110 protein-coding genes, 2 tRNA genes, 1 other RNA gene and 1 pseudogene (2 of these 114 only partly in view) are annotated in these 115,343 nt (G+C 43.6%); 54 read left to right on the top strand and 60 right to left on the bottom strand.

Going from position 1 to position 115,343, the window contains the following annotated elements; all coding sequences use genetic code 11:
* From MmiEs2_RS01965 to MmiEs2_RS01950, 4 genes are all read right to left on the bottom strand, one after another.
* Positions 1–395, bottom strand: the 5' portion of a protein-coding gene (locus MmiEs2_RS01965; protein ID WP_316559756.1) for a BatA domain-containing protein. The gene continues 1,513 nt to the left of window position 1, outside the view; 395 of the gene's 1,908 nt are visible here — the first part of the coding sequence; it begins with the start codon at positions 393–395; the stop codon falls past the left edge of the window.
* A gap of 2 nt (positions 396–397) precedes the next feature.
* Positions 398–1,276, bottom strand: coding sequence for a DUF58 domain-containing protein (locus MmiEs2_RS01960; protein WP_316559755.1), 879 nt, complete (start codon positions 1,274–1,276; stop codon positions 398–400).
* 50 nt (positions 1,277–1,326) lie between these two features.
* Positions 1,327–2,529, bottom strand: a complete 1,203-nt coding sequence (locus MmiEs2_RS01955) for an AAA family ATPase (protein WP_316559754.1) — start codon at positions 2,527–2,529, stop codon at positions 1,327–1,329.
* Between the two features lie 133 nt (positions 2,530–2,662).
* Positions 2,663–3,562, bottom strand: a complete 900-nt coding sequence (locus tag MmiEs2_RS01950; protein ID WP_316559753.1) for a DUF7502 family protein — start codon at positions 3,560–3,562, stop codon at positions 2,663–2,665.
* Between the two features lie 264 nt (positions 3,563–3,826).
* Here MmiEs2_RS01950 and MmiEs2_RS01945 point away from each other — a divergent pair, with 264 nt between their 5' ends.
* The 3 genes from MmiEs2_RS01945 (at position 3,827) to MmiEs2_RS01935 (ending at position 5,366) form a co-directional block, all read left to right on the top strand.
* Positions 3,827–4,381, top strand: coding sequence for a tRNA (cytidine(56)-2'-O)-methyltransferase (locus tag MmiEs2_RS01945; RefSeq protein ID WP_316559752.1), 555 nt, complete (start codon positions 3,827–3,829; stop codon positions 4,379–4,381).
* A gap of 119 nt (positions 4,382–4,500) precedes the next feature.
* Positions 4,501–4,855: RNase P RNA component (gene rnpB / locus MmiEs2_RS01940), an RNA gene on the top strand.
* A gap of 211 nt (positions 4,856–5,066) precedes the next feature.
* The gene (locus MmiEs2_RS01935) at positions 5,067–5,366 is read left to right on the top strand and encodes a hypothetical protein (RefSeq protein WP_316559751.1); all 300 of its coding nucleotides are present in this window, start codon (positions 5,067–5,069) and stop codon (positions 5,364–5,366) included.
* Between the two features lie 96 nt (positions 5,367–5,462).
* On the opposite strand, the gene MmiEs2_RS01930 is transcribed toward MmiEs2_RS01935, so the two are convergent.
* Genes MmiEs2_RS01930 through MmiEs2_RS01920 form a run of 3 tightly spaced genes read right to left on the bottom strand, consistent with a single transcriptional unit; the run spans position 5,463 to position 7,208 of the window.
* Positions 5,463–6,020 carry a ribonuclease HepT family protein gene (locus MmiEs2_RS01930; RefSeq protein WP_316559750.1) on the bottom strand — a complete coding sequence of 186 codons (558 nt, stop codon included), beginning with the start codon at positions 6,018–6,020 and terminating at the stop codon, positions 5,463–5,465.
* Positions 6,004–6,654, bottom strand: coding sequence for a DUF116 domain-containing protein (locus MmiEs2_RS01925; protein WP_316559749.1), 651 nt, complete (start codon positions 6,652–6,654; stop codon positions 6,004–6,006). The genes MmiEs2_RS01930 and MmiEs2_RS01925 overlap by 17 nt, the downstream gene beginning before the upstream one ends.
* A gap of 2 nt (positions 6,655–6,656) precedes the next feature.
* Entirely contained in the window at positions 6,657–7,208 is a 552-nt protein-coding gene (locus tag MmiEs2_RS01920; protein ID WP_316560220.1) for a DUF116 domain-containing protein, read from the bottom strand.
* A gap of 429 nt (positions 7,209–7,637) precedes the next feature.
* On the opposite strand from MmiEs2_RS01920, the gene MmiEs2_RS01915 reads away from it, so the two are divergent.
* Entirely contained in the window at positions 7,638–8,093 is a 456-nt protein-coding gene (locus tag MmiEs2_RS01915; protein WP_316559748.1) for an ATP-binding protein, read from the top strand.
* Between the two features lie 74 nt (positions 8,094–8,167).
* On the opposite strand, the gene MmiEs2_RS01910 is transcribed toward MmiEs2_RS01915, so the two are convergent.
* Entirely contained in the window at positions 8,168–9,751 is a 1,584-nt protein-coding gene (locus tag MmiEs2_RS01910; RefSeq protein WP_316559747.1) for a hypothetical protein, read from the bottom strand.
* A 308-nt stretch (positions 9,752–10,059) separates the two neighbouring features.
* Between MmiEs2_RS01910 and MmiEs2_RS01905 the strand changes: the two genes are divergently transcribed.
* Positions 10,060–10,521 carry a ribbon-helix-helix domain-containing protein gene (locus MmiEs2_RS01905; protein WP_316559746.1) on the top strand — a complete coding sequence of 154 codons (462 nt, stop codon included), beginning with the start codon at positions 10,060–10,062 and terminating at the stop codon, positions 10,519–10,521.
* A 12-nt stretch (positions 10,522–10,533) separates the two neighbouring features.
* Here the strand turns inward: MmiEs2_RS01905 and MmiEs2_RS01900 are convergent, their stop codons facing one another.
* The 3 genes from MmiEs2_RS01900 to hisI all read right to left on the bottom strand — a co-directional run bounded on the left by MmiEs2_RS01900 (position 10,534) and on the right by hisI (position 14,876).
* Positions 10,534–12,657, bottom strand: coding sequence for a PINc/VapC family ATPase (locus MmiEs2_RS01900; protein ID WP_316559745.1), 2,124 nt, complete (start codon positions 12,655–12,657; stop codon positions 10,534–10,536).
* Positions 12,658–12,796: 139 nt separating this feature from the next.
* Positions 12,797–14,323, bottom strand: coding sequence for a hypothetical protein (locus tag MmiEs2_RS01895; protein WP_316559744.1), 1,527 nt, complete (start codon positions 14,321–14,323; stop codon positions 12,797–12,799).
* Positions 14,324–14,468: 145 nt separating this feature from the next.
* On the bottom strand, positions 14,469–14,876 hold the full coding sequence (hisI, locus tag MmiEs2_RS01890) for a phosphoribosyl-AMP cyclohydrolase (protein WP_316559743.1): 408 nt from the start codon (positions 14,874–14,876) through the stop codon (positions 14,469–14,471).
* A gap of 97 nt (positions 14,877–14,973) precedes the next feature.
* Here hisI and MmiEs2_RS01885 point away from each other — a divergent pair, with 97 nt between their 5' ends.
* The 4 genes from MmiEs2_RS01885 to MmiEs2_RS01870 are packed head-to-tail and all read left to right on the top strand — an operon-like array spanning position 14,974 to position 18,673.
* On the top strand, positions 14,974–15,693 hold the full coding sequence (locus tag MmiEs2_RS01885; protein WP_316559742.1) for a hypothetical protein: 720 nt from the start codon (positions 14,974–14,976) through the stop codon (positions 15,691–15,693).
* 52 nt (positions 15,694–15,745) lie between these two features.
* On the top strand, positions 15,746–16,909 hold the full coding sequence (locus MmiEs2_RS01880; RefSeq protein WP_316559741.1) for a methanogenesis marker 9 domain-containing protein: 1,164 nt from the start codon (positions 15,746–15,748) through the stop codon (positions 16,907–16,909).
* A 43-nt stretch (positions 16,910–16,952) separates the two neighbouring features.
* Positions 16,953–17,939, top strand: coding sequence for a triphosphoribosyl-dephospho-CoA synthase (locus MmiEs2_RS01875; RefSeq protein WP_316559740.1), 987 nt, complete (start codon positions 16,953–16,955; stop codon positions 17,937–17,939).
* Between the two features lie 50 nt (positions 17,940–17,989).
* Positions 17,990–18,673, top strand: a complete 684-nt coding sequence (locus tag MmiEs2_RS01870) for a DUF447 domain-containing protein (RefSeq protein ID WP_316559739.1) — start codon at positions 17,990–17,992, stop codon at positions 18,671–18,673.
* A 12-nt stretch (positions 18,674–18,685) separates the two neighbouring features.
* Here MmiEs2_RS01870 and MmiEs2_RS01865 read toward each other — a convergent pair whose 3' ends face one another.
* Both MmiEs2_RS01865 and MmiEs2_RS01860 read right to left on the bottom strand, forming a co-directional pair.
* Positions 18,686–19,426 (bottom strand): HAD family hydrolase, encoded by a 741-nt coding sequence (locus MmiEs2_RS01865; protein WP_316559738.1) that lies wholly within the window; start codon positions 19,424–19,426, stop codon positions 18,686–18,688.
* Positions 19,427–19,557: 131 nt separating this feature from the next.
* Positions 19,558–20,535 (bottom strand): MBL fold metallo-hydrolase, encoded by a 978-nt coding sequence (locus MmiEs2_RS01860; protein WP_316559737.1) that lies wholly within the window; start codon positions 20,533–20,535, stop codon positions 19,558–19,560.
* Positions 20,536–20,681: 146 nt separating this feature from the next.
* On the opposite strand from MmiEs2_RS01860, the gene MmiEs2_RS01855 reads away from it, so the two are divergent.
* The 6 genes from MmiEs2_RS01855 (at position 20,682) to MmiEs2_RS01830 (ending at position 25,244) form a co-directional block, all read left to right on the top strand.
* On the top strand, positions 20,682–21,233 hold the full coding sequence (locus MmiEs2_RS01855) for a flavodoxin family protein (protein WP_316559736.1): 552 nt from the start codon (positions 20,682–20,684) through the stop codon (positions 21,231–21,233).
* A gap of 101 nt (positions 21,234–21,334) precedes the next feature.
* Positions 21,335–22,228: a nitrogenase cofactor biosynthesis protein NifB gene (nifB, locus tag MmiEs2_RS01850; protein WP_316560219.1), complete on the top strand. Its 894-nt coding sequence runs from the start codon at positions 21,335–21,337 to the stop codon at positions 22,226–22,228.
* A gap of 15 nt (positions 22,229–22,243) precedes the next feature.
* Positions 22,244–23,260 (top strand): methanogenesis marker 2 protein, encoded by a 1,017-nt coding sequence (locus MmiEs2_RS01845; RefSeq protein WP_316559735.1) that lies wholly within the window; start codon positions 22,244–22,246, stop codon positions 23,258–23,260.
* A gap of 160 nt (positions 23,261–23,420) precedes the next feature.
* Positions 23,421–24,149 (top strand): DUF2162 domain-containing protein, encoded by a 729-nt coding sequence (locus tag MmiEs2_RS01840; RefSeq protein ID WP_316559734.1) that lies wholly within the window; start codon positions 23,421–23,423, stop codon positions 24,147–24,149.
* 37 nt (positions 24,150–24,186) lie between these two features.
* Positions 24,187–24,852, top strand: coding sequence for a MotA/TolQ/ExbB proton channel family protein (locus tag MmiEs2_RS01835; RefSeq protein WP_316559733.1), 666 nt, complete (start codon positions 24,187–24,189; stop codon positions 24,850–24,852).
* The gene (locus MmiEs2_RS01830) at positions 24,849–25,244 is read left to right on the top strand and encodes a DUF2149 domain-containing protein (protein WP_316559732.1); all 396 of its coding nucleotides are present in this window, start codon (positions 24,849–24,851) and stop codon (positions 25,242–25,244) included. The genes MmiEs2_RS01835 and MmiEs2_RS01830 overlap by 4 nt, the downstream gene beginning before the upstream one ends.
* A 183-nt stretch (positions 25,245–25,427) precedes the next feature.
* Here the strand turns inward: MmiEs2_RS01830 and MmiEs2_RS01825 are convergent, their stop codons facing one another.
* Positions 25,428–25,730: a hypothetical protein gene (locus tag MmiEs2_RS01825; RefSeq protein ID WP_316559731.1), complete on the bottom strand. Its 303-nt coding sequence runs from the start codon at positions 25,728–25,730 to the stop codon at positions 25,428–25,430.
* Between the two features lie 182 nt (positions 25,731–25,912).
* Between MmiEs2_RS01825 and MmiEs2_RS01820 the strand changes: the two genes are divergently transcribed.
* The 3 genes from MmiEs2_RS01820 to MmiEs2_RS01810 all read left to right on the top strand — a co-directional run bounded on the left by MmiEs2_RS01820 (position 25,913) and on the right by MmiEs2_RS01810 (position 26,978).
* Positions 25,913–26,224, top strand: a complete 312-nt coding sequence (locus tag MmiEs2_RS01820) for a DUF5611 family protein (RefSeq protein WP_316559730.1) — start codon at positions 25,913–25,915, stop codon at positions 26,222–26,224.
* A 161-nt stretch (positions 26,225–26,385) separates the two neighbouring features.
* Positions 26,386–26,457 (top strand) — tRNA-Thr (locus MmiEs2_RS01815).
* Between the two features lie 299 nt (positions 26,458–26,756).
* Complete coding sequence (locus MmiEs2_RS01810) at positions 26,757–26,978, top strand: hypothetical protein (protein ID WP_316559729.1); 222 nt, start codon at positions 26,757–26,759, stop codon at positions 26,976–26,978.
* A 120-nt stretch (positions 26,979–27,098) separates the two neighbouring features.
* Here the strand turns inward: MmiEs2_RS01810 and MmiEs2_RS01805 are convergent.
* The 3 genes from MmiEs2_RS01805 to MmiEs2_RS01795 all read right to left on the bottom strand — a co-directional run bounded on the left by MmiEs2_RS01805 (position 27,099) and on the right by MmiEs2_RS01795 (position 28,009).
* Positions 27,099–27,170: transfer RNA gene (locus MmiEs2_RS01805), tRNA-His, on the bottom strand.
* Positions 27,171–27,363: 193 nt separating this feature from the next.
* A complete protein-coding gene (locus MmiEs2_RS01800) occupies positions 27,364–27,600 on the bottom strand; it encodes a hypothetical protein (RefSeq protein ID WP_316559728.1) in 237 nt (78 codons plus the stop codon).
* Positions 27,601–27,730: 130 nt separating this feature from the next.
* On the bottom strand, positions 27,731–28,009 hold the full coding sequence (locus tag MmiEs2_RS01795) for a ferredoxin-thioredoxin reductase catalytic domain-containing protein (RefSeq protein WP_316559727.1): 279 nt from the start codon (positions 28,007–28,009) through the stop codon (positions 27,731–27,733).
* Positions 28,010–28,174: 165 nt separating this feature from the next.
* Between MmiEs2_RS01795 and MmiEs2_RS01790 the strand changes: the two genes are divergently transcribed.
* On the top strand, positions 28,175–28,966 hold the full coding sequence (locus tag MmiEs2_RS01790; RefSeq protein ID WP_316559726.1) for a DUF1638 domain-containing protein: 792 nt from the start codon (positions 28,175–28,177) through the stop codon (positions 28,964–28,966).
* Positions 28,967–29,298: 332 nt separating this feature from the next.
* Here MmiEs2_RS01790 and MmiEs2_RS01785 read toward each other — a convergent pair whose 3' ends face one another.
* The gene (locus MmiEs2_RS01785) at positions 29,299–31,101 is read right to left on the bottom strand and encodes a PKD domain-containing protein (protein WP_316559725.1); all 1,803 of its coding nucleotides are present in this window, start codon (positions 31,099–31,101) and stop codon (positions 29,299–29,301) included.
* Positions 31,102–31,997: 896 nt separating this feature from the next.
* On the opposite strand from MmiEs2_RS01785, the gene gatE reads away from it, so the two are divergent.
* A complete protein-coding gene (gene gatE / locus MmiEs2_RS01780) occupies positions 31,998–33,914 on the top strand; it encodes a Glu-tRNA(Gln) amidotransferase subunit GatE (RefSeq protein WP_316559724.1) in 1,917 nt (638 codons plus the stop codon).
* Between the two features lie 161 nt (positions 33,915–34,075).
* Here the strand turns inward: gatE and MmiEs2_RS01775 are convergent, their stop codons facing one another.
* A complete protein-coding gene (locus MmiEs2_RS01775; RefSeq protein WP_316559723.1) occupies positions 34,076–34,525 on the bottom strand; it encodes a hypothetical protein in 450 nt (149 codons plus the stop codon).
* 1,740 nt (positions 34,526–36,265) lie between these two features.
* On the opposite strand from MmiEs2_RS01775, the gene carB reads away from it, so the two are divergent.
* On the top strand, positions 36,266–39,481 hold the full coding sequence (gene carB / locus MmiEs2_RS01770; RefSeq protein ID WP_316559722.1) for a carbamoyl-phosphate synthase large subunit: 3,216 nt from the start codon (positions 36,266–36,268) through the stop codon (positions 39,479–39,481).
* Positions 39,482–39,739: 258 nt separating this feature from the next.
* Positions 39,740–39,907, top strand: a complete 168-nt coding sequence (locus tag MmiEs2_RS01765) for a hypothetical protein (RefSeq protein WP_316559721.1) — start codon at positions 39,740–39,742, stop codon at positions 39,905–39,907.
* 217 nt (positions 39,908–40,124) lie between these two features.
* Here the strand turns inward: MmiEs2_RS01765 and MmiEs2_RS01760 are convergent, their stop codons facing one another.
* Together MmiEs2_RS01760 and MmiEs2_RS01755 are read right to left on the bottom strand one after the other, a co-directional pair.
* A complete protein-coding gene (locus MmiEs2_RS01760) occupies positions 40,125–41,417 on the bottom strand; it encodes a (Fe-S)-binding protein (protein ID WP_316559720.1) in 1,293 nt (430 codons plus the stop codon).
* Entirely contained in the window at positions 41,417–42,262 is an 846-nt protein-coding gene (locus tag MmiEs2_RS01755) for a respiratory nitrate reductase subunit gamma (protein WP_316559719.1), read from the bottom strand. Before MmiEs2_RS01755 ends, MmiEs2_RS01760 begins: the two co-directional genes overlap by 1 nt.
* 478 nt (positions 42,263–42,740) lie before the next feature.
* Between MmiEs2_RS01755 and MmiEs2_RS01750 the strand changes: the two genes are divergently transcribed.
* The 3 genes from MmiEs2_RS01750 to MmiEs2_RS01740 all read left to right on the top strand — a co-directional run bounded on the left by MmiEs2_RS01750 (position 42,741) and on the right by MmiEs2_RS01740 (position 44,338).
* A complete protein-coding gene (locus MmiEs2_RS01750) occupies positions 42,741–43,643 on the top strand; it encodes an RNA methyltransferase (RefSeq protein ID WP_316559718.1) in 903 nt (300 codons plus the stop codon).
* Positions 43,644–43,646: 3 nt separating this feature from the next.
* The gene (locus tag MmiEs2_RS01745) at positions 43,647–44,072 is read left to right on the top strand and encodes a hypothetical protein (protein WP_316559717.1); all 426 of its coding nucleotides are present in this window, start codon (positions 43,647–43,649) and stop codon (positions 44,070–44,072) included.
* Positions 44,073–44,167: 95 nt separating this feature from the next.
* On the top strand, positions 44,168–44,338 hold the full coding sequence (locus MmiEs2_RS01740) for a hypothetical protein (protein ID WP_316559716.1): 171 nt from the start codon (positions 44,168–44,170) through the stop codon (positions 44,336–44,338).
* Between the two features lie 73 nt (positions 44,339–44,411).
* Here the strand turns inward: MmiEs2_RS01740 and MmiEs2_RS01735 are convergent, their stop codons facing one another.
* The 9 genes from MmiEs2_RS01735 to MmiEs2_RS01695 all read right to left on the bottom strand — a co-directional run bounded on the left by MmiEs2_RS01735 (position 44,412) and on the right by MmiEs2_RS01695 (position 53,332).
* Positions 44,412–45,377: a polyprenyl synthetase family protein gene (locus tag MmiEs2_RS01735; RefSeq protein ID WP_316559715.1), complete on the bottom strand. Its 966-nt coding sequence runs from the start codon at positions 45,375–45,377 to the stop codon at positions 44,412–44,414.
* A 108-nt stretch (positions 45,378–45,485) separates the two neighbouring features.
* Positions 45,486–46,829, bottom strand: a complete 1,344-nt coding sequence (locus MmiEs2_RS01730; RefSeq protein ID WP_316559714.1) for an RNase J family beta-CASP ribonuclease — start codon at positions 46,827–46,829, stop codon at positions 45,486–45,488.
* A gap of 249 nt (positions 46,830–47,078) precedes the next feature.
* On the bottom strand, positions 47,079–48,173 hold the full coding sequence (fni, locus tag MmiEs2_RS01725; RefSeq protein ID WP_316559713.1) for a type 2 isopentenyl-diphosphate Delta-isomerase: 1,095 nt from the start codon (positions 48,171–48,173) through the stop codon (positions 47,079–47,081).
* A gap of 207 nt (positions 48,174–48,380) precedes the next feature.
* Positions 48,381–48,710 (bottom strand): cupin domain-containing protein, encoded by a 330-nt coding sequence (locus MmiEs2_RS01720; protein ID WP_316559712.1) that lies wholly within the window; start codon positions 48,708–48,710, stop codon positions 48,381–48,383.
* Between the two features lie 50 nt (positions 48,711–48,760).
* Positions 48,761–49,537 (bottom strand): isopentenyl phosphate kinase, encoded by a 777-nt coding sequence (locus tag MmiEs2_RS01715; RefSeq protein ID WP_316559711.1) that lies wholly within the window; start codon positions 49,535–49,537, stop codon positions 48,761–48,763.
* Between the two features lie 31 nt (positions 49,538–49,568).
* Positions 49,569–50,480, bottom strand: coding sequence for a mevalonate kinase (locus tag MmiEs2_RS01710; protein WP_316559710.1), 912 nt, complete (start codon positions 50,478–50,480; stop codon positions 49,569–49,571).
* Positions 50,481–50,622: 142 nt separating this feature from the next.
* Positions 50,623–51,810: an A/G-specific adenine glycosylase gene (mutY, locus tag MmiEs2_RS01705; RefSeq protein WP_316559709.1), complete on the bottom strand. Its 1,188-nt coding sequence runs from the start codon at positions 51,808–51,810 to the stop codon at positions 50,623–50,625.
* Positions 51,794–52,363: a DUF4240 domain-containing protein gene (locus MmiEs2_RS01700; protein ID WP_316559708.1), complete on the bottom strand. Its 570-nt coding sequence runs from the start codon at positions 52,361–52,363 to the stop codon at positions 51,794–51,796. The genes mutY and MmiEs2_RS01700 overlap by 17 nt, the downstream gene beginning before the upstream one ends.
* 18 nt (positions 52,364–52,381) lie before the next feature.
* Complete coding sequence (locus MmiEs2_RS01695; RefSeq protein WP_316559707.1) at positions 52,382–53,332, bottom strand: tetratricopeptide repeat protein; 951 nt, start codon at positions 53,330–53,332, stop codon at positions 52,382–52,384.
* A 225-nt stretch (positions 53,333–53,557) separates the two neighbouring features.
* Here MmiEs2_RS01695 and pyrH point away from each other — a divergent pair, with 225 nt between their 5' ends.
* The 4 genes from pyrH (at position 53,558) to amrB (ending at position 56,719) form a co-directional block, all read left to right on the top strand.
* Positions 53,558–54,253 (top strand): UMP kinase, encoded by a 696-nt coding sequence (pyrH, locus tag MmiEs2_RS01690; protein WP_316559706.1) that lies wholly within the window; start codon positions 53,558–53,560, stop codon positions 54,251–54,253.
* A 13-nt stretch (positions 54,254–54,266) separates the two neighbouring features.
* Entirely contained in the window at positions 54,267–54,476 is a 210-nt protein-coding gene (locus MmiEs2_RS01685; RefSeq protein ID WP_316559705.1) for a zinc ribbon domain-containing protein, read from the top strand.
* A gap of 133 nt (positions 54,477–54,609) precedes the next feature.
* Entirely contained in the window at positions 54,610–55,653 is a 1,044-nt protein-coding gene (locus MmiEs2_RS01680; RefSeq protein ID WP_316559704.1) for a D-aminoacyl-tRNA deacylase, read from the top strand.
* Between the two features lie 178 nt (positions 55,654–55,831).
* Entirely contained in the window at positions 55,832–56,719 is an 888-nt protein-coding gene (amrB, locus tag MmiEs2_RS01675; protein WP_316559703.1) for an AmmeMemoRadiSam system protein B, read from the top strand.
* A 51-nt stretch (positions 56,720–56,770) separates the two neighbouring features.
* Here the strand turns inward: amrB and MmiEs2_RS01670 are convergent, their stop codons facing one another.
* A complete protein-coding gene (locus tag MmiEs2_RS01670; protein ID WP_316559702.1) occupies positions 56,771–57,298 on the bottom strand; it encodes a shikimate kinase in 528 nt (175 codons plus the stop codon).
* Positions 57,299–57,483: 185 nt separating this feature from the next.
* Between MmiEs2_RS01670 and MmiEs2_RS01665 the strand changes: the two genes are divergently transcribed.
* Together MmiEs2_RS01665 and MmiEs2_RS01660 are read left to right on the top strand one after the other, a co-directional pair.
* Positions 57,484–58,524, top strand: a complete 1,041-nt coding sequence (locus tag MmiEs2_RS01665) for an inorganic phosphate transporter (RefSeq protein ID WP_316559701.1) — start codon at positions 57,484–57,486, stop codon at positions 58,522–58,524.
* Between the two features lie 210 nt (positions 58,525–58,734).
* Positions 58,735–59,430, top strand: coding sequence for a TIGR00153 family protein (locus MmiEs2_RS01660; RefSeq protein WP_316559700.1), 696 nt, complete (start codon positions 58,735–58,737; stop codon positions 59,428–59,430).
* 216 nt (positions 59,431–59,646) lie between these two features.
* On the opposite strand, the gene MmiEs2_RS01655 is transcribed toward MmiEs2_RS01660, so the two are convergent.
* The 10 genes and pseudogenes from MmiEs2_RS01655 to MmiEs2_RS01610 all read right to left on the bottom strand — a co-directional run.
* Positions 59,647–59,916 (bottom strand): hypothetical protein, encoded by a 270-nt coding sequence (locus MmiEs2_RS01655; RefSeq protein WP_316559699.1) that lies wholly within the window; start codon positions 59,914–59,916, stop codon positions 59,647–59,649.
* A 471-nt stretch (positions 59,917–60,387) separates the two neighbouring features.
* Entirely contained in the window at positions 60,388–60,696 is a 309-nt protein-coding gene (gene rpsJ, locus MmiEs2_RS01650; protein ID WP_133516761.1) for a 30S ribosomal protein S10, read from the bottom strand.
* A gap of 40 nt (positions 60,697–60,736) precedes the next feature.
* Positions 60,737–62,011: a translation elongation factor EF-1 subunit alpha gene (gene tuf, locus MmiEs2_RS01645; RefSeq protein ID WP_316559698.1), complete on the bottom strand. Its 1,275-nt coding sequence runs from the start codon at positions 62,009–62,011 to the stop codon at positions 60,737–60,739.
* Positions 62,012–62,421: 410 nt separating this feature from the next.
* The gene (locus tag MmiEs2_RS01640; RefSeq protein ID WP_316559697.1) at positions 62,422–64,614 is read right to left on the bottom strand and encodes an elongation factor EF-2; all 2,193 of its coding nucleotides are present in this window, start codon (positions 64,612–64,614) and stop codon (positions 62,422–62,424) included.
* Positions 64,615–64,695: 81 nt separating this feature from the next.
* Entirely contained in the window at positions 64,696–65,259 is a 564-nt protein-coding gene (locus MmiEs2_RS01635) for a 30S ribosomal protein S7 (RefSeq protein ID WP_316559696.1), read from the bottom strand.
* Between the two features lie 5 nt (positions 65,260–65,264).
* A complete protein-coding gene (locus MmiEs2_RS01630) occupies positions 65,265–65,693 on the bottom strand; it encodes a 30S ribosomal protein S12 (RefSeq protein ID WP_133516765.1) in 429 nt (142 codons plus the stop codon).
* A 60-nt stretch (positions 65,694–65,753) separates the two neighbouring features.
* On the bottom strand, positions 65,754–66,182 hold the full coding sequence (locus MmiEs2_RS01625) for a NusA-like transcription termination signal-binding factor (RefSeq protein ID WP_316559695.1): 429 nt from the start codon (positions 66,180–66,182) through the stop codon (positions 65,754–65,756).
* Positions 66,183–66,209: 27 nt separating this feature from the next.
* On the bottom strand, positions 66,210–66,503 hold the full coding sequence (locus tag MmiEs2_RS01620; RefSeq protein WP_316559694.1) for a 50S ribosomal protein L30e: 294 nt from the start codon (positions 66,501–66,503) through the stop codon (positions 66,210–66,212).
* A 466-nt stretch (positions 66,504–66,969) separates the two neighbouring features.
* Positions 66,970–67,119 (bottom strand): 30S ribosomal protein S27ae, encoded by a 150-nt coding sequence (locus MmiEs2_RS01615; protein WP_316559693.1) that lies wholly within the window; start codon positions 67,117–67,119, stop codon positions 66,970–66,972.
* An 86-nt stretch (positions 67,120–67,205) separates the two neighbouring features.
* Positions 67,206–67,505: pseudogene (locus MmiEs2_RS01610) on the bottom strand (30S ribosomal protein S24e); the annotation flags it as partial.
* Between the two features lie 308 nt (positions 67,506–67,813).
* On the opposite strand from MmiEs2_RS01610, the gene MmiEs2_RS01605 reads away from it, so the two are divergent.
* Positions 67,814–68,059, top strand: a complete 246-nt coding sequence (locus MmiEs2_RS01605; RefSeq protein ID WP_316559692.1) for a hypothetical protein — start codon at positions 67,814–67,816, stop codon at positions 68,057–68,059.
* Between the two features lie 37 nt (positions 68,060–68,096).
* Here MmiEs2_RS01605 and MmiEs2_RS01600 read toward each other — a convergent pair whose 3' ends face one another.
* The 8 genes from MmiEs2_RS01600 to MmiEs2_RS01565 all read right to left on the bottom strand — a co-directional run bounded on the left by MmiEs2_RS01600 (position 68,097) and on the right by MmiEs2_RS01565 (position 75,224).
* A complete protein-coding gene (locus tag MmiEs2_RS01600; RefSeq protein WP_316559691.1) occupies positions 68,097–68,723 on the bottom strand; it encodes a GTP-dependent dephospho-CoA kinase family protein in 627 nt (208 codons plus the stop codon).
* A gap of 1 nt (position 68,724) precedes the next feature.
* Positions 68,725–68,913, bottom strand: a complete 189-nt coding sequence (spt4, locus tag MmiEs2_RS01595) for a transcription elongation factor subunit Spt4 (protein ID WP_316559690.1) — start codon at positions 68,911–68,913, stop codon at positions 68,725–68,727.
* 111 nt (positions 68,914–69,024) lie between these two features.
* The gene (locus MmiEs2_RS01590; protein WP_316559689.1) at positions 69,025–69,642 is read right to left on the bottom strand and encodes a DNA-directed RNA polymerase; all 618 of its coding nucleotides are present in this window, start codon (positions 69,640–69,642) and stop codon (positions 69,025–69,027) included.
* A gap of 245 nt (positions 69,643–69,887) precedes the next feature.
* Entirely contained in the window at positions 69,888–70,340 is a 453-nt protein-coding gene (locus MmiEs2_RS01585) for a type II toxin-antitoxin system VapC family toxin (protein ID WP_316559688.1), read from the bottom strand.
* Positions 70,324–71,550 carry a translation initiation factor IF-2 subunit gamma gene (locus MmiEs2_RS01580; RefSeq protein ID WP_316559687.1) on the bottom strand — a complete coding sequence of 409 codons (1,227 nt, stop codon included), beginning with the start codon at positions 71,548–71,550 and terminating at the stop codon, positions 70,324–70,326. The genes MmiEs2_RS01585 and MmiEs2_RS01580 overlap by 17 nt, the downstream gene beginning before the upstream one ends.
* 378 nt (positions 71,551–71,928) lie before the next feature.
* Positions 71,929–73,092, bottom strand: coding sequence for a formate--phosphoribosylaminoimidazolecarboxamide ligase family protein (locus tag MmiEs2_RS01575; RefSeq protein ID WP_316559686.1), 1,164 nt, complete (start codon positions 73,090–73,092; stop codon positions 71,929–71,931).
* Between the two features lie 202 nt (positions 73,093–73,294).
* Positions 73,295–74,305: a stage II sporulation protein M gene (locus MmiEs2_RS01570; RefSeq protein ID WP_316559685.1), complete on the bottom strand. Its 1,011-nt coding sequence runs from the start codon at positions 74,303–74,305 to the stop codon at positions 73,295–73,297.
* Positions 74,306–74,348: 43 nt separating this feature from the next.
* The gene (locus MmiEs2_RS01565; protein WP_316559684.1) at positions 74,349–75,224 is read right to left on the bottom strand and encodes a DUF63 family protein; all 876 of its coding nucleotides are present in this window, start codon (positions 75,222–75,224) and stop codon (positions 74,349–74,351) included.
* A gap of 266 nt (positions 75,225–75,490) precedes the next feature.
* On the opposite strand from MmiEs2_RS01565, the gene MmiEs2_RS01560 reads away from it, so the two are divergent.
* From MmiEs2_RS01560 to MmiEs2_RS01535, 6 genes are all read left to right on the top strand, one after another.
* Positions 75,491–76,537 (top strand): NAD(P)-dependent glycerol-1-phosphate dehydrogenase, encoded by a 1,047-nt coding sequence (locus MmiEs2_RS01560; protein ID WP_316560218.1) that lies wholly within the window; start codon positions 75,491–75,493, stop codon positions 76,535–76,537.
* Between the two features lie 100 nt (positions 76,538–76,637).
* A complete protein-coding gene (locus tag MmiEs2_RS01555) occupies positions 76,638–77,099 on the top strand; it encodes a UPF0179 family protein (protein ID WP_316559683.1) in 462 nt (153 codons plus the stop codon).
* 34 nt (positions 77,100–77,133) lie between these two features.
* A complete protein-coding gene (locus MmiEs2_RS01550; RefSeq protein ID WP_316559682.1) occupies positions 77,134–77,754 on the top strand; it encodes a DUF2150 family protein in 621 nt (206 codons plus the stop codon).
* Positions 77,755–77,854: 100 nt separating this feature from the next.
* The gene (locus MmiEs2_RS01545; protein ID WP_316559681.1) at positions 77,855–78,985 is read left to right on the top strand and encodes an aldo/keto reductase; all 1,131 of its coding nucleotides are present in this window, start codon (positions 77,855–77,857) and stop codon (positions 78,983–78,985) included.
* 311 nt (positions 78,986–79,296) lie between these two features.
* Positions 79,297–84,798 (top strand): DUF4011 domain-containing protein, encoded by a 5,502-nt coding sequence (locus MmiEs2_RS01540; RefSeq protein WP_316559680.1) that lies wholly within the window; start codon positions 79,297–79,299, stop codon positions 84,796–84,798.
* 74 nt (positions 84,799–84,872) lie between these two features.
* Positions 84,873–85,412, top strand: coding sequence for an inorganic diphosphatase (locus MmiEs2_RS01535; RefSeq protein WP_316559679.1), 540 nt, complete (start codon positions 84,873–84,875; stop codon positions 85,410–85,412).
* A 74-nt stretch (positions 85,413–85,486) separates the two neighbouring features.
* Here MmiEs2_RS01535 and MmiEs2_RS01530 read toward each other — a convergent pair whose 3' ends face one another.
* From MmiEs2_RS01530 to MmiEs2_RS01520, 3 genes are read right to left on the bottom strand one after another with little or no spacing between them, the layout of a single operon-like run.
* Positions 85,487–86,575, bottom strand: coding sequence for a class I SAM-dependent methyltransferase (locus MmiEs2_RS01530; protein WP_316559678.1), 1,089 nt, complete (start codon positions 86,573–86,575; stop codon positions 85,487–85,489).
* 19 nt (positions 86,576–86,594) lie between these two features.
* Entirely contained in the window at positions 86,595–87,116 is a 522-nt protein-coding gene (locus tag MmiEs2_RS01525) for a COG2426 family protein (RefSeq protein ID WP_316559677.1), read from the bottom strand.
* A 17-nt stretch (positions 87,117–87,133) separates the two neighbouring features.
* Positions 87,134–88,096 (bottom strand): replication factor C small subunit, encoded by a 963-nt coding sequence (locus tag MmiEs2_RS01520; protein ID WP_316559676.1) that lies wholly within the window; start codon positions 88,094–88,096, stop codon positions 87,134–87,136.
* A 347-nt stretch (positions 88,097–88,443) separates the two neighbouring features.
* Here MmiEs2_RS01520 and MmiEs2_RS01515 point away from each other — a divergent pair, with 347 nt between their 5' ends.
* A complete protein-coding gene (locus MmiEs2_RS01515) occupies positions 88,444–89,421 on the top strand; it encodes a DNA integrity scanning protein DisA nucleotide-binding domain protein (RefSeq protein WP_316559675.1) in 978 nt (325 codons plus the stop codon).
* A 141-nt stretch (positions 89,422–89,562) separates the two neighbouring features.
* Here MmiEs2_RS01515 and pyrI read toward each other — a convergent pair whose 3' ends face one another.
* Together pyrI and pyrB are read right to left on the bottom strand one after the other, a co-directional pair.
* Positions 89,563–90,072: an aspartate carbamoyltransferase regulatory subunit gene (gene pyrI / locus MmiEs2_RS01510; protein ID WP_316559674.1), complete on the bottom strand. Its 510-nt coding sequence runs from the start codon at positions 90,070–90,072 to the stop codon at positions 89,563–89,565.
* Positions 90,069–91,010 (bottom strand): aspartate carbamoyltransferase, encoded by a 942-nt coding sequence (pyrB, locus tag MmiEs2_RS01505; protein WP_420891231.1) that lies wholly within the window; start codon positions 91,008–91,010, stop codon positions 90,069–90,071. The genes pyrI and pyrB overlap by 4 nt, the downstream gene beginning before the upstream one ends.
* A gap of 213 nt (positions 91,011–91,223) precedes the next feature.
* Here pyrB and hxlA point away from each other — a divergent pair, with 213 nt between their 5' ends.
* Positions 91,224–92,504, top strand: coding sequence for a 3-hexulose-6-phosphate synthase (hxlA, locus tag MmiEs2_RS01500; RefSeq protein WP_316559673.1), 1,281 nt, complete (start codon positions 91,224–91,226; stop codon positions 92,502–92,504).
* A gap of 63 nt (positions 92,505–92,567) precedes the next feature.
* Positions 92,568–93,737 (top strand): pyridoxal-phosphate-dependent aminotransferase family protein, encoded by a 1,170-nt coding sequence (locus MmiEs2_RS01495; protein WP_316559672.1) that lies wholly within the window; start codon positions 92,568–92,570, stop codon positions 93,735–93,737.
* Positions 93,738–93,812: 75 nt separating this feature from the next.
* Here MmiEs2_RS01495 and MmiEs2_RS01490 read toward each other — a convergent pair whose 3' ends face one another.
* Entirely contained in the window at positions 93,813–95,090 is a 1,278-nt protein-coding gene (locus tag MmiEs2_RS01490; RefSeq protein ID WP_316559671.1) for an Nre family DNA repair protein, read from the bottom strand.
* A gap of 182 nt (positions 95,091–95,272) precedes the next feature.
* Positions 95,273–95,515 (bottom strand): winged helix-turn-helix transcriptional regulator, encoded by a 243-nt coding sequence (locus MmiEs2_RS01485; protein ID WP_316559670.1) that lies wholly within the window; start codon positions 95,513–95,515, stop codon positions 95,273–95,275.
* Positions 95,516–95,958: 443 nt separating this feature from the next.
* Between MmiEs2_RS01485 and yciH the strand changes: the two genes are divergently transcribed.
* A complete protein-coding gene (yciH, locus tag MmiEs2_RS01480; protein WP_316559669.1) occupies positions 95,959–96,267 on the top strand; it encodes a stress response translation initiation inhibitor YciH in 309 nt (102 codons plus the stop codon).
* A 575-nt stretch (positions 96,268–96,842) separates the two neighbouring features.
* On the opposite strand, the gene MmiEs2_RS01475 is transcribed toward yciH, so the two are convergent.
* On the bottom strand, positions 96,843–97,856 hold the full coding sequence (locus tag MmiEs2_RS01475) for a nucleotidyltransferase domain-containing protein (RefSeq protein WP_316559668.1): 1,014 nt from the start codon (positions 97,854–97,856) through the stop codon (positions 96,843–96,845).
* Between the two features lie 63 nt (positions 97,857–97,919).
* Entirely contained in the window at positions 97,920–99,392 is a 1,473-nt protein-coding gene (locus tag MmiEs2_RS01470; RefSeq protein ID WP_316559667.1) for a DHH family phosphoesterase, read from the bottom strand.
* Positions 99,393–99,868: 476 nt separating this feature from the next.
* On the opposite strand from MmiEs2_RS01470, the gene MmiEs2_RS01465 reads away from it, so the two are divergent.
* The 5 genes from MmiEs2_RS01465 to MmiEs2_RS01445 all read left to right on the top strand — a co-directional run bounded on the left by MmiEs2_RS01465 (position 99,869) and on the right by MmiEs2_RS01445 (position 107,231).
* Positions 99,869–101,560, top strand: coding sequence for an NAD(P)H-hydrate dehydratase (locus MmiEs2_RS01465; protein ID WP_316559666.1), 1,692 nt, complete (start codon positions 99,869–99,871; stop codon positions 101,558–101,560).
* Between the two features lie 111 nt (positions 101,561–101,671).
* On the top strand, positions 101,672–102,529 hold the full coding sequence (locus MmiEs2_RS01460) for a ribose-phosphate diphosphokinase (protein WP_316559665.1): 858 nt from the start codon (positions 101,672–101,674) through the stop codon (positions 102,527–102,529).
* Between the two features lie 342 nt (positions 102,530–102,871).
* Entirely contained in the window at positions 102,872–104,938 is a 2,067-nt protein-coding gene (locus MmiEs2_RS01455; RefSeq protein ID WP_316559664.1) for a hypothetical protein, read from the top strand.
* Positions 104,939–105,052: 114 nt separating this feature from the next.
* Positions 105,053–105,856 carry a TPD domain-containing protein gene (locus MmiEs2_RS01450; protein WP_316559663.1) on the top strand — a complete coding sequence of 268 codons (804 nt, stop codon included), beginning with the start codon at positions 105,053–105,055 and terminating at the stop codon, positions 105,854–105,856.
* Between the two features lie 175 nt (positions 105,857–106,031).
* On the top strand, positions 106,032–107,231 hold the full coding sequence (locus MmiEs2_RS01445; protein WP_316559662.1) for a cysteine desulfurase: 1,200 nt from the start codon (positions 106,032–106,034) through the stop codon (positions 107,229–107,231).
* 111 nt (positions 107,232–107,342) lie between these two features.
* On the opposite strand, the gene MmiEs2_RS01440 is transcribed toward MmiEs2_RS01445, so the two are convergent.
* Positions 107,343–107,729, bottom strand: coding sequence for a 30S ribosomal protein S8e (locus MmiEs2_RS01440; protein ID WP_316559661.1), 387 nt, complete (start codon positions 107,727–107,729; stop codon positions 107,343–107,345).
* Positions 107,730–108,110: 381 nt separating this feature from the next.
* Here MmiEs2_RS01440 and MmiEs2_RS01435 point away from each other — a divergent pair, with 381 nt between their 5' ends.
* From MmiEs2_RS01435 to MmiEs2_RS01405, 7 genes are all read left to right on the top strand, one after another.
* Positions 108,111–108,428 carry a DUF6951 family protein gene (locus MmiEs2_RS01435; protein WP_316559660.1) on the top strand — a complete coding sequence of 106 codons (318 nt, stop codon included), beginning with the start codon at positions 108,111–108,113 and terminating at the stop codon, positions 108,426–108,428.
* A 17-nt stretch (positions 108,429–108,445) separates the two neighbouring features.
* On the top strand, positions 108,446–108,961 hold the full coding sequence (locus MmiEs2_RS01430; RefSeq protein WP_316559659.1) for an NOB1 family endonuclease: 516 nt from the start codon (positions 108,446–108,448) through the stop codon (positions 108,959–108,961).
* Positions 108,962–109,063: 102 nt separating this feature from the next.
* Complete coding sequence (locus MmiEs2_RS01425; protein WP_316559658.1) at positions 109,064–109,678, top strand: orotate phosphoribosyltransferase-like protein; 615 nt, start codon at positions 109,064–109,066, stop codon at positions 109,676–109,678.
* A gap of 124 nt (positions 109,679–109,802) precedes the next feature.
* Positions 109,803–110,927: an MBL fold metallo-hydrolase gene (locus MmiEs2_RS01420; protein WP_316559657.1), complete on the top strand. Its 1,125-nt coding sequence runs from the start codon at positions 109,803–109,805 to the stop codon at positions 110,925–110,927.
* 187 nt (positions 110,928–111,114) lie between these two features.
* Positions 111,115–112,338 (top strand): ethanolamine utilization protein EutH, encoded by a 1,224-nt coding sequence (locus MmiEs2_RS01415; protein ID WP_316559656.1) that lies wholly within the window; start codon positions 111,115–111,117, stop codon positions 112,336–112,338.
* Positions 112,339–112,580: 242 nt separating this feature from the next.
* On the top strand, positions 112,581–113,039 hold the full coding sequence (locus MmiEs2_RS01410; RefSeq protein WP_316559655.1) for an EMC6-like membrane protein: 459 nt from the start codon (positions 112,581–112,583) through the stop codon (positions 113,037–113,039).
* A gap of 112 nt (positions 113,040–113,151) precedes the next feature.
* Positions 113,152–114,924, top strand: a complete 1,773-nt coding sequence (locus MmiEs2_RS01405) for a ribosome biogenesis/translation initiation ATPase RLI (protein WP_316559654.1) — start codon at positions 113,152–113,154, stop codon at positions 114,922–114,924.
* Positions 114,925–115,242: 318 nt separating this feature from the next.
* On the opposite strand, the gene MmiEs2_RS01400 is transcribed toward MmiEs2_RS01405, so the two are convergent.
* Positions 115,243–115,343: the 3' portion of a hypothetical protein gene (locus MmiEs2_RS01400; protein WP_316559653.1), read on the bottom strand. It continues 364 nt past the right edge of the window; 101 of the gene's 465 nt are visible here — the last part of the coding sequence; its start codon lies beyond the right edge, outside the window; its stop codon occupies positions 115,243–115,245.

Below are 115,343 nucleotides of genomic sequence, written 5' to 3'. Positions count from 1 at the left end.
TTGACTTGGCTGAGATAGCGCGGCGCGTCACGCTGCGCCTCGCCGAAACGGTCGCCGATTTGCATGCTGGCAGAGCCGTCGATAATGATGACGGTCGTCTCGTCACTGAGCGTATCGTAAGACAAAATGTACGGACCGGCCGCGGCAACCGCGAGCAGAATTAAAACGAAAAGCTGCGCGATGAACAGCGGATCTTTAACGATTTTCGTAATCGACGAATAAATTTTTTCACGCGATTCTTCCACCTTCATCAAAAACATAACGGAAGGCATGCTCACTTTGAAGGGTTTTGGAAGAAGCATGTACAAAATAATCAGCGGAATAACCGACAGTAAGCCGATTAAAGCCAGCGGAAAAATAAACGGAAGAGATGCCAATGAGTCTGCGATTGCCATTTTTAAGCACCTCTGTCAATAATCTGTAAGAATGAATCAAATACGGGCGCGTCTGTCGTGAATGAATAAAACTTCGCGCCGGTTTTTTTGCAAATACGATCAATCGCCGCATTGTGATTATCCAATTCTTTGAAATAATTGGTTCTGAAAGAATCGCTCAAATACGTTTTCATTTCATCGCCGGTTTCCATGTCAAAGAATCGGGAATCGCCTTTAATCGGCAAACTCTTTTCAAACGGATCCAAAACTTGAATCAGAATCAAATCGTTCCCGGACAAACGAAGAACGGAAGACTCGATGTGATGAAGATCTTCCATGAAGTCGGAAACAATGACGACGAGCGATCGGGATTTGATGAGCTTTTCGTATTTGTAAGTGCAGGCATCCAAATCGGTCGCACCCTCCAACTCGCGGGAAGCCAGGCGGTCGGTCAGTTCAAGCAAATACCGCATACCGCGTTTGGGCGCGTTGATGTCGATATTTTCATTAAACGTTGAAATCGCGAATTTGTCGTTCTTGCGGGAAACCGTGTAAGCGACGCCGAGCGCCATCATCGCGGCGTATTCATACTTTTTTGTCGCGCCGTCGGGAAAGTCCATACTCTTACTGGCATCCAGAAGAATGTGCGCCGTCAGCGTTTTTTCTTCTTCGAATTGGCGGACGTAAAGTTTTTCGGTTCTCGAATAAGCTTTCCAATCGATATCTTTCATTTCATCGCCGGGATAATATTCGCGATAACCGACCGTATCAATCCCTTTTCCGATTCGGGTTGACGGACGGTTTCCGGCGTAAACGGTGGACACACGTTTTCGAATCGCCATGTTGTAGCGGTCCAGCTGCCTGAGAAACTCAATATCGAAATTATGTTTTGTTTCAGCCATAGTTTTTCAGCTTACGGTTTTGTTTACCAGTCAATGCATTTCCGGCTGAATTATTTCTTGGAACCGAACGGTAATTTCGCGCGAAGGCCTGAAGATTCGTTTTCCTGCGGTTTTGCTTTTAAGAAACCGGCTTCGATGAGAAGATCTTCAATCGCGTCATCGGGCGTGACACCGGAGCGTTCCGCTTCGAAGCTGAGAATGATTCTGTGTCTTAAAACCGGATAAGACATGGCGATGACATCTTCTTCGGAAACGTAATTGCGGCCGTGAATCAAAGCGCGCGCTTTGGCGGCTAAAATAATCGCGATGGACGCACGCGGAGACGCGCCGTATTCAATTGCGCCGCCATCGCGTGTTCTCATAACAAAATGAATTGTTCTCTGTTTCAAATCTTCAGAAATCGGAACGTCGCGCGTCAATTTTTGAAGGCTCATCAAAGTTTCTTTGGAAATGCCGCGTGATGTCACCGGTGTTGACTGAGCGGTGTAGCGGTTGACGATTTCAAGCTCTTCGTCATAATCGGGATACGGAACGAGGATTTTTAAGAGGAAACGGTCGAGCTGGGCTTCGGGGAGCGGATAAGTTCCTTCCTGCTCAATCGGGTTCTGCGTTGCGAGAACGAAAAACGGTTTGTCCAAAGGATAGGTGTGACCGGCAACGGTGACCTGCTTTTCCTGCATGGCTTCCAAGAGCGCGGACTGTGTTTTCGGTGACGCACGGTTGATTTCGTCCGCCAAAACGATATTGGCAAAGACCGGACCTTGTTCGAAACGGAACGCTTTGTTGCCGTCGTGTTCTTCCACGATGGTTGTTCCGGTGATATCGGCCGGCATCAAGTCAGGCGTACACTGAATACGGTTAAAGGATAAGTCGACGACTTTTGAAATGGTTGAAATTGTTAATGTTTTGCCGAGACCGGGATTACTTTCGAGAAGCGCGTGGCCGTTACACAAAAGCGCGATCATGACTTCTTCGACAACTTCTTTCTGACCGACGATGACCTGGCCGATTTCGTCAAACAAAGTTGTAAAAATTTTGTGCGCGTTTTCGTATGTTTTAACAAGTGCCGGATCCGCGACGGATTCGGGCGCGCTGTAGGATTCTTTCGGCGAAGAAACATCGGCCGCATATGATTCGGATTCGGGTGTAAATTCGGGTTCCGCAGATTCCAAAAATTCAGAATCTTGTGCTTCTTCGTTGTTTAAATTGTCTTTTGAGTAACGGTAAGATGTTTCAGTGTTTTCCGAGTCCATTTTATTTTCCTCTGTATTATTTTTTAGTTTGAAAGTTGATGATAAATTTGAATGAATAAATTGAAATTGATAATCCGATAATTGAAATTGATATTTTGTAATGAATTTATTAAAATTTTTAAAATAAATGAAATCAGCCGTTTTCGGCCAATTTCTTAAAGTAATCTTTGATGACGTCTTCGTATCCGGCCGGCAGCGAGTCATAGAAATGCTGCGAGCTCAAGCTCTCGGGCGGATAGGGCGTTGACGGCGTGAAATTGTTTTCGGTGCCTTCGAGCATGTCGCCGGGGCCCATGCCTGCGCCGGGCGGCAGCGTGATGTCGATGTCTACGCCGGGCGAATTTGAAATCGGCGGCGCTTCCGTCGGAATGCTGGAGGAGTTGTTGGTCGAGGTGTTTTCATCCGTAATCGGCGGCTGCGTGATGGAGCCGTTTGGGAATTTGTCCCAAATGTCGCCGGGGGAAACCGGTGCCGTAAAGCCGGTGAAGAAGATGGCTGCCAAAAACAGAACCGAGACAACGATTGTGCTTAAACTGTAAGCGATTCTTTTCTTGTCAATCAAATCGGAAGATGAAACACCTTCAATATCGCTTGAAACGGATGACGTCAGCTCGACTGCGATGAAGTTGTCCGAATTTCTGTTATCATACGCCGTTTTCAAACGGTCTTTGAGTTCGGGATAGGTGTCTTCGACCAAATCCTGAGACTTTTGGCGTTTCGGCGGTTCGCGTTTGAAAAGTTTGTAAATTCTTTTGACGTTCTTTTCCGTCAGTTCCAAAATCAAAAGCGAAACCAGACAGACGATAAAGAACAGAAAAATCGTTTCGTAATTGACGGTAAAGAACGGGATGTCCGGCGACAGACCGACATACGGTTCCGTCCAGGAAATCAGTTTAAAAATATCGCCCAGATTGAAAAAAACAGCAATCAAGAGAATAACGAAGGCGATTGCCAAAAATTCCAATAAGTCATAAACCGTACGATAGCGGCGTATGACGGAATCAATTTTACGTGTAAAGACTTCAAGATCCAAAATGACCACATCTGATGTATTCGTTTTTTCGTTTTATTTTGTTTTTGTAAATGATATATCAATAGAATAATAATTTACAAACGATGAATATATTAAAATATTTAAGATTTTAGGAAAATAAAACGAACTTTCGAAATTTAATATGTAAATAGGTTGGAATTTGTCAGTTAACAATAATGTAAGTAATTATCTAAAATGAGGCAATAATCATTTAAATGTTATGTGGTGTTATGGGATTTAAAAAGGACAAAGACGGAAGTAAAAATGAAGGAAATTGTTGTATTAAGGCTCGGTCATCGCCCGGAGAGAGATAAGCGAATCACGACGCACGTCGGCCTCACCGCGCGCGCGCTCGGTGCAAGCGGTATGCTTTTGGCATCGGACGATCAAAAAATCACGGACAATATTAAAGAGATGACAGGCCGCTGGGGCGGCGATTTTTTTGTCGAAAACAATGTCAGTATGACAAAGGAAATCCGAAACTGGAAAGAAAACGGCGGCAAGGTCTGCCATTTATCCATGTACGGCATCAATTTGCCCGACGCTGTCCCCGAATTGAAAAAACACGATAAATTGATGATTATTGTCGGCGCCGAAAAGGTGCCGGGCGAAATTTACGAGCTGGCCGACTGGAACGTGGCCGTCGGCAACCAGCCGCACTCGGAAGTTGCCGCGCTTGCGATTACGATGGACAGAATCGCGGAATCGGATCCGCTGACAGCCGTTTTTGAAAATGCGGAGTTGACCGTAGTTCCGACGGCAAAAGGCAAAAACGTGATTCATGACAATGAATTGAAAGAGAAAAACAGAACCGAGTGAAATCTGCGCGCCGTTTTCGCGCGCGAGCCGTACAACTTTTTAAAATAATAAATAAAACGAAATTTTGATTTTTGAAGCGAATTATTAAATACAACGCTTCCCTTTTTTTCAAATAACGCGGGAGCGGCAGGGCGGCTGCGGGAACAATTGTTCCTGAGGAAAGTCTCCCCACCCTCTTTCAGATTTGCGGACGTTTGTGAAGAACGTTTGGCGAGAGTCAAGGCTATGGCACAGAAACGATACCGGGCCGTGTTTGCGATGATGTGAAAAACTGAGGCGCACGGCGCACGGATGCAACGGTAAAACCCCGCAGGTGCAAGTTGATTCGGGAGTTCGCGTTCGATTTGAAAGCGCGCCTGAAGTTAAAGACGCAAAGCCGAATGCCGCCGTACATTTCAATGAAAATTGATGAATCAAAGATAAGAATGTTCTTTGAGAGTGCATTAAACAGAAGGGAGCTTACTCGCCGGACCCGCGTATTTCAATTTATTTCTTCTTTTTCAAAAAACCAAACATCGGTTTTAACAAACAATCAACAAACCCGAACTCCCTTTTTCATGAATTTAAAAAAAAGAAAAACGGAGTTCGTTTTTTCATAAAATTAAAGAAAAACGATGTTTCGTTTTGAAAAACAAATAAAACCCGAAACAACCGCCTCCAACGACGAGTTTCGCGAGCGCAGCGAGTGAAAGGAGGAGTTGGAGATTCGCCCCAAGCCTTCGGCGAAACCAAAAAACCGCTTTTTCGAAATAAAAATTTCTACTTGCCGATTGGGTTTGTAATTCCGTGCGCCAATCAGGTTTGCGTTTCCGCCTGCCGGTCAGGTTTACGTTCCGCTTGCATCTTCTTTTTAGAACATCCGTTCGCTTCGCGAACGTGGGGCCATTACCTGCCGCGCCACTGCCACTGTCATCACTGCCGCATCGCCATCGCCGCCGCGCGCGAGCCGCACCGATTTTTAAAAAATATCAAAACCGAAATCTGATTTCTTAAAAAAATATCAAAACCAACATTGATTTTTAAAAAAAGTTATCAAATCCAAACCTTGTTTTTAAGAAAAACAAAAAAGAATAGGAAAAAATTACTGTTCGTGGCTGCATCCGTTGACAATAATTCCGAGCATTTTGTTTTGAAACGGAATTTCAAGTCTGACAATATCCCAAAGCGTCTCGGGATTCATGCCGAATTCCGGATGCGTGATTTGAATCGTCAGCGTTTGAAGAAATTCCCAATCCGCTTTTGATTTCCGCTGTTTAAAATCGTCGGGAAGAGAAAGCGCTTCCTCTTGCACTTGCGTCAATAAATCAATCAACCGATGCTGAAGGTTTTCATTTGCGATAAATTCGCCGTAAACGGGGCCGGACGATAACGCGATAACTTCGTCCAATTGTAAAACCATTTGAGAAACAACGGTTTTGGCGGCTTCGTCTTCGGGATGATGAGAACAGGCGCAAGAGCATTCATCGTCTGCGCCGTCAATCAGCGGCTTATCGTATCCGCGCGCGTGCGCATCGTGATTATGTGCCGCATGATTGTGTTCATCGCGATTATTTTCATCGTGATTGTGTCCATCGTGATTTTCGGAACAGCCGCAATCGGGCCCATCATGATGACCATGAAGATTATGATTTTGATCCATTCAATCCCTCCAAATGAATTAATTGCCTTTCAAATTCTTCCAAATCTATATGCGTATTATAACAGCCGGCGGAAAGAAGCGGAACGCCGTAAGTCATGATTTTGGATCGTTTCAGTTCGCGCATACCTTTGTTAATTTCATAATTGCAGCCGATTGCCAAAACACCGTCCGTTCCTTTCGCATCGGGATGTTTTAAAATGTGTTTGACAAAAGAGGAGCCTGTGATGATATAAAGTTTGTAGCCGTGTTCTTCGGACATTTTTTTGAGTTCTGCGAAATCGCATTTGCCGCAGGAAGTGCATTGAATTCCGGTGCGCGTCGTGCGCGCTTTGCACTCGACGTGGCGCATGCAATGCGGCGCAAGCACGATTCTTGTTTTCGTTTTGGAAAACTTCTTGCGCTGCGCGTTGTTTTTCAAATCGGCCATTTTCTTGTGAAGCTTATCCGGATTTTTGTAAAAGAACATGTAAACGGCAAGAAGCGGTTTGTAAAAGAAATCCATGACGCGTGATGCGTAGGACGCGAAGGCGGCGTTCTTTTGAAGCCGCGTGTGTCCGATATAAAACGCGATAAACAGCAAAATTGCGGAAAGAACGAGACCGATAACCAAAAGGCGGCCGATTTCATCATACATAATCAAATGCCTCCTTTTTCTTCAAAATCGTATAAGGTGACTGTTTTCAGCAATGATTCGCCGTCAGGAATCGGGGAAACCAATTCCATTTTTAAAACAACATCGCTGACATTGACTTTTGTTTCAAAACAGCCGTCATTGATTAAATAAACGCCTTGCGACGGAATAACGGAAGTTTTTTGCATGGATTCACTGAGTTCGACCGGGCAGGCGACGCCGATACAAGATGTCGGCCGATATTCTTTAAAGATTTTTTTAACAAAACTGCTTCCGGGAACCACGAAAACTTTGAAATCGCGGATTTCGGCTTCTTTGGTGATTTCGCCCACGTCGCAGCGCCCGCATTTGGTACAAACGAATCCGTAAAGCGGATCACAGCGCGCGTGGCAGTCGCTGCTTCGAAGACATTGGGGAAGCAGAACCACTTTTCGCTCGGTTTGTTTCTTAAATTTCTCCAAATAAACGGCATTTTGAATTTCAACCAAAATTTCGTCAACGAGCAAATCGTTCATGGAAAAAGCTGAAAAAACCCATTTGACAGGCGAGTAAAACAAATACAGTATGAATAAAACAAAAGTCGGAAAGATGATTCTCTTCCTGCGTATGCTGTATAAACCGATTGCCAACGCAAGTAAATTGAAAAGAATAATGAACAATAAAAGCCCGACGGCTATTTTTCCGATTAAAATGTAATTAATAGCGATAAGTAAGCCTCATAAACGTTTTTCGTTTTTCATTTTTGTTTTTTCGTTTTTGGATTCGTTTTTTGGTAAAGTTAAAATCAAGTCATTCAATAAAATGATTTCTCATCAGGCGAATATATAATTAAATCAAAATTAAAAATAAAACATAATAAATCAAATTTAAAGCAATTTAAAATCAAATTAAAAATAATTTAAAACAAAATTAAGATAAGAACTCCAAAGTATCTTTTATATACTTTGTCACAGCATTAGAATTTAAGAGAATCTGAGAGGGAAAAAATGAAATTAAATATGCATTCTCAAAAAACAGAAAAAAAAGTTGTCAGAAATATTGTTAAAATTGATGAAGAATTGTGCAACGGCTGCGGCGCTTGTGTTTCACCCTGCGCCGAAGGCGCGATTGTTATCATCGACGGCAAAGCCAAAGTCGTTTCCGACGATTTATGCGACGGCCTCGGCGCGTGCCTCGGCATTTGTCCGACAGGCGCGATGACGATTGAAAAGAGAGAAGCGGTTGAATTTGACGAAGAAAAAGCCGAGCTTCACAAAAAAGAAAACGAAAAGAAAAACGTGAACATGAATACGAATCAAAATATGAATTCAAACGCAAACCCGAATGACATTTCCTGTTTTATGTGCGGAAAAGACGATACTGAAAATTATTTGGTGTCGGTTCGAAAGAGCGGGCAAATTTTGTGGATTTGTACAAAATGTTTGCCGAGGTTGATTCATTGAATCAAATAACAATGATTTAAAAATAAAGAAATTAAAAAAAAGAAAGAATGGATTAAATCCATTCTCTGCTAATTTTAAGCTGTTTTGAAGGTGAGCATGACATTATATGTTTTGCTTTCATCAAAAGCATCCGAAAAAGTGCCAAGATCGCCACTGTTATCAAAAACGACCGAACCGCCTTTTTCTGTGATGGTGAATGTATCAACGACATAACCGTCAGCCGGTCTTGCTGTCAACATACATGAATACATTGTCGGCCATACATCAGAAGATGAACCTTCGAGAATATAATCAACGCCACCATAATTAAACTCCATTACACCGTTTGAGCCGACGTTAAAATTCCAAATATTAGAATCGAAAATCAAAACAGAATAAACTTTTCCGTTGACCTCTACATCCAACAAGTTAGTATATTCAAAATCATCAGCTGTTGCAGAATCATCTATTGAAAGAGTAACAGCCTTTCCATTTTGGATTACATTCTCAACCAATGAATTCTGATTATCAGTTTCAATAACTGTACCGGTAAATGTCAATACCAAATCTTTGCCGACAATATCTGATACAGGAGCATAAACATAGATTCTGCCGCCGGATTGATCATCAAATAAAGTTTGGAAAACATACAAACTTTGTCCATTAACTGTTGCTTTTGTTTTCGCTTCAAATTCGACATTTACATTATAGATTGAACTCTCGACATCAGAATATTCTCGGAAGAATTCTTTGTATTCCGAGTCAAATCCACTCGTCATAGGATCAAATGTAAGTTCAGGAACAGTCGATACACTAAAAATGGTTTTGTCTGACGGCGGAATAATTGTAATTCGGACATCTGTTGTTTTGGAATCCGTTACAACAGTCATTTTGCCGCTGATTGTACGCTCTTCGTATGCAGGGTTTCCGAGTTCAATAATTTTTGCAAAACTACCTGTTGGAAGATCAAAATTCCAAATGGTTGATGCGTAAAATGAAACAAAATAAACATCATCGCCGATAAGAACTCCTAAATTATAATCGTCCAATTCTCCAAAATCAATTTCTTCTTGTTTAAGAGTTAAAGTAACCGTTTTGCCTTTCACTTGAATATCTGAAAAAAGAATACCGTCCTCAATATTTTCAATTACATCCTCCCCATCCATTTCAATTGCCCCTGTAACAGATTGAAGGAAAGTAACATCGAAAGTGTCGCCGACTTCCATATCAGAGGTCGGAACATATACGTAAACTAGATAGATTGTTTCATCGTCTTCGTCTCCTTCACCTTCAATGTATTCGATGAACTCTTCAACAACGAGTGATTGACTACCGAATTTGGCTATTGTTGCCGTAGGTGCAGGAGTACCACGATTACTTCCACCGCTGCCGCCATTCTGATTTGCATAGACCACATCAGGCAAATTTGAATTTGAAGAGGAACTGTCTGTATCAGAAGTATCTGATGTACTTCCGGATGTGTTAGAAGTATTGCTCGTATTGATAGAAGTGTCAGATGGATTGTTAGAAGTATTGGTTGTTGTACTGCCTGTACCATTACTTGACCCGTTTGCTGTTTTACCGTCATCATTCGAACCGAGACAACCTGCCCCGATAAGACCAATGACTGCAAGAAGCACAATCAAGATCAAAAGATATTGCTTTTTATTAATAATCATAATAGAAACCCTCAAAGGTATATTGACATTAAATTCAAAATATTCAATTAAGAACGAATATAATTTCGTCATAAACCGGCGAGATATGTAGTGGATAAAATATAAAAGCCAAAAAAAACAAAGCCCCCATTGACGGAATTATAATATCCAAACATAAAATTCATTTAAAAGACCTCACCAATTAATCACAATTGCAATTAATATATTTAAACATTATTAAAGAATAAACACGATTGCAACAAAAAAGACAAAAGAAGACACAATTGTATCAAAAATCATAATATTCTCTAAAACCCATGAAAAGTATTATGAGTCAATCAAATCGCAACAAGTTATCTATTTCTTTAGCGGTTAGCCCTCATACTAAAAACAAGATGGAATCCCTTGTTTCAACAAAAAACTTCGGATCTGTATCAGATGTGGTTAATACAGCCATATTGATGTTTTTAGGAAAACTTTCGTTATGTGAAAACGAAACTGATTTTAACTATTTTATTTCATCAACCATAAACGTTGAAGCTGAAAAAGTTAAAAAGGAACAAATTTCTGTTTCTTACAATAAATTCGTCGATGACGAATTAAAAGATCTCTCAAATGTTCTCAAAAAAAGCAAATCTTTCATTGTTCGAATGGCAATAAACGATTTTTTAGCCTATTACGGCGGCAAAACGACTCATTTGCGAAGTCGTGACCTTGAGAAATATCCGACATCGGAAGAAGAACTCAGAGATTTTATTTTAAAAATAATAAAAGAAAATGATGAGAAATAAACTCAACCATTTTCAATTTGCCGAGCGGCGCACTTCAATCAATTCTCCGTTTCTGAATCCGTCCTTAATTTTATCAACCAATTCCGAATCCGTCCGAAGCTTAATATCGCCACCGCGGCCGACGGTCGCGCTGAAGAACGGTTTTCCAGAGATGAAAACATCTACGTCTTTTCCGGAAAATTCGGGAACGCGGAGAATAAAATGCTTTTTTGTCTTTTCAAAGACGGGAATCGCATAATCCGGATTGTTGCCGTATTCGTCGGAAACGTTGTCGTAGCCGTAACCGCCGCTGAAATCACCTTCAAAACCGCTGCCTTCGAATTCTTCTGCCGAATAACCGTCATCAAAATTCTTTTTTCTGCGATCACCGCTTCCGTTCCGACTGCCGGATTTATTCGGGCGGCCGAAGTAGGAAACCGGCATTTCTCGAACATCAATCCGAAGTCCCATATGAGATTCAATGCGATTGATTGTATCGCCGCCGCGGCCGATAATTTTCTTTTTGTCCGTGCTTTTGACTTTCACGACAGCGCTGGTGTCGGTTATAAGTTCGACTTCAAACGGTCCTGACGTGTAGCGTTCGACTTCTTCGGCAAGCATCGCTTCTGTGTCCGCCCAAAACGGTTTTCGTTCCGCAGGCGATGCCGCGCCGCCGGGGCCGACCGGCATGACGACGACCTGCTCGCCGTAAGTGTAAATTTCGTATTCGGTTTTGCCCGATGCCATTTCGCTGACCGTAATCACCGGTCTCGCCAAATCCGCTTCCATCATGCCGTGCGGCACTTTGACAGTAAATTCAAGCGCATAAACTTTGGAAATTTGTCCTTTGTCAATGAAAATAACCGTGTCGACAACTTGCGGAATCACACCGAGTTCGATTCTTCCGATCAGCCTTTGAACCGCGTCAATCGCGCGCGTTGCGTGAACGACGCCAATCATACCGACACCGGCAAGGCGCATGTCGGCAAACAGCATGAAATCCTGCGTTTTTCGAACTTCGTCATAAATCGTGTAATCGGGGCGCACCAAAAGAAGCAAGTCGGCTGTGTTTTCCATTTTGCCTTCGAGCGGCGCATACTGCGTAATTTCCGTCGGCACTTGAAGGTCGCGCGGTGATTCCATTGTCTTGACGACGTTGCCGTTTTCGAGGAGAAATTTCGCAACGGACGCGGAGAATGTAGACTTTCCGGCACCGGGAGATCCGGCGATTAAAATGCCGCGCTGCTGCAAGATTCTTTCTTTGAGAACATCGCTCGCCTGATATTTATCGAAGTCAACGTGCGCGATCGGGCGCACGATTGTAATTTCAAAATCATCGGAAAACGGGGCTTCCGTGATTGCAATCCTCATGTCGCGGACTTGAAGAATCAGCGCGCCGCTGTATTCCATTTCAATAAAGGATTCCGAATCAATTTTCGTAAAATGAACCAATTCGGATTTGATGTGTTCAAGCTCGGCCGCCGTACAAAGCGTGTCTCGAATCGGCATGTATTTCATTTCGCCGACGGATCCGCGTTTTGCCATCGGCATGACATTTGTTTTGAGGTGAACCGACATCGTTTGATCGTCAAAGAAATCAAGAACGGAAAGCTTTGAAACATCGGCATCTGCCTCACGAATGACAGGCGGTACATAATCAACGGAAAGACCGCGCGCGACCCCGACAACCGCCTGCACTTTATCGGACGTGACAAAGAGACCGCCGACTTCCGCTGCCGTTTGCCGGATGAGCGCGTCCACTTCTCCGAGTTTCGCGTCCCGAATTTGATGAACGGTCGGTCGATTGCCTTCATATTTGAGATAAATCTCGCCGGCTTCGTCCATTTGCCGCAAAATTAAAAGCTCGTCGATGCCGTAAACACCGGTTTCGCGCCGGCTGTCGGCTTGATTTTCAAGTTCGGCTAAAACGGCTTCGGGAATAACGACAGTCAAAACATCGTTGTCAATCGGTTTGTATCGGCCGTTTTTAATGGAAGATGAAAGAACGCCGTCAATTGCGGCGCTCGTGTCAGCAATAATGATATCGGCCGCGATAACGGCTTTGGAATCATAATGAAATTCAAAATCATCGGCGTTCACGTCAACGGAACGGAATTTTGAATGAGAAGAATTCGCGGGAGTTTTTCGGGTTGTCATGCTGAAAAATAAGCATTGAATGTATTAATAAATGCTTGAAAGTTGAAGAAAAAAGTTGAAAGCTGAAAATTAAAAAAGAAAAAAGAACGGTTAAATTAACCGTTCAAACAGAAATAAAATTTCTGCAAAATTTAAAAGTTTACGCAACGGACGGAACTGCCGTCAATACATAAGACGCGCTTTCGAATGTGATTGAGCCGTCAAACGGTGTAACATCCGCGCCGGATTTTGTAAGCGTCAATTCAAATCCGTCTGAGGCGGTAAATGTATTCGTCGAGCCGATGTCGCAAACATGGTAGTAAGTGCCGGCCGAATCCAAATTCAAACCGCCCGGAACGACACCGCTGCTTGTAATCGTACAGCCGTCGGGAACGACAATTTTAATCGCGGCAGAATCCAAGATGTAAACATTGTAAACAGATCCGCCTGCCACTGTAACGGAGAATGTCAAATCAGACGGTGTCGGCGTGCCGCCCTTCTCAAATGAAGCCGAATCGACCGCATCTTTAATTGTCACGGTCACGGTTTTGCCGCTGATAATCGTATCGCCGTCTTCTTCGCTGATGATATCGGCATTAACGTCGGTCACATCATTAACAGTGCTTAAAAATTCGAAAGTCAGCACTTTGCCGGAGGCTTCTGCTGCCGGAACATAGGCATAGATGTTGTTTTCGGCATTCAAATCCTGGTCAATATAAGTGTCCTCACCGTCATAAGTCGCAGCAATCTGTTTTTTAAAGACAGCCGTCACGTTGTAAACAGCACTTTCGGAAGGATCGGCATCAAATGCCGCGGGGACTGTGCTGTTGTAGACTTCTGTGCCGGATTTTGTAACGACAAAGGATTGAACGTAATATCCGTCATCGGGAACAACCGTCAGTTTAATCGGAATGTTGATGTCGCAAGCAACGGTTTTCGTTCCGGTGTAAAGATAGGTGTCTTTGTTGTCAATGAGTTCAATTTTTCCGTTGGAACCGGCATCGACATTAATGATTGAAGAAGCCATCAAATAAACATCATAAGTCGCGCCGCCTGCTGTCACGCTGAAGCTGATTGCTGTCGGCTCGGAACCGCCGGCTTCGAAATCACCGACATCAAGCGCGTCGTTCATGACAGCCGTAACATTCTTGCCGGAAATTTCGGGAACGGCGGAAAGTATGGCTTCGTTGAATGTTTCGGAAACTTCGGAAACGCTTGAGCCGAAGGTCACGGTCAATGTTTCGCCGGAAATATCGGCAACGGGGACATAAATGCAAAGTTTTGTGCCGTCCTCACCGCTTTGGGATTCAAGAATCATTTTTTGACCTGCGGCTTCCGCGGCATAATTTGACCCGGAACCGGACGATTTACCGCCTCCGCTGCCGCCGTCATGATTTGCGACAACAACGTCGGGAAGAGAGGAAAAAGATGTCGGAGTTGTGTTTGAGGACGTATTGTTCACTGAAGCCGACGTGTTATTTCGGCTGTCTGTATTGTTATTGTTTGTATTGTTATTGCTTGTATTGTTTGAAGCTGCCGAATTTGAAGAGTTTGAATTTGAACCGTTATTTTCGGTGTTGTTTGTTTGATCTTTGTTAAGACAGCCTGCACCAATCATTCCGACAACTGCCAGAAGTATGATAAGAAGTAATAAGATTTGTTTTGTTGTTTTTTGTTGTTTTACCATAAGCTGCGCACCACCATTTTGAGGATTGCTTGTGCACAACTAAAGCTCACGGCCCCTACAGCCTCTAACAAGAATGCATAGCTTTGAAAGAATAAATATAGTCCGATTAAAATAAAAATTATTTGAAAAAATATAGATTTTTCAATTAATAAACGTCTTTTTCATAAAAGACTTTCTCGCCGACAATTTTGCCGTCAATTGTTCGATAAAAACAGGAACGGTATCCAGTGTGACAAGCGCCGCCGTCTTGATCGACGAAAAGCAATAAGCAGTCGGCGTCGCAATCGAAACGGATTTCTCGGACGTGCTGGAAATGGCCGGAGGTTTCACCTTTTTTCCATAAGGATTGGCGGCTGCGGCTCCAATAATGCGCGATTTTGGTTTCAAGCGTCAATTTGAGAGATTCTTCGTTCATGTAAGCAAACATGAGAACTTCTTTAGAGTCGGCATCTTGAACAATTGCGGGAATTAAACCGTTTTCAAATTTGAATTGAGAAAGGTCGGCTGCGTTGAATGAATTGTTTGCATCGCAGCCGCATTTTGAGTGTTCCATACCTGAAAAGCCGTTTGATGAGTATATATAAGTTTCGTTTTTGAAAAAAACAGAAGCGGCTTATAAAATAACTGTTTTTTGTGTTTGTGGAATAACAATGGCTTCGAATTTCACAACAGGCATCTCCGAGTTTGACCGTTTGACGGAAAATAAAATTGAAAACGGAACGTTTCTTTTATTGTCCGGAAACGACGATGAGGGGATCGCCTCTTTTTCGGCGGCGATTGAAAAATCAAATGGGAGGCCTGCCGAAGAAGAAACGGTCAAAAAAAACAAGTGCACAATTCTAAAAATAACGCCTGAAAACAGGCATTGTTGGAAAGAATTGTGTTTTAACATAAAAACGAAAACAAACGCAACACAAACAGCAAACCAAACAGAAAACAAAGCAATACAGGAAGCCTTCGCGGAGACGGATTTGGAAATGATTTTTTTCATTGAAAATCTCAGCGAACTGTTTCAAAACGAAAGCAACAGCAAAAAATCTGCCCTATACGAAGAACGTCAAATCATTTCCTTTGTCAGGGAAATGAAAGCAGATATAAATCCGCAAAATACGAAACCCCGAAACTGTGAAGGCGGCCGGTATGTTATTATCGGTTGTCTTCACAGAAATATTTTATCAAAAGGAACGGAAGAGAGATTAAATCATTTGGCAGATTCGGCAATTCAATTTCAAATGAAGGAAAACGGCGATAAATTTGAGCGGCGGATGCTGGTTTTAAAATATAAAGGCGCGAAAGCCGGCGGAAATATTTTAAAATACGTCATTGAGAACGAGGAAATACAAATCGAAAATAAAAAAAGAATTTATTAAGGAGAGCTTCTTTACTTCTCTCTCAGATTAAATAATTGAGAGGGGAAATGAAATGGAAAAAATATTTGATTTAAAAACGGGAGACATCACAATCGAAAACCCGATTGTTTTATCGGCGATGGCCGGCGTCACTGACAGTAAGTTTGCGGCAGCCAACGCGAAAGGCGCGGGAATTGTCATCCTCGGCGCTTACAATTTGGATGACGAATCCAAAAAAGCGGGAATTGAAGCGGCTTCACGCGGCCGGACAGAATTTTTCGCGAACGAAAATGATGACACCGATATTTTCGCTCAAATCGAAAAGGAAATCGATGCCGTGAAAGCGGAAATGCCGGGAATGGTTCCGGCAGTCAGCGTCAGAAGCGCGTCAATTGAACCTTTGTTAAAGGCGGCGGCGTTGATTCAAAACAAAAACGCAATCATGGAATTGGATATTCATTGCCGTCAGCCGGAATTTACCGAACGCGGCCTCGGACAAGCGTTTTTAAAAGACACGCCGGCGCTTGCCGAAACGATTCAAAGAATCAAGGAAACCTGCGTTGTTTTATCCGTCAAATTCAGAACGAATGTCGTGAGTCCGGGAATGGCCGCCGAGTTTTTTGACGCGGCCGGCGCGGATATTATTCATGCCGACGCGATGATTGAAGGACAAGGCGCCGACCTTGAAGCAATCGCCGAAATCCGAAATGCAACCCGAAAACTCGTGATTGCGAATAATTCCGTCGATGATTTTGACGCGGCTTTGGATTTCTTTTCAAGCGGCGCGGATTTGGTTTCGGTTGCGCGCGCGGCTGCCGACGATGCGGAATTTATTCCGCACTTGGTCAAAAAAATAACGGAATATCAACAGGAAACAGGCTGGTACAACGCACCCAAACACGTTTGCAAACGCGGCGACAATCGCGGTTTGGCATTCTGCTGCCCGCCCGTTAAGTATTGCGCTTTGCTCAAAAGAATTGAAAACGTCGGATTCACGCCGGAAGAATTCATTCAATTAAAACAGGAAACCGTCAAAGGAACGCCGCTTGAAGGCGGCAAAGACACGTGTTTCGGAAGTTTGGTGTGGTGCTGCAAAGGAACAAAGCCCTGCTTTTACCGTGACGGATCGCTGCGCCAGCTCGGGATTTCACCGGATGAATACATGAGAATGAAAAAAGAATTGGCTGAAACGATTTTAAAAGCGATTGATGAAAAGAAATCGGCCGCTTCAAATTAAAATAAATCATTAAAAGAATTTAAAACAAATTGGGAGCCGAATCGTGATTCAAATTCCGTTCAATGAAGAAATTGCCGCATCAGCCGCGCTTTCGATGGTTTTGGAAGCGGCATCTTATCCGAAGCCCGGAAACGTTCATCGGCTTCAGGATTTTAAAGACACGTCATTTGAACACTTTTTAGCGTCAGCCCTTTCGGTTCAATCCGTTTTTATGAAAAGCGCCGCAGGTTCAGGCGATTCGGATTTGCCGGCGTTCGGGCCTTTGTTTTATGAAGCCGTTTTAAAAAGCATGTCCCTGCAAAGCGGCGGAAACACGCATTTCGGAACATTAATTTTGTTGTTGCCGCTGACGATTGCGGCAGGACATGTTTTTGAAACTGCCGGCAATGAAAGCTGCAGCCCCAAAGAAATCGGAAATGCCGTCGTTTTAAAAGCATCTGAAATTTGCAGAACAACGACGGTAGAAGACGCGGTTTGTTTTTACGAGACGTTTGGGACATTGTCAATTCCGGTCCAGAAGCCTGAAAAGGGAATGAAAGATTATGAATTGGATTTAACCGAGTCAGCCGCGATTGAGAAAATCAAACTGGAAGAGATTCCGCTTTTTGATTTAATGGCGCTTGGCAGCCGAAGAGACATGGTCGCCGCGGAATGGGTAAACGGATTTGAGAAATCGAAGAAGTTTGCAAAAAAGCTTCAAAAAAACAAAGCATGGTTTGAAGAAAATCCGAAAAAATGTTTTAAAAGCACGATAAACAGCGCCGTTGTGTACACGTTTTTGGAATTTTTGGCAAAGTATCCCGACACGTTTATCGCTGCAAAACACGGCGAAGCGGAATCTTTAAGAGTTCAGAAAAAAGCCGCGAAGCTCATGAAAAAATTGAAGAAATCCAAAAATTTGAAAAAGATGATTCCAAAAATTCAAAAATTCGATCAAAAACTTCAAAAAGAAAAAAACAATCCGGGATCATTGGCAGACATTACGGCCGCCGGCATTTTTATCGCGATTTTGGAAGGGCTGACAATTTAAATTAAATCAAATTTTGAACACCAAATTTTAAACAAACGAAGAGGAATTTCATGAAAGAAACGCCGGAAAACTTGAAAAAAATGGCGGAATACGGCATATCCGAGGGAATTTCCGAATTGATTTTGGCGACAAAAAACAGCCGAGAATCTGAAAAAACGGCAAATGCCGCGCCTTTTGGAATCACCTGGAAAAACAACAAGATGTTTCTTCATTTGTTTAAAGGGTCAACAACATACGAAAATTTAATGCGCGAAGATTATTTTTCGGCGAATTTGACGGATGATGCGGTTTTATTCGCTCAATCGACGTTTTATGATTTGGAAGAAGAAGAATTTGATACCGCCGTTTATGTAAGCGAAAAAAACGAAGACGGGCAGGCATCACAAACAACGATTTCAATTCCCGTTTTAAAAAATGCCGATCGATTTGTTTTATTTAAATGCGCTAATCAATTGGAAACGGAAAATTCTGTTGTGATCGACATTGAGCCCGTCGAATTTTTCATATTAAATCCGGAAAAAGAAGGATTCGTAATCAACCGCGGTTTTCATTCGGTCATTGAAGCCTGTATTCATTTAACGCGCTACGAATTGACAAAAGATCCGGTTTACATTGATTACATTCGGCATCATCAAAGAATCATTCAGCGCTGCGGCCGGAAAAATGACAAAAAAGGATTCGCGGTTATCAGAAAAAGATTGACGGAACTGGAAATCGCCGACAGAATCGAATAAACGATGCAAAAATTAATTTTGAGATACGGTCGCCTTTTTATCAGCTGTATTTGAAGAAACGGATGTTTTTTTCGGATTTTGAATAATATCAATGATTTCGCCGAGATTTTGCAATTTGTAATCCGGCTCAAAATAAAAATCGCGGTCATGGTCATTGCGGTCACCGTACGCGGCGTACGCCGTTGTCATTCCCATTTTTTTTGCGGGCGCGATGTCGCGGCGGAGACTGTCACCGATATACATCGACTCGGACGCGTTTGCGCCGAAACGATTCAGCGCGAACTCAAACGCGCCGAGGTCGGGTTTTTTCTTGCCGGACATGTCATACGCAATCACGTCGTCCACCAAACCGTCTAATTTCACGCGCCTCATTCGGCGGTAAGCGTTTTCCGTGTCGGCGTCGGTGACAATAATAAACGAGCGGCCCATGTCTTTGACCGCTTCAATCGTTTCGCGGACGCCGTCATAAAGCGTGACGTTTTCGACTTTAACGTCTTCATAAATGCAGCAGCATTCTTCAAAAAGAGATTCGGAAAAGACATATTTTTCTTTTAAATAATCTTCAATATTTTCCAAGCTTTCAAACCCGTAAATGCCGCGCAAGAAATAAGAAAGCATTTCAAGAGGTTCACCCGAACCGACTTTATCGACGACGGCGGTGCAAGCCTCAACTTTCGCGTGGACAAAATCAAAAAGCGTGTTGTCCATATCTGAAAAAACGTATTGAATTTCTTGGTTTTCGGCATCTGTCATTTAAAAATCCCTTTGTTGTCAAGTCTTATCAAAAGGATTGCCGACAAGATTATAAACTTATCGGAAAAATCAAAAAACGAAAGAAGAAGACAGATTTGAGAACCAACTCAAATTAATCAAATCGAATCAAATTAAATCAAAAGTTCTTCTCCGACATCCAAACAATTCAAACAGCCGCTGATTTCACCGTCTTCGTCCAGCCTGCAAATTTTGCGGTAAGGCTCGCCGAGCGGTTCCTGCCCGAGCGGGTAAGTGCCGAAATGCATCGGAACCAAATGTTTGGCGTTCAAAACTTTTGCCGCATCAACCGCTTCTTCCGGCGAAATGTGCGCGTATTCGGCAACGGAGCGCGGTGTGTATGCGCCGATTGGAAGAATCGCGTAATCAATGTCGGGGAACAATTCGGAAATGGTTTCAAAATGCGTTCCCCACGCCGTATCGCCGCCGAAATAAATGGTTTTGCCGTTGCCGCGAATGATAAAACTGCCCCAAAGCGTTCGGTTGCTGTCAAAAACGTGCATTCTTGACCAGTGAAAACTCGGAAGGAAATAAACTTCAACGCCCGGCATCGTTTGGTATTGCTGATACCAGCCGGCTTCCTGATAATTTTTGGTAAAATATTTAACGTAATTTCCGCCGTTTAACGGCAGCAACGCTTGCGTTTTTTTATTTCCTTTGAAAATTTTTCGAATCGAGCGCGTGTCCGCGTGGTCGTGATGCATGTGAGAAATGAGCACATAATCGACGAATTTGAAATTTTCGACGTCGCACGGAATCGGAACGAGGCGGTTTCGCGTCGGGAAACTGTAATAAGACGGATCGGTCAGAAACGTGACGCCGCCGAGGCGTATGAAAAAGGAAGCGTGTCCCAGCCAAACGATCATATCTTCGTCGGATTTCATGAAATCGTCGTTCGGGCAAAAACCGGCGCGGTACGGATCGTTTTTTCGTTCTTTGCGCTGCGGATTATTGAGCCGTGATTTTACGAAATTGATCATGCTGATTTGAGCCGGCTTTTCGTTTATGAAAGAGCGTCCCCTCACCGGATTTCCGACCCAGCCTTTTTTGATAATCGGAAGCGCCGGATTAGAAACATATTTGACTGACAAAATAACACCTGTAACGTTTTCATTTTTTAAATAGAATAGAATAAATCGGCATAGTATAAAAACCAAATATAAACTTAAAGGCAACCGAACATTTTTATAAAAATCGAGAGTAAATTCGAAAACAAAAACAAGAAGAGAGGGAAAAAATGAAAGTGATCGGAATACTCGGAAGTGCGCGTGAAAACGGCAGCACGCATTACTTAATGGAAGAAATGATGGCGGAAACAAAATCAAAAGGCGCTGAAACGGAAATATACAATTTGGCGAAAATGAATATCGGTTGCTGCCTCGGCTGCGAATCGTGCAAAAAAACGGGAAGCTGCGTCCGCAACGATGACATGCAAATTTTATACGGCGAACTCAAAGCGGCGGATGCAATCGTCATCGGAACACCGATTTATATGGGCGAGATGACGGGACAGTTAAAGACTTTTATTGACCGCTGTTTCGCGTTAAAAGATGCCGAACACAATTCGCATCTTTCCGCCGGCAAAAGGCTGGCAGTCGTCATCACGCAAGGCGCGCCGATGCCGGATCATTACGCGAAAACGCCGGAGCGAATCGAATACATTTTCAAAGGTCACGGCTGCGTTCCGGTCGGAACGGTGACTGCCGTCGGCGTTCACAATACGGATGAGCTTTTAAAAGACGAAAACGTTTTGGAAAAAGCAAAAGAAATCGGCAAACAATTAATATAAACAAGACATAGAAGAACGCAGAATTAAAATTACAGATTTATAAAACGAGTTACTGCAAAAAATAAAATTCAAAAACGGGGTGAATGATTTTGAAAGATTGTATGAGCGATGAGACGCGGCGAAAGATTTCCGAGCATCCGTGCTATTCTCCGGAAGCGCAGCACAAATTCGGAAGATTGCATTTGGCGGTTGCGCCGTCTTGCAATATTCAATGTAATTACTGCGACCGAAAATTCGATTGCGTGAACGAAAGCCGGCCGGGCGTTACAAGCGAAGTGCTGTCGCCGAAAAGCGCGCTTGAAAAAACCGCGCAGATTTTAAAACAGCACCCGTACATTCGCGTCGTCGGAATTGCGGGCCCCGGAGATCCGCTTGACAATGACGAAACGTTTGAAACATTTCGCCTGATTCGGGAAAATTTCCCGGACATCACGCTTTGCATCAGCACCAACGGATTGCTGCTGCCGGACCGCTTTTCCGAGCTGGCGGAATCCGACGTGGAAACGCTGACGGTCACGCTCAATGCGATTGATCCCGACATTCAAAAAGAAATCATTGACATGATTTATTACAACGGTAAAAAATATGAAGGCAGAGAAGCTGCCGAGATTTTAATTGAGAACCAATTAAAAGGCATTCAAATGGCGGTTACCGCGGGAATGACCGTTAAAATCAACACGGTGCTGATTCCCGGAATCAATGACAAACACATCATCGAAATCGCAAAAAAAATGAACGGCCTCGGCGTTTACATCATGAATGTGATGCCGCTCATCAACCAAGCCGCTTTTGCCGATATTGTGCCGCCGACAGATGCGGAAAGAAAAGCCGTTCAGGACGCCTGCGCGCCGTATGTCAAGCAGATGAAGCATTGCAGGCAATGCAGATCAGACGCTTACGGTTTGCTCGGGAATGATTTGTCGGTTGAGAAGAAAGCGAGTGGGAAGGAATTGAAAACGATTGCCGTCAAGAAAGACGAAGAGATTAAAGAATAATGAAGGAGTAACAGCGTGCCGAATTCAGAATCAATCGACTTACAAAAACTCGCCGAATCCATTAAAACTTTTGACGGCACTTCCCGAAAAGGACCGATCGCCTCGGTTTCCGAAACTTTCAAGGATGTCGCCGACGCTTACGGCGGCTGTGTCGCGGATTTCGGCGACGATGCGGCGGCGATTGACATCGGAAACGGCGATGTCATTTTGTTTGCGGCCGACGGCATTTGGGGGCGCTTGATTGAAAAAAGCCCGTGGTGGGCAGGATTTACTTCCGTCATTGTCAATATTAATGACATTGCCGCGATGGGCGGCCGACCGCTTGCGATGGTTGACGTTGTTTCATCAACCGACGCCGACACGTTTAAAGAGATTTTTAAAGGAATGGCGGAAGGAATCAAAAAATTCGGCGTTCCCGTCGTCGGCGGACACACGCATCCCGAAGGCGAAAAATCCTTGTCTGTCGCGATTGTCGGAATCGCGAAAAAAGATCATATTATTCGAAGCGATTCGGCAAAACCGGGCGATGTTGTCATTTATGCGATTGATTTGAATGGCAGAACCGGGCCGAATTCGCCTTACAGTTTTGAATCTGTTTCAATGAAAACGCCCGAACAAATTCGAAAAATGTATGAAGCGCCGCAGATTATCGGACAGAAACAGTTGGCAACGGCCGGAAAAGACATCAGCAATCCGGGAATTATCGGAACGCTCGGCATGCTTTGCGAAACGAGCGGTGTCGGCGCGCGCGTTCGGCTGGCGGAGATTGTGATGCCGAAAGATTCTGAAAATTCGGAAATCACGATTGAAAGATGGTGTTTAATGCACCCCGGAACCGGATTTGTTTTTACGGCGACAGCCGAAAACGCCGGCGAATGCATTCGCGTTTTAGAAGAAGGCGGCATGACTGCCGCGGTTTGCGGCGAAATGACGGCGGATCAAAAAGTGATTATTGACAACGGTTTGGAAACGGCGGTTGTTTTTGATTTTGAAAAGGATAAGATTACAGGGATTCAAAAGTCGGCGGAATAAAACCAAAAAAATAAAAAAACAAAAAACGCAAAATAAAACAAAAAACTGACAATAAAATGATTTGAATTTCGAATAATTGTTACTTTTTTAGATAATAAATTTAATCAAAATCTGAACATTAATATAACGTGTCAAGCTTAATTAATGGTTTATGGAACCGATGGCAACTCTTATTGTAATAGGAATTTTGTCAAGTGTTTTTATTTTCGGGTTAAAGACGGGAATCGGCTGCGGTTTTTCGAAGACAGGCTGGAAAGCTGTCGGCGTCTTGTGTCTTTTATACTTCGTTATCGCGCTTGTTGCAGGTTATTTCATGGATGCGATTGATGTCACATCTTTTATGAGTTCACCGTTAGCCGCCGCGATTCATATTACGCTTGCATTATTTTTATTGGCGGGCGGCATTGTCACGATGAAAAAATGGCATGCCGGCTGTGACGTATCGAATAAAACTTTTTTGATTTTGGTATTCCCGTGTCCGGTTTGTATGGCCGCGCTTCTTGTCTCCTGCGTTGCTTTGTCAACCGTCGTTGATTTAAGCGGCATCGCAATCGGCGCGCTCGTCGGAATCGTTTTTGTCATTTCAATCTTGGTGACAACTTTCGTGATGAAAAATTTGAGCAAAATCACGGCGAAACTTCATATCAATTTCAGCGGAACACCGGACACGCTCGGCGCAGTCATGGTGTTTATCGGCTTGTTCTATTTGGTTGCCGCAATTATGATTCCGGCATACATCAACGCAAGCACGGCGCGCTCAAGCATACCGTCATCGTTTGGAACGCCTGAACTGATTGTGCTCGCAGGCGTTGCGGCTTTAATCGTGTTCGGCGCGGCTTTAACGGCGGCGGCCGACAGAAGCAGAGAAAAAGCTTCAAAAACAGAGTAAGTATTGAAAAATAAAAATTCAAGGAATAGGGGAAATTATGGCAGAAATTGCATTTTTATCTGATTTCGGATCATCCGTGTCATACATTACGTATATTTTTTCAAATTCGCTTTTGTATCCGGTCATGATCCTTTTGATTTTGTTCGTTATTTTATCATTGATTTTAGCCGGTGAATTCATTACCGAATACACACGCCGCAACAGAGATCAAAGAGATTTGGAAAAAGAAACGCACCGCATTTGCATGATTGCAGAATCTTCCGCGCCGCTTGAATCAAAATATAAAGACGCGGCATCGATTTTGAAAAGTTTCGACGGCAAACAAACGCAAATGGTCGCGGCTTTTGCAAAAGACGCGGCGGCATCAATCGAAGAAGGCGATGTCAAACACATTGAAAAAATCGCCGACGACTATGAAGTCCGCATGATGAAAAGAACGGAAAAGACAAGAATTATCACAACCGTCGGCCCGATGCTCGGTTTGATGGGAACATTAATTCCGCTCGGTCCTGCTTTAATCGGTTTGACGGACGGCAACATTGACGAGCTTGCGACAAACCTCGTGATTGCGTTTGCGACAACCGTCATCGGTTTGTTTGTTGCGGGCATCAGCTTCTGTTTGACAACCATCCGCAACCGCTGGTATTGGCAGGATATGATTGACATTGATTACATCATTGACGCTTTGGAGGAGCTGAAATGAGCCGCCGGTCCAGAAGATCAAAACGCGGTTCCATGTTTTCCCACAATTCGGTTGATAATCCGATGAACAGCGTCGGCAACGTTTTTGACGTGGCGATGGTTTTCTCGGTGGCTTTGCTTCTTGCGGTTGTTATGTCAGCCGGCTTGACGGAACTTTTAACGGACCAAGACATCACGATTGTCAAAAATCCGGGACAAGACAACATGCAAATCATTCAAAAAACGGAAGAAGGCATTGAAATCATGGAAATCAATGCGGAAGAGCAAATCGGCGGCGGCATCGGAGAAATTCTCGGACAGGCCTATCGGCTGGATGACGGACGCGTGATTTATGTTCCGGAAGGAAATAACACGATTACAAGTTCAAACACTTCGAATGAAACCGCGAGTTAAATTAGAAATTAACAAATAAAATTAAACAAAAAAAAAAAAAAATAAAACAAAAAACATATTGAACAAAGGAATGAACCCCTTTGTTCAAAATTATTTTTTAAAAAACGAATATGAAAAGTGAATTGATTCGAATCAATTCAATGAAAATAATAATAATAAATAATTTTAAAAAAAGTATTAAAATTATCCTTCAAGCCAATTTTTCATTTCCTGTTTCAAGAATTTTTCCGCTTCCAAAACGTTTTCGAGCTGTCCGCGAAGCGCGATGACAGGCGTTTGGGCGATTTCGGGTTCGGTGATTGAAATGAGGCGGTCAACGGCTTCTAAATCAAACATTTCGACCATATCCATGATAATTGACATCGGAACGCCCATCGGAATGACTAAATCGTAAAGATCTTCCAACTCGGCATTTTCGCCGGAGATTTCCGCGAGTTCAAAACGTTTTCTGCTGATCAAATCGTGAAGTGATAATACTTTTGTCATAAATCCGGGCTCCTTTTTTTGTTTGAATTGCAATATTAATTTTAGAATAAGGATTAGTGATTTTGACATTAATACATTCTTCACCTATTAAAACCATAACGATTGAAGACGCAATAAAAAGAAAGATTCAAGAAGTATGAAGCTGTTAAAGATTCAAAAACATTTACATAAAAGGTGAAAGAATGGAATACAAATTAAAACGCGGATACACGCCCGACATTGAAAGAATAAGAGATTTGTTGACCGAATGCTTCGGAACGGAAATCAAAGAGGAAGACGGCAAATTAAAGACATCTTACGGCGTTTTAAAAGAAATTACGGTTTGGATCAACAATAAAAAACTCGGTGTTGAAACAGTTGCCGACAATTCCGGTGCGGCCGATGATTTAATTTTGGACACCAACAAGCGTTTCAGAACATTTTTGGACAAAGGCACCGGCTACACTTCAAAAGACCGCGTGAAAAACGCGAAAAAAGAAGTTACCGGCGAATAATGTAAGATTAATAAATAAAAAAACAAAAACCGAATGAATGGTGAAAGGCTCGGTTTTGGAATACCAAAAGATTAATATGAAAGGTATTCCTTTTTGAGTCTGCTTACATTCGTTTTTTGCGAATCGGCAAACTGTTTTGAATTTAAAAAATAAATACAAGCGCCTCAATGGCTTAGAGGTATAGCACTTCCTTGGTAAGGAAGAGGTCGCGGGTTCAAATCCCGCTTGAGGCTTAAAATCAGGGGGCCGAGCCCCCTTCGTTTTTAAGATTTAATACATCAAAGAGGCTGACATGCTTGAAGAATTTATTAACCGGCTAAAAATGACAATAGAAGAAATTATTGAATGGACAAGTAGTTTAACATGGCGGCAAGCATTTATTTTAATCGTTGCAAGCATACTGTTTCTAATACTCATTTTGTTACTTAGTTTGTACCTTAATATATTTCGCATATAACAATTTTTAAAAAAAGACATAGTTTTAAATATATTATAAAAAGAATAGAATTAACCACAAAAAGGGGTTAATGATATGACAGAAATCAATAAAGGATTCGTATTGCTTTTAGAACTGATCATTGCTGTCGGCGCAATTCTTTTCTTCGCCGGCCTTTGCATTGAAATTTTCAACTTAACCGCGCCGATGACATCTGAACTCGGTGTTATTCTCGGCGGCGTTTTGGTTTTAATCGGCGGATTTTCATTGGCATTTTATTCATCAAAGCCTGACAAAACAGAAAACGCCGTTCATTAAAATCAAGAATTAAGCAAATGAAAAATGAGAATCAGAAAAACAATAAAACGAATCCAAATACCAAACAAAAATAAAGCAAAAACAAAACAATAACCAAAAGAAATTAAAAAAAATAAAGAGGGCCGGGACCGAGAATCGAACTCGGGTCAAAGCCTCCACAGGGCTTCAGGATAACCTTTACCCCACCCCGGCCACATATTCCTTTTTGAAAAAGAAAGAATCGTAAAACGCTTTTTGGAAAGCATTCCATAAAACCTTTTTTTTAATATAAATCTTTCGAACAACGAAAAAACGAACTTGCAAAAGAAAAGACGAAAAAGATAAAAGAAAGAAAAGAGAAGAAAAAAATTGATCTTTTTAAAAAATATTTTGGAAAATCTTAAAATTAAGATTTGTTTTCGGATTTCATTTTTTCCGCCCATTCCTCATCAGACATGGACAAGTCTTTGTCGCCGTAAACGCGCATTCTCTCAAACGTTAAAATTTTACGCGTCACCAATTTTCTTTTGCCGCACCAGCCGGCTTCCGGATAGTTTTCATTGACAAAAGCGACAAGCTCGTCATCGGACATTTTTTCCATCCGATCCTGAAGTTCAAGTAAATGTTTTCCGATATCATCCATAATTTTAACCCCCGAATTTGAAAAACGATTTAAAATCATTAAAGGCTGAAAATTATTTAAAGCCTTTCAAAGAGAAAAAAGAAAAGAAGAGGAAACTTTTGGTTCCCGTTTTGATTTTCCGATACATTCATCATTCGGCTTTAAAGAATAAAGCGCAGTGACACATGCCGTCGCGTTCAATTTCTTCTTCATGATAAACGCAAGGACAAATGATTTTGCGGTCTTCTTCTTTTTCCCCGAGAACAATTCGGCACGGGCAGTATTGCGCGCCGTATTTTTCGCGGCGTTTTGCCAATCCCTCGTAAACCAAATCCAATTCTTCAGGATCAGGATTTAATCGAAAACCTTTTCTCGCGGCATATTTTTCGGCATATTGACGCACTTTTTCTTTTATTTCTTCAAATGTCATTAAACCACCGTTTAGCAGAAACTAAAATCGAATCAGATAAATAAATTTGATTAAAGATATTCTGCATTCTGTTTAAAGGTTCCGTTTTTTCAATAAATCCATATAGAAACAAACCCTTTCAATAATTATTATTTTTGAATTTGGGTTAAACGAAGAGAGGATAACATGGCAACAATTGCAATTGTTTCCTGCCGGATTTTTGAAGATGAATTAACGCATTTGATGAAAAAAGAGCAGGAAAAGAAAACGCGTTTGTTTTTGATTGAAACCGAATTTATTGATTCAATTGAAAAGAAATTGAATTCGGAAAACATTGTTTATGAAAAAATTCAAAACGACCGGCTTGAAGAAAAATTAAACGAACAAACGGACGCCAAGAATACAATCATTCTTCAGCTGATTGAATTTTCAATGGAAGCGCGTCCGGCAGAGATTAAAAATGCCGTTTATGAAAAAATAAAACCGATTCAGGAAATCGCTGACGGCATCATGGTTTGCTACGGTCTTTGCGGCAACGTTCTCGGCAGCATCGAAGGCGACCTCAGCCGCCCGGATTGCCCAGTCCGCATCCTGCGAGACGAAGACGGTAATATCGGAGACGACTGCATTTGCATCTCTCTCGGAAGTCGGGAGAAATATCTGAGAATCATTCGAACAGACGGCCGAGAAGGAACTTATTTCCTGACGCCGATGCAAGCTGCCCACTGGAGAGAAATTGCTTACGCAAGCGCTTTAACGCCCGATCCGAACGATGATGAAATGCTGAAAATGGTTTTTGAATATTCCGGTTATAAAAACGTCGGAAAAGTAAAAACCGGCCTCCCGTATGAAAAAGAATTTGATGAAATCGTTGATGATTTCTCAAAAAGATTTAATTTAAACATTATCGAATACGAAGGAACGCCTTCAATGATTGAAAAATCATTTGAAAAGTTTTTAAAAGAATTGGAAGATTAACGTTTAAAACTTCTATTTTATTTTTACTTTTACATTTTTTTGTTTTTTCTTATTTTTCTTTACGTTTTCGCTTTTCGTTTTTTATTATTACATTTTTTATTCTTAATTTTTATGAATCAGGCCTTCTCGTTTTGATTAGATTCAAAAAAACGATGCTGCCGGTTTAACAGCTGCCGACCGATTATTTGTATTAATCGACCTGCGTTTTTCAAATTCCAAAAGCGACCCGGACGTTTTTAAAATTTTTCAAATAATTGAAAATAACATTTTTAAAAAAAAGTAAAAAAGAAAAAATAAAAGAGGAAGGGAAAACCCTTCACAATTTATTTTTCTTATTTGTTAGATTTACGTTTAGAGTATGCGCCGACACCGACGAGACCGAGGATTGCTGCAATTGCAATCAAGAGACCGAATCCCGGAATGGGTGATTTCGGATCTTCTGCTTCGGGTTCTTTTGTTTCGGGTGCGGGTTCAACAGGTGTTGTTGTTTCAGGTTCTTTGACTTCAGTCTTCTTGGAGTCTTCTGCCCAGACTTTCTGTCCGTCGCCTTCTCTCAAGAGCGTAGATTCGCCGTAGGCGTTCTTAACAGTCAAAGTAACGTTGTAGTAACCGGATTTCTGGTAGGTGTGTCTCGGGTTCTTGTCCGTGGATGTGGATCCGTCGCCGAAGTCCCAGTACCAAGAGGTCGGGTTGCCTGTTGAAAGGTCAGTGAACTGAACGGGGTGTGGTGCAACGCCTGAGAGAACATCAGCCTGGAATTCTGCGCGCGGCAAGTTGCCGACTGTGATGTACTTGTCTTTGGTTGCGGTGTTGTTACCGTATTCATTCTTGATGGTCAACTTAACAGTGTAAGTACCTTCTTTGGTGTATGTGTGTTTCGGGTTCTTCTCAGTGGAAGTTGCTCCGTCTCCGAAGTCCCATGCGTAGGTCAAGTTGTTGCCCTGTGACTTGTCGGTAAACTGGACATTCAACGGAGAAACGCCGCTGGTCGGTGTTCCGGAGAAGTCTGCGACCGGCACATTGCCGACACTGACGTAGCTGGATTTAAGGATTGAATCTGTTGCGCCGCAGGGGTTTGTAACAGTCAAAGCAACGGTGTATGTTCCTGTCTTGTTGTAGGTGTGAGTGGGGTTTCTCTCAGTAGAGGTTGTACCGTCACCGAAGTTCCAAAGGAAGGAAGAGTTGTTGCCTGATCCGACAGACTGGTCGCTGAACTGAACTCTCAAAGGAGCGCTGCCCATGTTGTTGGTTGCAGAGAAATCGGCTTTGAGTGTGTTTGTGATTGCGACGTTCTTGAGTGTGTAGTTGAATGTGCCGTAACTGTTAGACACTGTCAATGTAACATTGTAAACGCCTGTGGATGCGTAAGTGTGTGTCGGGTCCTTTTCAGCGGATGTTTTGCCGTCTCCGAAATCCCATTTGAAGGTTGCAGAGTCTGCGACATTTCCGTGTGTTGTAAAGGCGACCTGCTTAGAGTTGATTGTACCGTTTGCGGTAAAGAAAACGTAGGGTGCAGTGCCGACATTAACGAGTGCTTTTTCGGTCTTTGTGTCAGAGCCGAATTCGTTGGAAACTGTTAAAGAAACGGTGTATGTACCGGTCTTGTTGTAGACGTGTGAGGGGTTCTTTTCAGAAGAAGTGGAACCGTCACCGAAGTCCCAAACGTATTTGGTCGGGTTTCCGCTGGATTTGTCCGTGAATTTAACGGAAAGCGGAGATGCGCCTGCAGTGTTGTTTGCAGTAAAGTCAGCAACAACGCCGCCGCCAACGTAAACGTAGTTGGTTTTGGTTTCTGTTTTGTTGCCGTATGAGTTAGAAATTGTCAAAGAAACGGTGTAGTTACCTTCTTTGGTGTAGGTGTGTGAAACGTTGCCAATCTGGTTGGATGTGGAACCGTCACCGAAAGACCATGTGTATTTAAGGTCTTCTTTGACACCCTGATAGGATAAGTCTGTGAATTTAACTTCTAACGGTGCTTTTCCGCGGAGGGGCTGGCCGGAGAAATCCGGATCGGGAAGAGCTCCCACAGCAATGTAACCATCCTCTGCGATTGCAGTCGGTACTAAAGAAAAGAGAAGACAGAAAATAAGGAGACCTGCCATCAATTTTCCAAAGTGTTGTTTATGCATTTTCATTTTCAAAACTCCAGAATCAAAATTGATAAATTTTTACTGAAAATCGGAAGCATTATGAACAAAATAATACCCCTTCCGTATACAAATATTAACAAAATGATTTACCCCAGTCTGATTTGCGGATAAAACAAATTGTGGCAATAGCTAATATTTAACGGGAACCTAAATTGAACGAATTAAGATTTCAATTCAGTTTCATTTAGAATTCTAATTAACAAACAGTGCCTAGATGATATATATAGCTTATCATAGAAAAGAGATGAAAAAGAATACTACAAGAACAATATATTACACGATGAAACATAAATAAAATATGAATAAAACATAAAAAACAAAAAATTGGACTATTTAAATAAACAGTTTTGATTATTTAAAGAAATATTTGTGACTATTAGTAAATATTAGCAAAATAAAAATGAGATTTGACGAAATTGAAGGAAATAAAAATAAAAAATACAAATTTGAAAAATAAAAACGAAAAAATCAAAGTTAACAATAAAATAAATTTAAAATCGATAATAAAAATAAAAACGCAAAATCAAAAATCCAAATGAATATTTTAACAAAAAATCGCGACAATTAATCAATTTCTCGAGTCAATTTTCAAGAATAATAAATCAATAAGAAGATATTGATTTGAATCGAAATGAGAGAAAACGGAAATCGAAATATAACTCATTCAACATAATCAATGGGAAAATTTATTAACCCGTGTGATTCATCATTCTTTGAGTAATGATTTTAACTTATATTTTAACTTTTAAATTGTAATTTTTTAGATCAATCCGTTTTATGTATTAAATGTAAGAATTCTGTTTGATTCATCAACATGAATTGAATGCAGTAATCATAAAACATCAATCAGGAACTGAGATTAATTTACAAGGACATTTAAAATGAGTCAGGAAGCTAAAACTATCCCCGATTATGATTACGAAGCACTCGGCTTGATGGTCGGCCTTGAAATTCACCAGCAGGTGGATTCTCCGACAAAACTTCACTGCCGCTGCCCGAATATCTATCGGGAACCGGAAGAATCGACGCATGAAATCAGAAGATATTTGCGTCCCAAAGCCAACAATTTAGGCATGATGGACCGCGCCGTTGTCGAACAGACGCAGGCCAACCGCCAAAGCCGATACATGGTTTTTGATACGACTTGTTTAGGTGATGTTGACGAAGCAGGACCGGCACCCGTAAGCCCGGAAGCTTTGAAAACAACGCTTGAAGTTTCCAAACTCCTTCACATGGCACCGGTTGACCGCGCGCACGTGATGAGAAAAATTATCGTTGACGGATCCGGACCCGGCGGTTTTCAAAGAACCACATTCATTGCAGGCAACGGCTGGATTGAAACCGGGTCGGGAAAATGCCGCATTGCCAGCTTGTGTTTGGAAGAAGAATCTGCGCCGAAAATGGAAGAAACAGACGAATACGTCGTCTTTTCATTGGACAGACTTGGTACACCGCTGATTGAAATCGCAACTGAGCCGGACATCAGGACGCCGGAACAGACCGTTGAAGTCGCATCTTACCTCGGCATGGCGCTTCGCTCAACGCTCGGCGTGAAAAGAGGCATCGGAACAATCCGTCAGGATGTCAATGTTTCCATTAAAAACGGAACGCGCGTTGAAATGAAAGGCGTTCAGGCTTTGTCCATGATTGATGAAATCGTCAAGCGTGAAATATTCAGACAGCTTGCGCTCATCGAAATCAAAGATGAATTGAATGCGAAAGACGCATCGGTTGACACAACATTATATGATGTGACGAATATTTTTGCGGAAACGAAATCGAAAGTGATTATTAACAGCGCGAAAAACAGACAAATTATTGCAATCCGTTTGAAAGGATTTGACGGCTACATCGGAAGAGAAGTTCAGCCGGGAAGAAGACTCGGAACAGAATTGTCCGAAAAAGCAAAAGCGGTCGGCGTTTCGGGATTGTTCCACACGGACGAGCTGCCGAATTACGGCATTACCGCAGAAGAAGTGACAGCGCTTCGAAAAGCAGTTGGCGCCGATGCAGATGATGCCGTTATCATGATTTCCGGCCGCGCGGAAGTTGTCAAAAGAGCAATGGAATCCGTCGTTCAAAGAGCGGAACAGGTGCTGATTACCATTCCGCAGGAGACGCGCTACGCGCTTCCGGACGGAAACACCTCTTACATGAGACCGCTCCCCGGAGCCGCCCGAATGTATCCGGAAACAGATCTGCCGACGTTTGCAATCAGCCGCGCGGCATATCGCGATTTGCCTGCGCCCGAACTTTTGATTGAAAAAGCGGAGCGCTACATCAAAGAATATAATATTAACAAAGAGTTTGCCGAAGCAATTGCGTTTTCAAAACACATGTTGCTTTTTGAAAAATTGGCGGAGAAGTATAAAGGAAACGAATCAGCAACACCGACTTTGCTTGTCAGAATATTCACAGGCATTTTGCCCGAATTGAAAAGAGAAGGATTAAGCGTTGATTCAATCACGGATGCCAAATTCGAAGAAATGTTTGATTTGATTTCGGCCGGAACGCTCCCGAAAGATGCCGCTCGCAACATTTTAGTAATCGTTTGCAACGATTCCGGCTGCTGTATTGCCGAAGTTGCGGAAAAAATGGGAATCGGCGCAGTCGACAAAAAAGAAATTGAAGAATATATTGACGCAATTGTTGCCGAAAGGAAAGACTTCATCGCCGAAAAAGGTCCGGCAGCCGTCGGTCCGTTGATGGGAATTGTCATGGAAAAATACCGCGGCAAAATTGAAGGAAAGGAAGTCAGCGCATTGTTAAAAGAAAAGATTGATAAGATGACGAAATGATGAAAATCATTTCGTTTATTTATTAATTTTAAAAGAATTAAAAAAATCAAATTATGGATTAATATTTTTTGCTAAACAGCAGCAATAGAACAAATCAAAACAGAAATGATCAATAACAGAAATAATCAAAACAAAATATTTTAAAAAACGAAAATAAGAAATTACCAAAATTGGTACCATTTCTTCTTTTTGGCATCTTCAAGTTCAAGCGTTTTCTTTTCAACCTGATTAATAAGCGTTTGAACTTGCGCGATGTGCATTTTTGTCGTGTTGTCGCGTTCTGTGATCTGCTCGTCTTTTGTTTCAAGCTGGCGATTTAAAGCGGAAATCTGATCATCTTTGATTTCCAACTGCTTTAAAAGAGCGGAAACATATTCCTGCGATACCGCGCTGTCATCATTCTTAGACAAATACATTTCAAGCGCTTTTGCGACGGCTGTGCCTTTGGATTCACCGGAAGTATCCAACTTATGATAGAGTTCTGCAGATATCCGAACATTCAGTTGTTTTTTGTCATCTGATTTCGTGCTATCATCAGATTTTGAATTTTTTTCGGCAGCATTTAATTCATCACGTTTGCCGTTGCCGTTTGAATCGGAAATATCAGTCATAATTTAAACCCGTTGTTAGATAAGTCTATCAAAATACTACATCTTGATATATAATTGTTATTTGCAGAGGATGTTTACAGACAATAAATAAAGCTGATTATTGCTTCAAATCGGCGAATTTATCAAATTGATGAAAAAGACAGCAAAATTGAAACATTTTGATAGCTGATTAATCACATATAGAACTCAAGCACAGAGAGTAATAGATTTTTCTATAAAAGTTTTGCAGCCGGAAAAATAAAATTGAATATAGAACAATTTCGGGAAATAAAATGATACGGAATTTTACTTTTGATATAACAAGGTGAGTTATCCAAAATAGCGAATGATAGCAATCCTCGAAATTTTGATAAACGATATGCGCAGAGAATATAACTGAAAATTTTAAAGAGAAATAATAAATGAAAAATAGCAAAAAGATAGATTTAACAGACATATTGCTATATTTTGCCGAGGCAGTTGTGCTAAATCCGAAAAACGCAAAGAAGAAAGACAGAAAATATGAAGATATAGAAAATTGAATACGATTTGATGCATTTTTGTTGCAAAATGATATGATTTAATAGCTTTGAAAAATATGGCTTTAAAAATCTAGCATTTTACAAAAAAAATGCTATTTTTGGCTAGATTTCTGCGATAAGTATATATCCGATTGAAGCGTAGTAAGAATTGTCAGCGTTGGGTAATGACAATCATTAACTCAACCGGACTCGAAAAATCTTTGAATTGGAAGAAATGTGTGAAAAGAGAAAAGGATGATTTGTGGCGAATTATCCTTTTCTGACTTCTTTCGATGAATTCTTTTGAAAAACAAATTAAAAAAACATTCAGCTGAATATAATAATAGCTGAAAATCGTTATTGATGAATATAACGAAATATTATATACCTTTTGCGGTCGATTATGTCTCCAGATAATTATATCCAAAAGACAATAAAAAATCACCGGGTGAATTAAAACAGAATCGGAAGAAAGACAAATAACAAAATATTTGTCAAAATAACAAATTAAAATCGATCACTTCTTTTTTTGAGATATAGTTATAAAAAATCAGATTGATTTTAATTCAACCGAATTAATTTCATTTTTGCCGGTTAAAACAATTATTATTTGAAAAGAATCAATGATTTCGATTGAGTACGTTTTTTGAAAAAAGATAAACAATTTCACAGACAATCATGACATTTTCAATCACAGAAGTTATATATTGGAACGATAATCAATCAAGTTTTAGAGACTTATTAACAGATTTTTGCTGCAAGTCTTATAAAAGAAACGAGATTGACAAAAGCTATGACCCGTAAAATGAAAACTGAAAAAGAAATTAGTTACGGGTATCCCATCAAACCGCCGTGTTTGAAGATACCGGATTCATTTGAGGGGAAAGCATCGAAAAAACACAAACTTTTTTTAATTCATAAAAAAGTATTGGAAACATCATTTTTCAAAAAGACTTTATCGACTTTTATTTCATTTTCTTCAACTTTATTTTCCTCTGCTTTTGCTTCTTTTTTCATCGCCCATTTTGACTCTTTCTTGAATTCTCATTCCTTTAATTTTTCACGCGTCCCAAAAAATTCAGATTTGAAAAAGGGATTTAAAACATTCAAATCAGACATGAGGCGACATGATAGAAAAATGCAGCAGCAAAATATCAAAGATTACACCCAAATATAACACTCATTATAACTTCATTATAACAATCATTAAAAAATTCAGAACAAAATACAGGTGACACAAATGCCGAAACGCAATGACGTAAAAAGAGTATTATTAATTGGATCCGGCCCGATTGTAATCGGCCAGGCAGCGGAATTTGACTTTTCCGGGACGCAAGCATGCCGCGCCTTAAAAGAAGAGGGACTTGAAGTCGTTTTGGTTAATTCAAACCCGGCAACAATTATGACCGATGCCGAAACCGCTGATGCCGTTTATATTGAACCGCTCAATTCCGACATTTTAGAAAAGATTATCGCCAAAGAAAAACCGGACAGCATCATTGCAGGCATCGGCGGCCAAACCGGTTTAAACATGACAACAGAACTCGCCGAAAAAGGAATTTTAGAAAAATACGGCGTTAAAATTCTCGGAACGCAAGTCGAATCTATCAAAAACACGGAAGACCGCGAGCTTTTCAAAGAATTGATGATGGGAATCGGCGAACGTGTTCCGCGCAGCAAAGCCGTCACCACGATGGAAGAAGTCGAAGAAACGATTGATGAATTCGGTCTTCCGCTCATCATCCGCCCGGCATACACACTCGGCGGCGCAGGCGGCGGTATCGCGCACACGCGAGAAGAACTTTATGAAATTTCGGAAAAAGGTTTTAAAAAGAGCCGCATTCACCAGCTTCTGATTGAAGAAAGCGTTCTCGGCTGGGAAGAAATTGAATTTGAAGTCATGCGTGACAAGAATGATACCTGCATTGTCATCTGTACAATGGAAAACATCGACCCGATGGGCATTCACACAGGCGAATCCATGGTCGTTGCCCCGATTTTGACAATGCCGAAAGCAGACATCCAAATGCTTCGCGACGCATCGATTCGCATTTTAAGAGCATTAAATATCGAAGGCGGCTGCAATGTTCAACTCGCATACAATCCCGAAACCGGCGATTACAGAGTGATTGAAGTCAATCCGCGTGTTTCCAGATCATCGGCGCTCGCCTCAAAAGCAACCGGATTTCCGATTGCCCGCGCGACTGCAAAAATTGCAATCGGCCGAACGTTGGATGAAATTGTCAAAGGCGTTGAAGTCGGATCGGACAATTGGGAACCGAAAGTTGAATATGTTGTCGCGAAAGTCGCGCGCTGGCCGTTTGACAAATTTACATCCGCCGACCGCAAATTAACAACCGCGATGAAAAGCACCGGCGAAGTGATGGCAATCGGCGGACAAGTCGAAGACACGCTTCAAAAAGCAATTCGCGGACTTGACATCGGAAAACACATTGACGAATATTCATGGACGGATGAAGAGATTGAAGAACTTTTGAAAAACCCCACCGATGAACGCATTTTCGTTATGATTTACGCACTCAAAAAGGGATATTCCGTCAAAACAATCGCCGAGTGGACAAAGATCAATCCGTTCTTCATCGAAAAGATTAACAATTTCGTTTCCTTTGAGAAAACACTGAAAGAAGAAGAATTGACCAAAGAAGTGTTAATCGAAGCGAAAAAGCTCGGATTTACCGATGAGAGAATCAGCGAACTCACCGGCAAGAGCCGCATTGAGATTACGGATTTGCGCCTTAAAGAAGGCATCGAAGCGTCATATCGCATGGTCGATCCTTGCGCCGAAGCTCTTGAATCGTTTACACCTTATTATTACACTGAATACAGCGTTGAAAACTTATCCAAATCCGACGACCGTGAAAAAATTCTCATTCTCGGCGCCGGCCCGATTCGTATCGGCCAGGGCATTGAATTTGACTATTGTACCGTTCACGCCGTCAAAGCGCTTCGCGACGAAGGCATCGAAACGCTGATTATTAACAACAATCCGGAAACCGTTTCAACCGATTACGACACGTCCGATAAGCTTTTCTTTGAGCCGTTAACGCTTGAAGATGTCATGAACGTGATTGAAAAAGAGAACCCGACAGGTGTTTTGGTTCAGTTCGGCGGCCAAACTTCCGTGAACTTGGCAATTCCGCTTGAAGAGGAATTGAAAAGACGCGGCATGGTTACCAAAGTTTTGGGAACATCTCCCGAAAGCATGGACATGGCCGAAGACCGCGAAAGGTTCAATGTTTTGATGAGCGATCTCGGCATTTTGCAGCCGGAAGCCGGATACGCGACATCCGAATCCCAAGCGTTTGAAATCGCAGAAAAAATCGGATACCCGGTTTTGGTTCGTCCGTCCTACGTTCTCGGCGGCCGCGCGATGGAAATCGTTTACGACCGCGACGAACTTGAAAAATACATCAAAGAAGCGGTTCGCGTGACGCACGATCACCCGATTTTAATTGACGACTTCTTGGAAGGCGCACGTGAAATCGATGTCGACGCGGTTTGCGACGGCAAAGACGTATTTATCGGCGCGATTATGGAACATATTGAAGAAGCTGGTGTTCACTCAGGCGACTCCGCGTGTGTGATTCCGCCGCAGACGCTGTCTGAAGAAATCTTGGAAATCGTCAGAGACTATACTCGAAAGATTGCGCTTGCACTAAACGTCAAAGGCATGGTCAACATCCAAATGGCCGAGCAGAACGGCAAGGTTTTCGTTTTGGAAGCCAATCCGCGCTCCAGCCGAACCGTTCCGTTCGTCTCCAAAGCCATCGGCATTCCGCTGGCAAAGATCGCCGCGAAAGTGATGATCGGCAAGTCTTTGAAAGACCAAGGCTATATCGCCGAAAAAGAGCCGCAAATCAATCATGTGGCTGTCAAAGAAGTAATCCTCCCCTTTGACAAATTGCCTGGCGCAGATCCGCTCTTAAGCCCCGAAATGAAGAGTACGGGAGAAGTCATGGGAATTGATTACAGTTACGATTTGGCATTTTACAAAGCCGAAATGGCCGCAGACAATACCTTACCGCTTGAAGGAACCGTCTTTATGTCGATTCGCGATAAAGACAAAGATGAGATGCTTGAAGTCGCCAAAGACATGGCAAGCGCCGGCTTAAAACTCATCGGAACAACGGGAACGGCCAAATTCATGGAAGAAAACGATGTTTCAATGGATATTGTTTTAAAAGTCTACGAAGGCACGCCCAACGTCATTGACCGCATTCGAAAGAATGAAGTCAATTTGGTGATTAACACGCCGACCGAAAAAACAAAAGCGCGCCGTGACGGATCCAAAATCCGCCGCGCAGCCGTTGATTACGGCATTCCGTACATCACAACGCTCCAGAGTGCCAAGATTTCCGGAAAAGCAATTACGGCCGCCAAAGAAAAAGAAATGGCGATCAAATCCATCCAGGAATACAACAAAGACAATTCTTAATCGAATTGTCTTTCTTTTTTTGTTTCATTATTTGACATACCCGGACTCGTTTTTTTGATTTATTTTTTGAAAAGCTGTGCGGCTCGCGCGTGAGCGGCGGCGCGGCAGACAGTCGCAGCAGTCACCTGCTGTAATCACCGGCAGGCGTCGCCGCAACCAAGAGAAAAAGAAGAAACACCGCCGCAAAAACAAAAATTATTTTTATACTGTCAGAAGACTCAAATAGCTTCACATCTTTTGATAAGCCGGTGAATATCCATGGGCTTATTCGATAAACTTGAAAAGAAAATTGATCAGAAAATTGATCGTGAAGTGAGCAGCGCAAAATATCAGGCGGAAAGAAAAGTTGACAATGCCGTTGACAAAAAAATCAACGACACCAAAAAAGAAGTCAAAGATTCCGTCAAAGAAGAATTGAAAAAATAATTCTTCTTTTTCTTTTTTTAATGTTTTTCGAATTTAATTTTTCAAGATTTTTAGATATTGATTAGTGACAGCTTTTGATTTTTAACAACTTTTCTTTTACAGTTTTTGATTTTTGACAGCTTCCGCTAAGCAAAATAATTTTTAAAAAAAGAAAGCGTAAAACGGTTTTAAAAACCGTTTCACATTTTATTAAATTTATTTTGATTAAATTTTAAATTTAATCTTTCACGTTGCTCAAGCCGAGCGCGCGAGCGCTGATTTCAACAATGTCTTCAATGACAATGTCGGCGCGCGGATTGTCTTCGGCCAAAAGGGCGTCGCGTCCATCAGAGAGGTTTCTCTTACAGAACGGGCAAGCCTGAGCAAAGACGTTGGTCTGCGTTTTCTGTTCACCCTCAGGGTAGAGAACTTCCATCGCATCGCCGACTCTTGCCTTCGCAATTGAAAGCGCAAGTTCGGGCATACCGGCTTTGACACCGCCGCCTGCACCGCAGCATCTTTGATATGCTCTGTTGCGGTCCATTTCGACAAATTCCATACCGGGCATGCTCTGGAGAACCTTTCTGGGCTCTTCATAAACACCGACGTGGCGGCCGAGGTGGCACGGGTCGTGGTAGGTGACGATTTTGTCTTCACCGAAGGGTTTTTGCACCCATTCAACTTCGCCGGCTTCAATCTTTTCGGCGAGGAATTGGGAGACGTGCATGACCTTAAAAGGAGTCTCTTCGCCGAGAAGTCTGGGCCAGTCAACGAGAGATGCTCTGAAACATCCGGAGCAAGCATAAAGAACGGTTGTTGCGCCTTTTGCTTTAATTTTCTCAACGTTGGATTGAGCCAATCTCTTTGCGAGGTTGTCTTCCTTGTAATACTGACCGGTTCTGATTAAAACGGAACCGCAGCAGGCTTCTTCTTCGCCAAGCGTACAGAATTCAACGCCGAGTTTGTTCAAAACACGTGCGGTTGAAACAGCGAGGTTGGTCTGCTTCATGCCGGCCGTACAGCCCATGAAGTAGAGAATGTCTGCCTTGTCAGCGATTTTAACATCGTCAGGAATCCAGCTTAAACGGTTTTCTTTCGGCTCGTTGTAAGAGTTGAAAGTGTCGCTGATGATTTTGGGCATGCCGCCCTGTTTGCCGTAAGGACCGGTTCCTCTCTTCACAAGGTCGGCGCGCATGGCTTCCCAAAGCTCGACCGTGTTGATACCGGATTCACAAACAGTTGCGCAAATACCGCAGGTGGTACAGCCGTGGACATCGTCTTTGAATTCAACGAATTCTTCTTCAGGGATTTCTTTCGGACCGAAGAAGAAAGCGCGCATACCGTAAGACTTGTCGATAAAGCGTTTCCAGCGGTAGATTTTGTCGCGCGGGGAAAGACCGGGTCTGAATCCTGAACCTTCGTAGGTCGGACACCATTCGGCACACTCGCCGCAGCGCATACAGCCGTCAAGTTCCATGAGCTGAACAGCTGTTAAACTTTTAATTTTAAGAGACGGTTCTCTTCTTGCCATTAATGTTCGCCTCCTTTGTTAACAATCATTGTCAAGGGACTTGTGATCATGTGGATGTACTTTGAGTACGGAATGAACGCAAAGCCGATGAAAAGCGCAAGGATACTGTGTGTCAATGCGATTTCTTTAACGTAGGTCAAGAACGGAGTCATGCCGCCGAGTGTCCAGATAAGATAGTCTAAGAAAATGAAATCGTATCCTGTGAAGTCGGTGATGCCGATTGCAATGTATCTGCCGGCGTGCGCGACGAAACCGGTCACGATAACGATGACCAATGTAACGAGCAAAATTGCGTCGTAAGAGTTTGTGTTGTCACGGACTTTCGGGATGAAGAGTCTGCGTGCGACCGCGATGATAACACCGAGGAAAAGCATGTAGCCGAGAAGCTGATTCGGAAGCTGCAAGAATTCTCTGAACCATTCGGGATCAATGAAGTGGATACCGATTAAGTGAATAATTTCAACCGCGAACATCAAACCGGAAAGTGAGAAAAGACCCATCCAGCCGATGAAGATAAGCATGTGCATGAACCAGCGGAGCGGGTCTGCGCGTGCGGTTCTTCTCTGGAGAAGAACGTCAAAAACTAAAGTTATCAAAATGTTCTGACCGTGGTGAACGGAATGTGCTCTTAATTGTTTCCAATACGCCTTTGCGAAAACAATAATGCTTCCGACTAACCCGTGTTTACCCTCTTCAGGTTCAAGACCCCATGCAAGAGAACCTTGTCCCCATTTGCGGACATTAAAGTAAAGCCCGACAACAAGGAGAGTAATAGCAAGGGCAGATACAGTCATCATGACGATGAATGTAATAGAGATGCCGGCAATGCCTGAAAAATAATCCATTATTTAATTCTCCATAAATTTTTTGAAAGCAAATGACTTTGACAGTTTGACCGCCGTAAATGATTAATGATGATAATACGGTCAGGTACGCTGTCAACCAAACAATAATTACAATAGCGAACGATAACGCTCAGCCCGACAGGCCGGAATCGAAAATTGAATCGAAAAACCCGAACATGCGAGCCATTGATATGTTCTACCAAGTCACTATTCCCTCATTTAGAAAGAAAAATGACTCGAAACGACGAAGTCGATGATAGAAGTTAGTAGGCACTTTGTACCGATTATATTTAAATATTATCACTCGGAGAATCCCGCGAATTTATCCGGCGAAATTCGAAAAATGGAAGAGAACGGCGCAATATTATGATGAACAATAATGAAGAATTTTCGCAAAATGAACGAATATTTCATATTCCGAATAAAATTTAGATGGCGGGACAAAATGATAAAATAGCATCACCGTTTTTTGGACTGTATGCCCGATATGTCCGAGAGCCTTTTTGAAAATAATGCAGAAAACACGAAAAGCGCAGAAAACGCTGAAAACAAAAATGATTTGCCGAGCCTTCGCATTGTTTTGGTTGAGCCGCTTTACCAGGGAAATGTCGGCTCGGTTTGCCGCATCATGAAGAATTTCGGATTTTTGGAACTCTATTTAGTGAACCCTTGCGCGCTGGAAGGCGAAGCGCGCGCGATGTCGTCTCACGCGATTGATGTGCTGAAAAATGCGAAAATCTGTGAAACGATTGAAGAAGCGGTTGCCGGCTGCGATGTTGTCATCGGGACAACAGGTATGCGCGCGCAAAAAGGATGCGATCACATCCGAACGCCTGCGCTGACGCCCGGCGTTCTTCGGGAGAAAATGGAAGAATTCCACCCCGAAACGAAATTCGCGCTTTTGTTCGGCCGCGAAGATATCGGTTTTACGAATGAGGAAATGTCATTTTGTTCCATGATTGCGACAGTTCCGTCGTCTCACATTTATCCGGTGATGAATTTATCCCATGCCGTCGGAATTATGGTTTACGAACTTTCCGGCGCACGGTTAACGGGAAAATATAAAACAACCGATTTTAAAGAATTTGAAGCCATGTGCGCCCATTTTGGAGAAGTTTTAGAAGACATGGAATTTGATCCGTTCAAACAAGAAAAAATGGCGCTCATGATGAAACGCATTTTCGCCCGCGCCGAGCTCACGCCGTGTGAAGCGAAAACGCTGCGCGGCATTTTCAGAAATATTCAATATCATGCCAAGAAATCAAAAGGCGAAGATGTCAGCAAATACAGGCGGGAAATTGAAAATCAATTTGAAAATGAGACCGGCGAGTTTGACGAGGAGTTTAATTTGGAATTTGATGTCGATTTTGTGAAGGAATGAAGTATGATAACAAAAAAAAGAGCATCAACATTCGTTTTCATATTAAGCATTCTGGCGATTTGTGCATTTTCCATTATTGTATATATTCGTCCGGAATCATTTAAACCGATTTTGAGTTGTGTTTCTATTTTATCAGTTCTGACCGTTTTAAGTTCGTTACAAATGCTTGAATTACATGGTTTTAATTTAAAAGAAAGCCTTTCAACGAAACGAATACTATCCGCTGTTTTCTTTTGTATTATCTTTTTGGGAACTTTGTTTTACGCTTTTATAATTTATCCGATAATGTACCGTCAACCAATCTCGTCAAATTTTACAGAACCGATTGAATATTTGATTATGATTTTAGGAAGCGCGATTTTTATAATTACAATGATGTCAGCCATATTCTTTTCAGTAATAAAAATAGAAAAGAAAGACAAAAATTAACCAAAATATCAAATTCATTTTTTTATCATTTCATTTTCAATTTCTTATTGCCTCGTTTGCATTTGCTGTTAAGTTTTTAGTTTGCTGTTTGCTGCGTGCATCTGCTTCTTCTTATCACATCCGTTCGCTTCGCGAACGTGGGCACAGCTGCCTTACCGTTTCTGTTTACCGTTGCTACCTCGCCGTTTCCGTTTGTTGCAGCTGTCACCGCTGCCGGCGCAGCTGCCGCCCGCCGCGCGCGAGCCGCACAGCTTTTCAAAAAATAAATCGAAAACGACCCTCGTTTTTTAAAAAAATAGAAAAAGAATCGGATTTTTAAAAATCCGAAAAATTGCGATTTCAGAAATCGCGGTACAACATGTAATCCGCCATGTCTTTTAACAATTGTTTGGACGGGCTGTCGGGCAAAATGTCGAGCTTGGCCTTGCCGTCTTCGACGAAACCGACTGCGAGGTTTTTGACGTAATCCAATGAACCGGAGTCGGTGAGAACCTGAATCGCTTCGTCAATGTCTTCTTTTGTGCCGCTTCCTTTGCCGAACGCGCGCGGAATCGCGCCTTTTTCGGCAGCGTGAATCATGAGAAGCGTTCTTTTGCCTTCAAAAATGTCGCTGCCTTGTCTTTTGCCGAGAACTTCTTCGGGCATCGTGAGGTCCAAAACATCGTCGTAGATTTGGAATCCGAGACCGACGAGGCGTCCGAAATCGTAAAGCGCTTGATCCGTCTTTTCATCCGCGCCGCCGATAACGGCACCGATTTGAGCAGCCGCGCCGAACAGGATTGCGGTTTTCTTTTCAATCATTTCCAAATATTCATCGGCGGAAACCGAATCTCTGTTTTCAAAGTCAATGTCAAGCCACTGGCCTTCACAAACTTCAACGCAGGTTCTGGAAAGAATGTTCGCGGATTTCAAAAGACGTGCCGGATCGCTGTCAGCCGTCGTGATAATTTCAATCGCCTTGGAATAAAGCGTATCGCCGGCCAAAATGCCGCCTGCTTCGCCCCAAATCGTGTGAACGGCAGGAAGACCGCGGCGAACCGGATCGTTGTCCATAATGTCATCGTGAACCAGCGTAAAGGTGTGCATCAATTCAACGGCAACGGCAGCCGGAACGGCGGTTTTGATGTCGCCGCCGACCGCTTCGGCACTTGCCAGCAAAACAGCGGGTCTGAGTCTTTTGCCGCCGGCTTTAACGATATGACGGGACGCTTCGTAAAGACCCTCCGGTTTTTGAACGGGAAGCAAACCGTCAATCGCTTCGTCAACAGGAACGGATAATTTTTTAATTTCATCAACAACAGTCATTCTAAAACTCCGATAATTCAAAAAATTAAAAAAATTGAAAAATTTAGTAAAAATTGAAACCTTAAAGATAAATTTAAAATTTTAAGATTAAATTTTTTAAATTAAAAATTAAGGTTCGAGGAAAAGGATTTCCCCGTTTCTTAAAAGGTGAACAGTTTCGCCGAGAACGTAACCTGCATCTTCGGCCATTTCAATGTACGCGCTGTGCATCGCAAGGTCGCCGTGCGCCGGAATGACGTGCGTCGGCTGAACCATTCGAAGCATTTCCCAGTGGTCTTCGCGGTAGGCGTGACCGGAAACGTGAACATCGTCATAAATTCTTGCGCCGCGCATCTTCAATTTGGTTTCAAGCGCGTAGCGGTTGGCGCGTGTCATCGGACTCGGAATGATGTTTGCCGAGAAAATCACACGGTCGCCGGATTCCACTTTGAAAGGCGTCTCGCCGTTTGAAATTCTGACCAAAATGGAGCCGGGCTCGCCCTGATGACCGGTTACGACAGGCAAATATTTTTCCTTGCCGTCTTCCATAATCTTTTTCAAAGCGCGGTCAACGTCTTTTCTCTGACCGTAAATTTCAACGTCTTCGGGAAGCGTAATGTATCCCAAATCGTGTGCAGCAAGCAAATATTTCTCCATGGAACGTCCCATGAAAACAGGAATTCTGCCCATTTCTTCCGCGATTTCAATAATCGCGTTCAAACGCGCGATGTGAGACGCAAAAGTCGTCACGATCATGCCGACGTGAGATTCTTCCGTTCCCAAAAGAACATCGCGAAGCATTTCCTTGGCAATCGTCTCAGACGGCGTTTTGCCGGATCTGGCGCTGTTGGTTGTCTCGGTAATCATTGCCAAGACACCGTCACTGCCGATTCTGCGAAGCGCGTCAAAGTCCGGAGACTCGCCGATTGTCGGCGCGCGGTCCAATTTAAAGTCACAAGCGTACATCACGGAGCCGTACGGCGTGTGAATAACAGCAATAACACTGTCAACAATGCTGTGCGGAATGCTGATAAATTCAACGCTGATGTCTTCGGTGATTTCATACGTGCCGCCGGCTTTGAGCGCAATCAGCGGATTGTTGACTTTGAATTTCTTCTCTTCGTCAATCTGCTGGCGAATAAGCGAGGTGGTGTACGGCGTTGAAATAATCGGCGCGTTGTAGCGGTGCGCCAATTTCGGAATGGCGCCGATGTGGTCCAAGTGACCGTGCGTACAAACGATTGCGCGGACCGTGCCGTTCACGTCTCTCATAATTGTATCGTCCGGGATTGCGCCCATGTCAATCAATTCAAGCGAGTGCATGCGGTCGATTTCCGCATCTTCGTGAATCTGAACACGGTCTAAGCGGATGCCCATGTCCAAAATAATAATATCTTCGCCGACAACTACGGCCGTCATGTTACGACCCATTTCGTTATAACCGCCTACGGCGACAATTCCTATATCTTCCATTTTTATAAATTCCTTTATTTTTGATTTAATTTGGATTTAATTTTTTAAATTAAATTTTAGATTTTTTAATAATTAAAATTCGATTGAACTTTAATGGATTTTTCCTTTAAAACATGAATTCCAAGAATTCGAATAAGGGATGACTGTCATAACCGGATTTACCGGCACGAATCCGAATCATAAATCACAGAAGCGATTGATCTTGATTCTGATTGATTGCAATTGATTTTGATTCCGATTGTTTTCGCGTTAAAGAATTTCCTTGTTCGCGTAATCGCGGACGTTGAATCCGCGGCTTGTTAAATAGTCGTACGTTTTTCCCGTAACGACCGCGTTGGTTTGCGAAAGCGCTTTAATGTCCGCGCAGCCTGTCAAAAACATGGAGGCTTTAAGTTCCTGCTCCATTAAACGAAGCGCGTCTGCCGCCGCGTCGGCGCCTTTGAAAGCGGGCTCGACAAACGGCAATGCCGCGCCGGCCGCCGCCGCTCCGAGCGCAACGGATTTGGCAATGTCAACGCCTGTCCGCACGCCGCCGGTTGCAATCACCGGAACCGCGACTTTGCATTCGATTAAACTGGAAACGGTCGGAATACCGAAGTCCCAGAACAATTCGCCGAGATGCTCGCCCAATTTGTCTTTATCCATACGAGCGCGGTAAACTTCGACACCGGACCAGCTGGTTCCGCCGACGCCGCCGACATCAATCGCGGAAACGCCTGCTTTTTTGAGCAAAAGCGCATCCTCGCGTGAAATGCCCGCGCCGGTTTCTTTCGCAATCACCGGAACGTCTGCCGCGGCGCAGATTTTTTCAATCATTTCCAAGCAGCCGCTCGCATCGATATCGCCTTCCGGCTGAATCGCTTCCTGTAAGAAATTCAAATGAACCGCAATTGCGTCCGCGTCAATCATGGAAACGAGGGAATTGACTTTTTCCGTTCCGTATTCCTTAATCTGAGCCGCGCCGATGTTTCCGTAAACAAAAGCGTTCGGTGCTTTTTCGCGGACAATTTTAAAAGAATCAGTCTGCTTCGGGTCGTCAATTGCCGCCCTTTGGCTTCCGACGCCGATTCCGACACCAACCGTTTCCGCCGCTTCTGCAAGCGCCGCATTAATTTTAGTTGTTTCGGGGTGGCCGCCGGTAATGGATGCAATCATAAAAGGAAAAGATAATTTTTTTCCGAAAAAATCAACAGACATATCAATATCATGCATCGAAATCTCGGGAAGCGCGCGATGAACCAAAGTCACATCTTCAAAACCGGCGCTCACCTTGCGGGATTCAACATGGCATCGGGCGCAAAGCTCCAAATGCTCAATTTTTCTGCGTGATGTTTCATGCTCCATTTTTTAAAACTCCGGATGTCACCCTGAATCGGGATTAAAATTTTCCTGGTTGAAATTTTCCATTTAATAAGACTGATTTTCTTGAAATAACCTACTCGGTAATAGTATATAAATAATTCACAGCGGAGACGGAAAAATTACCGTTGCCGCCGTGAAAACAATTAAAATATTAAAGAAATCGATTTTTCTTTTTTGTAAAAATGACTTTCAGCCTCTGATCATGGTCAACAGCATTTTAAATTTTTCAACCGCGAGAAGCGCGTGTGAAATGTTTGCCGGCATGATAATGGCTTGTCCTTTTTCGAGCAAAACCGGATTTCCGCCGATTGTGATTTGCGCTTTGCCGTCCAAAATTTGAACAACGGCGTCAAACGGCGCAGTGTGTTCGCTCAAACCCTGTCCTTTGTCAAAGGAAAACAAAGTGATGTTTCCGGATTCGTTCTTCAAAACTTGTTTGCTGATGACGCCGCCTCCCGAATATTCAACCATGTCGGCGAGATTTAACGCAGCGCCTTTTTCAAAAACTTCTTCTGTCATAATAAAACTCCTGATTTTTGTATAAATGAAATAAAATGATTAAATGAATTTCAATCGTCTTTACAGATAACCGTTCCGACGACTTCGCCTTTTAAATACGCGGCGACGCTTCCGGGCGTATTCGCGTTAAAAATGCAAGACTCTATACCCGTTTTTTCCGCAAGATCCAAAATTTCGGACACTTTTCCGAGCATGCCGCCGGTGACATCCGTCCCGGCCGAGCCGCCGATGTGCTGTTTAACGGAATCAAAACTGTCCGGCGTAATTTTCGGAATGGTTTTGCCGTCCGAATCCAAAACGCCGTCTGTTGCCGACCCGAGGCCGACGCGCTTTGCGCCGAGCGCAGCTGCCACGTACGGCAGCGACTGGTCGCCCGACAGGATGCAGGATCCGCGAACGGTGTCCATGCAGACATCGCCGTGCAGAACCGGAACCAAATTGTGCTTCAGCATTTCTTCAATTTGGCCGGTGTACAAAAAAGTCAGGCGGCCGTCTTCGCAAAGCGAAAAAGAAAGCGGATTCAAAGGAACCGCCGGAATACCTTCCGCGCGCAGCGTTTTGACAATCATTTCGTTGAGTTCGCGAACGGAATCATGCGTTTTTAAGAAACCTTCTTCATGAAATCCTTTGTCAAGGCCGTATTCCTTCGCATAAACATGACCGAAAGAACCGGCGCCGTGAACAATAACAAGTTTTCCTGAGAAACCCGCGATTTCTTTGGCGATTCGCTCCATTTCATCGGATTTCGCGGAACCGGCAGCCGCGTTTTTATCGGTAACAGCGCTGCCGCCCACTTTTAAAACCGTAATGTCGGAATTTGAACTCATATCATTCCCTCGTAAATTAAAAAATTGTAAATTATTTTGTTTCAATTCGAACGCCCGTATTGGAAGTTCGGCAAATAAAAGAATCGCCGCCTGCGCGTTTAACCGCATGCGCGACGCGTGACAGATTTTTGTGCTCGCACAGCGCAATCATGCAGCCGCCGCCGCCCGCACCCGTAATCTTGGAACCGAGCGCGCCTGCTTTGCGCGACGCGTAAACCAATTCGGAAAGCTCTTTTGAGCCGACACCGATTGAATCCAAAAGTCCCTGATTGATATTCATCAATTCACCGACGGTATGAAAATCGCCTTCCTGAATAAAATCGACGCCGGTTTCGGAAATCGCGCTGATTGTGTCCATGATTTGACCAATCACAATCGGATGCCTTTCCCGAAGCGCGGCAACGTTTGAAACGATTTTGCGCGTCGATGAAAACTTGCCGGTGTTCCCGATAACGATTAACATGTCATGAAAACCGAGTTTTTTGCGATCCGGAATTTGAACCATCCCGCCGAATGTCGAAACAAACGTATCTGTCGGACTGGCGCGCCCTTGTACTTCCGATTCCACAAGATGTCCCATCTGCGCGATGTCTTCCAAAGTCAAATTCGTTTCATAATAAGCATCCAGCGCTTTAATCGTTGCAATCGTCACCGCCGCGGACGAGCCGAGGCCGGATCCGACCGGAATATCGGAGTGAATGTCAATGCTGACACCGGTCACATCCGTCAGTCCTTTGAATTTTTCGACAACGGAATAGATGTACGGATGTTTGCGCGGATTTAAATCAATGCTGCCGCCCGGACCTTTCATTTGAATTGACGGTGCTTCGTCAACGGTCACATGCGCACGCAAATCAATCGCGCAGGCAATTGCCGTTTTACCGTAAACAACAGCGTGTTCGCCGAATAAGAAAATTTTACCGGGCGCGGAACTTGTAATCATTTATAAAACACCAAAATAAAATATTTCAATAATTAGAATTGGAAACCTGAAAAGTAAATGCCGTTTAATTTATAAATTCATTCCCCGTGCCGAAGAGATTCATTCAAAAAAAATGAAAAATAAAACAAGATTACAAAAAGAATTATTCAAAATCGCAAAACGTTTTTGATTCAACCGATTTTGCTTTTTTGGAATTGCGCTTCTTTGAATCAGAATTGCCGTCAGACTCAACCGCTTTAACCACTTTTTTCATCAGCGTTGAAAACGGATAATCTTTAAAATTATCTTTTGAAACAAACTGTCCGCCGGTTTTCATTAAATTTTTCAAATCCGCTTCGTTTTCTAAAACTTTTGTTTTAAAAATTTTAAGCGTCAGATTAATGTGCGTAAAAACGTGGCGGACGTTTTTTCCCGTATCAACCCAATCGGCGTTTGGAATCGGAAACGAAATCTTGTTCAGCATTTCATCGTTGCCTTCGACAGCTTCCCACGGAAATTCGGTTAAGCCGTGAAGCAATCCGGCCTCTTCGCGCTTTCGAATAAAAACATCGCCGGATTCATTTTCAATCCAAAACAATTTTCCGATTTTATTGATTTTTTGAAGCTTTTCGATTTTCGGAATTTCATCAATCAAATTTCGCGCAAGCGCTTCGCATTCGCCTTCAAACGGACAGACAGAACAATCCGGATTTTTCGGCGTGCAGACAGTTGCGCCAAGATCCATAATCGCGGACGTGTAATCGGCAGCGCGCGTCTCAGACATTAAATCCTGCGCTTTTGTTTTGATTTCAGGCAAGCTGACAGCCGTGCTTTCCGCGATTCCGTAAAGCCTGGAAATGACGCGAATCACATTGCCGTCAACGACTGCCTCGCGCTTATCAAATGCAAGCGATGAAATGCTGGCCGCCGTGTAGGGACCGATTCCGGGAAGTTTCAGCAATTCCGAATAGGTTTCGGGGAATTTGCCGCCGTTGTTTTGGTTCAAAAATTGAGCGCATTCGTGAAGTTTTCGGGCGCGCGTGTAGTAGCCGAGACCCTGCCAAAGCAGCAAAACGTCATCGATGTCGGCGTTTGCAAGCGCGGAAATGTCCGGAAATCTTTCCAAAAAACGGTAAAAATAAGGAATGACGGTTTTAACCGTCGTCTGCTGAAGCATAATTTCAGAAATCCAAACGACGTAAGGATTCGGATGAGCGCCGCGAACGCGCCAAGGCAAATCGCGCCCGTTTTGATTGTACCAGCTCAGCAGCGCCGACGATAAAAACAAACGTTTTTCTTTGCCGGATAAAACATCATCCGGCAAAAAAGCATTATTAGAGGGGATCGTCATAATATCTTTCAAACAAATTCGGGCAGACGGCTGCCAAGGTTTTCGGGTCGTCTTCATCCCATGTTAATTCGATTTCCACGATTTGGAAATTGTCTTCAAAGGTGTCCAAAACGTCATAAAAATCTTCTTTTCCGGTCGCTTCGTCATAAGCATCAAGCGTCGCGTAAAGAATTTCTTCGTTTTCGGGGAAATCCGCGTCGTCCATCGCTTCAAAAACATCAAGCAGCGAATCGGGATTTTCAAGCGCTTTTTCAAAAACATCGCGGCCTTTTGAAACCAGCCACGCGCGGAAATAATCAAACGCGTCATCCGAGCAGCCGCCGCAAACAATGTACGCCGCCGCCCATAAATCGGAGTTGTAAGACATTTCCAAATGTTTATCCAATTGATAATCAAAACCGAAAATATCATCAGCCGTCATCGCCGAGAGCTGTTCGACAAGATTGTCAAGCTGATCTTGGGGGTCATCGGCTTTTGAAAGTTCGATAATTTCCCAAAATTTATCTTCGCTCATTAAATTTTCGCGGGATCCGCGCATCATTTTATCAGACATAAATATTCCTCAAGATGATTATTCGATTTCTGAAACAGCTTTTTTGATTTCCGCGTCGCTTTCATTCAGGATTTTTTGGAAATCCGGGTCGTCCCATAAAGATTCATAATCCAAATCTTCTTTGGCCCATTCACGCGCTTCAGGATTTGAATTAATGGATCTTCTGAGATATTTCAGGCTCTCCTTTTTTTGACCGACGACAGCCAAAATACCGCCGATTCTGAACCAGGAATCCGGCAAATCGGGAATTAATTTAATCGTGTTGCTGAACGCTTCTTTCGCGTCTTCGGGCTTTCCGGTTTTTAAAAGAAGGTGCGCCTTGTCATACCAAGCTTCTTTGCTTTTCGGGTCGATTAAAATAACCGCGTCAAACGCGTCGATTGCTTCGTCGAATCTTTCAAGCTGAACCAAAGCGAGCGCCTTGTTGTAAGCGGCGTTGAAATTGTTTTTGTCGCCGCTCAGAATAATATCGTAAACTTTGACGGCTTCGTCGAATTGCCTGAGCTGAAGAAGCGCGGTTGCCTTGTTGTAAAACGCGTCAATATTTTCGGCATCAGCTTCGATTGCTTTATTGTAGCTTTCAATCGCTTCGTTGTAAAGGCCGAGTTCGGACTGAATCACGCCTTTGTTGTAATAAGCGTCGCTATCTTTCGGATTGAATTTAACGGCGGTATCGTAAGCGTCGATTGCTTCATAAAAACGGCTGAGGCTGTGAAGCGTCAATGCTTTGTTGTACCAAACATCGCCGTTTTCGGGATCGTCTGCAAGCATTCCCTCGTAAAATTCAAGCGCTTTTTCGCGCTCGGCCAGCTGGTGAAGCAAAACGCCGCGATCAGATTCCGTCTCCGACACGATTTCAATCGGGTCGCCGGCAGTGCCGCCGCAGCCACTGCACCCGGCGCAGCCTGAATTTTCCGAGTTTTCCGCAAAATTTTCATCAATCATTTGACCTTGATTTTCGTCGTCCATTTTTAGATTCCTCTCAAAATTGAATAATGATTCAAAGAACAAATGCAACTTCTTAATCTTTTTCCCTGATTTTCAATGATTTTTCATTACTTTTAAAAATTTGTTTCAAAAACAAAAATTCTGACGATAGGTTTAAAAATTTAGTCGCTTTGTAATTGTGATTTTCAGCATTAAAATAAATTAAACATTAAAAAATTAAATTAATTAAAATCAGGAAGAAAATTTATGTTCATTGTGATGTCACTCGGCGGTTCGATTTTAGCAGGCGATTTGGATTCGGCGCGTTTTAAAACATACGCGGAAGCCATTTTGAAAATTTCTGAAAAACACAAGCTTCTTCTTGTCGTCGGCGGCGGCGTTTTCGCGCGCAGATACATCGAAACCGCGCGCGGAAACGGCGCGGATGAGGTCATGTGCGACTTCATCGGAATCGACGTCACAAGAATCAACGCCAAGCTTTTGATTTCCGCGCTCGGAAAAGCGGCGTATCCCGAAGTTCCGACGAATTATAATGAAGCCGCGGTCGCCGCCGAATCCGGAAAAATTATTGTAATGGGCGGCGTCATCCCCGGACAAACAACCGACGCCGTTTCCGCAGCACTCTCCGAATATCTCGGCGCGGATTTATTTTTAATTCCGACATCCGTTGACGGCATTTATTCCGCCGACCCGAACACCGACAAAACCGCCGTCAAATATAAAACATTGACCGGCAGCGACCTTGTCAAAATGTCGGGCGAAACATCTTTGAAAGCCGGCTCCAAATCGCCGATCGACCCGATCGCCTGCAAGATGATTGAAAGAAGCGGCATCCGAACGATTGTTTTAGACGGCAGAGATCCGAAAACTTTGCTGAAAATTATCGAAGGCGAAGAAAAAGGACCTCAGGCGGAATGTGACGGAACAATCATCACGCCTTGAACGAGGAAATAAAATGGAAAAACATCAATACGTTTGCCCGAAATGCGGCTGCAATCATTATACGAACGATCAATTTCAGGCAACGGGCGATACGTTTACGAAATTGTTCAATATTCAAAATAAGAAATTCATTACAATCAGCTGCACCGACTGCGGTTTTACGGAAATTTACAAAGCGCAGAATTCGGCGGGACTTGACATTTTGGATTTCTTAATCGGGTGATTTTATTCGGATTTTTTGAATCGAACCCCGATTCGCTATTTTTTTATTCTATAAAATTTTAGATTTATTTTTATTATTTTTAATTTTGATTTTTTAGATTTAATAATTCAACTTTGAATATTTCGGTGACTTTATGACAAAAACAAAAATCATCACGCTGATGTGCTGCCTGCCGGATTTGGCGAGCGTCAATATCAAAGATCGTCTCCTTGAATCTGAAAATTGGACGAAAGCCGACGTGCCGCCGATTGAGAAAATGAAGGACGCGCTTTTGAAATATCCGATTTCAACATCGGTTTTGTACACGGAAGACAAAGGAAAAGAATTGTCGAATTTGTTTACCGAAGTTTATGAATTAACCAAAGGTGACACGCTTTTTCGAATGATTTCAATTGACGGCAGAATCATTTTTCAGGATTATTTGGACAAACGCTTGGAAGATTTGGGTTTTAAAAGCGATTTAATCGTTTTTCTCTCAAAACACAAAAGCCAAAGCGAGACAAAAGCGCTGACTGCTCACCCTTCCGGAAACTATGCGGCTGCCGATTACGGCGGACACCCCGGCTCGCTTTGCACGCCTGCGCCGCTTGCTATGAAAAAGCTGCTGCTTGTAATGGACAGGCTCAACGCCGAAACCGGACTCAGCTACGATGTTACTTTTGAAGTTACCCACCACGGCCCGACCGAGCTTGAAACGCCGTCACTGTTTGTTGAAATCGGCAGCACGGAAAAAGAATGGATTGATCCGAAACCGGGACTCGTCGTCGCCAAAGCGGTTCTTTCATTGGGCGAGCCGGACGATGCGAACGCCGCCTGCGAGAGGCTTTCAAAGGAAGCGAAACTTTTGGAAGAAAACGCTGTTGCCGTTGCTTTCGGCGGCGGACATTACGGCGACCGCCAAACAGTCAGTTTGTTCAGAACAAAATTAGCTTACGGACACATGTTTCCGAAGTATCAGCTGGAAACAATTACGGAAGAAGTCATTTTAAAAGCGTTTGAAAGAACGGGTTCAAATCTCGCGTTTTTTGATAAGAAATCCATGCGCGGCCCCGACCGCAGGCGCGTGACGGAAATATTAGAAAAACACAATATTCCGATTATCAATGACAAAGATTCGGTCGCCGAATACGGTGTCGGATTTAATTTAAGAGAAAAAGAAAACGAGAATGAAGAATAATTGAAATTCCTGATTTCATTTTTATCTTCTTCTTCATTCCCTTTTTTGATTCGTTTGCCAATGTTTTTTTATAAATTTTGCAAATAATTGGAAATATACGAAACTTATATAATATTCAAAATATTAATATAAGACACATAAATTCATTTTTGATAAAATTAAAAATGAATAAATTTGAATGAAAAACAAGTTCATCAGCAATTTGGAGGAAAACGAAATGAGAGAATCGGTTGTCTCAGGATTATTTTATGAACCCGACGAAGACGGGTTAAAGAGAGAAGTGGATCGTTTATTTGAAGCGGCGAAAGGAAAATCGGAATATTCCGATAAAACCGTCGGCGTTATCAGCCCGCATGCAGGATACATATTTTCAGGAAAAACAGCGGCTGCGGCAATTGATTCAATTATGGAAGCGGATACATACATCATTATCGGCTCCAATCACACAGGCCTCGGCGAATCGCTGGCGTATTCCCAAGACACGTGGAAAACACCGCTCGGCGAGGTTGAAACAGACAAACTGATTGCGCGCTACTTTGACGGCACGTGGATTGTTCATGACGAAGAAGCGCATGAGAGAGAGCATTCCATTGAAGTGATTGTGCCGTTTTTACAGCGCAAAATGAAAGACAAGCCGTTTAAGATTTTCCCGATTGTCATGGGCGATCAAAACAGAGCGGCTGCTAACGTTATCGCACAGATATTAATTCCTTTGATGAAGGAAAATATTTACATCAAAAAGGAAAATCTCGACGAAAAATTAAAAATCGCAATCATTGCGTCCAGTGATTTTTCTCATTACATCCCGGAGGAATTCGCAAAAGAGCATGATGAAGCTATCATTAACAGAATTTTGGCGCTTGACGTTGACGAATTTTATGATTTTATAGACAAATACGATTCAACCATTTGCGGCTACGGCCCGATTGCGGTTTTGATGATGGTTGCAAAAGCGCTTGACACAAATGCCAAGCTTTTGGAATACAGAACCAGCAACGATGAAAGGGAAGCGCGCGAAGTTGCCGTTGTCGGATATGCTGCGCTGACTTTTACATATAACAAATAAAAATAATAAGAACATGAATCGCCAGCATTTTGCCGGCTTTTCATTTATTTTTTAAATTTCCGCCCGAATTTTTTCAATAATTTCAGTCACCAATTCTTCAATCGTTTTATTGTCGCCGGAAACCGTAATGTCGGCATATTTTTCATAAAGCGGGCGCCGTTCTTCATAAAGATTTCCCAAGCTTTGGTTTTCTTTAAGCGCAATGCCGCGCGTTGAAATATTTTGAATCCGGCGCATGATTTCAGGAAAAGACACGTCTAAATACACGACGATGCCGATTTCTTTGAGGCGCGCCATTGATTTTTCACCGTAAACGACGCTGCCGCCGGTTGAAATCACAGAATTTGACGCTTGAAGATTGGAAACGATTTTTTCTTCGATTTGAATGAAACCCGAAAAACCGGCGGAATCGACAAGATCCTGAAGCAGCATTCCTTCTTGCTGCTGAATGAGAAGATCGGTGTCGACAAAAGAAAGGCCGAGTGACTTTGCAAGTAAAACACCCGAAGTGCTTTTGCCCGATCCGGGCATGCCGATGAGAACAACATTTTGTTTTTCAAAAAGATCAAAAACCGTCATAATTTTTCAACAACGGAATAAAGGATAAATCCCTTAATAAATTTTTCCGAATGCGCCGACCTATTGAAAATATATATTATACGAAAATAAAGTTTATAACATATCCGAGAGTTGTCAATTCCATCTCATACAAAAATAAAAACGGATTTATCTTTTTATTCGAAATATGACACACGGAGAAAACAATGGATATAATACTCGGCATTGCACTGGTATTAGCAGGTTTTTACATGGCCTGGAACATCGGTGCCAATGACCTGGCAAACGCAATGGGAACCTCTGTCGGCTCAAAAGCGCTCACGATTAAACAAGTGATTGTGCTGGCTGCTGTTTTTGAACTTGCCGGCGCGCTTTTATTCGGAGGGAATGTCACCGGAACCATCGCAAAAGGCATCGTTCCGCTTGATAAGATTATAGAAATCAGCCCTCTGATTGTGACGGTCGGCATGCTGGCCGCGATTTTGGCCGCCGCTTTTTGGATTACACTCGCGACATTTTACAACCTGCCGGTTTCAACAACACATTCAATCGTCGGATCCGTCCTCGGTTTCGGCATCATTTGCGTCTTTTACGGCTACATCGCCCTCACCGACATTCATTGGGCAACTTTAATTGAAATCGTTGCCAGCTGGTTCTTATCACCCGCAATCGGCGCGGTATTAGCGTATTTGATCTTTTATATCGTCCGGAAAAAATTCTTAATCAAATCTGAAAATGTTCCGGGCATTGAGAAAAAATTCATTTGGCTTCAAGTCGCAACCGCCTGTTTCATCGCGTTCGCGCACGGATCAAACGACGTTGCTAACGCAATCGGACCGCTTTACGCTGTTTTTGAAATGTACGGCTACCAAGGATTCGGACCGCTGAAATTATCACAAGTTCTTCTTTTGCTCGGCGGAATCGGTATTGTCATCGGTTTGTCCACATGGGGCTACAAAGTGATTGACACGGTCGGAAGCAAAATCACGGAATTGACGCCGACGCGCGGCTTTTCCGCTCAATTCGCAACTGCCGCAGTCGTTTTGGCACACAGTTACATCGGGCTTCCGATTTCAACCACGCACACTTTAGTCGGCGCGGTTATCGGTGTCGGTCTTGCCGGCGGTTTATCGGGCGTGAATTTCAAAGTGATTAAAAACATCGTCAGTTCCTGGTTCATTACGGTTCCGGTTTCCGCGCTGACGTGTATGATTATTTTCTTCCCCCTCGGATGGTATTTCCTTTAACGAAATCCCCGAAAGAAAATAATTAAAATTTTTATAATTTTTTAATTGATTTCGTCTGAAATTACATTTTTGGCATCAGTCATCATCTTTCTTTGACATAGGAGTTATCTGTAAAGGAAATGACAATTTGAATGACAAACGTATAAAAAAAGAGAAGGATATTATAGATGAATGAAAAATTTAATATTATAACATTAAAAAGGTGATGAAATGCCGCACAGATACATGAGATCTATTTTAAACATATTTGTGGACTCCCCGATGGACGGGCTTGAGGACCACTCCAAAAAAGTCATTGAGGCCGTTGACAGGCTTTCCGAAATGCTGGACAATTATTTGGACGGCGACTGCGGCAAAACGGAAGAGCTGTGCAAAACCATCGATGAATTGGAACATGACGCGGACAAAATGAAACAGCAGTTTCAGGTCATTTTGCCCGACTCTGTCGTGATTCAATTGGATACGAATTATTTATTGGACTTTTTAAAATCTCAGGACAGCATTGCAAACACGGCGCAAGATGCGGCGCATTGGATGACGCTTCGCCCGGCAGCGGACATTCCGCAGGAAATCAAAGACGAGCTTCGCGAATTAATGAAAATGTCAATGAAATGTATTCGCAGCTACGAGCAAGTGATGGTCAGCCTTGAAAAAGTCGAAGCGACCTCCTACAGCAAGATCGAAATTCATAAATTGGTGGAGCAAATTCCCGAAATTGAAAGACAAGAATACGAAGTGGATATGTTTGAAATCAAAGTTTTAAAAACCGTTTTCGCGCATGAAAATGAAATCGGCGGCGCAGGTGTTTATCACCTGTCCCGCTTAATTGACAACATCGGCGGCATCGCTGACAACACGGCGCATTCCGTTGACATTATGAGAAAGATTTTGGTCAAAAAAACATAAGTTGAAAACGGAATTAACGTAATAAAAACGGAGCCTGTGAAACCGGCAAAAAATAAAACAAACCCGATCAACCGGCAAAAAATAAAAATAAATCCGGTCAACCGACAAAATAATAAAACATAAAAGTCCGATTTTCGGACTTCTTTTTTTCATTTTTAAAAATTAAGCAGCTGCAAGCAACGGCGTTGCGCCGCCTTTTTGTTTTTTCGGGTTGATCTAATTTTTATCAATGCTGATATAAAGCGCGTGATTCAGCACGAAAAGCATGGACAGGATCAGCGGAATCTGCGAAGAAAACAAGCAGCCGGCTGTCAGGCAAAGAATTGCCAATAAGAACAATGTAAACGCGAAACCGGTTGAGGATGCGAATCTGAGATTCAGTAAGCTTCCGCCCCCGATGACGGATTTTTTCAAATCGGATGACATTTTGACATGATACGCCAATAAAACAATCCCGATTAACGGCGTCAAATAAACAAATACCATTGGCACCGACCCTAAATACCATAAAAGGGCGTACACCAAAATAACATAAAATCCGAGAAAAGCATTGACGGCTTCCAAAACTTTAAATTTGGATATCAAAGTCTCCCGAAAGAGTTTTTTCATTACCATTTCAAATCACATTAGTATAATAATTACAAAATCGCATATGTGCGACACATTACAATGAAAGCAATACAATAATAAATAAAATCACAAAAAATGAAATCATCGAAAATGAAATCATTCAAAGAGTAAGAAATGTAAGATAAAACAACTATAAAAACCATATTCCATATAATGATTAATATAATTGAAATGAAAAATACCAACAGAAAATAGTTTGAGACCAATAATTCAAACATAAACAAAAAAAGCCGGTTTAATAATGACAAAATAACAAAAAAAACCGAGTAATAGAAAAACGAAAAGAATTTTTCGGTAAAATAAAAAAGATGAGAAAAGTAAAAAGAATTAATTTTCGAGAACAATCTCGATATTAATATCTTTAGGTACTTGAATTCTCATTAACTGGCGAAGCGCGCGTTCATCGGCCGCGAGGTCGATGAGTCTTTTGTGGACACGCATTTCCCAGTGGTCCCAGGTTGCAGTGCCGTCACCGCTCGGACTTTTTCTTGTCGGAACGACCAATTTCTTGGTCGGGAGCGGAACAGGTCCTGAAATGCTGACACCGGTTCTTTCGGCGATCGCTTTGACCTGATTGCAGACACTGTCAAGGTCTGTCGGGCTGATTCCCGATAATCTGATTCTTGCTTTTTGCATGGCTTGACTCTCCTAAAAAAAAGGAAATTAGGAAGAAAGATTACTCTTTCTTCTTAACGCTGAGACAAACGCCTGCTGCAATGGTCATACCCATATCACGGACAGCGAATCTGCCGAGCTGCGGGATTTCTTTTGCGGGTTCGATAACCAACGGTTTCATGGGCTTGAAGGTAACGATTGCTGCGTCACCGGCCTTGATGAAAGCGGGGTTTTCTTCACTGGGCTGGCCTGTTTTCGGGTCGAGTTTCTTGTCGATGGACATGAACATACATGCGACCTGAGCTGTGTGGCTGTGGAAAACAGGTGTGTAGCCGACGGTAATTGCGGACGGGTGTTGGAGAACGACAATCTGACCGGTAAATTCGTCAGCAACTGTGGGTGCTTTGTCGCCGGTCGGACCGCAAACGTCTCCTCTTCTCACATCGTTCTTGCCGATACCGCGAACGCTCCAGCCGATGTTGTCACCGGGGACTGCCTGCGGAATTTCTTCGTGGTGCATTTCGATGGACTTAACTTCACCGGTTGCATTGGAGGGCATGAAAGTGACCTGGTCGCCTTTCTTCATGATACCTGTTTCGACACGGCCGACCGGAACAGTACCGATACCGGAGATGGTGTACGCGTCTTCGACAGGGATTCTTAACGGAAGGGATGTGGGCTTCTCGGGTTCTTTCAAGTTGTTGAGTGCTTCAAGAATAGAGGGACCTTTGTACCAGGGTGTGTTTGCACTTGCTGCTGCAATGTTGTCGCCTTCGAATGCGGAGGTCGGGATAAACGGAATCTCGTCCGGTTTGAAGCCGATCATTTTCAAGATCTTGGAAACTTCTTCGATAACTTCTTTGTATCTGTCTTCGCTGTAGTTGACAGCGTCCATCTTGTTAATGGCGACGATTAACTGGTTGATACCGAGTGTCTTGGAAAGGAAGATGTGTTCCTTTGTCTGTGCCATAACACCATCGGGTGCTGCGACGACGAGAACTGCTGCGTCGGCCTGAGATGCGCCGGTAATCATGTTCTTAACGAAGTCTCTGTGACCCGGGCAGTCCACGACTGTGAAGTAGTATTTGTCGGTGTCGAATCTCTTGTGTGCGATGTCGATTGTGATACCTCTCTCTCTTTCTTCTTTGAGGGAGTCCATAACCCATGCGAATGCGAAGGATTCTTTGCCTTTCAATTTTGCTTCTTCTTTGAACTTTTCGATAACGTGGGGCGGAACTGCTCCGGTTTCGAACATTAACCTTCCGACGAAGGTGGACTTACCGTGGTCGATGTGACCGATGACGGCTAAGTTCATGTGGGGTTTCTCTGCTGCCATAATATATTCTCCTTTTAATTTTATTTACATAATAACGTCTGTAAACGTTGATTAATTTTTTAATTTAAAATCATCGTTGATGATCATGAAAATCGGTGCCACCGACAGTGATTTGATAAACGGCTCGTGAAAAACATGAAAGATTTTCCGATTACTGAATAACATTTCAATATTAAACCGTTTCGCCAATCGTCACTTAACGGCGGACATTCTCGAAGTAGTCTCTAATAAACACACTTACATATAAAAAGATATGGTCGCCGACGGAATCGGCAGCCAATCGTTTATATGCAAAACGTTTATTTTTGACATCTTTTTGATTCGATTTTCAATTTTTTTTGTAAATTTTCAAATTTTTCATTTTGTTATAACTTTCGAATTTGAATAAAATTTCGAATTTGTTATGAACATTACATTTCCAAGTAGTCAGCTGCTTTCGGAAGGTCTTTCTTCAAGCCCTTTCTCTCTCTGATCTTGGCAACGATTTCGGGTGCAAGGTTGTTCGGAACGGTTTCAAAGCCGCCGAATTCTGTGCTCCACATTGCGCGGCCTTCTGTTGCCGAGCGGATGTCGCCTGCAAATCCGAAGAGCTCTGAAACAGGAGCGCGGGACTCAATAATGGACAAGTCGCCTTCACTCTGCATGTCAATGATGCTGCCGCGTCTTCCCTGAATTTCTTTTGTTGCGCCGCCCATGTTGTTTTGGGGCACTTGAATGAAGACTTTCTGGTACGGTTCAAGCAATGTGTCTTCGGCCATAAGCATTGCTGCCTGAATGGCTTGACGGGATGCCGGAATAACCTGTGCGGGACCTCTGTGGATTGCGTCTTCGTGAAGCTTTGCGTCACGGAGAGTGATTTTCACGTGAGAAACGGGTTCTCTTGCGAGCGGACCTGCTTTCATGACTTCTTCAAAACCGTCCAAAACCAATTCCATGGTTTCGTTGAGGTACTGAATACCTTTTGTCATGTCAAGATAGATGTTGTTGCCGTAAATTGCGGCAATGCTCTTGGCTTCATCTTTCTCCATGCCTGCTGCAATCAATTTTTCACGTCTTTCGAGCTCTTCCATTCTCATGGAGATTTCGCCTTCACGGATCAAATCAACGATTCTTTCGTCCAGCGGTTCAACATCAATGTAGAAGCGGTTGTGTCTGTTGGGGGATTTACCTTCAACGTTTTCAACTTTCTTTTTGATGGTTTCGCGGTAAACGACAATCGGCGGGTTGGTGATGATTTCAACACCTTTGTCACGCTCGATTCTGTGCGCAATAACTTCCAAGTGAAGCTCACCCATACCGGCCATCAAGTGTTCGCCGGTTTCTTCGTTCAAAGTAATCTGAAGCGTCGGGTCTTCCTTAGCGACCTGTCTGAGAACTTCGACGAGTTTCGGAAGGTCTTTGGTGTGCTTGGCTTCAACGGAAACAGTGATAACCGGTTCACTGACGTGTCTGATGCTTTCAAACGGCGTCATACCTTCAAGCGTTGTGATGGTGGAACCGACGATCGCATCTTTCAAACCTGTAACGGCTGCGATGTTTCCGGCCGGAATGTTTTCGACTTCGAGTCTTTCCGGACCCATGAAAATACTGACCTGCTGGATTCTGCTCTTTTTAGCGGAACCGGAGGTGTAAACTTCCAAACCGCGTGTGAGCGTACCGCTGAAAAGTCTGCCTGTTGCGACTTCACCGGCATGCGGATCCATGGAGATGTCCGTCACCATGAATGCGAGGTCGCCTTTCGGGTCTGCGCTGTTCATGGATTTGCTGATTGCGGAATCTCTCTCACCGTGCCAGATGACCTTAACTCTTTCTTTCTGAGCATCAAGGGGGTTGGGCAAGTGGCCGATAACCATGTCGTTGAGGGCTTCGTGAAGCGGGCATTTCTGCGCGAGTGCCTTCATGTCGCCTGCGGTACAGAAGTCATAAACATCATTGAAAGAGATTTTTGTTTTCTGCATCATCGGAACGCTGATGGCCCAGTTGTAAAGAGCGGAACCGAATGCGACACTGCCGTTTGCAGCGTCGACGCGCCAACCGTCTTTGTATCTCTCGGGGTTCATATTTTTGATGAGCTTGTTCACGTGGTCAATGAGTTTTCCGAGACGGACCTGCATTTCCTGCGGGTCGACCTGAAGTTCATTGATCAAACGGTCGACTTTGTTGATGAACAAAACCGGACGAACGTGTTCTCTGAGCGCTTGTCTGAGAACGGTTTCAGTCTGGGGCATCGTACCTTCAACAGCGTCGACGACGACGACAGCGCCGTCAACGGCACGCATTGCACGTGTCACGTCACCGCCGAAGTCAACGTGACCCGGCGTGTCGATAAGGTTGATGAGGTATTCTTTGCCGTCGTATGTGTGAACCATTGAAACGTTGGACGCATCAATTGTGATACCACGTGCCTGTTCTTCTTCGTCGGAGTCCATGAATAACTGTTTTCCGGCGAGTTCGGATGAAATCATTCCGGCGCCACTGAGTAAGTTGTCGGAAAGCGTTGTTTTACCGTGGTCGATGTGCGCGACAATACCGATGTTGCGAATCATTTCGGGGTTGCCCATGATCGCTGTCACACGCTCAACCATTTGTTTTCTTTTTCCCATAATCCTGACCTTTGTCTTATATTATTGATAGTCGGGTTTTTTCTTTGATTCCTAAAAACCCGGAAAAGGAACGCATTAAGCTTAACGGGCTGCCTTTGCGACACGCTCTTTGGCATCCTTTCTGCTGATAGAGAATGCTTTGGAGTCTGCGTTTGAGGCTGCGATGAGTTCTGTTGCGAGGCAGTCGGCGACAGAGCGCTTGGATTTGAAAGCGGCCTGGTGTGTGCCGATGCAGATGTAGCGAAGTGCCGAGTCAACACGTCTTTGGGGCGCGGTATCGACAGCTTTCGGAACGGAGATGCCGCCGTATTTCAAACGGACGACTTCTTCTCTCGGACCTGCGTTTGCGATGGCGTCGACCAAAACCTGAATCGGGTTCTTGCCGGTTTTCTTGTTGATGACATCAAAAGCTTCGTCAACAGTTCTCATTGCCACCTGCTTCTTGCCGGTGTTTGTTTCGGATCTCATCAAGTTGTTGACGAGACGCTCAACGATTGAGATTTCGGATTTGTTGAACTGCTGTCTGGCGTGCTTGCCGCTGGAGTGGGGCACGGTAACGGCTTTCAAACAAACGTATCTTTTAATTCCGGGATCGGTCACATCGACTTCAGAGAGATCCCATTTACCGAACATTTTTGCATCCATATGTCTCATCTCCTCGGTTTTTCCATTCTTCCGATAACCATTTGCTGGAGCGGAACGTTGTTCACTGCGATCACTTTGAAACGGACGCCGGGAATATCACCCATTGCACCACCCATGCGGCCGCCGATTCTTTCAACCGTCACTTCGTCGTGTTCGTCGATGAAGTTAATGGCGCCGTCTCCGGGGCAGAATGCCGATACTTGTCTTCCGTTCTTGATGAGCTGAATACGAACACATTTACGGATAGCGGAGTTGGGCTGTTTTGCTTCAACGCCGATCTTTTCGAGAACGATGCCGCGTCCCTGGGGTGAACCGCCCAATGGGTCAGCTTTCACGTTCAAACCGAGCATGCGTCTGTTGTATTCGTGGTCTTTCCATCTGGCCTTCAATCTTTGTTTCTTTAAGATTTGGCCTGCATAGTTTCCATTTGTCATAGTTTAGTCTCCGATTAATTAATGAGTGATAAACCTTGATTTATGAGGATTATTATTGTATTATTTCAAAATCACATCGTCAATATTGTGGTGTCTTTCTGCCAGCAATTTGACTTTTGATATATTTTTGCCGTTCTTTCCGATTGCAAGTCCTTTATCTTTTGCGGCGACTTCAACTTCTGCCACTTTCTTGTCATTGATTTCCTTGAAAGTAACGTTCTTGATTGAAATCACGGAGCCGAAAATATTTTTGATAAAGATTGCCGGATCGTCGGAATACTCCACGAGTTCGATGGGCTTATCAATTGCTTTTTTGGCGCGGTTGATGTTTTCGCCGCCCTTTCCGATCGCAAGACCCATTTCGCCTTGCTGAATCACATTGATAATCCGGTCACTTTCCACAATACAATCGAGCACTTTGGCGCTTGTAATGTCTTCAAAGCGTGCGATGTACTGCATTTCTTCAAAAGTGATTTTAATGCCGCTCATGGAAAATCCTCTTAATAATCATAAAATTCAGGCATCGGCCAGTGACAAAATGTCAGATTCGCCGGCATCTAAAATTGCCATTGCGGCGATGATGAAGGGTTTACCGCAGACCGGTCCGAGTTCTCTGCTTGTTCCGTCGTAAACGTAGACGGGAACGTTGGACGATTCAATTTGCTTTTTGGTATCTTCCGGGCAGTTTCTGGCCAAGATGATAATCTTCGCGTCGCCGGAAGCAGAAAGCTCAATCGCTTTTTTGGAGCCGATGACGACTTTACCGGTCTTCACGGCTTTGATCAATGCTTTATCGATATTGATATCCATTTTCTGTACCTCAAATCCTTGAGTGGCTTTACAAAATTGCGAAACAAAACGGCAGCCGAAAGCATATCGCTTACAAAATAACAGACTGCCGTCTTTATAAAAAAGTCACTGACAGGGTCATAGACTTTACAAACCTGATAGGTTTGCCTCTCCCCGATTTTGCCAATCACGCCCGGTGCTTAAATTTTAGAAAAACTTTGCACCGCGCGCTTTCTAAAAACATTTAGAAAACGGCGCAAAACCGGTTCACAATCTATAAAGAATACCGCAAAGATACCGTTTTTGTATATAAAGGTTGTTGAAAAGGAATCCGAGAAGAAATATAAAATTTCGATATACAATCCAACAGAATATAGAATTAAAGAATAGGAAATAAAAGACTGAAAAGGGAATTGAAAAAAGAACAAAATAAAAAACAAAAAGAACTGAAAAATTCAGTTCTTGAGATAATGAAATAATTTAAAAATCAGTTTTTAAATTCTGTGTATCCGCATTTGCCGCATGCGTTTCTGTTCTTGTGTTCGGACAAGAAAACGCCGGGGCCGCATTTCGGACAGAATTTGTTGACGCGGGTAATTGTGTCGCCTTCGACTTTATAATAATCTTTCACTGCCATGTCACTCACTCCGCTGCTTCTTCTGCTGCTTCTTCCGCAGGCTCTTCGGCTGCTGCGCCTTCATCGGCGGCTGTTTCTTCTGCCGGTTCTTCTTCGACGACAGGTTCTTCAGGCATTGTGTTTCTGAGGAGAACGTGTTCGGGTTCAACCTGTTTCATACGGTCGGCGGATTCGTACACTTTTGCGTATCCTTTTGCGAATTGGTGACCGTATTCGGATTCCATTCTCTGAACGAGGACTAAATCAACGTCTTTGTTCAAAAGAGCTGCGAGTTTTTTTCTGACATCTGCGCGTGACGGAGTCGGACCTTCATATTCAACGGTGAAATCCAGTTCCTTCCGGTTTAACAATTTGTTATCTAAGTCGTTAACGATTTTAATTTCCATAATTTGTACCTCCGAATACCGATTCAAAGATCGGGTGTCGGATAAACGGCTCAAAGAGGTTGTCATCGGTTATAACTGTTTGGTTAATTTTTTGAAAAAACCCAAACATCGGTTTCCAGAATATTATCAAACCCGAACTCCCATTTTCTGAAAAAATAAAAAGAAGAGGGAGTTCGTTTTTTCAAAAAATTAAAGAAAAACGATGTTTGATTTTGAAAAATAAAATAAACAAGAATCAACCGCCCCCAATCCGATTTTTGTGAGCGGAGCGAGCAAAAAGAGGATTGGAGATTCGCCCCAAGAAGTCAATGAAAACAAAAAAACTGTTAGATAATATAGATTATTTGTTGTCTGCAGCGTCCAGTGCCAACAGTGCCCAATATCAGCAGTATTTCCACGCCCAACATCTCATTTTTATCACATCCGCTCGCTACGCGAGCGTGGGCACAGATTATCTTACCAGTTCCGTTTCCGCAGCTACCTCACAGTTCCCGTTTGCTGCTGTTACCTGCCATCTGCCGCTGCCGCTCACGCGCGAGCCGCACAAATTTTAAAAAAAGGATGAAAAACCGAATCGCGTTTTTCATAAAATTAAAAAACAGCCGTTAAGAATTCTTTCAGCTCGGATGCCAAAGAATTTTTTAATTCTTTGCAGACGGGATCGTCGGTTTTGATGCTGCGCGTGTTTTTTTCCGTCAAAATGAGTTTAAGCATCTCGCTCATTTCGGATTTTTTCTCATCCGTCACTTCGACGCAAACCAAACCTTCATCGGGCTGACCGTAAAGAACGAGGGAGCCGACATCGCAAAGCGCGATAACCGGAATGGTCGCCAAATCCTCTTCGCCGTCAACGCATATGCAAATGTGTTTTTCGGCGGATGCCAGTATTTTTTTAATCGCGAGAATCATCTCGCTTGAAAGCATACCGGCCGGGTTTTTGACGTAAATATTCACGTAGTCGGTACGAGACGTAACGGCTGAAATCGCTTTCGTGACGGCCGTTCGTTTCGTGTACTGATCGACAAAACAAATGTGCGGCCGAACGCCGGCTTTAAAAAGATTATAAGTTGTCACGTCGCCGACGGCAATCACAAGAGATTCGTCCAGCGAATCCTTGATTTGCTCGACAACGGACGGGCTGTCTCCCGGAAAAAGTTTGCCGTATGGCTTTTTCAGCCGCGGGCGAAGTTCGACCGGAAGGTCAAAAAAAAGTTCCAAATCAGCGCACCTTCAATGCGTATTTGTCCGCCAAGTCAATGTTCATCCGCTTGGCGATTTCGGATTTCATGGGATCAATGACGACCACAAGACCGGTCCACTCATCCGCCAAATCCGAAGATTCGCAGATTTCGCAAGTGTCCGAATTGACGATAAGTCTCATGCATTTTCTGCATACTTTTTCTGCCATAATATTCACCTATTTCCTTTTCGTTTTTAATTTTAATAAATTTGATTGATGAAAATAAAAGATTAAATGATAAAAATTAAAAATGAAGCGAGATAAATTCGCTTAATTAATTTAATTTTCATCTGCGGCGGCTTCTGCTTCAGGAGCCGCGTCTTTCTTCTTGCCGCCTTTTGCGCCACCGGCTTTCTCACGCGCTTCTTCAATCCATTGGATTCTGCCGAGCGCAGCCTGACGCATGGTCATGCCGATCTTGCTTTCGCGCGGGTCGCGTTCGTTAATGCTGACCGCAACGATTCTTGCGCGAACGTGGTCGCCTTCACCGAGCGCTTTCTTGCCGGTTTTGGACACAAGTCTGCCGTTCTTAGAATCGTAAGACATGAACTCGTCCGTAATTTGACTGACGTGCAAAAGACCATCCATCGGACCGATGCCGACGAAAACACCGAAGCTGACCGTTTCTAAAACTTCGCCTTCGATGACTTCCTGATTTTCAGGCATGAACATAATCGCTTTAAAAGTCACATCGTAGTAAACTGCGCCGTCACCGTAAAGAATGTGGCCTTCGCCGATGTTTTCGACATCGCAGACCGCAACCAGACAACCGATTTTTTTGTCAACTTTTCCTTCCAATTTAACTTTTAAGGCTCTTTTGACATTGTCCATGACGTCTTCGCCGAGAAGCGTCGGATCAATGCGGACCGTGTCGACAAGGGTCATTAATTTATACATAAATTTGATTCTCCGAAGGTTTTGACAGTCAGGCTGCCATATATATTCACGTGAATGTATTCAATTTGAATGAATTTGAATTTAATGTGATGTAAATGAGCATTAAATAATGAATTGATATAAAAGCGTTTTTAGATTATCAACATTTAGATTATCAACGCTTGTATAATATTCAAAATTATTGAATTTCAGTTTTAAATTGATATTAATATTCGAATCAATATTCGAACCGAATAATAACCGAATTATTTTTGATTAATAATATCCAGCCGGTGCATTTGTCTCATAGAAACAACCGGAATTCCGCGCTTCATCAATTTTTGACGAAGACCGGCATCGTTTGTCAAAACGCTGACGGGATGCCGAAGCGCGGATTCGATAATAATATCGTCCGCGTACTTTCGAACGCCTTTTTCATGCGGCGTCTCAAGCAATCTGCATTTTTTGGACAGCGCAAGCGCAACGCGCGCCGCGGTTCGATCATTTCCGGAAGCGGTTTTGGAAATTTTTTCAAGTTCGAAAATGACAGCGGGAATTGTCAAAAAATTTGAAAATCCCAAGCGCTGAAGTTCCGAAAAAATATCGATGCCGAACTGAACCGGAATCATAAAACCGTTCGTGTCAATCAGAACGGCAGATTTGGAATCGCAAATGAATTCGGATGAATCTTCGTCATCCGACTCAGTCTTCGATAACACCGACACCGATTAAACGCCACCTGGAATCAATGCGTCTGCTGATGGCGACGTGCGCGCCTGTCTCAACACAAACCGGACGCTTCAGCTTCACTTCCGCCAAATCTTTGCGCGCGCTTGTGACAACGCCGACGGTGGTTGCCGTTCCGATGTTGAGCATCAGCGGCTCGCTTGTTTTGATTTCATTAATTTCAGATTCGTTTGTGACACCGACAACGCGGTCCAACAAATCCAGCTTCATCAAAAAGCCGTCTCTTGTCGGCGGCAAAGTTCCGGGAATGCCGACAACCTGCCCCGTGAGCGAATCGCCTTTCGTGAGCGAGGGATCGAGCTGAGTTCCGAGCGCCAAAAGACCGCCGGGAACGGCTTTTTTCACTTTGGATTTGCCGGCGTGGATTTCCGTGATTTTCGTGAAAACCGATTCCCAACGCGTCACACCGTCAGATGTGATTTTTAAGCCGGGGCGGATTTCAACGTCGTCACCTTCTTTAAATGATCCTTGAGTCAAAGTGCCGCCGATGACGCCGCCTTTGATTTCTTCATAGGTGTAACCGGGATGGTTGATGTCAAAAGATCTGGCAATCAGCATCTGCGCTTCTTTTTCCAATTTGTGTTCCGGAACCGGAATGTAAGTGTCAAGCGCCTGAATCAAAGCGTCGACGTTAACGTTCTGCTGCGCGGAAATCGGAATAATCGGCGCGTTTTCGGCAACGGTGCCTTTAACGAAGTCTTTGATTTCCTGATAACTTTCCAAAACGCGCTCCTTCGGAACAAGATCAATTTTGTTCTGAACAATAACGATGTTCTTGATGCCGATCACGTTGAGCGCCATTAAATGCTCCTTTGTCTGCGGCTGCGGGCAGGTTTCATTCGCCGCAATCACAAGCATCGCGCCGTCCATGATGGCAGCACCGGAAAGCATTGTCGCCATCAAAGTTTCGTGACCGGGTGCATCGACGAAAGAAACGGTTTTGATTTCATCCGTCTTGGCACCGCAGTGCGCGCACTTCTTTTCAACGGTGTAGCATTGGGGTTCGGGGCATTCCGGACATTTTCTGAAAACAGTATCCGCATAGCCGAGGCGGATTGAAATACCTCTTTTAATTTCTTCACTGTGCGTGTCGGTCCAAACGCCCGACAAGGCTCTGACAAGCGTCGTTTTTCCGTGATCGACGTGCCCGACCATACCGATATTTAAACTGGGTTGTGCCATGGTGATTCCTCCGTTATTCGATATTTCCATATTCCTTGAAAGATGAATTTGAATAAATTTGAATATTGAACAAAATTGAATAAAATTTTTGATAATGATTTGATAAAATGGAATAAATTTTTAATTTTTGAATTAAGTACCTCAGAACGAGTTAAGAATAAAAACTGATGCGAAAGACATCAAAGAATAAAATTCCGCGTTCGAACAAAAAATTGATGCTTATCCGCTCTTCCGATTTTGGAATGAAAGAATAAGCGCAATCAGAGTTTTTGGTATATCTGTGCTGTTAAGATATATAATAATTATTAAAGGTTTATGGTAAAAAGAAGAAAAATGAGAGCTGTATAAACAGCTCACAGAAATAGAAATAAAATTAGATTATGTGACGATGTCTTCCAATCTGTCCTTTTCCAACGCCCGTCTCACTTCATAAGCCACTCTTCTTCCAGTGCTCATCGGTTTGCGCCACAAAGTGTTCCCGTATGGGTGTCCGACCGACATATGAACATTGGTGCCGCCGCCGACGCGCGGGGCGACGTCATAAATGTAGAAGTTCAGATCTTTGTCAACACAAGTCTGGAGACAGAACGGACCGATAATTCCGGGATCGTAATGTTTCTTGCTGGCTTCAACGAATTTTTCAGCCATTTCAAAGACGTTTTCAAGCAGCGATTCTCTGAGCGTTGCAGAGTTGTGGCCGCAGACGGTGTATTCGGGGGTCAGCTGCTCGCCTTGAAGGCGCATCTGCTGCGGTGCCGGGAGGCGGGTGTGACCGTCAAGGCTTGTTTCAAAGCGCCAGTCGACGCCAAGGATTTCAAGCGGACACATTTCTTCTTCAATCGGGGAGTAGAACATGTCAAAGTTGAAGACCGGACCGATGACATAGCGCTCGATTCTTGCGCCTTTGAGAGCTTCTTCGGTGATGACACCCTGTTTGAGAAGCGCGTCGGATTTCTCGACGAACTCATCGTAGCTGGCAGCGGTAAAGAAGCCGCGTTCAAGCGTTTTGACGGCGTGGGGGAGTTTGACCATCACAAGCGCGTCGATATCTTCGGGTTTGTCAATTTTTTCAGGGAACGGAAGACCAGCTTTTTCTAAAATCCAGTAGTAGCTCTGGGCTTCCGAGCGTTCCTCGCTTCTGAGCATGTTGCGGCTGCCGATCATCGGGATTTTGAAATTGTCTTCAATGTCATCGATGCTGCAATAAGAAGTCAAAGATCTGTTCGGAACCATCAAAACGCTGTCATCGATTGCTTTCTGTTGGTTTTCCGGTTTTAAAATTTCATCAAACCTGTTGAAAACAACGGCTTCGTCAACGATTCCGCGGAGAAGATTTCCCTGCGCGTCGCGCTGCGCTTTAAAATAAGTCGCGTAAGTTTGTTCTCTGCCTTTTTTACAGTAGGCGACCGTTTTGAAATTTTCCTCAACGGCGCCGTCGCAAACGTCAAGCCCCGAGTGAGACGCGATTGTTCCGATTTTAATCTGATCGGGATTATTGTAATACTGATCAACGGTTTCTTGAATTTGTTTTCTTGAAATCATAATGTCACTTTCCAATTCAAAATGAAATATAAAATTGAGATTTTGTATTTGAAAATAATTGATGATATTTGAGAATAACTGTATCCAATCAGATTATAAAAAGGAATTGTTCCAAAAAAGTTGAAATAAAACCGCAGAGCGTTTTAAAAAACAAAATAAAATAAAAAATGTGCGGCTTGCGCGCGGCAACGCTGCCACACAATCAGAACACGACACCGAGAAGCGGAGCCGTCACATAAACTTCAACGGCGGCCGCGACAAAGAGGAGCGGAACGGCAATCAAAAAGAAAAACCATGTCGCGCCGATAAATGCTTCTTTGAAATTCGAAAAAGAAAAACGGCCCAAAGCCGATTTGGCCGCGTTGATACCGAGGACGAGACCGATGCCCGCGCTCAGCAAAATGGTTGGAATTTCAATGATGCTGTGCGGCAAAAGCCCGATCAGCAGGAACAGAATGCCTTCGTGCTTAATCGTCGATTCGGCGACAAGCCCGATGGTAAAGCCGTTGACAATAATAATTGAAACCGGCAGAATTCCGAAAAGGATTCCCAAAAAGAGCAGCATGAAGATGATTCGAATGTTGTTGAAGAAAATAAAAAGCAGCGTCATAACCGAACCTTCTTCGGGAAGACCGCCGAATTGGAAAAGCGCTTCAAAAATTTCGGGATAGAAATATCCTGCGACATAGCCGACGACGATGAAAACAAAGAAAAGAACCGTGATCCAAAGAACCGGTTTCTTGACGGTTGAAAAGAAAGATACAAAATAATCTTTAGGTGATTTCTTCGAATAATAACAGCTTGCGAAGCTGACGGCGAAATTCAGAAATGCCAAAAAGACGGCAATCGGCAAGTGAAGAAGTATAAACAGTGAAATGAGAAGCTGAACAGCATTCGGAAGAGATGCCAAAAATTGAAGAGTGTTTGAAAAGAACTGCGGACTCAACGGTGCAAACACGGCGTACATAAAATAAACCGCGTAGCAGGCGAAAATAAAAATCATGAAAATGAAAAAAGCCCAAAAGAGCGGGCCGGAAACACGCGATAAAAATTGATACATCGGCGCAACCTTTGGTTTCGCTTTTAAGTGTCTTTTGGAATGCGAAGAGAGAGAAGAATCTGCCGATTCGGATTTTTGATCCGACTGTGTTTGAATTTCGGATTCAAAAGCGTTGTTTTCGGAAATGTTTTCCGGATTCGGATTCGTGCTCATAATTCAGCCTTATAATAATCTTAAATTATTTAAATAAATTAAATCAAACGCCGAAAAACAAGCGGATTGAATTTCGAATGCCGGGCGCAAGTCCGAGGATAATAATCACGAATTTGATTGCGTTTTTGATTTGTCCGATTTGACTTTTTTCTTTATCGGATTCGTCCGCCATCGCCTTTTCAAGTCCGACATCCAGCAGCCAAACGACTAAGAAGAAAATAATCAATTTCAGCGGATACATGACAAGCGCGGTTCCCGTCAGCTCAATTAAGAAAGCCGGAACCACGTGTTTTTCGATGTAGCCGAAAACTTCGATGCCGATAACGGTGGACGTTGCGTCCATCAAATGCGCGGCCAAAATCATCAGATTCATTTTATCGGAAAGGACAGCGTTTCCCGCCCTTTTGGCGGCGGCACCGAAAAGGACCGCAAGACCGATTCCGACAATCGCGACTGCGAACGGAACCCACCAATTCGCGACCGTGCCGACATCAAACAAAATCCAATAAACAATCAAAATGAAAAGACAGCCGAGCGCCGCATACGCCAGATGGAATGTTTTGACGGCTTTGAATTTTTGAAGCAGCAGCGATGCGATTAAACAGGCGGCCGTGACCAAAAAGACAAAGAAATAAATGTTCGGCGTAATCAAAACATAAGAAAACGGCGGCGAAACCGCGCCCGTGTCGGCAACAACGCGCAAAGACGCGCCGGCAATGACAAACGGTAATGTTGCCGCCATTGATTTCGCATCAATTTTAATGTTCATTTTTTGAAGGAAATAAATCAAAAGATAAACGGCGATTCCTAAAATAATCGCCCACGTCAGCGTGTTGAAAATATTGTAGCCCGAATCGTTAATGATGGGGTCAATATAATATTCATGAATGAAAGCAATAACGGAATCAATAAAAGACATAATCGGAAATCTCCGCGCCTGAAAAGACAAACAAGTCAGATTTTAAAATAACGTAATGATTATAGAATAATCGGAGAAGTTCTATAAAAATATTACAAGAGCAAAAATATTACAAGAGCGGCAACCTATAGGTTTTATATTTAAAAGTTCATATTTGATAAAAATTGAAAAAGCTAAATAGATTGAAAAAAAAGGCTGCTATCATGATAATGAAACAAAATGAGGAACAAATAATTGCCGATTGGCGCGAAGATGACGCAGTCGCGATGAAATGGATGGAATTTCCGCGGGAAATTTTAATCGGCAAAAACGTGCTGAATAAAGTTCCGGACGTTTTAAGCAAATTGAAAATCAATCAAAAAGTGCTTTTGGTCACCGGAAAAAACACGGTTGATGTCGCCGGAAAACAAATCCGAGAAATGATTGAGACCGCCGGCGGCGTTTGTGAAATTTGCGTTTGTGAAAAAGCGTCTTATGAAGAAGTCGATAAAATAACGGAGACGGGGAAAGCGTTTGAAGCCGACTGTTTCCTCGGTGTCGGCAGCGGCCGATCTATTGACTTGGCAAAATTATCTTCCAAAAACTGCGACGTTCCTTTTATCAGCATTCCGACAGCGGCATCGCACGACGGCATCGTTTCCGCGCGCGCGTCCATTCATTCGGACGGCAAATCAGAATCCGTCGAAGCGCAGGCGCCGATTGCGGTGATTGCCGACACGGAAATTATATCAAGAGCGCCGTTCAAACTGCTTGCCGCCGGCTGCGGCGATGTTATTTCAAATTATACGTCCGTTTTGGACTGGGAACTCGCGTCCCGCCACCAAAACGAATCGTTCAGCCGCTCGGCAGCGATGATGGCGTACATGAGCGCGGACATGATTTCAAATTCCGCGAATTTGATTCGCCCGGGACTGGAAAGCTCGGCAAGAATCGCCGTCAAAGCGCTGGTGTTAAGCGGCGCTGCGATGAGTGTCGCCGGATCGTCTCGGCCGGCATCCGGCGCGGAACACATGTTCAGCCACGCACTTGACAGACTCGCGAAGAAGCCGGCGCTGCATGGTGAGCAGTGCGCTGTCGGATCGATTATGATGATGTATCTGCACGGCGGCGACTGGCAGAAAATCCGCGACTCGCTTCGCCAAATCGGTGCACCGACAACGGCTGCCGAAATGGGCATTTCAAATGACGAAATCATTGAAGCGTTGCTTCGCGCGCACACGATACGCCCGGAACGCTACACGATTCTCGGCAGCGGCTTGACACCGTCGGCAGCTGAAAAGATGGCGGTTGTAACAGAAGTTATTACAGAATGAGGGCGGCAGCGGAATCTTTTAATTCAAAAAGTTTGCGGCGAACATTCAAATGTAAAGAAATTGATTAGTGAATAAATTCGGATTATACGAAAGGATTGAAATGGTTAAGACAATGGCGACAAAAATTACGGTTATCGGATCCCGTTTGGCAAAACCCGGCGAGACGTTTTTCTTTTTAGGAGAACAGGAAGATTGCAAAAGGTGCAACATTCGCGGCACTTGCCTGAATTTGGATTTGGGAAGAAAATATGAAATTGTCTCCGTTCGAAATGACAATTTACTGAAATGCGCGCTCCATGACGGCGGTGTTTTGGCTGTCTCGGTTCAAAACGCGCCTGTTGAAGCTTACATTGATGCCAAAAAAGCCGTTGCCGGTTCAACTGTGACGTTTACGCCCTCCAAAGTAAAATTAGAAGAAGGACATATTGATAACGGCATTGACGACAGCTTGTTTACGCCGAAAGGTTTAACAAAAGGCGATAAATGTCTTGTCAAAGAAGTGTTTGAAGGCATCGAAGTTGAGGAAAAAACATATAAGCGCGTCAATTTAATTTTAGAATAATTAATTTTAAAAATTGTTTAAAAAGGTGAAGAAAATGGCTGAAAAAAATATGCCTTACTATGAATTTTATTCAAAAGCCAGATGGGACAACTGGATTTCCCAAATTAAAGACGCTGGTTTTTCTTTGGAAGACGAAGAAAAAGCCGAGAAGAACGCGATGATTTTCGTCAACATGGCAGACGATGTGATTTTATCTTGTTTAAAAATCGCCGCCCGTTATGACAAAGGCGTCACCGATGCCGACGGCGCTCTTGAAATTCTCGGATCAATTCAGGACATCGTTTTGGAAGAAGTTCCGCCGATTTCAGAAGACGCCGACATTATGATTATGTCCGTTCAGGACTCTCTGAACTGCTCAATGGCCGCTTTTGAAGCGTATTTCCTTGAAGATTACGACAAGAAAGCCGACATTAAAAAATTAATTAAAGAAGCCGGCGCGGCCGAAGAAAAAGAAGACATGGACACCGCTTTCATAACGGTTGCCAACATCGGCGCACTGGTCATCGGCGGCGCACCGTTTGATGAAGAATTTTTAACCATTCTTCCCGAAGAAAGCATTGTCGCCGAATGGTTAGACGGCATTGATTCAATCGCTGCCGCCATGGTCGGAACCGACAGCTACAAAAACTTCGACGAAGTCGATGATGAAGATTAAGGCATCAGCCTTTCTTCCTTTTTTCATCATTTTTAAAAATTAAAAACGGCACCTTTCTTTTTATTTTGAGTCATTTTTTGCAAAACGAGGATTGGAAACAATGGAAACCCGATTATTCAAAAACGGAAAACAGATTTCTCTCCTCGGATTCGGAACGATGCGGCTTCCGAGAATTTCAGAAGACACGCAGGAAATTGATTACAAAGCCGGACAGGAAATGGTTGATTTCGCAATCTCTCGCGGCGTGAATTATTTTGACACCGCTTACATGTACCACGAAGGCGGCGCCGAAACTTTTATCGGCGAAGCACTTTCGAAGTATCCGCGCGACAGCTTTTTTTTGGCAACCAAAATGCCGCCTTGGAAAATTAATCGGGAAGAAGATTTGGAGCAGATTTTCAGCGACCAGCTGAAAAAATGCAAAGTTGATTTTTTTGATTTTTATTTGATTCATAATGTCAACCGCGAGCATTTAAAAGATGCCGAGAAATTCAAGGTTTATGATTTTTTGAAGAAAAAGCAATCGGAAGGAAAAATCAAATACATCGGATTTTCATTTCACGACGAGCCTGAACTTTTGGAAAAAGTCGTTGACGAATACGACTGGGATTTTGTTCAAATTCAGCTGAATTATTTGGATTGGACGATTCAAAAAGCGAACCGTCAATATGAAATTTTGACAAAAAGAAATATTCCGATAATTGTGATGGAACCCGTCCGCGGCGGAACACTCGCGACGCTTTCGGAAAAAGCGGTTGACATCCTTAAAGAAGCCGAGCCGGGCGCAAGCACGGCGTCGTGGGCGATTCGGTTCGCCGCAAGTCTTCCGAATGTTTTGACCGTTCTGAGCGGTATGTCTGATATGGAACAAATTAAAGACAACATTCAAACGCTCGAAAATTTCAAACCGCTTGATGAAAGCGAATATCAAATGATTGAAAAAGCCGTTGCCGTTTACCGCTCGTCCTTTAAAATTCCGTGCACTTACTGCCGTTACTGCATGGAATGCCCGTCGGGCGTCCACATTCCAAAAGTTTTTGACAAATATAATCAATATTTCGCGCGCGGCGATTTCGATAAAGCGCGCTTTTTAGCGGAATACAAACAAATCGGCGAGGAGCGGCAGGCGTATAACTGCACGCAATGCGGCGTTTGTCTTTCGAAATGTCCGCAGGGGATTAATATTCCCGAGAAGATGAAAGAAATCGCGGCGTTTGCGTCTGAAAAATAAATCTTTTAAATTACGCCGCTCGTTTTTAAATTTTAATTTTGAAGTTTTTAGTTTCTTAAAACTTTTTAATTTCTTTAAACTTTTTAGTTTTTATTCCAGATTTTAGCTTCCGTTCAAATCTTATTTTGGTTATTCCCGTCAAGGGTTTTTGAAACAAACCTTATATAGAAGCATTCATCTATTCTTTTATTCTTAAAATAATAATGTATAAAACCTTTTGAAAAAAAATTGAAACGACAAAACACGTTTCACTCTTTTTAAAAATATCATCGGCAAACCCATTAACAGTCTCCTTTGGGAAGGTATCATTCATGGTTGACGTTAAATTAGAACTTGAACTCCTCAGACAAAAATTATTGGACTTATCCTTGACAAACAATCTTTTAAATTACACGCCGTCGAAAAAAAGAACGGTCGAGATTAAAAACGAAAATATCGCCGAGATTTACGATATTTTGGTTGTTCAGGAAAAAACAATGCGGTTTAAAGCCGATCCGAACGCCGTGAAAAAAACGAAAAGAGGACAAGAAGAAGCTGATGCCGTGGCTTCCGATGAAGAGGAAGAATCCGGATTTTTAAAAGGTTTGATGAAGAAAAAAGAAGGAAAGGAAAGCTCTGCGGTCGGCTTGGAAACGCCGTATCACACGGACGAGCTTGAAGAACGCTTATTTTATACAAACAACCAATCCATCGCGGTTTTTGAAGAACAGGGTTATCCGATTCTTTACATGGCGGTCGGATTTTTAAAATGGACCGACGGGTCTAAAAAATCTTTCAAAGCGCCTTTGATTCTCATTCCGGTTGAATTCAAACGCGTCGGTCCGAAAAGAAAATTTACGGTTCAGTGGACCGGCGATGATATTTTCGCGTCCATCACGCTGAAAGCCAAACTTTTGGAATTCGGATTGGAACTGCCCGAATTTTTCGGCGCCGACGATAAAGGCGCGGTCGAATTTTATTTAAAAGCTGTTGAAGACTTGATTTCCGATAAAAAGGATTGGGAAATCACAAAAGACGCCAACATTGACTTTTATAATTTCAAGAAATTCGTCATGTACAAAGACCTTGATCCGAAAATCTGGCCGGAGGGACACGGTCCCGAAACCCACCCGCTGATCAATCAGGTTTTTAATCCGTCGAGTGAAAATTACGACGGCGGCTTCGCCGAAAATGAAGTCGATTTAAAATTAAGCACGGATTCCGTTTACCATATTGTGAATGCCGACTCCTCTCAAATTTCAGTTATTGAAGACGTGAAAAACGGCAAAAATCTTGTCGTTGAAGGACCCCCGGGAACCGGCAAATCCCAAACAATTACCAATTTAATCGCCGAACTTCTCATGAGCGGCAAAAGCGTTTTGTTTGTCAGTGAAAAGATGGCCGCGCTTCAGGTCGTTAAGAAAAGATTGGATGCAATCGGCCTCGGCGACATGGTTCTGGAAATGCACAGTCACAAAGCGCAGAAAAAAGCCGTTTTGGACGAACTTGACAGAACACTCAAACGCCAGCCGCCGGCAGAGAAAAATTATTCACAGGATTTGGCGGAACTTGAAAATCTCAAATACGAACTCAACGAATACGCGAAAACGCTCAGCCAATCCGTCGGTCCGATCGGCTACACCGTTTATGATATTTACGGCATTCGCGAAGATGTGACGCATTATTTTAACATTAATAAAAGAAAAATGGCGCACATTGAGTTCAACGCGCCTGAAAAATGGGACAGAAAACAATGGGTGGAAGCAACATCCATTTTGGAGAAAATCGGCGACGCGCTTCCTGGTGTCGGCGGCGTTAAGGAAAATCCGTGGCGCGATACCAGACCCGGAATTATTTTGCCGTCTGACCGCCAGGACATCGAAAGAGTCCTCGAAGACATCGCGCGCCGCTCAAAAATCATCAGCGACAGCGTCGATTCGATTGTGACCGAAACCGGGCTGGAAGCGCCGGCTTCAATCAACGAATTGGATCAATTCATCGGCCATATCGAAACGTTTCAAAACGCGCCGAAAATCAGCCAAAGCGTTTTGAAAAGCCAAAGCGTGAAAGAGCGCGGAACACAAAAGGAATTGATGAAAAAAGCGCGCCGCTACAACGAATTGGAACAGCGGATTGAAGAAATCTTCACGTCTCAGATTTTTGAAGAAGATATTGAAAGCTATCTTAAAAAAGCCGGAAAATTCCTCAAATTCATGGACGGCGGCTTTAAGGAATCCAAACAAAAGATTCAAAATTGTTATATTAAGCGCACCGAAAAGAACGACGCCGACATCAAAAAAGATGTTTTGCTGGTTCAGGAATTCAACGATTTGGAGCGCGAACTTGAAAACTCCAAGCAGAAAGCGATTCTGCTTTTCGGCGCGCACTGGGAAGCGGGACTTTCCGACCCGGACCGCCTGGAAGTGTTTTATGACTGGATCGTGCTCTTCGACGTCTTGGAAAGCGACGGCAAGGTAACGGACAACACTTATGCCTGCATCGAGCGCGGCATTAACGGCAGCGCGCTCAAAGACGCCGTTGAAAATATCAAAATTGAAAAGGAATATTTGGATACCGCTTTGATTAAATTGGTCAACATTGTCGGCGCCGACCCGGATTTGTTCTTCAATGAAAAATTCGTCAAAGAAATTTTACCGGAAAAAGAATCGAAGATTGAAATCGCCGCGCCCGAAAATGTCGAAGAAGACGGCGGTCTCATAAAAGTCGATGAGCCGAACAATCCCGAAGAAGCCGTTAAAACGCCTCAAAAAAGAAAGTTCGAGCTGACGGCAGCCGGAAACGTTTTCAGAGACACGCTTTCTGCAAAGCAACTGAGCAATATTCTTCACGTTTGGAACACAGAATTGGAATCACTCGGCCTTTGGAGCCAGTTTTTACAATACCGCGAGGAATGCTTGGAAACCGTTGCCGCGCCGATGGTGCCTTACATTAACGAAAACGAAGTTTTGCCGGAAGATTTGATTCAAACGTTTAAAGGAAATTACGCCGACGGCGTTCTCCGCGCGGAATTCATGAAAAAGCGTGTTTTGTCAACGTTTATCAAAGAAGTTCATGAAAACAAAATTCATAAGTTTTCGGAGCTTGATGAGAAAGTGATTGTTAAAAACAGAGAGCGCGTCAATGCTGAAATTTACAGGCGCATGCCGCAGATTTATGTCGGCGCGTCTCGTGAATCGGAAGCCGGTATTTTGCTCAACGAATTTAACAAAAAGAAGGCGCACATGCCGATTCGCCGCCTTATGTCAAGCGCCGGCGGCTTGATTCAGAAAATCAAACCGTGTTTCATGATGAGTTCGCTCTCAATCGCTCAATATTTGGAACCGCAGAACACGTCTTTTGATGTCGTTATTTTTGACGAGGCCAGTCAGGTCAGACCCGAAGACGCACTCGGCGCGCTCCTCCGCGGCCGCCAGGTGGTTGTGATGGGCGATTCAAAACAGCTTCCGCCGACAACATTCTTTGAGAATTTATTGGAAACGGATGACGAATACAACGAAGACGCGTCTTTCTATTCCGATGTCGAAAGCGTTCTTAACATTTGTAAGCGCAGTTTCCCGTACAAGACGCTTCGCTGGCATTACAGAAGCCGCCACGAATCCTTAATCGCCGTTTCAAACAACGAGTTCTACGGCAACCATTTGTATGTTTACCCGTCGCCGCTTCACGAAGACAAAAATATGGGACTTCAATTCCGCCATGTCAAGAACTCGGTTTACGAGCGCGGCAAAACCGGTGTCAACCGTGAAGAAGCACGCGTTGTCGCGCAGGAAGTCATGCGCCACTTCATTCAATTCCCCGACAAAACATTGATGGTCGGAACGTTTAACGTGAAACAGCAGGAAGCGATTCAAAAAGAAGTGGAAGAGCTTGTCAAGAGCAGTCCCGGCTTTGAAAAATATTTCACCAACGAAAAAGGTGAAAATTTCATGGTCAAGAATATTGAAACGATTCAGGGCGATGAAAGAGATGTCATTTTCGTCAGCATCGGCTTTGGTTTCGATCAGGAAGGACGCTTATCAAAGAACTTCGGCCCGCTCAACAGAGACGGCGGCGAACGTCGTTTAAACGTTTTATTCACGCGCGCGCGTGAGAAATGCGTTATTTTCTCCAACTTTACGTCAATCGACCTTCACGTCGGCGACGACGATCCGGCCGGTCTTCGCGTTTTGAAATCATTTTTGGAATATGCGGAGACAAAGAATTTTGTTTGCAAAACGCCGGAATATGATCCGGACGAGGTTTCCTTTGACGAATCGGTCGCCGCGTTCCTCCGTGAAAACGGCTTTACGATTCATCAAAAAATCGGATGCGCCGGCTACAAAATGGATATGGCGATCGTCAACGAAGAAATTCAAGGCCATTACATTATCGGCATCGAATGCGACGGCCCGCAGTATTTCAATTCCCGCGTTGCCCGCGACCGCAACCGTTTAAGACACGGCGTTTTAACGGGCCTCGGCTGGCAGCTTTACCGCGTTTGGTCAACCGATTGGTATTTGAACCCGCAGAAAGCGAAAAAGAATTTGCTTGACGCCATTACCAAAGCCAAAGAAAACGCCAAGAAAATCGAAGCGCCGGTTGAATTTGAATTCGATGACGAAGAAGTGACCGTTACGGTGACCGATGAAAGAGAAATCGAAAAGATGATTCAAATCATCAACGAAAGAGAAGCGGAAAGCCGAAGATTGCAGAAAGAAAAGGACGAAGCTGAAACGGCGGAAAAAGAAAAAGAATCTGAGACGGAACAAGAAACGGAAACTTCGGCGGTTGAGGAAGAAAACGAAATCCTCGAAGATTCTTTAGCTGAAGAAGAACCGGAAGCGATTGTTGAAGAAGAAATTTCCGAGCCCGAGGCGCCGGCAGAAGAAATCCCGGCCGCCGCGGAAGAAAACACGCCTGCCGAGATTCCGATTGCGGATGAGCCGCCGGAAGAATCTCCCGAAACGGAAGAAGCACCGGCCGAACCCGAAGAAAAGGTTGAGGAAGAGCCGGAAGAAAAAGAAGAAATCGTCGAATACCGCCCGGAAAAACCAAAAGCGGAAAAGCCGAGAAAAGAAAAGGCTGAGCCCGAAAAGGTTGAAAACGAGCCTGAAAGCGAATCAGTCGAGCCGATTATCGAAACCGAATCCGTGACAAATGCCGGCGATGTTCTCATTGACGATGATTTTGATGAAGACGACGAATATGACAATCTCTTCGGCGACATTCGAAAGATGCCGGCCGACATCACTGACGAGCAAATCTTAAACGTTGAGCCGTTGATTCAAAACGGTGTTCCGGACTACACGCCGTACACGAAAATTGATTTGCCGTCGACCGAAAATCTGCTTGAAATTCCGCGCCATAAAATGGAGCATGAAATTGTTGAAATCGTCAGCCACGAAGGCCCGATTCATAAAGAGCAGCTGATTTTGGAAATTAAACAGCGCTGCGATGTCAAGCGTTTGACAAAAGCAATGCGCGACTTTATCATTCGCGAAATTTCATCGGCGGAAAAATCCAATTACATCCGCGTCCGCGGCAATTTCTTATGGCCGGCGAAGGTGAAAGGCTGCATTGTCAGAAAGAGAGAAGGCGACATTCTCAACATCGACTGGATTTCAGAAGAAGAAATCCTGCAGGCGACCATTTACGTTTTAAAGACGCAGTATTCAACGCCGCAGGATCAGCTGGTGAAGAAAGTGTCTCAAATTTTCGGCTTTAAAATCATGCGCCCGGCGGTCAAAGAAAAGATTGAAACCGTCATCAATAAAGCCGTCGCCGACAACAAAATCGTTCATTTGCCAAACGGCAAAATTTATTTGGACGAATAATTGCAAACGGACAAATACCAAAAACGGAAATATCCGATTATAAAAAATTGAAATAACGAAAACGAGGAAAAAGTATGAACAACATTTGGCATGACATGCCGGCTGAGAGAATCAAGCCGGATAACTTTTGCGCCTGCATCGAAATTCCGAAAGGCGGCAAAATCAAATATGAAATGGACAAGGAAACGGGTCTTTTGATTATGGATCGCGTGCTTTACACGTCCACTCATTATCCGGCCAACTACGGCTTTATCCCAAAAACATTTGCAATGGACAACGACCCGTTGGATGTTTTGGTGCTTTGCAGTGAAAAATTAGTCCCGCTTTCCATTGTCGCGTGCTACCCGATCGGCGTCATTACCATGACGGACAGCGGCTCAAAAGATGAAAAAATCATCGCGGTGCCGTTCGGTGATCCGACTTACAACGGTTACAAAGAAATTGAAGATTTGCCGAAGCACGTCGCTGATGAAATGATGCATTTCTTTGAAGTTTACAAAGAGCTGGAAGGCAAAAAAACGGTGATTGACAGCGTCTCAGGCGCCGCCGACGCGCGGGAAATTATCGCGCGATACATTGAAAATTATAACACGTATTTTAAAAACGAGAAATGAAATGAATTTCGGATTTTTCCGATTTTCAAAATTTATTTTTTTTCAAAATTAATTTTCAAGCTCAAATTTTATTTTCAAATTCCTTTTTGAGCAAAATAGATCCAAGAATCGTAATTTGTTTCATCATTTCGGTTGTCAATGATTTCGCCGAAAATTCCGTTTTCTTTCAAATGATCGAAAATCCATTCCGCTTCATGCTTTTCCCGAAGCGTGAACAAAAGAAAACCGCCCGGTTTGAGCATTTTGACAGATTCGTCGGCGATTGAAAACCAAATATTTTTGTTAAATTCATAAACCGTCCCGATCATAAAACCGATGACGGTGTCGAACCTTTCAGAATTCAGATTTTTGGAAAGCGCAGTCGCGTCCATGATGATTGTTTTTTCAGGCTTTAAAACGCCGTGCGACAAGCCGATACAAATGTCATCTTCATTAATGTCAACGCAAATCGGCGTGACGTTTTCATCGTAAAGCGCAAGCGTTGACATGCCGTTTCCGCAACAGACTTCTAAAACGCTCATGTTTGGCGCGATAAATTCTCGTCCCGAAGCGATGACTTTCGGATTTTGTTTGATTTTTTGAATCGTTGCCGCCGCCTTTGAGACACGCGCCGTCGAATAAACGGAATCGTACGGCGGAACGGTTTGTCCGGATTCTTTGAAAAAAGCAAGCGCGTTTTTTGAATAATATTCAAAAACATCGTCGGCGAGGTCTTCAAATGAAATTTCAAGCTGATAAGTCGGGCAATTCAAGACCGCCGACTTCGAAATTAATTCCGGAAGAATCGCGTAAAATGCGCACTTCGTTTCTAAATCCGAAACAACGGATGTAAAAACCAAACAATTTCCCGTGTCGGGAAGATCGGGGCTCGCCGACGGCTGCCGCTCAATCATCACAAATCCGGCAATTGCCGCTTGGGCGTTTCGCCGAATAAATTCGTCTGTGTCAGCCGGATTTTTATCAAACATCGGATTATTTTCATGAAGCAGAAGAACGGTTTCAAAATCAAACTGTCCGCTTTTTTTCAACTGAACGAGTTCTTCCAATTGCGGAATGCCGGCGTAAAGGAATCGCTGAGACGAAAAATCATCTTCCGTCAAATAAAACGACGCGTCAATACCGAGGTTTTTCAAAAAAAGAGAAGATAAATTTGACATTTTCATATTTTCACCGTTCGATCATTTACGAAAACCAGCCGAAAATCAAATCCAAAACGTGAATCCCGGAAACCGTCAGCAAGGTGACGATAATTCCCGCGATGATGACGCCTGCCAAAATCGATAAAAACGCGTTTTTAAACGGATATTTCAAGACAAGCGCGGCAGCCGTTCCCGTCCAAGCGCCGGTCAGCGGCAAGGGAATCGCGACAAACGTCATCAGCGCCAAGTCTTTGTATTTTTCAACGCGCTCGTTTCCTTTCTTTTCGACGCGCGTAAAGAGCCAGTCAAAGAATCGGGCAAAAAGTTTGCTGTGCGCGGAGAGAAATTTGGAAACGGGTTCCAAAAAGTAAAAAATGATTGTGACGGGAAGCATATTTCCGATGACGGCTAAAACAAACGCCAAAATCGGGTCCATGCCGTAAACGCCGATTGCGACCGGAATTGCGCCGCGCAGTTCAATGACGGGAATCGCGGATATGATAATCGTTACAAGCCAAGACGGAACGCCTTGAAGAAGGTCAATGAAAACCGCGGCAAAATCCATAATTTGTCTCCGATTTTTTAATTATTTCTTCGAAGCAGCGCGAAATGCGCAATCAAAGCTTCCAATTGGATTTTTTCGTTCGCGCCTTCCGTGATTCTGAAATCGGTTTCGCCGACGGCGTCAATTAATTGAATCATTTCGCTGTCGCTTAAATTATCAATTTTAAAAAGCGCGCGGTAAACCTGATTCATAACATCGTCCGCCGAAAGGCCCTGTTCGAAAACAAGCGCGTTTAACTTCTCGCGCGCGCTTTTGAATTCGCCGGCAAGCGCGGTTTGAATCAAATCCAAAACATCTTCGGGACGCGCGGTCGCGGTGATCTTGTAAATCGTTTCTTCGTCAATATCTTTTTGAATGAACGCCGCCGCCTGCAAAGAGTTGACCGCCTTTCGCATGTCGCCGCCCGCAACGTACACAAGCGCTTTGAGACCGTCATCCGTAATCGTTAAATTTTCCTGCTCGGCGATGTATTTGACGCGCTTTTCAATCGCGTCATCCGTTAAACTGCGGAATCTGTAAATCGCGCAGCGCGACTGAATCGGCTCAATAATTTTGGACGAATAATTGCATGAGAGAATAAAACGGCAGTTGCCGCTGTATTTTTCCATCGTTCGGCGAAGCGCGGACTGCGCGTCGTTTGTGAGTGCATCGGCTTCGTCAAGGAAAATGATCTTAAAAGAAGCGCCGCCGATCGGCGCGGTTTTTGCAAACGTTTTGATTTTGTTTCTGACAATATCGATACCGCGCTCATCCGACGCGTTGAGTTCCGTGAAATTTTCATTCCAGAATTCGCCGAACAATTCACGCGCGATGGAGACGGCGGAAGCGGTTTTGCCGACGCCGGGCGGACCCGTGAAAAGAAGGTGCGGCAAGTTCTTTGAAGTGACATAAGATTTTAACCGCTCAACCGTTTCGTCCTGACCGAACACATCGTCTAATTTCATCGGGCGGTATTTCTCAACCCAAATTTCTTCTCTCATAAATCAGATTCCTTAAAAATTCGTTATAAGTAAAAGTGAAATGTAAATATGAACTGAAAATAGAATGAATCTTATTAATTCTTTTCTTTGCTTTTTTGAGTTTTCTTTTCCAAAACTTTTTTTAATTTTAGTTTATTGTCGTAAATTTTCGGACTTTTTTCGACAAATCCCCTTGACGGGTGCTGAAACGATTCGGTTTTTCGGTAAAAAGTATATATAAAAGAAGATGACTTCTAAAATATATCTGATTAATTTAGACTTATAATTGTAATTTTATTTCTAAATTATAAAACGATACAGAATCAAAAAGATTGATTTTTCAGTTTTTTATTTTTCGGTGAATCAAAATGGAAGAAATAACGGACACTCCGGAAGTCAAAGCGGTGATCGAAACGCCGATTTTTAACGCTTCCGCCTCAGACGATCTTTGCGGCATTCTCCTCAAAGACTCCGTCAAACATTTGGCAAAGCTGACGGGAGCCGTTGCTGTCTTCACATTCGGAAATGTCGATTTGAAATCTTTCAAAGACTTGGAAATTCCGGTCATTGACATCACGCAAATCAAAACAATCATCGAAAAATTGACTTACCTTCGAGACGAAAATCAGCTTCATCTCCAAGAAATTTCAGAATCGATCCGAAATGAAGCCGATAAAAACGCATCTCTTCTGATGAGCGCGGCAGCCGTCGAATACAGTCTCGGAACGATTGAATGCGGCATTGTTCTCGGATTAATCCGCACGCAAAGCACTTATTCACTCATCGTTCACAGCATGGAAGAAAACGAAACCGTTCAAACCGTTCGCGAATGCGAAAAGCGCGTCACGCCTGAGACATTCAGAAACGTTCTTCATTTGTCGCTCAACATCGCTTTAAAAGGCAGAGAAGGCAAAAAAGTCGGAACCGCATTCGTTCTCGGCGACGAAGACGAAGTTTTGGAACGTTCCCATCAAATGATTATCAACCCGTTCCGCGGACAGGATCCCGGATCGGAAATCAGCATTAACAAAAAGGAAAATTGGGAAACCGTCATGGGATTCGCCCAGCTTGACGGCGTTTTCATCATTTCCGAATCCGGCAAAATCTTATCAGCCGGCCGCTATCTGGACGTTGACACGCGCGATATTCACATCGAAAAAGGCCTCGGAACGCGCCATTTGTCCTCCGCGTCCATCACGCGCGACACAAACGCAATCGCAATCGCCGTTTCCGAATCCGGCGGAACAATCCGCGTTTACATGGACGGCAAAGAAGTCATCTATGTCGAGCCGGAAACGTCGCTGGTAGAAGTAGAAGGGCGCAGACCGGCAGAAGCACGCGTCTGAGCCGATCGGCAGCACTTGCACCCGCGGCGACGCGCGCGCAGCACGGTTTTTTCAAACAATTGATTTGAAAAAACGAATTTGTTTTTCATTTTATTTTAAAAAAAGTGAGATTCGATTTTAAATCGAATCATTTCAGCAAAATCATTCAATATATTTGATTAAATCTTCCGTCATAACGCTTTCACAGAAAACGCATCTGAGAACAAGCGATTTCACTTTTTCATCATCGGTGACAATGAATCTTGTTTCAATTGGTTCGCTGCTGTTTGTAATGCAATTCGGATTGATGCATTTGACAATGCCGCAAACGGTGTCGGGTTTGTTGATTTTTCTTTTTTGAACGACTTCAAAATCGCGAATAATGTTCACGGTCGCCTTCGGTGAAATCAAAGAAATCGCGTCCACTTCTTTTTCCGTCAATTCACGGCCTTCGATTTTGACGACATCTTTGTCGCCGCGCGAACCGCCGGCGTTCATCACAACGCTGACCGTGTTCGTAAAACTTTCACTGACGCGGAGAATGTTTAAAACCGTCAGCGCTTGGCCGGGCGTAATGTGATCAATCACAGTTCCGTTTTCAATCGCCTTAATTCTTAAATCGTTCTTGTCGCCGAGTTTTTCCGAACGCTTTTTGGATGCGGTTTCACTCATTTCTTCACCTCGATTTTGTCTTCCATTCCGAGAACCTTGCAGAGAATCGCCATTCTGACCGGAACGCCGTAGAATGCTTGTTTGAAGTAGGCGGCGTGGATCGTATCGTCGACATCGAATGAAATTTCATTCACGCGCGGAAGCGGGTGCATAATTTTCATGTCGGGTTTCGCCGATTGAATCAATTCTTTCGTGATGCGCATGCTGTTTGAAATTCGATTGAATTCGGCCGGATCCGGGAATCTTTCCCTTTGAATCCGCGTCATGTAAAGGACATCGATGTTTTCGATAACGTCTTCCATGTCGCTTGTAATCGTCACGTCAATATTTCGTTTCCGAAGGTCATCGACAATCCGGTCGGGAAGCCGCAATTCTGGCGGCGAGACGAGATTGATTTTCGCGTTGTAGCGAGAAAGAGCGTAACAAAGAGAGTGAACCGTGCGACCGTATTTTAAATCGCCGGCCAAAGCGATGTTTAAATTTTCGAGATGACTTTCTCGTTTAATGGTGTAAAGATCGAGAAGCGTTTGCGTCGGGTGGTGTCCTGCGCCGTCGCCGCCGTTAATAATCGGTGACGCAGAACATTCGGAAGCCATGAGCGCGGCGCCTTCGCGCGGATGTCTCAGGACAACGGCGTCAGCGTATTGCGATGTCACGCGAATCGTGTCAGAGAGAGACTCGCCCTTGGCGATTGAGCTGGCTTCAACGGAGCCCATGTTTAAAGTTTGTCCGCCGAGGCGAAGCATCGCGGTTTCAAAAGACATGCGCGTTCGCGTGCTCGGTTCAAAAAAGAGAAGCGCCAAAATTTTGCCGTCCATGATCTTCGATTGAAACTCGCCTCTTGCGATGGGTTCCAATTTTTCGGCCATTTCTAAAATTTCGTCAAACATTTCCTTTGTATATTCGCGCGTTGAGATTATGTGATGCATCGGCCGCATAGTGACTCCTTTATGGTTTGTTCAAATGTTGGTTGAAACAGCAAACTCGGATATAACTTTATTGTCAATGATTGTTAAAACGGGAGAATTAAATATAAATGTACTGCGATTTTCTCAAAACAGGCATGATTTTATAAAGAGGAATGAAGTAAAACGAAAAAAGATTAAAATAACGGACTTAAAATACGAAAATGAAAATCAGAAGGAATTTCAATGGTTAAAATTCAAGTCGCTTTAGATGTCGTTGAACCCGACCGCGCCCTAACAATTGCCAAAGAGGCGGTCGCAGGCGGCGCTGATTGGATTGAAGCGGGAACGCCGCTGATTAAAAGCGCCGGCATGGATATCATTCGAAAACTTCGCGAAACTTTTCCGAATCATACGATTCTCGCCGATATGAAAACGATGGATGTCGGCGCGGCGGAAGTCGAGATGGCGGCAAAGTCGGGCGCAAACGTCGTTACGATTTTGGCGGCGGCGGATGACGCAGTCATTCGCGATGCACTTTTGTCCGCTAAAAAATACGGCGTTCGCATCATGGTTGACCTCATCTCTTTTCCGGACCCGATTACGCGCGCCAAGGAAGTCGAAGCGCTCGGCGTTGACCTGCTGAACGTTCACGTCGGCATTGACGCGCAGATGACGGGCGTGTCCCCCCTTGAAAAGCTGCGGCAGCTCGCGGCGGAAGCGGACGCGGAAATCGCCGTTGCGGGCGGCCTGACGCCGGAAACCGCAAGAGAAGCAGCTCAGACGGGTGCGGATATTGTCATTGTCGGCTCATACATCATTAATTCCGACAACGTTTCGCAGTCGGCGGAGGATATTCGAAAGGCCGTCGATTCGAATGAAACAACAAAAACCGATCGAAAATCAAAAGACGAAGAAATGATTGAAATTTTCAACAGGGTTTCAACGTCCAACATTTCCGATGCGATGCACCGAAAAGGCGCGATGCAAGGCATTTTTTCAAAAACGCCGGGCAAAAAAATTGTCGGAAAAGCCGTTACCGTTCGAACTTTCGGCGGCGACTGGGCAAAACCGGTTGAAGCGATTGACATCAGCGGTCCCGGTGACATTATTGTGATTTACAACGGCGACCGCAACATTGCGATGTGGGGCGGACTTGCAACGCTGACGGCTGTCAACCGCAAATTGGAAGGCGTTGTCATTGACGGCGCGGTTCGCGATTTCGATGAAATTTCAAAATTGGATTTCCCGATTTTCGCGGCGAATGTTGTTCCGAATGCGGGCGACCCGAAAGGACTCGGCGAAATCAATGTCGAAATCATTTGCGGCAATCAAACCGTAAATTCCGGCGATTATATTATCGGTGACGACAGTGGCGTTGTCGTTGTTCCAAAGGAGCGCGCTTACGAAATCGCGCGCCGTTCCGAAGAAGTTTGGAAGCGCGAAAAACGTCTTTTTGATGAAATCCGCGGCGGAAAAACGCTCGCCGGCGCTCTCGAACTTTTGAAATGGGAAAATCAAAAGTAATATTTTATTTATCAAAAATCAAAAGATTTTTTGAAATTGTTTTAAAAATTTGTGGGTTATATTATGAGACAAAGAAGATCAAAAGTCCCTGACGTACCGCTTTTAATGACACCCGGACCGACTCAGGTTCGTGAAAATGTTCGAATTACGCGCGCGCTTGAAATGACAAATCCGGATTTGGATTTGAAATTTTTCAAATTTTACCGCAAAACATGCTTCAAGCTCGCCGCTTTTATGAATACGGAATCACAGGTTTTGATTTTAAGCGGTGAAGGTATGGTTGCTTTGGATTCGACCTGCGCGTCGCTTGCAGAACCCGGCGACCGTGTTTTAATCATTGACAACGGCATTTTCGGCGAAGGATTCGCCGACATGGTTAAAGTTTACGGCGCCGAGCCTGTTGTTTTTAAAGGCGAGCGGACGCGCGGAATTTCTGTTGAAAACCTTCGCGAGTTCCTGGAAAACGATTCGGATTTCAAATTCGCGACAATCGTTCACTGCGATACGCCTTCCGGCGTGTTAAATGACATCAGGGAAATTTGTCCGCTGCTTAAATCTTACGGCATTCTGACAGTTGTCGACGCCGTTTCTTCAATGGTCGGCGAGCCGATTTTTACGGATGATTGGAAAATCGATGTTTGTATCGGCGCATCTCAAAAAGGATTTTCCGCGCCGCCCGGCTTGGCTTTTTTAAGCATCAGCCCGGACGCGTGGGAAATGATGGAAGGCCGCAAAACGCCGATTCCGTCTTACTATTGCAATTTGCTTCTTTGGAAAAACTATTTCGAAGACTTTTGGTTCCCGTACACGCCGCCGATTTCCGACATTTACGGATTTAAAGTCGCGCTGAACAATGTTTTAAAAGAAGGCGGCGCGTTAAAACGTCACCGCAGAATCGCAAAAGCTGTTCGAAAAGCCGTCATTCGCGCCGGTTTGTCTCTTTACCTCAAATCGGATTATTGCAGCACGGTGACGACGATTAATGTTCCCACAGGATTAGACGGTGAAGCGCTGATTCAGAAAATGAAAGACAAACACGGCATTTTAATCGGCGGCAATTTCGGATATTTGAAAAGAAAAGCAGTTCGTATCGGCCACATGGGTGAGAACGCACGGCTGGAATATGTTTCAGAAACCTTAAAAGCGCTTCAAGAAACGCTTGAAGACGAAGGCGTTGTTTTAAGAGCCGATATGGAATCCGTTTTCTTGGAAGAAATGGTCAAAAAGAAGTGATGAGAAACTCATTTCTTTTTCATTCTTAATTTTCTTTTTTAAAATAAATTGTAATTTCGTTTTTTAATTTTTTTGTTAATCATAATAAGAATCAATTCTCATTTGCACCGCCTGATTGTAAAGCAGCTTCGTTTCTCGTTCCCACTCCGCTCTCGGCGTCTGAAGCCGCGATGCCATGTCTGCGAGCGCTTCTTCTTTTGTTTCAAACATTTTCTTTGGATTTTCAACGGATTGTCTTGCCGCTTCCCGAACAACCCAAACGCCGAGCGGTGCCCAATAACTCGGACGAATCTCGCGAACCGCGAAAATAAACGCTTGTTTTTTAATCGCGTCCAAATATTCCAAAACGGGAAGGCGCGCGGCGTAATAGCCGCCGGAAAGATTCGAATATTGTTTTTTGCCGTAAAAATCTTCGTGATCTTGCCCGATGTATGTTTTTTCACCGTTCCAAACGGATTGCGGCATCCACACTTCAAGAAGTTCGTATGAAAAACTTCCCGGAAGAAGCAGAATTTCAAAGTGGTTGCCGAAAATTTCACCGGTAAGAACCGTAATTTCTCGAATGTGCGGATAATCTTTGATGCGCTGAATGGTTTCCTTTCCGGTCATGTCATCAATTGCCGTAATCGACCAGCGCGTCGGAACAAGTTTTCGATCGCGGCCCAAGAGACCGATTGACATTAAGCGCGTCATCTGCTCGTTTGATACGTTTCCTTGATACAATTCGGAAATCGCGTCTTTGGCAAGCGCATCCGTGTCGTAAACAATGCGGTCAACGGCGTTTGGAACTTTCGGATTTTCGGTGATATTGAAATTTTTAACTTGGCCGGACGGTCCCATCGGCATCATCATGCTGTCGAATTTCAAATCCGAAACAATCGGTTTTTTGAACCAGGCTTCGGTGTCAATCGGCTTTGCGGAAAGCGCGAGCTCCTGTGCTTTCATGAGAAGCGGATTGTCAGTTTTGGCATCCGACGGCTTAAAAGTTGTGTTGGCGCGGACAAGCGCGGTTCGCATCGAAATGACATCCTGCATTTGCAAATCATGCCACAAGCGCGAGTCTTCCAAAAATCCGGGATTCTTAACGACTTTTTCGCGCAAGATTTCCGACGCTTCGCTGAATTCAAGGTCCGGCAAATCGATTGACGGCGGAATGAGAGGTCCTGCCGATAAACTCGGATAATTGTAACTACCGACAAAAACGGACGGCGGTGACGGGCCGAAAACAGTTGTTTGATTGGACAGCGCTTTTGTCAAGCGTTTGTTGTTTTTAAAACGCTCCAAAGTCGGACAATACGGGCGGCCGCAAAGTCCTTTTCCTTTACAGCGCATACAAAGTCCTTCCGATGTCATATCTTGCCAACCGTTTTCCGTTTAGATATTTGTGATTTTTTTAAAATGATTAATCCAAAAATGAATGAAAAAAGAAAACTCAAAAACAAAATCAGTCTTTGAGTTTCTGAGTTTGTCTCAGAATTTATTTTGATTTGTCTCAGAATTTATTTTGATTTATTTCTGATTTTGTTTCAGAATTATTAAAGTGCGCGTGTGTAATCAATAATGATTTTGCCGTCGGCGCTTAATTCAACTTTTCCGTCGGCTGTTTTTTGAACGAGTCCGTTTTCTTCGAGTTCCTGAAGAATTTTATTGGTTGCGGACGGGATCAAGCGCGCGATTTTCGCGACTCTTTTGGGCTCTGTCGCTCCTTTTGATTCTAAAATTTCTAAAACTTTGCGGCGGTTGACGCTTCCGTTGACAAATCCTGCGAGTTCTTCCATGATATTTCCCCTTTTTAAGAAATTTAAAATTAAGATTGAAATTTAATTTGAAATTTAATTTAAGATTTAATTTAATAATTTAAAATTAAACATACAGCTTGATTAATGACAGCTTTGATTTGATTCATAAAACTCGTTTAACCGTATTATAATTTTGCTTAATTGTTTTGTTTTGAGCCGTTTCCTTTTAAAAACTTTCCGAAATGTTTTGGAAAACATAACTATTAATACGAAGTTAGCGAATTATTATTTACCGGGAATTATTTTGACCGTTATAATTTCCGACCTTGTCATGCTTTAAAAAAGCAGATATCGCTTTTAAAAAAAGCTTAATTAGACAAAACAGATAAAAATTCTGTTGAAATATTTAAAATTTAAAAAATATTTCGTGACGGTCAAGTCACATCAAATTCGATTTGAAGTTATGGAGGATTTATTTAGAAATGAGTACAGGAATGTGTCCGGTATGCGGTTTACCCGAAGAGTTGTGTATTTGTGAAGAAGTCGCAAAAGAGCAGCAAAGAATTACCGTTAAAGTGAACAGAAGAAGATATGGTAAAGAAGTGACGATTGTCGAGGGATTAGATCCCGCCGAAATTGATGTTCACGATCTGGCGACCTATTTAAAATCAAAATTCGCCTGCGGCGGAACAATTCGCGATAGTTCGATTGAACTTCAAGGCAACCATCTCGGACGCATGAAAGATGTGCTGATTCAACGCGGTTTCAGTGCCGATCAAATCAAAGATTAATTTCTTCATACAGGAATCCTGAATCTTTTCAGATTCCCGTTCTTACTTTTCTTTTTGTTAATTTGAATCAGCCGAAGGTTTTTAAGAACCCGGAATGTGTTTTTTCTTTTTTGTTTTTAAAAACGAGGGTGGATTTTTCGTAATATTTTTAACGTTCCGGCGGCTCGCGCGCGTGGCGAGCGGTAGCAGTGAAATGGAAACAGTAAGGCAGACGCAGCAAACGGAAACGGTAAGGTAGCCGTGCCACGTTCGCGAAGCGAACGGCTGTTCAAAGCAATAGCAGATGCATGCAGCAGAATACGACAGAGCAGATAGCAAAAAAATAGATGATAATAATGACAAAAGGCGGTTTTTTGTTTTCATTGAAGTCTTGGGGCGAATCTCCAACGTCTCCTTTCACTCGCTGCGCTCGCGAAACTCGTCGTTGGAGGCGGCTGATTTGGCTTTTCAATTATTTTATCAAAACCGAAACATCGGTTTATTTTAAATTTAAGAAAAACGACCCCCGCGTTTCTTTTTATTTATAAATGAAAAACGGGGTTCGGGTTTTGAGAAAGTTATGAAAAAAAGATGTTTCAGGATTCATCTAAAAGCGACAATGAAATCATCCATTCGTCTTCCGCTTCCCGAGTCGTTCCGATCACAAGTCTTTTTTTGTCGCCGATGACTTCAACGATTCCGCGCGCCCTGATTTTTTCACCTTTTCGCGCTTGTCCGGCGTAAGTGTGCGTGTAGCTGTAAATTTCATCAATTTCAGCGTGGTCGATTAAATAAATCGCCGGGCTGTCAAACGCAAAATCATCATTTGTGACGGTTGCTTCGATGACAATTTTTTCGGTGTCGATTCCCCTTTGAATCGGTGCTTTGATTTGATTTTGAGACCTGGCGAAGAGTAAATCGAAATAAACATTTTTGCCGCTGTCAACGACAAACATGCCGCGGTTTCCTTTTCGGATTTCATGCGCCATAAAAACATCAAACGAAAACGGCGATTTTCTTTTTTGATAAACGGTTCGCCACATGTTTTCATCAAGTTCCGAAATTCGATACGGCGTATCACTTCCGATTTTTTCTTCCGAATCTTCTTTTTTCATCGCCGCCAATATTTCTTTCGCTTTTTGCCAATCCTCGCCGTAAACCAAAAAATCAATATCGGATTCATCATTTTCAAGCCCCGGTAAAATTGATCCCGAAATGCCCATGGAATTTTCAGAAATGCCGGCTTCCTTAAAACGGCGAATCAATTCAAGCGCGGCCGGATTTTCTCGTTTTCCCGACAGAATGTCTTTGACAACATCGCCCGGCTTTAAAAATTCAATGATTTCTGACCGCGGAACAACGGCAACATCAAAAACCCAAGTCGGGTAGTTTTCTCTTAAAAAATCAAAAGATTCTTCAAATCCTGCTTTTCGATACCTTTTTCCGGTTGATTTTCGAACCCGCGGTCCGTTTTCATCGGGAATGTATCTCAAAACGGCGCGAATGCCTTCTTTTGGATGACAATAATCGGGAACCGAAAAAATAAGATCGTCTTTCGTGACGAAAAAATCGCGCAAAATCGGATCGTTTTCGTTTGTTGATTTTTCCATCAAATCACCGAATCAAAAATCAAAATAAAAAAAAGGAAAACAGAATTTTGATTCTGTTTTTTCTTAAAGATCATTTTCGCTGTCTTCATCCACACCGATTGCGCTTAAGAAACGCTTGACAACGGACTCTTCAACGAGTTTTTGAAGAATCTGTTTGTCCTTGGCGGAGCTGAAAACGCCGAGCGGAATCTTCGCGCCGGCTGCCGTCGGGTGACCGCCGGCATTGTCGCCAAACGCCTCGCGCATCACATCGCCCAAATGAACGCGGATGTCATCGTTTCTGGCGGAAACGTAAATGCTGTCATCCATGATACCGAAAACGACAACGGTTGAAATGCCTTCCATCGCAAGCAAATAATCTGCGGCCTGCGGAAGCGTGTCTCTGTTTCGGATTGTTCCGACGTTGGAGAGCAAAACCGTTCCGTACACTTCTCGGTTGCGGATGGCTTCGCTGAGAATGTCCAGCGTTTCAACAGACATTGACGGCGTTTCGACCTGCGTCAGCAAATCGTGGTCGGAAAGCGGATGCAGGAAAGATGCGGCGGCAAAGTCCGCAGATGTTGTGTTTCTTCTGAAATCGTTTGTATCCGTTCGAATACCGAAAAGAAGTGCGGTTGCAAGTTCCTTTGAAACCGGAATGTCCATTTGCTGAAGATATTTTGTTAAAATCGTTGCAGACGCGCCGACGTTTGTTCGGATGTCCATGAAATCGGCGGACGGTTCAAGGTCGGCGTAGGAATGGTGGTCAATAATGATGCCGATCGGCTGGTCGGCCGGAACGGAATTGTTCACCGAAGGGATTGAATTGTCCACAAGCGCCAGCGAATCGTATTGATCGAAAACTTCGGGTCCCGAGATTTTAATCATCGGAATCGCCAATAAATTGATAAAAGCTTTATTTTCGTGGTGGCCGACTTTGCCGTCATACAAAATGTCGGCTTTGATGTCGAATTTCTTTGTAATTTCCGTGAGCGCGTACGCGCTTGAAATCGCATCAGGGTCAGGATTGTCGTGAAGAACGATGCCGAGCGTAATTCCGCGGTGCTCTTCCATCCATTGCGCCAAACGGTTGCCGATGTGTTTCGTTTCAATTAAATCCAAGTATTCCGTGATTGTTTTTGAAACAATTAACGGCGGAACAAAAACGTAACTTGAGCCGGCAGCCATCATTTCTTCCTTTTTCAAAGTGTCGGATGCACGGGAAATTATTTTGACGCTGTCGGGAACGACGGCTTTAAAGTTTGCCACAGCTTTCGTGTTCGCGTCGTCATTGGAACTGAGCGCGGCAACGCAAATCAAATTGCGTGTGTCAACGATATTATAAAGATCGGGGTCGGTAATGTCTCCGAGAAGCGCATTAAAACCTTCCTGACGAAGCGTTTCAACGCGGGTTTTGTCAACGTCGATGACCGTGATTTCTTTTTCGGTTTTGCGCAGTTCTTTTGCCACCGCAAAGCCGATAATGCCGCCGCCTAAGATTAAAAATTCCGGGCGCGGTTTTTTAACGCTTTCGACATTTTTTTGTGAGGGATTCATAAGGATCACCTTGTTTATTTGATAAATAAGATTGAAATTTAATCGAAATTTAATTGAAATATAATCGAAAATATAATTGATAAAGATAAAATGGTTTAACTTGATCGTCCAATAATCAAAAAGTTTATTTTTACGGGATGCTGCATTTGTTTTAATGGAAAAACAACGTTGGTAAACAAAGCTTTGCATCTTTTATTTTCATTGCATATTGATTTATTTATCTGATTCGCCGGCACTTTCTATTTTCGCGCCGAAAATTACAATATCAAGAATTTGTCACCACATATTTAAATCCATTCATTTTTCAAAACAGCAATTCGGATTTATTTTTAGTTTTGTATTGTTTTTTTGAAAATCAGCAGCAATCTCGCTTAAGCAATCTTCAAATAATTCCAATGAAAATATAAAATAATTACAAATTCAAATTTAAAACCAAATTATTTGAAATAAATCCAAAAACAATAACGGTGTTCCGCATGAGACAAAACATTATAACCGCCGATGAAATGAAAGCAATTGACAAAAACGCTGCCGGTCTTGGAATGAATCCGCTTCAATTGATGGAAAACGCAGGAGCAGCCGCCGCTGAAATCATTTTTAAATTTTACACTGAAAAACCGGATTCTGTTCGCGCCCCGATCCTTTTTTTCGCAGGTCACGGCAACAACGGCGGCGATATTTTTGTCGCCGCACGGCACTTGGCGAATTTGAACGTTCCGTCGATTGTTTTTTTGCTCGGCACGGAAAGTCAAATTAAAACGCCTGAATCGCAAACGAATTTCAAATTGCTGAAACAAACGAATTTCATTTCCGTTTTTGAAATCAAAAGCGAATCCGCGCTTTCGGAAGTTTTTAATTCCCTTGAAAACAGACCGAAAATGATTGTTGACGGCATTTTCGGAACCGGTTTTTCGGGTTCAGTCAAAGGTCTTGAAAAAGCGGCAATTGGTTTAATCAACGCCGAAAAAGCGGCGCGGAACATTCCTGTTTTGGCAATTGACATTCCCTCGGGAATGCCGCCGGCAGACCTTTCTGATTCTGTTGATTCGAAATCAAACGTTTCATTTTCAAACATTGTCAAAGCGGACGCGACAATTACATTTCATAAAGAAAAAACGTTTTTGAAACCCGAAATCGCCGAAAAATATGCCGGCGAAGTTTTCGTTTGTCCCATCGGCATTCCGGAAAACGCCGAGAAATTCATCGGCCCCGGCGACGTTTCGCTTTTGTTCAGGCGCGCATCTGACAGCAAAAAAGGTGACAGCGGAAAAGTGCTGGTGATTGCCGGCGGTCCGTATTCGGGCGCGCCTGCGCTGGCCGGCATGGGCGCGCTTCGAACAGGCGTTGACATCGCAACGATTGCGGCGCCGCAAAGCATTTACAAAGTCGTGGCTTCGTTTGCGCCGGAATTTATTGTTCGGAAATTGTCGGGCGATATTTTTTCGGAAAACGACATTTCACCGGTGTCGGAATTGATTCGCCCTCACGATGTTGTCGTTCTCGGTCCCGGTTTCGGGCGCGCGCCCGAGTCGGCAAAAGCCGCTGCACAACTCATTCCGCTTTTGAAAAAAGCGGTTATTGACGCGGACGCGCTTGTCCCCGAAATCTTTGAAGCGATTGTTTTAAAACAAAAATCAGACGCGCCGGCTGAAATTGTCATCACGCCGCATTATCATGAATTTTTGAGAACGGCGGCTTATTTTAAAATCAATCTTCCAAAAGATCGAGCCGATTCGAATATTGATAAAACCGAAGCCGCCGCTTTGAAAATCAGCCAAACCCTCGGCGCGGTTGTTCTTTTGAAAGGACAGAATGATTTAATCGCGAACGGTGACGAGATTCGGTACAACTCAACCGGAAACGCAGGCATGTCTGTCGGCGGAACAGGCGACGTTTTGGCAGGCGCGGTCGGCGGCCTGCTCGCCAAAAACAGCGCGGTCAAAGCGGCGGAATGCGGCGCTTATATTTGCGGCAAAGCCGGTGATTTGGCGTATGCGGATTTCGGTTATTCGTTACTGCCGACAGATTTGATTTCTAAAATCCCTGCCGTTCTTTTTCCCGAAATTTTAGAAAAGGCCGCGCTGAATGAAATAAATTCAAAATCAAAGAAAAGTAAGCGCGGAAAAAATAAAAATAGAAATAAAAAACGCGGCAAAAAGAGATCTTAAAGTTCGTTTTTTCGGTTTTTGTTTTCTCAAAACATTTTTATGAAAAGCCTTTCTTCTCCTTTTTGTTTAGCAATTTTTAGGATTCATTTTTAAATTACAGAGGTCATCACATTGAAAATCATTGGCGGTCCGTCTTCTCAAGCTCTTGCCTGCCGTGTCGCGGCAGGATTGAATATAAAACCCACAATCACAGATTTCATTCGCTTCCCCGATAACGAACAATATGTTCAGATTAAAGAAGAAGTCACGGGCGAAGATGTTGTTTTGATTCAAAGCACGACAACCGATTCGGATTTGGTCGCGCTTTTGCAGCTTTTGGACGCTTGCGAGTCCGCAAAAAAGATTACGGTTGTCATCCCGTACATGGGATACGCACGCCAGGACAAAAAATTCAAAGACGGCGAAGCCATCAGCGCGCGCGCAATGGCAAGAACGGTGACGGCTCACAATTTGGAGAAAATTTATACAATTAATCTTCACGAAAAAAGCATTTTGAATTATTTCCCGCATCCGGCTCAGGATTTGGACGCTTCCAAATTAATCGCGGAATACGTCGTTGATTTGGGACTCGAACGCCCGCTTTTAATCGCGCCGGACAAAGGTGTTCGCGATATGATTGAAAACATGGCGGCCGGCCTTTCTTTAGATTGGGATGTTTTTGACAAAACGCGTCTTGCCGGCGACCAAGTCGTCATGGCCGATAAAAAAATGGATATTGCCGGCCGCGATGTGATTATTGTCGATGATATGATTGCAACGGGCGGCACAATGGCCGAAGCCGTCAGCATTTTGGACAAAAACGGCGCGCACGATGTTTATGTCGCCTGCATTCACCCGGTTTTAACGCGAAACGCCGTTCTCAGGCTTTCCAACGCCGGCGTGAAAGACATTATGGCAACCGACACGATTGAAAAAGTGCAAAGCAGAATCAGCACGGCGCCGATTATTGTCGAAGCTTTGAAGAAATAATTTTTCTTCATCGTTTTCTACTTTTTTGTTTGTTCTTTTTTCATTCGTTTTTTCGTTCATTCGTTTTTTCGTTCATTCGTTTTTTCGTTCATTCGTTTTTTCGTTCATTCGTTTTTTCGTTCATTCGTTTTTTCGTTCATTCGTTTTTTCGTTCATTCGTTTTTTCGTTCATTCGTTTTTTTCGTTCATTCGTTTTTTTCGTTCGATCTTTTTTTACTTTTTCTTTCTTTTTCACAATTATATTTATTTTTGCGCGTGCCTGTTTTATTTAAAACCCAGTTCGAGAGGAGTGTTTCCAATCCGTCAGGAACTTTTATATTTTTTTAAAATATCATGAATCATATGAAAGATTCAAAGATTCGCCGCATTTTCGGGTCTCAAGACGGGGACTCCAAATATCAAGATTATTCTGCCCTTCCGACCGACTCTGAAAAAGAATCGGAAGAGCCCGACCGTTTTTTTATGTCCGTTTCCAGAAAAGAATTAACGCCGACGAAAAAAGCATTTTCAGAATCGGCTCAAACGAAAGCTGACGCGCCTTTTTCAGGCGCGCAGCCGAAAGGAATGTATTTTGAAGCCGGCACCGCCGTTGTCGATGATTACGCGTCGCGCACGGATTGGCGCGAACGCATTCAAAAAGCGGTTTCCGAATCGGAATCGCGAACGAAACCGTCAGAACCTGCGCCTTGGCCGGAAGCGCCGCATGACCGCCAAAAATCCGCATCACAGGAAAGAATCTTTGAAAAACCGGAACCTGTCAAAGCCAAACAGGACGATATTTTATGGGAAATTGATGAACTTCTAAAAAAGAAGCCAGCCGAGCCGAAACCGGCGACCAAACAGCCTCAACCCGTTCTCGAAAGCAAAAAAGTCATTCGCGCCGAGGCATACACCGTTTGGCTTTCCGAACGCAATTCCAAAGTGAAAGCGGAAGAAGAGCAATTAATTCAAACCGCCGCCGCCAAACAAAAGAAAATGATGCGCGCAGAAGCGCACAGTATTTGGCTTTCGAGACGTGAAGAACGCATCGAAGCGGAAGCCGCTGCATTAAAAGCCGCTGTCGCCGCCAACTTAAAACGCCAAAAGCAAAATGAAGCACATTATCTTTGGCTTTCCGAACGCGAAGAACGTATCGCAATAGAAAACGCAGTCTTAAAAATTGCTGTTGCCGCCAAGCTGAAACGCCAAAAGCAAATCGAAGCGCATGATTACTGGCGCTCCGAACGCGAAGCGCGAATTGCGGCAGAAGAAGCCGAACTCTTTGAAAGAATGAAAGAGAAAGCAGAAACCGCCAAAATCGAAGCAGAAAAGGCAGAAGCAGCAAGAATCGAAGCAGAAAAGGCAGAAGCAGCAAGAATTGAAGCAGAAAAAGCGGAAGCTGCCAGAATTGAAGCGGAAAAAGCGGAAGCAGCCAGAATTGAAGCAGAAAAAGCGGAAGCAGCAAGAATTGAAGCAGAAAAGGCAGAAGCTGCAAGAATTGAAGCGGAAAAAGCGGAAGCTGCCAGAATTGAAGCGGAAGCAGCAAGAATTGAAGCAGAAAAAGCGGAAGCAGCAAGAATTGAAGCAGAAAAAGCGGAAGCAGCAAGAATTGAAGCGGAAAAGGCAGAAGCAGCCAGAATTGAAGCAGAAAAAGCGGAAGCTGCAAGAATTGAAGCAGAAAAAGCGGAAGCTGCCAGAATTGAAGCGGAAAAAGCGGAAGCAGCCAGAATTGAAGCAGAAAAAGCGGAAGCAGCAAGAATTGAAGCAGAAAAAGCGGAAGCTGCCAGAATTGAAGCGGAAAAAGCAGAAGCAGCAAGAATCGAAGCGGAAAAAGCGGAAGCTGCAAGAATCGAAGCGGAAAAAGCAGAAGCTGCAAGAATCGAAGCAGAAAAAGCGGAAGCTGCCAGAATTGAAGCGGAAAAAGCAGAAGCTGCCAGAATCGAAGCGGAAAAAGCGGAAGCAGCAAGAATTGAAGCAGAAAAAGCGGAAGCAGCAAGAATTGAAGCAGAAAAGGCAGAAGCTGCAAGAATTGAAGCAGAAAAAGCGGAAGCTGCCAGAATCGAAGCGGAAAAAGCAGAAGCTGCAAGAATTGAAGCGGAAAAAGCAGAAGCTGCAAGAATTGAAGCGGAAAAAGCAGAAGCTGCAAGAATTGAAGCAGAAAAAGCAGAAGCTGCCAGAATTGAAGCGGAAAAAGCGGAAGCGGCAAGAATCGAAGCAGAAAAAGCAGAGGCCGCCAGAATCGAAACGGAAAAGGCAGAAGCAGCAAGAATTGAAGCGGAGAAAGCTGAAGCTGCCGCCGTCACTGAAACTGTTGAATCCGACGCAGAATATGATGCCGATCTTCAAGCTTTACTGGACGAAAAAAGAAATTTGGAAAAGCTTCGGGTCAGCAAAACCGCTCAGGATTTGGACGACGAATTTGTTGTTTGAATTAAAAAACAAAAATAAAATGAACTTACAATAATATTTTAATGCAAACAAAACATTATTCTTTTGCATTAAAATATTTTTTCAAACGGGACAAAAACAGGAGATTTCTGATTTATGGATTCAAAATTGTATCATTTTTTTTATGAATCCCTTCATTCACACGACGATGTTCAAAAACTTTCGGAGAAATACAACATTTGCTGCGGCACACTGTCAAGTATTTTGAATCAAAAAGTTGTCGAGGACGTCAAGAAATCTCATTACAGATTTAAACGAAAAGAAGAAAAAATCGTCAGCGATTGGCGGAACGGAAATTCGTTTTTAATGCTCAGCAAAAAATACAATTATCCGGCAACGCTTGTCTCGACGCTTGTTTTGGAAAATCTCGGCCATTCCAAAAAAGAAATCCGTTTTTTTTACAAAAATCCGAAATCCGTTGAAAACATCCGCATTCGAAAAGAGCTTTCGGAATCCTTAAACGCCGATTATTATTTTTCACCGCGCGCGCATCAATTGCAGGAAGAAAAAGGTAAAATCGGTGAAAATATCATTTCTTTTTGGCTGAAAAAGAAATGCTGCGACTTCACATGCGAAGACGAAATGCGTGCTGAAGGCTGCACCGGAAAAACACCCGATTTTCTGCTTCGAAAATCCATTAAAATCAGCGGCCGGGAAGTTTGTTGGATCGAAAGCAAAGCGCTTTTCGGAGAACTCAAAGAACACCGGCATTATGAAAAGAAACAATTCAAAGAATACGCCGACTGTTTCGGTGAAGGTCTCGTCGTTTACTGGTTCGGATTTGAAAACGACATCTTAAAAGAAAAAGAAGGCGGCTACCAAATCGCGGATTACGATTTTTTCAAAAAAGACATTCCCGAGCATGTCAACAAATTCTTGAATTATGTCATCTATTGGTGATTTTCAATTCGATTTTTCAATTGGAATTTTTCAATTCGGTTTTAAATTCTGTTTTTTAATTCGATTTTTTAATTCTGTTTTTCAATGCGGTTTTTTAATTCTGTTTTTCAATTCGATTTTTTGTGATTGTTTTTCATTTTGACTGAAAACAAAAACAATACGCATCTTTTTTAATTTGAAAGACATTTTCGTTTCCATGTACGACGTTTATGAAATTCGCAAAGATTTTCCGGTTCTTGAAAAAGTCATTTATTTAGACAGTGGCGCAACGACTCAAACACCGAAACCGGCTGTCGAGGCAATGAATGATTTCTTTTACAATTACGCCGCCAATTACGGGCGCGGTGCGCACCGTTTATCCATTCAGGCGACCAACGCGTTTGAAGACGCGCGCGAAACCGTCGCGGATTTCTTAAACGCGCCGCCTGAAAATACAATCATGACAAAAAACACGACGGACAGTATTAACATCGTCGCGAACGGGATCGGATTTGAAAGCGGCGACCACATTATTACAACGGCGGTCGAGCACCATTCCAATTATGTTCCCTGGCTGCGCCAAAAAGAATCCGGCGTTCTTGTCAGCGTTGCGGATATTGATTCCGAAGGATTTGTCAATCCGAATCAAATTGATGAGATGATTACGGAGAACACAAAATTAATCGCCGTCGGACATATTTCAAATGTTTTCGGATCCGTTCAGGACATTGAAAAAATCATAAAAATCGCGCGCCGAAACAATATTCCTGTTTTAATCGACGGCGCGCAGTCGGCCGGTCATATGGAAATTGACTTCAAATCTCTGGATTGCGACTACTTCGCGGCGGCCGGACACAAAGGACTGCTCGGCCCGCAGGGAACAGGCGTTCTCTGCATCAAAGATCCCGACACGCTTCAGCCGTCCGTGCTTGGCGGCGGAACAACGTCTGAAGCGGATTTGTGCGGATTTAAAACCAAATCCTCGCCCGAATGTTTCGAAGCCGGAACACCGAATCTTCCCGGCATCATCGGACTCGGCGCGGCGGTTGAATATCTTCAAAAAATCGGCGTCGCAGATGTTGAAACGCATGACAATCAATTGGCGCGAAGCGCGGCCGATCGTTTAAATGAAATGGACGGCGTTTCTGTTTACGGACCGAAAAACCGCGCCGGGCTTGTTTCATTTAATATTGACGGGCTTGAGCCGCATACCGTTGCGATGCGCCTCGATCAGTTGAACATTTGTGTCCGCAGCGGTTATCACTGCGCAATGCCAGGGCAGAAAGCGCTCGGAATCAACGGCTCGTCACGCGCGTCTTTCGCGCTTTACAACACCGAAGAAGAAATCAATATTTTCATTGACGCGGTTTCAAAAATCGCCGAAAGCCGCAATTGAAACAGCTTTCGCTCTTCAATTAATGATTTAAATTTTTAAAAACGGATTTAAAAACCGAATGAATTTCAATTAAAATAATAAAAAAGAAAAGGTTGAGTAATTTTTAAAAAATTACTCTTGTTCTTCTAAAAGAACCGCGTTGATGACACCGTCTTGGCCGGGGCGGCTTGTGACTCTGACGAGACCGATGTCGGTTCTGACAGTTGTGCCTTTTGTCATGATGTTACGTCTGATGTAGTGTTTGTTTGCGGTGTTGTCCGTCACTTTCTCAGCGGTTGCGCGCTGGGTTTTGCCGGTTTTCGGGTCAGTGACGTTGATAAACTGGTCGCTGAGAAGTCTGACTTTTCTGTTGCCGCCGCGAGTGGAAATGTTCTTGCTCTTTGTGGGACCGATTCTTGTTTCGGCGAATTCACGGCCGATTTCGAACTTTCTCTTGCTTCTGGAGGCGATTCTTTTACCGCCTGTGTATGTTCTTTTGGATGCACCTTGCCATCTCATAATGATTTCCTCTGAAATGTGAATTAATTTTATTAAATTAATATTCAATTAGTTAATAAATTAATCTAAAATTTAGATTTGAATTTTAGATTTTAATATTTGATTTAAACATTGAGCGACGTTTAAATTTTAGATACTTAACCGGACCTGTCCTTCGTGCACGGTTTCCGGCATGAGAGCATAAATGTAAAGGGAAGTTTAATAGAAAATCCAATACGAATAATTCAATATATGAACCTTGCGATTGCGGATAATCTGTTTTGATTCTCTCAAACAGTCATTCATTCTATTTGAATCTTATTAACGCACCTTTGAAAAAGGATACCAATAAATAAACTGAGCGCCTTTACTGTTTGTTTAAATTAAAGTGAGGGTTATAGTATGGTAACATTAACAATGGATACAATTTGCGGCCATGTCAATAAAGTGACGGCCAAAAGCGAAGGCAAAACAACACACGTTTCAATCGAATCGACTTGTCCGAAAATCAAAAACTGGGGCACCGAATTTGACATTCCGATTGACCAAATCATGGACAACCGAAATGAAACGCTTGAAGCCAAACTTCAAACTTTTCCGCTGACGCCGACTTGTTTTGTCCCGACGCTGGTCATGAACGTGGTTTGGATGGAAAACGGCATGATTGCCAAAAGCCTTGTCAAAAGCAAAAGCCCGATTCGAATCGAATACGACGAATAAATTTCAATATTTCAATCATGAAAAAATACATCGCGGACTCCGCCGTTTTTATCATGGGCAACTGCCCGATTACCGCTGCCGACATGGTGACAATACCGCATGTCGAAGATGAAATGAAAAGCGAAGACGCGGCTTTGAGGTATGATTTATCAATTGCGGAAGGACTTCGCGTCGAAGCCGTCGAAGATGAATTTTTAGAAAGCATTAAAGAGCAGGCGGCGCAAACGCGTGACATTGAAAAGCTTTCCGGAACGGATCTCGGAATTTTGGCAAAAGCCTTGGAATATCATGAAAAACTCGGCGACGACGCGGTTTTAATTACCGATGATTTTGCAGTTCAGAATATCGCGGCAAGGCTCGGAATTGCCGTCATGCCGGTGGCGCAGCGTGTTATAAAAGATCAAATTATTTGGCAAAAACAATGCATCGGCTGTTTCAGGCATTTCAAAGACGGCGACGAATGCCCGGTTTGCGGGTCGCCGCTTCGAAAGAAAATGAAGAAAAAAGTGAATCAAAAACCGAAAACAATATAAGACTGCTGAAAAGTATTAAAAATTAAATAGAAGGAAACAATATATCGTTATTCATTCAATTAAAATTATAATTAATCAGACCACTCAAAAAGGGGCCTTAATATGAAAAAAATCGAAGACTTGTCTCAAAAGGCAGATGAATTGCAGCAAAGCGGCTTGACAACCGGTCAAATCGCCGACGAATTGAACATTTCAACCGAAACTGTTGTCTGGCTTTTGACCAACAAAAAACCGAGCCCTGACGGAACGATTCCGAAAGACATTTCCGTGAACTGGGGCGCGCTCGGCCAGAACGCGACGCGTCTTCGCTGCACGGCGCAGATCCTCTGCGACATGGTTTCCGAAGCAGCCGTCATACAAAAGGAATACATCGACGTGATTGTCGGCGTTTCTTCAAGCGGCGTTCCCGTCGCCAGTTTCATGGCCGGCGAAATGGAATCTGAGTTTACCGTTTATTATTCCAAGAAAATCAAATCCGACGAATCCGAAGGCGCAAAAGGCGCGTTCGCCCGAAACTTCGCGGATGTCCGCGGCAAAAACTGCGTCATTATTGACGATGTCATTTCATCCGGGCGCACGTTAACCGATGTGATTGCCCAAACCAAAGCCGCCGGCGGAAAGCCGATTGCGGTTGCCGTTTTGGTTGATAAAGTCGGCTTTGACGAAATCGACGGCGTTCCGGTCGTCGCGATGATGAGAATCACAAGACTCGGCTGAGTCCGATTCTTTTCATTTTCTTTTTTATTTTGTTTGTTTTCACTTTTTTGTTTTTTGCTGATTTCGCTAAATTTAAATGGGTTGGCGCGTTTTTGAGTCATTCAAAAAGCGCAGGCGTTTTATCGTGTATTCAAAAGAGTTGGCAGAATTGGGTTTTGTTATTTTTCGCCGTCAAAACGAAAACGGCGGCATTAAACCGCATCTATTTATCCGTTTTAAATCAAAGGAAGGCCGCCTGCTGACTTTCGCGGTTGACACAACGCGCATTCCGTCTTCGCAGTCGCCGCCGGACGCGTATCTTATCACGCACGCGCATTCCGATCATTACGGCAAATCGGCGATGCTTTCCGAATCATCATATTGCTCGGAAGAAACGGCGCACGCGCTTGAAATTCGATATGAAAAAACGTATAAAGGACAAACATTTCAAAACGGCAGCTGTTTTTCGATTTGCGGCGTTGAAATTCAAACGTTTGATGTTTTTCACGCGCCCGGATCTTCCGCTTTTTATTTTGAAAACGCGCTTGGAAACAGCATCCTTATCACGGGCGATGTCAAAGACGCGCGGTTTTTGCCGAAATGCGATATTTTGCTGACGGAAGCCAGCTATGGTGATCCGGCCGACTTAAGCTGCTACTTCAAAGACGATATTGGCGGGCTCCATCAGGCCGTTCTCTCTCACATCGGCGAGCGCAGAATTGCATTCGGCGCTTACGAATTCGGAAAATCTCAAAAAGCGGTTTCCATTCTCCGCGGCATGGGATACAACGGCCCGATTGCGATGAACAAAAAAACGCTGTCGCTGACTGAAAAATTCGTAGACGGCGCCGGAAATCTCATTGATTTAAACGGCGGCGGCTTGAATCCCGAAGTAGATTCGGAATCAGAAGCCGCGCTGTGCCATGAAATAAAAACCCCGGCGCAGATTTGTGATGAAAACGATTGCCGAATCTGCATTGTCCCGATCGGCGATTTGTATTCTTTCGGCGCCGACACCCGAAAATATGTTTTAACCTGCCGTGCCGATTATCCTTTTGAAAACATTCGCCTCAGCGACCATTTAGACGTTGACGGGCTCACGCAAATGGTTCGAGATATTTCTCCGAAGCTGACCGTCATTTATCATCCGAATAAAAGCCCGCGAACCGACAGATTCGCGCAGCATCTTGAAAAAAACGGATTTAAAGCGTTTTCAATCAACCAAATTCAAAACCTTGTCGGCAACGAAAAACAACTCAAATCCGAATAAATTTTTTTGCCCCCTTCAAAATAACAACTCCGCGATAAATTCCCAAGCGCCTGCCGAATTATCTTCGGAATGTATTTTATATTTATAAACGGTTAATATGTCGGGGGATTGTATTTTTGTGAGTCCTCTTTTTATGTGTGTGGCTTTGTGTGTAATTTTTAGGAAAAGCTTTTGGTGAGTGGAATTTATGTTTACCGACCTCTTGGAGAGTTTAACGAATATTGATGTTTTTACATCTTCTTTATCATTGTATTGGGCAGGTTTAAGCGTCAGCAGCATTGTTATGACGATTCTTGCTTTGTTTATGCTTTTGGGTGTTTACGATAAATTGCGCGGCGGCAAAATGGGTTACGCCGAGCAGTTTGACCGCGGTTTTCGGGCGATGGGCGATTTGGCTTTGGCAATTGTCGGCATTATCGCGTTGTCTCCCGTCCTTCTTTTGGTGCTTTCGCCAATCGTCTCCCCATTCTATCACGCCATCGGCGCGTCTCCGGCGATGTTTCCGGGATCACTTTTGGCACTGGACATGGGCGGCTACGCGATGGCGCTTCAAATGGCGGAAGGAAATGCGGCAATCGGCAACTATTCCGGTTTGATTGTTGCTTCGATGATGGGCATTACGCTTTCTTTCACGATTCCGTACACGCTGACGATTTTGGATAAAAAAGATCATCCGCTTTTTGCGACCGGTATTCTTTTAGGTATTGTCACGCTTCCGATCGGCTGTCTTTTGGGTGGTTTGATGATGAATTTTACGTCAACACCGCTGACCGTTCATGAACTTTTAATTAACACGCTTCCGGTCATCTTGCTGGCGGTGTTAGTCGGCATCGGTTTGATTGTTAAGCAAAGTCTGATGCTGAAGCTTTTTGCGATTTTCGGAAAAATCGTTACGTTTATTGCGGTCATCAGTCCGGGAATCGCGATTTTCCAATATTTGACTGGCATTCGCCTGCCGCTTTTCTATTTGATGGTTGAAGACGACCCCGTTTTGGGCGGCATTCCGCTTGAAGAAGGTCTTTTGATCATCGGCTTAATCGCAATCGTTTTGGCCGGCGCTTTTCCGATGGTTTTATTCCTCAAGCGCAAACTCGGAAAAGTCATGGACAAATTCGGCGCGAAAGTCGGCATCAATCAGGAAGCCTCCGCCGGTCTTTTAACGCAATTGGCGAACAACCTTCCGGTTTGGGGTCAAATTAAAGACATGGACCAGCGCGGCAAGCTTCTTAACGTCGTTTTCACGGTTTCGGCGGCATTCGTTTTCGGCGATGTTTTGGCATTCGCCGGCGGCGTCAACACGGAAATGGTGTTTCCGGTCATCGTCGCGAAACTTTCAGGCGGCATATTGGCAATCCTTCTCACGCTCTTCCTTTTGAAGAAGAATGTTTTGAAAGGAATCGGCACCGATTGAATTTTCAAAATGAGGATTGGTTTATTCCAATCCTTTTTAAAAACGAAGGTATTCGCGCGCGGCGGGCTGCAACTGTTGTCGGTTGTGACGCGCGCTGACAGTTGCGGCAAGTTTTTGTATATTTTTTCAAAAATCAGAATTGGTTTTAAAATCGTCAACGGTTTTAAATATGAAATAATTAATAAACGAAGTCAAACTTTCAGATAAGAAATATATCATATTTTTTACAAATTTCCGGAGTTATGGAAAAAATGGCTAAGAGGAATAATAATCAGGCAAATTCGACTGGGCCGGATGAGCTTGAACATGTTGACGCGGAACAAGTGGAAGCCGAATACCATATCGGCGCCGGCGGCAAAATCGAGCAGACGCCCGAAGAAAAGAAAAGAATGTACAGGGAAAGCCTCATTCGAACATTAGTTGCAGCTGTTTTCGGTATTTTAAGCGGTGTCGTTTGTTACTTCTCACTTGAAGCAGCAGCGCCTGCGGCAGGCGAATCAACGCCTTTGAAATACGCGTGGTTCGTGATTCTTCCGCTCATTATGATTTTTACTTACTACATTCAAAGAAGATTGGTCTTCCCGGCTTTTAAAATGGACATGAAGCTCCTGAACTGGAAAGACTGGTTCGGCATTCAATTTTTAGTTTTGATTTATTGTCTCGTCACCTGGACGATTCTTTTAAACACCAACATTCTTTGATTCATTCCGGCTTTGCCGGCTTTTTTCTTTTATTTTATCCTCTTGATTACATTATTTCAATTTCAAATTTATTAAATTTTCACTAAAAACAGAGCTTTCAAGGAAGAACATTATGAGAATAGCCGTTTTAAATAAAGATAAATGTCAGCCGCGCCAATGCAGCAAAGAGTGCCACAAATATTGTCCGCGCGTCCGAACGGGTGATGAAACAATCGTCTTCAGCGAAGATGACGGCAAAGCGGTCATTACAGAATCCCTTTGCTCCGGCTGCGGCATTTGTGTTAAAAAATGTCAATTTGATGCCATTATGATTATCGGCCTCCCCGAATCATTGGAATACCCGACGCACCGCTACGGCCAAAACGGGTTCGCGCTTTACGGATTGCCTGTTCCGCAGCAAGGAAAAGTGACAGGTATTCTCGGTCCGAACGGTATCGGTAAAAGTACCGCTGTTCAAATCCTTTCCGGCGCGCTCATTCCGAATTTCGGCGAAGAAGAAACAAGCTGGGACAAAGTTTTATCTCACTATTCCGGAACCGCGCTCGGCGATTATTTCAAACTCGCATCATCCGGCAATTTAAAAATTTCTCAAAAACCGCAGTATGTCGACTTAATTCCAAAGGCGTTCAAAGGAAAAACGTCTGACTTGCTCAACAAAGCCAATACAAGCGGCCGCCTTGATGAAGTCATTGAAAAATTGGAAATGAAAGACATCATGGACCGTGACATCGGCGCGCTTTCCGGCGGCGAACTTCAAAAAGTCGCGATTGCGGCTTGTATCGTCAAAGAAGCCGACTTTTATTTCTTCGATGAAATCAGTTCTTATCTTGACATTTATCAAAGAATCAATGCCGCTCGTCTCATTCAGGATTTGGCGAAAGAGAAAAACAAATCTGTTATGGTCGTCGAGCACGATCTCGCGATTTTAGACATGCTTGCCGATACCGTTCACATCGCTTACGGTGTGCCGGCCGGCTACGGTGTCATGACAATGCCGAAATCCGTTCGTGTCGGCATTAATCAATACATTAAAGGCTATCTGCCCGAAGAAAACATTCGTATTCGCGACGATGCGATCCGATTTGAAACGCACCCACCAAAAGACGGCGCAGACGTTCGAACCATTCTTTCTTACGATTCGTTTTCAAAACAGTTCGGTGATTCGTTTTCGCTTGTTGCCAAAGGCGGCAGCGTCAAAGAAGGCGAAGTGCTCGGCATTGTCGGTCCGAACGGAACCGGTAAATCGACTTTTGTTAAGATTCTGGCCGGCGAAATCGAACCAGATTCCGGCGAAGTCGGCATTGATGTCACCATTTCTTACAAGCCGCAATACATCAAAGCCGACGCTGAAATCCGCGTCCGCGATCTTTTGATGGAAGTTGCCGATAAATTCGGAACCGGCTATTATGAAACGGAAATCGCGCGCCCGCTTAAATTAGACAAACTTTATGACAGCTATTTAACCGATTTGAGCGGCGGCGAGCTTCAGCGCGTCGCGATTGCCGCGTGTCTCAGCCGCGAAGCCGACTTTTACATTTTGGACGAGCCGAGCGCGCATTTAGACGTTGAGCAGCGCGCGATTGCAACGCGCGTCATCACGCGCTTTGCCGAAAGCAACGGCAAAACTGCAATGGTCGTCGATCACGACATTTACATGATTGACATGATCAGTCAGCGTCTCATCGTTTTCGAAGGCGAGCCGTCCAAGAGCGGTGTCGCAAACGCGCCGACGAATATGAAAGACGGTATGAACAAATTCCTTTCCAATTTGGACATCACCTTCCGCCGTGACGAAGAAACAAAACGTCCGCGCGTGAATAATTACGATTCCCGATTGGACCGCGAACAAAAAGAAAAAGGCGAATATTATTATTTGGAAGAATAAACATCAAAACCCGATTCGGGTTTTAATTCTTTTTTTAAATTTGCGCTGTTCGCGCGCGGCGGTGGCGGCACGACTGCTCGCATCGGCGCAAACAAAATAAAAAACATACAAATTTAAAATCAAAAAAGGAAGGATTCACCGGAAGTTCACACACTTCCGGCAAAAAAGAACTTGAATCCTTTCATTTCACACATTTATTCAAAGTTATGGCTTTGTTTTCGTTTTTCTTTCACAATTCGTTTTTCGGGGAATCATCGGCGTTTTAAACGCCGAAGATAAATGCAATATTTTAGAGGTTTGTTGTTTGTTTTAATTTATTCAGGCTTCCCATCTCGGTCTTTGGAACAAAATGATGTTGTCCGTGACGGAGACGAATTCCCAGGAATTTGCCGCGTACGCGGCGATTTGTTCATCCAAAT

Source organism: Methanimicrococcus stummii (assembly GCF_032594435.1).
Classification (GTDB): Archaea; Halobacteriota; Methanosarcinia; order Methanosarcinales; family Methanosarcinaceae; genus Methanimicrococcus; species Methanimicrococcus stummii.
This window is presented reverse-complemented; position numbering and strand designations above follow the sequence as displayed.

Excerpts from the sequence above, each read along its gene's own strand:
- MmiEs2_RS01960 (WP_316559755.1), bottom strand. The coding sequence starts at position 1,276 with ATGGCTGAAACAAAACATAATTTCGATATTGAGTTTCTCAGGCAGCTG.
- MmiEs2_RS01955 (WP_316559754.1), bottom strand. The coding sequence starts at position 2,529 with ATGGACTCGGAAAACACTGAAACATCTTACCGTTACTCAAAAGACAAT.
- MmiEs2_RS01945 (WP_316559752.1), top strand. The coding sequence starts at position 3,827 with ATGAAGGAAATTGTTGTATTAAGGCTCGGTCATCGCCCGGAGAGAGAT.
- MmiEs2_RS01930 (WP_316559750.1), bottom strand. The coding sequence starts at position 6,020 with ATGGATCAAAATCATAATCTTCATGGTCATCATGATGGGCCCGATTGC.
- MmiEs2_RS01925 (WP_316559749.1), bottom strand. The coding sequence starts at position 6,654 with ATGTATGATGAAATCGGCCGCCTTTTGGTTATCGGTCTCGTTCTTTCC.
- MmiEs2_RS01915 (WP_316559748.1), top strand. The coding sequence starts at position 7,638 with ATGAAATTAAATATGCATTCTCAAAAAACAGAAAAAAAAGTTGTCAGA.
- MmiEs2_RS01910 (WP_316559747.1), bottom strand. The coding sequence starts at position 9,751 with ATGATTATTAATAAAAAGCAATATCTTTTGATCTTGATTGTGCTTCTT.
- MmiEs2_RS01905 (WP_316559746.1), top strand. The coding sequence starts at position 10,060 with ATGAGTCAATCAAATCGCAACAAGTTATCTATTTCTTTAGCGGTTAGC.
- MmiEs2_RS01900 (WP_316559745.1), bottom strand. The coding sequence starts at position 12,657 with ATGACAACCCGAAAAACTCCCGCGAATTCTTCTCATTCAAAATTCCGT.
- MmiEs2_RS01895 (WP_316559744.1), bottom strand. The coding sequence starts at position 14,323 with ATGGTAAAACAACAAAAAACAACAAAACAAATCTTATTACTTCTTATC.
- hisI (WP_316559743.1), bottom strand. The coding sequence starts at position 14,876 with ATGGAACACTCAAAATGCGGCTGCGATGCAAACAATTCATTCAACGCA.
- MmiEs2_RS01885 (WP_316559742.1), top strand. The coding sequence starts at position 14,974 with ATGGCTTCGAATTTCACAACAGGCATCTCCGAGTTTGACCGTTTGACG.
- MmiEs2_RS01880 (WP_316559741.1), top strand. The coding sequence starts at position 15,746 with ATGGAAAAAATATTTGATTTAAAAACGGGAGACATCACAATCGAAAAC.
- MmiEs2_RS01870 (WP_316559739.1), top strand. The coding sequence starts at position 17,990 with ATGAAAGAAACGCCGGAAAACTTGAAAAAAATGGCGGAATACGGCATA.
- MmiEs2_RS01865 (WP_316559738.1), bottom strand. The coding sequence starts at position 19,426 with ATGACAGATGCCGAAAACCAAGAAATTCAATACGTTTTTTCAGATATG.
- MmiEs2_RS01855 (WP_316559736.1), top strand. The coding sequence starts at position 20,682 with ATGAAAGTGATCGGAATACTCGGAAGTGCGCGTGAAAACGGCAGCACG.
- nifB (WP_316560219.1), top strand. The coding sequence starts at position 21,335 with ATGAGCGATGAGACGCGGCGAAAGATTTCCGAGCATCCGTGCTATTCT.
- MmiEs2_RS01840 (WP_316559734.1), top strand. The coding sequence starts at position 23,421 with ATGGCAACTCTTATTGTAATAGGAATTTTGTCAAGTGTTTTTATTTTC.
- MmiEs2_RS01835 (WP_316559733.1), top strand. The coding sequence starts at position 24,187 with ATGGCAGAAATTGCATTTTTATCTGATTTCGGATCATCCGTGTCATAC.
- MmiEs2_RS01830 (WP_316559732.1), top strand. The coding sequence starts at position 24,849 with ATGAGCCGCCGGTCCAGAAGATCAAAACGCGGTTCCATGTTTTCCCAC.
- MmiEs2_RS01825 (WP_316559731.1), bottom strand. The coding sequence starts at position 25,730 with ATGACAAAAGTATTATCACTTCACGATTTGATCAGCAGAAAACGTTTT.
- MmiEs2_RS01820 (WP_316559730.1), top strand. The coding sequence starts at position 25,913 with ATGGAATACAAATTAAAACGCGGATACACGCCCGACATTGAAAGAATA.
- MmiEs2_RS01810 (WP_316559729.1), top strand. The coding sequence starts at position 26,757 with ATGACAGAAATCAATAAAGGATTCGTATTGCTTTTAGAACTGATCATT.
- MmiEs2_RS01800 (WP_316559728.1), bottom strand. The coding sequence starts at position 27,600 with ATGGATGATATCGGAAAACATTTACTTGAACTTCAGGATCGGATGGAA.
- MmiEs2_RS01795 (WP_316559727.1), bottom strand. The coding sequence starts at position 28,009 with ATGACATTTGAAGAAATAAAAGAAAAAGTGCGTCAATATGCCGAAAAA.
- MmiEs2_RS01790 (WP_316559726.1), top strand. The coding sequence starts at position 28,175 with ATGGCAACAATTGCAATTGTTTCCTGCCGGATTTTTGAAGATGAATTA.
- MmiEs2_RS01785 (WP_316559725.1), bottom strand. The coding sequence starts at position 31,101 with ATGAAAATGCATAAACAACACTTTGGAAAATTGATGGCAGGTCTCCTT.
- gatE (WP_316559724.1), top strand. The coding sequence starts at position 31,998 with ATGAGTCAGGAAGCTAAAACTATCCCCGATTATGATTACGAAGCACTC.
- MmiEs2_RS01775 (WP_316559723.1), bottom strand. The coding sequence starts at position 34,525 with ATGACTGATATTTCCGATTCAAACGGCAACGGCAAACGTGATGAATTA.
- carB (WP_316559722.1), top strand. The coding sequence starts at position 36,266 with ATGCCGAAACGCAATGACGTAAAAAGAGTATTATTAATTGGATCCGGC.
- MmiEs2_RS01765 (WP_316559721.1), top strand. The coding sequence starts at position 39,740 with ATGGGCTTATTCGATAAACTTGAAAAGAAAATTGATCAGAAAATTGAT.
- MmiEs2_RS01760 (WP_316559720.1), bottom strand. The coding sequence starts at position 41,417 with ATGGCAAGAAGAGAACCGTCTCTTAAAATTAAAAGTTTAACAGCTGTT.
- MmiEs2_RS01755 (WP_316559719.1), bottom strand. The coding sequence starts at position 42,262 with ATGGATTATTTTTCAGGCATTGCCGGCATCTCTATTACATTCATCGTC.
- MmiEs2_RS01750 (WP_316559718.1), top strand. The coding sequence starts at position 42,741 with ATGCCCGATATGTCCGAGAGCCTTTTTGAAAATAATGCAGAAAACACG.
- MmiEs2_RS01745 (WP_316559717.1), top strand. The coding sequence starts at position 43,647 with ATGATAACAAAAAAAAGAGCATCAACATTCGTTTTCATATTAAGCATT.
- MmiEs2_RS01735 (WP_316559715.1), bottom strand. The coding sequence starts at position 45,377 with ATGACTGTTGTTGATGAAATTAAAAAATTATCCGTTCCTGTTGACGAA.
- MmiEs2_RS01730 (WP_316559714.1), bottom strand. The coding sequence starts at position 46,829 with ATGGAAGATATAGGAATTGTCGCCGTAGGCGGTTATAACGAAATGGGT.
- fni (WP_316559713.1), bottom strand. The coding sequence starts at position 48,173 with ATGGAGCATGAAACATCACGCAGAAAAATTGAGCATTTGGAGCTTTGC.
- MmiEs2_RS01720 (WP_316559712.1), bottom strand. The coding sequence starts at position 48,710 with ATGACAGAAGAAGTTTTTGAAAAAGGCGCTGCGTTAAATCTCGCCGAC.
- MmiEs2_RS01715 (WP_316559711.1), bottom strand. The coding sequence starts at position 49,537 with ATGAGTTCAAATTCCGACATTACGGTTTTAAAAGTGGGCGGCAGCGCT.
- MmiEs2_RS01710 (WP_316559710.1), bottom strand. The coding sequence starts at position 50,480 with ATGATTACAAGTTCCGCGCCCGGTAAAATTTTCTTATTCGGCGAACAC.
- mutY (WP_316559709.1), bottom strand. The coding sequence starts at position 51,810 with ATGACGATCCCCTCTAATAATGCTTTTTTGCCGGATGATGTTTTATCC.
- MmiEs2_RS01700 (WP_316559708.1), bottom strand. The coding sequence starts at position 52,363 with ATGTCTGATAAAATGATGCGCGGATCCCGCGAAAATTTAATGAGCGAA.
- MmiEs2_RS01695 (WP_316559707.1), bottom strand. The coding sequence starts at position 53,332 with ATGGACGACGAAAATCAAGGTCAAATGATTGATGAAAATTTTGCGGAA.
- pyrH (WP_316559706.1), top strand. The coding sequence starts at position 53,558 with ATGTTCATTGTGATGTCACTCGGCGGTTCGATTTTAGCAGGCGATTTG.
- MmiEs2_RS01685 (WP_316559705.1), top strand. The coding sequence starts at position 54,267 with ATGGAAAAACATCAATACGTTTGCCCGAAATGCGGCTGCAATCATTAT.
- MmiEs2_RS01680 (WP_316559704.1), top strand. The coding sequence starts at position 54,610 with ATGACAAAAACAAAAATCATCACGCTGATGTGCTGCCTGCCGGATTTG.
- amrB (WP_316559703.1), top strand. The coding sequence starts at position 55,832 with ATGAAAAACAAGTTCATCAGCAATTTGGAGGAAAACGAAATGAGAGAA.
- MmiEs2_RS01670 (WP_316559702.1), bottom strand. The coding sequence starts at position 57,298 with ATGACGGTTTTTGATCTTTTTGAAAAACAAAATGTTGTTCTCATCGGC.
- MmiEs2_RS01665 (WP_316559701.1), top strand. The coding sequence starts at position 57,484 with ATGGATATAATACTCGGCATTGCACTGGTATTAGCAGGTTTTTACATG.
- MmiEs2_RS01660 (WP_316559700.1), top strand. The coding sequence starts at position 58,735 with ATGCCGCACAGATACATGAGATCTATTTTAAACATATTTGTGGACTCC.
- MmiEs2_RS01655 (WP_316559699.1), bottom strand. The coding sequence starts at position 59,916 with ATGGTATTTGTTTATTTGACGCCGTTAATCGGGATTGTTTTATTGGCG.
- rpsJ (WP_133516761.1), bottom strand. The coding sequence starts at position 60,696 with ATGCAAAAAGCAAGAATCAGATTATCGGGAATCAGCCCGACAGACCTT.
- tuf (WP_316559698.1), bottom strand. The coding sequence starts at position 62,011 with ATGGCAGCAGAGAAACCCCACATGAACTTAGCCGTCATCGGTCACATC.
- MmiEs2_RS01640 (WP_316559697.1), bottom strand. The coding sequence starts at position 64,614 with ATGGGAAAAAGAAAACAAATGGTTGAGCGTGTGACAGCGATCATGGGC.
- MmiEs2_RS01635 (WP_316559696.1), bottom strand. The coding sequence starts at position 65,259 with ATGGATGCAAAAATGTTCGGTAAATGGGATCTCTCTGAAGTCGATGTG.
- MmiEs2_RS01630 (WP_133516765.1), bottom strand. The coding sequence starts at position 65,693 with ATGACAAATGGAAACTATGCAGGCCAAATCTTAAAGAAACAAAGATTG.
- MmiEs2_RS01625 (WP_316559695.1), bottom strand. The coding sequence starts at position 66,182 with ATGAGCGGCATTAAAATCACTTTTGAAGAAATGCAGTACATCGCACGC.
- MmiEs2_RS01620 (WP_316559694.1), bottom strand. The coding sequence starts at position 66,503 with ATGGATATCAATATCGATAAAGCATTGATCAAAGCCGTGAAGACCGGT.
- MmiEs2_RS01615 (WP_316559693.1), bottom strand. The coding sequence starts at position 67,119 with ATGGCAGTGAAAGATTATTATAAAGTCGAAGGCGACACAATTACCCGC.
- MmiEs2_RS01605 (WP_316559692.1), top strand. The coding sequence starts at position 67,814 with ATGAAAACAAAAAAACTGTTAGATAATATAGATTATTTGTTGTCTGCA.
- spt4 (WP_316559690.1), bottom strand. The coding sequence starts at position 68,913 with ATGGCAGAAAAAGTATGCAGAAAATGCATGAGACTTATCGTCAATTCG.
- MmiEs2_RS01590 (WP_316559689.1), bottom strand. The coding sequence starts at position 69,642 with ATGTATAAATTAATGACCCTTGTCGACACGGTCCGCATTGATCCGACG.
- MmiEs2_RS01580 (WP_316559687.1), bottom strand. The coding sequence starts at position 71,550 with ATGGCACAACCCAGTTTAAATATCGGTATGGTCGGGCACGTCGATCAC.
- MmiEs2_RS01575 (WP_316559686.1), bottom strand. The coding sequence starts at position 73,092 with ATGATTTCAAGAAAACAAATTCAAGAAACCGTTGATCAGTATTACAAT.
- MmiEs2_RS01570 (WP_316559685.1), bottom strand. The coding sequence starts at position 74,305 with ATGAGCACGAATCCGAATCCGGAAAACATTTCCGAAAACAACGCTTTT.
- MmiEs2_RS01565 (WP_316559684.1), bottom strand. The coding sequence starts at position 75,224 with ATGTCTTTTATTGATTCCGTTATTGCTTTCATTCATGAATATTATATT.
- MmiEs2_RS01560 (WP_316560218.1), top strand. The coding sequence starts at position 75,491 with ATGAAATGGATGGAATTTCCGCGGGAAATTTTAATCGGCAAAAACGTG.
- MmiEs2_RS01555 (WP_316559683.1), top strand. The coding sequence starts at position 76,638 with ATGGTTAAGACAATGGCGACAAAAATTACGGTTATCGGATCCCGTTTG.
- MmiEs2_RS01550 (WP_316559682.1), top strand. The coding sequence starts at position 77,134 with ATGGCTGAAAAAAATATGCCTTACTATGAATTTTATTCAAAAGCCAGA.
- MmiEs2_RS01545 (WP_316559681.1), top strand. The coding sequence starts at position 77,855 with ATGGAAACCCGATTATTCAAAAACGGAAAACAGATTTCTCTCCTCGGA.
- MmiEs2_RS01540 (WP_316559680.1), top strand. The coding sequence starts at position 79,297 with ATGGTTGACGTTAAATTAGAACTTGAACTCCTCAGACAAAAATTATTG.
- MmiEs2_RS01535 (WP_316559679.1), top strand. The coding sequence starts at position 84,873 with ATGAACAACATTTGGCATGACATGCCGGCTGAGAGAATCAAGCCGGAT.
- MmiEs2_RS01530 (WP_316559678.1), bottom strand. The coding sequence starts at position 86,575 with ATGAAAATGTCAAATTTATCTTCTCTTTTTTTGAAAAACCTCGGTATT.
- MmiEs2_RS01525 (WP_316559677.1), bottom strand. The coding sequence starts at position 87,116 with ATGGATTTTGCCGCGGTTTTCATTGACCTTCTTCAAGGCGTTCCGTCT.
- MmiEs2_RS01520 (WP_316559676.1), bottom strand. The coding sequence starts at position 88,096 with ATGAGAGAAGAAATTTGGGTTGAGAAATACCGCCCGATGAAATTAGAC.
- MmiEs2_RS01515 (WP_316559675.1), top strand. The coding sequence starts at position 88,444 with ATGGAAGAAATAACGGACACTCCGGAAGTCAAAGCGGTGATCGAAACG.
- pyrI (WP_316559674.1), bottom strand. The coding sequence starts at position 90,072 with ATGAGTGAAACCGCATCCAAAAAGCGTTCGGAAAAACTCGGCGACAAG.
- pyrB (WP_420891231.1), bottom strand. The coding sequence starts at position 91,010 with ATGCGGCCGATGCATCACATAATCTCAACGCGCGAATATACAAAGGAA.
- hxlA (WP_316559673.1), top strand. The coding sequence starts at position 91,224 with ATGGTTAAAATTCAAGTCGCTTTAGATGTCGTTGAACCCGACCGCGCC.
- MmiEs2_RS01495 (WP_316559672.1), top strand. The coding sequence starts at position 92,568 with ATGAGACAAAGAAGATCAAAAGTCCCTGACGTACCGCTTTTAATGACA.
- MmiEs2_RS01490 (WP_316559671.1), bottom strand. The coding sequence starts at position 95,090 with ATGACATCGGAAGGACTTTGTATGCGCTGTAAAGGAAAAGGACTTTGC.
- MmiEs2_RS01485 (WP_316559670.1), bottom strand. The coding sequence starts at position 95,515 with ATGGAAGAACTCGCAGGATTTGTCAACGGAAGCGTCAACCGCCGCAAA.
- yciH (WP_316559669.1), top strand. The coding sequence starts at position 95,959 with ATGAGTACAGGAATGTGTCCGGTATGCGGTTTACCCGAAGAGTTGTGT.
- MmiEs2_RS01475 (WP_316559668.1), bottom strand. The coding sequence starts at position 97,856 with ATGGAAAAATCAACAAACGAAAACGATCCGATTTTGCGCGATTTTTTC.
- MmiEs2_RS01470 (WP_316559667.1), bottom strand. The coding sequence starts at position 99,392 with ATGAATCCCTCACAAAAAAATGTCGAAAGCGTTAAAAAACCGCGCCCG.
- MmiEs2_RS01465 (WP_316559666.1), top strand. The coding sequence starts at position 99,869 with ATGAGACAAAACATTATAACCGCCGATGAAATGAAAGCAATTGACAAA.
- MmiEs2_RS01455 (WP_316559664.1), top strand. The coding sequence starts at position 102,872 with ATGAAAGATTCAAAGATTCGCCGCATTTTCGGGTCTCAAGACGGGGAC.
- MmiEs2_RS01450 (WP_316559663.1), top strand. The coding sequence starts at position 105,053 with ATGGATTCAAAATTGTATCATTTTTTTTATGAATCCCTTCATTCACAC.
- MmiEs2_RS01440 (WP_316559661.1), bottom strand. The coding sequence starts at position 107,729 with ATGAGATGGCAAGGTGCATCCAAAAGAACATACACAGGCGGTAAAAGA.
- MmiEs2_RS01435 (WP_316559660.1), top strand. The coding sequence starts at position 108,111 with ATGGTAACATTAACAATGGATACAATTTGCGGCCATGTCAATAAAGTG.
- MmiEs2_RS01430 (WP_316559659.1), top strand. The coding sequence starts at position 108,446 with ATGAAAAAATACATCGCGGACTCCGCCGTTTTTATCATGGGCAACTGC.
- MmiEs2_RS01425 (WP_316559658.1), top strand. The coding sequence starts at position 109,064 with ATGAAAAAAATCGAAGACTTGTCTCAAAAGGCAGATGAATTGCAGCAA.
- MmiEs2_RS01415 (WP_316559656.1), top strand. The coding sequence starts at position 111,115 with ATGTTTACCGACCTCTTGGAGAGTTTAACGAATATTGATGTTTTTACA.
- MmiEs2_RS01410 (WP_316559655.1), top strand. The coding sequence starts at position 112,581 with ATGGAAAAAATGGCTAAGAGGAATAATAATCAGGCAAATTCGACTGGG.
- MmiEs2_RS01405 (WP_316559654.1), top strand. The coding sequence starts at position 113,152 with ATGAGAATAGCCGTTTTAAATAAAGATAAATGTCAGCCGCGCCAATGC.